This is a genomic window from Baekduia sp. (assembly GCF_035685985.1).
In the GTDB taxonomy this organism is placed as follows: Bacteria; Actinomycetota; Thermoleophilia; order Solirubrobacterales; family Solirubrobacteraceae; genus Baekduia.
This window is the reverse complement of record NZ_DASRZV010000024.1, coordinates 1-112,741: the sequence shown is the minus strand read 5'-3', so window position 1 is coordinate 112,741 and position 112,741 is coordinate 1. Positions and strand designations below refer to the sequence as shown.

At 73.6% G+C, this 112,741-nt stretch carries 107 protein-coding genes and 1 pseudogene (1 of these 108 cut by a window edge); 39 read left to right on the top strand and 69 right to left on the bottom strand.

Going from position 1 to position 112,741, the window contains the following annotated elements; translation table 11 throughout:
* The 3 genes in view from VFG42_RS12935 to VFG42_RS12925 are tightly spaced (at most 13 nt apart) and all read left to right on the top strand, a layout consistent with a single transcriptional unit that may run on beyond the window.
* Positions 1-40 carry the 3' portion of a zinc ribbon domain-containing protein gene (locus VFG42_RS12935; RefSeq protein ID WP_324909028.1) on the top strand. It extends 812 nt beyond the left edge of the window, so 40 of the gene's 852 nt are visible here — the last part of the coding sequence; its start codon lies beyond the left edge, outside the window; its stop codon occupies positions 38-40.
* Positions 37-417 carry a hypothetical protein gene (locus VFG42_RS12930; RefSeq protein WP_324909026.1) on the top strand — a complete coding sequence of 127 codons (381 nt, stop codon included), beginning with the start codon at positions 37-39 and terminating at the stop codon, positions 415-417. The genes VFG42_RS12935 and VFG42_RS12930 overlap by 4 nt, the downstream gene beginning before the upstream one ends.
* Before the next feature lie 13 nt (positions 418-430).
* Positions 431-1,231: a class I SAM-dependent methyltransferase gene (locus VFG42_RS12925; protein WP_324909025.1), complete on the top strand. Its 801-nt coding sequence runs from the start codon at positions 431-433 to the stop codon at positions 1,229-1,231.
* On the opposite strand, the gene VFG42_RS12920 is transcribed toward VFG42_RS12925, so the two are convergent.
* Entirely contained in the window at positions 1,228-2,256 is a 1,029-nt protein-coding gene (locus tag VFG42_RS12920; RefSeq protein WP_324909023.1) for a histone deacetylase, read from the bottom strand. The two genes, VFG42_RS12925 and VFG42_RS12920, sit on opposite strands and share 4 nt — an antisense overlap.
* A 20-nt stretch (positions 2,257-2,276) precedes the next feature.
* Between VFG42_RS12920 and VFG42_RS12915 the strand changes: the two genes are divergently transcribed.
* From VFG42_RS12915 to VFG42_RS12900, 4 genes are all read left to right on the top strand, one after another.
* Complete coding sequence (locus VFG42_RS12915) at positions 2,277-3,746, top strand: L-aspartate oxidase (protein WP_324909021.1); 1,470 nt, start codon at positions 2,277-2,279, stop codon at positions 3,744-3,746.
* Between the two features lie 155 nt (positions 3,747-3,901).
* Complete coding sequence (locus VFG42_RS12910; RefSeq protein WP_324909019.1) at positions 3,902-4,312, top strand: hypothetical protein; 411 nt, start codon at positions 3,902-3,904, stop codon at positions 4,310-4,312.
* A 59-nt stretch (positions 4,313-4,371) separates the two neighbouring features.
* Positions 4,372-6,237, top strand: a complete 1,866-nt coding sequence (locus VFG42_RS12905) for a hydantoinase/oxoprolinase family protein (protein WP_324909017.1) — start codon at positions 4,372-4,374, stop codon at positions 6,235-6,237.
* Positions 6,230-7,738 carry a hydantoinase B/oxoprolinase family protein gene (locus tag VFG42_RS12900; protein WP_324909015.1) on the top strand — a complete coding sequence of 503 codons (1,509 nt, stop codon included), beginning with the start codon at positions 6,230-6,232 and terminating at the stop codon, positions 7,736-7,738. Before VFG42_RS12905 ends, VFG42_RS12900 begins: the two co-directional genes overlap by 8 nt.
* 43 nt (positions 7,739-7,781) lie before the next feature.
* On the opposite strand, the gene VFG42_RS12895 is transcribed toward VFG42_RS12900, so the two are convergent.
* The gene (locus VFG42_RS12895) at positions 7,782-8,849 is read right to left on the bottom strand and encodes a Gfo/Idh/MocA family protein (protein ID WP_324909012.1); all 1,068 of its coding nucleotides are present in this window, start codon (positions 8,847-8,849) and stop codon (positions 7,782-7,784) included.
* 475 nt (positions 8,850-9,324) lie between these two features.
* On the opposite strand from VFG42_RS12895, the gene VFG42_RS12890 reads away from it, so the two are divergent.
* The 5 genes from VFG42_RS12890 (at position 9,325) to VFG42_RS12870 (ending at position 18,492) form a co-directional block, all read left to right on the top strand.
* Positions 9,325-12,645, top strand: a complete 3,321-nt coding sequence (locus tag VFG42_RS12890; protein ID WP_324909010.1) for a helix-turn-helix transcriptional regulator — start codon at positions 9,325-9,327, stop codon at positions 12,643-12,645.
* Positions 12,646-12,790: 145 nt separating this feature from the next.
* A complete protein-coding gene (locus VFG42_RS12885) occupies positions 12,791-13,690 on the top strand; it encodes an NAD(P)-dependent oxidoreductase (RefSeq protein WP_324909008.1) in 900 nt (299 codons plus the stop codon).
* Positions 13,691-13,911: 221 nt separating this feature from the next.
* On the top strand, positions 13,912-14,541 hold the full coding sequence (locus VFG42_RS12880) for a DUF1802 family protein (RefSeq protein WP_324909006.1): 630 nt from the start codon (positions 13,912-13,914) through the stop codon (positions 14,539-14,541).
* 25 nt (positions 14,542-14,566) lie between these two features.
* On the top strand, positions 14,567-15,535 hold the full coding sequence (locus VFG42_RS12875) for a DUF1152 domain-containing protein (protein ID WP_324909004.1): 969 nt from the start codon (positions 14,567-14,569) through the stop codon (positions 15,533-15,535).
* A gap of 104 nt (positions 15,536-15,639) precedes the next feature.
* The gene (locus VFG42_RS12870; RefSeq protein WP_324909002.1) at positions 15,640-18,492 is read left to right on the top strand and encodes a penicillin acylase family protein; all 2,853 of its coding nucleotides are present in this window, start codon (positions 15,640-15,642) and stop codon (positions 18,490-18,492) included.
* Between the two features lie 27 nt (positions 18,493-18,519).
* Here the strand turns inward: VFG42_RS12870 and VFG42_RS12865 are convergent, their stop codons facing one another.
* The 8 genes from VFG42_RS12865 to moeB form a co-directional block, all read right to left on the bottom strand.
* Complete coding sequence (locus VFG42_RS12865; RefSeq protein WP_324909001.1) at positions 18,520-19,404, bottom strand: NAD(P)H-binding protein; 885 nt, start codon at positions 19,402-19,404, stop codon at positions 18,520-18,522.
* Positions 19,401-19,907, bottom strand: a complete 507-nt coding sequence (locus tag VFG42_RS12860; protein ID WP_324908999.1) for a hypothetical protein — start codon at positions 19,905-19,907, stop codon at positions 19,401-19,403. The genes VFG42_RS12865 and VFG42_RS12860 overlap by 4 nt, the downstream gene beginning before the upstream one ends.
* Positions 19,894-20,301, bottom strand: coding sequence for a M67 family metallopeptidase (locus tag VFG42_RS12855; RefSeq protein ID WP_324908997.1), 408 nt, complete (start codon positions 20,299-20,301; stop codon positions 19,894-19,896). The genes VFG42_RS12860 and VFG42_RS12855 overlap by 14 nt, the downstream gene beginning before the upstream one ends.
* A gap of 82 nt (positions 20,302-20,383) precedes the next feature.
* Positions 20,384-20,560: a twin-arginine translocase TatA/TatE family subunit gene (locus tag VFG42_RS12850; protein WP_324908995.1), complete on the bottom strand. Its 177-nt coding sequence runs from the start codon at positions 20,558-20,560 to the stop codon at positions 20,384-20,386.
* A gap of 66 nt (positions 20,561-20,626) precedes the next feature.
* Positions 20,627-21,601, bottom strand: coding sequence for a cysteine synthase family protein (locus VFG42_RS12845; RefSeq protein WP_324908993.1), 975 nt, complete (start codon positions 21,599-21,601; stop codon positions 20,627-20,629).
* A 51-nt stretch (positions 21,602-21,652) separates the two neighbouring features.
* Complete coding sequence (locus VFG42_RS12840) at positions 21,653-22,021, bottom strand: DUF2294 domain-containing protein (protein ID WP_324908991.1); 369 nt, start codon at positions 22,019-22,021, stop codon at positions 21,653-21,655.
* Positions 22,018-22,293 carry a ubiquitin-like small modifier protein 1 gene (locus VFG42_RS12835; protein ID WP_324908989.1) on the bottom strand — a complete coding sequence of 92 codons (276 nt, stop codon included), beginning with the start codon at positions 22,291-22,293 and terminating at the stop codon, positions 22,018-22,020. The genes VFG42_RS12840 and VFG42_RS12835 overlap by 4 nt, the downstream gene beginning before the upstream one ends.
* 32 nt (positions 22,294-22,325) lie before the next feature.
* Positions 22,326-23,510, bottom strand: coding sequence for a molybdopterin-synthase adenylyltransferase MoeB (gene moeB, locus VFG42_RS12830; RefSeq protein ID WP_324908987.1), 1,185 nt, complete (start codon positions 23,508-23,510; stop codon positions 22,326-22,328).
* A 245-nt stretch (positions 23,511-23,755) separates the two neighbouring features.
* Between moeB and VFG42_RS12825 the strand changes: the two genes are divergently transcribed.
* The 4 genes from VFG42_RS12825 to VFG42_RS12810 all read left to right on the top strand — a co-directional run bounded on the left by VFG42_RS12825 (position 23,756) and on the right by VFG42_RS12810 (position 27,318).
* Positions 23,756-24,748: a sensor histidine kinase gene (locus VFG42_RS12825; RefSeq protein ID WP_324908985.1), complete on the top strand. Its 993-nt coding sequence runs from the start codon at positions 23,756-23,758 to the stop codon at positions 24,746-24,748.
* Positions 24,745-25,377 carry a response regulator transcription factor gene (locus VFG42_RS12820; protein ID WP_324908983.1) on the top strand — a complete coding sequence of 211 codons (633 nt, stop codon included), beginning with the start codon at positions 24,745-24,747 and terminating at the stop codon, positions 25,375-25,377. Before VFG42_RS12825 ends, VFG42_RS12820 begins: the two co-directional genes overlap by 4 nt.
* A gap of 94 nt (positions 25,378-25,471) precedes the next feature.
* Positions 25,472-26,635 (top strand): hypothetical protein, encoded by a 1,164-nt coding sequence (locus tag VFG42_RS12815; protein WP_324908981.1) that lies wholly within the window; start codon positions 25,472-25,474, stop codon positions 26,633-26,635.
* A 2-nt stretch (positions 26,636-26,637) separates the two neighbouring features.
* Entirely contained in the window at positions 26,638-27,318 is a 681-nt protein-coding gene (locus VFG42_RS12810) for an SCO family protein (RefSeq protein WP_324908979.1), read from the top strand.
* Positions 27,319-27,337: 19 nt separating this feature from the next.
* Here VFG42_RS12810 and VFG42_RS12805 read toward each other — a convergent pair whose 3' ends face one another.
* From VFG42_RS12805 to VFG42_RS12785, 5 genes are all read right to left on the bottom strand, one after another.
* On the bottom strand, positions 27,338-27,568 hold the full coding sequence (locus tag VFG42_RS12805) for a hypothetical protein (RefSeq protein ID WP_324908977.1): 231 nt from the start codon (positions 27,566-27,568) through the stop codon (positions 27,338-27,340).
* Between the two features lie 41 nt (positions 27,569-27,609).
* Entirely contained in the window at positions 27,610-27,789 is a 180-nt protein-coding gene (locus tag VFG42_RS12800) for a hypothetical protein (RefSeq protein ID WP_324908975.1), read from the bottom strand.
* A complete protein-coding gene (locus tag VFG42_RS12795) occupies positions 27,786-29,213 on the bottom strand; it encodes a fenitrothion hydrolase (protein ID WP_324908973.1) in 1,428 nt (475 codons plus the stop codon). The genes VFG42_RS12800 and VFG42_RS12795 overlap by 4 nt, the downstream gene beginning before the upstream one ends.
* 104 nt (positions 29,214-29,317) lie before the next feature.
* Positions 29,318-30,073 (bottom strand): hypothetical protein, encoded by a 756-nt coding sequence (locus tag VFG42_RS12790; protein WP_324908971.1) that lies wholly within the window; start codon positions 30,071-30,073, stop codon positions 29,318-29,320.
* Between the two features lie 210 nt (positions 30,074-30,283).
* The gene (locus tag VFG42_RS12785) at positions 30,284-30,979 is read right to left on the bottom strand and encodes a hypothetical protein (protein ID WP_324908969.1); all 696 of its coding nucleotides are present in this window, start codon (positions 30,977-30,979) and stop codon (positions 30,284-30,286) included.
* A 171-nt stretch (positions 30,980-31,150) separates the two neighbouring features.
* On the opposite strand from VFG42_RS12785, the gene VFG42_RS12780 reads away from it, so the two are divergent.
* Positions 31,151-31,912 (top strand): redoxin domain-containing protein, encoded by a 762-nt coding sequence (locus VFG42_RS12780; RefSeq protein WP_324908967.1) that lies wholly within the window; start codon positions 31,151-31,153, stop codon positions 31,910-31,912.
* Here the strand turns inward: VFG42_RS12780 and VFG42_RS12775 are convergent.
* On the bottom strand, positions 31,887-32,969 hold the full coding sequence (locus VFG42_RS12775; protein WP_324908965.1) for a hypothetical protein: 1,083 nt from the start codon (positions 32,967-32,969) through the stop codon (positions 31,887-31,889). The genes VFG42_RS12780 and VFG42_RS12775 overlap by 26 nt on opposite strands.
* Before the next feature lie 34 nt (positions 32,970-33,003).
* Positions 33,004-33,624 (bottom strand): ATP-dependent Clp protease proteolytic subunit, encoded by a 621-nt coding sequence (locus VFG42_RS12770; protein ID WP_324908963.1) that lies wholly within the window; start codon positions 33,622-33,624, stop codon positions 33,004-33,006.
* Positions 33,625-33,690: 66 nt separating this feature from the next.
* On the opposite strand from VFG42_RS12770, the gene VFG42_RS12765 reads away from it, so the two are divergent.
* Positions 33,691-34,131 carry an SRPBCC domain-containing protein gene (locus VFG42_RS12765; protein ID WP_324908961.1) on the top strand — a complete coding sequence of 147 codons (441 nt, stop codon included), beginning with the start codon at positions 33,691-33,693 and terminating at the stop codon, positions 34,129-34,131.
* On the top strand, positions 34,131-34,442 hold the full coding sequence (locus VFG42_RS12760) for a metalloregulator ArsR/SmtB family transcription factor (protein WP_324908959.1): 312 nt from the start codon (positions 34,131-34,133) through the stop codon (positions 34,440-34,442). The genes VFG42_RS12765 and VFG42_RS12760 overlap by 1 nt, the downstream gene beginning before the upstream one ends.
* Before the next feature lie 22 nt (positions 34,443-34,464).
* Here VFG42_RS12760 and VFG42_RS12755 read toward each other — a convergent pair whose 3' ends face one another.
* From VFG42_RS12755 to VFG42_RS12740, 4 genes are all read right to left on the bottom strand, one after another.
* On the bottom strand, positions 34,465-34,776 hold the full coding sequence (locus tag VFG42_RS12755; RefSeq protein WP_324908957.1) for a hypothetical protein: 312 nt from the start codon (positions 34,774-34,776) through the stop codon (positions 34,465-34,467).
* 261 nt (positions 34,777-35,037) lie between these two features.
* Positions 35,038-35,742, bottom strand: a complete 705-nt coding sequence (locus VFG42_RS12750; protein WP_324908955.1) for a GGDEF domain-containing protein — start codon at positions 35,740-35,742, stop codon at positions 35,038-35,040.
* A 66-nt stretch (positions 35,743-35,808) separates the two neighbouring features.
* Positions 35,809-36,774, bottom strand: coding sequence for a 4-hydroxy-3-methylbut-2-enyl diphosphate reductase (locus VFG42_RS12745; protein ID WP_324908953.1), 966 nt, complete (start codon positions 36,772-36,774; stop codon positions 35,809-35,811).
* A 35-nt stretch (positions 36,775-36,809) separates the two neighbouring features.
* Positions 36,810-37,883, bottom strand: a complete 1,074-nt coding sequence (locus VFG42_RS12740) for a M28 family metallopeptidase (protein ID WP_324908951.1) — start codon at positions 37,881-37,883, stop codon at positions 36,810-36,812.
* A 115-nt stretch (positions 37,884-37,998) separates the two neighbouring features.
* On the opposite strand from VFG42_RS12740, the gene VFG42_RS12735 reads away from it, so the two are divergent.
* The gene (locus VFG42_RS12735; RefSeq protein ID WP_324908949.1) at positions 37,999-39,462 is read left to right on the top strand and encodes a wax ester/triacylglycerol synthase family O-acyltransferase; all 1,464 of its coding nucleotides are present in this window, start codon (positions 37,999-38,001) and stop codon (positions 39,460-39,462) included.
* Here VFG42_RS12735 and VFG42_RS12730 read toward each other — a convergent pair.
* The gene (locus VFG42_RS12730; RefSeq protein ID WP_324908948.1) at positions 39,459-41,183 is read right to left on the bottom strand and encodes a S8 family peptidase; all 1,725 of its coding nucleotides are present in this window, start codon (positions 41,181-41,183) and stop codon (positions 39,459-39,461) included. The genes VFG42_RS12735 and VFG42_RS12730 overlap by 4 nt on opposite strands.
* 23 nt (positions 41,184-41,206) lie before the next feature.
* Positions 41,207-41,503, bottom strand: coding sequence for a metal-sulfur cluster assembly factor (locus tag VFG42_RS12725; RefSeq protein ID WP_324908947.1), 297 nt, complete (start codon positions 41,501-41,503; stop codon positions 41,207-41,209).
* Between the two features lie 71 nt (positions 41,504-41,574).
* Between VFG42_RS12725 and VFG42_RS12720 the strand changes: the two genes are divergently transcribed.
* The 3 genes from VFG42_RS12720 to VFG42_RS12710 are packed head-to-tail and all read left to right on the top strand — an operon-like array spanning position 41,575 to position 43,292.
* Positions 41,575-41,862 carry an STAS domain-containing protein gene (locus VFG42_RS12720; RefSeq protein ID WP_324908945.1) on the top strand — a complete coding sequence of 96 codons (288 nt, stop codon included), beginning with the start codon at positions 41,575-41,577 and terminating at the stop codon, positions 41,860-41,862.
* 39 nt (positions 41,863-41,901) lie between these two features.
* Positions 41,902-42,372: an FxsA family protein gene (locus VFG42_RS12715; protein WP_324908943.1), complete on the top strand. Its 471-nt coding sequence runs from the start codon at positions 41,902-41,904 to the stop codon at positions 42,370-42,372.
* Between the two features lie 11 nt (positions 42,373-42,383).
* Complete coding sequence (locus tag VFG42_RS12710) at positions 42,384-43,292, top strand: hypothetical protein (RefSeq protein WP_324908941.1); 909 nt, start codon at positions 42,384-42,386, stop codon at positions 43,290-43,292.
* Between the two features lie 74 nt (positions 43,293-43,366).
* Here VFG42_RS12710 and VFG42_RS12705 read toward each other — a convergent pair whose 3' ends face one another.
* From VFG42_RS12705 to VFG42_RS12670, 8 genes are all read right to left on the bottom strand, one after another.
* Positions 43,367-43,783, bottom strand: a complete 417-nt coding sequence (locus VFG42_RS12705) for a hypothetical protein (RefSeq protein WP_324908939.1) — start codon at positions 43,781-43,783, stop codon at positions 43,367-43,369.
* A 599-nt stretch (positions 43,784-44,382) separates the two neighbouring features.
* The gene (locus tag VFG42_RS12700) at positions 44,383-46,491 is read right to left on the bottom strand and encodes a hypothetical protein (RefSeq protein ID WP_324908937.1); all 2,109 of its coding nucleotides are present in this window, start codon (positions 46,489-46,491) and stop codon (positions 44,383-44,385) included.
* Between the two features lie 9 nt (positions 46,492-46,500).
* Positions 46,501-47,703, bottom strand: a complete 1,203-nt coding sequence (locus tag VFG42_RS12695) for a sigma-70 family RNA polymerase sigma factor (protein WP_324908935.1) — start codon at positions 47,701-47,703, stop codon at positions 46,501-46,503.
* A gap of 454 nt (positions 47,704-48,157) precedes the next feature.
* Complete coding sequence (locus VFG42_RS12690) at positions 48,158-48,841, bottom strand: hypothetical protein (protein WP_324908933.1); 684 nt, start codon at positions 48,839-48,841, stop codon at positions 48,158-48,160.
* Positions 48,838-49,830 (bottom strand): hypothetical protein, encoded by a 993-nt coding sequence (locus VFG42_RS12685; RefSeq protein ID WP_324908931.1) that lies wholly within the window; start codon positions 49,828-49,830, stop codon positions 48,838-48,840. Before VFG42_RS12685 ends, VFG42_RS12690 begins: the two co-directional genes overlap by 4 nt.
* A gap of 77 nt (positions 49,831-49,907) precedes the next feature.
* On the bottom strand, positions 49,908-50,876 hold the full coding sequence (locus VFG42_RS12680; RefSeq protein WP_324908929.1) for a hypothetical protein: 969 nt from the start codon (positions 50,874-50,876) through the stop codon (positions 49,908-49,910).
* A gap of 162 nt (positions 50,877-51,038) precedes the next feature.
* Positions 51,039-51,671, bottom strand: coding sequence for a TetR/AcrR family transcriptional regulator (locus VFG42_RS12675; protein ID WP_324908927.1), 633 nt, complete (start codon positions 51,669-51,671; stop codon positions 51,039-51,041).
* Positions 51,668-53,074, bottom strand: coding sequence for a flavin-containing monooxygenase (locus VFG42_RS12670; RefSeq protein WP_324908925.1), 1,407 nt, complete (start codon positions 53,072-53,074; stop codon positions 51,668-51,670). The genes VFG42_RS12675 and VFG42_RS12670 overlap by 4 nt, the downstream gene beginning before the upstream one ends.
* 107 nt (positions 53,075-53,181) lie before the next feature.
* Here VFG42_RS12670 and VFG42_RS12665 point away from each other — a divergent pair, with 107 nt between their 5' ends.
* The gene (locus tag VFG42_RS12665; protein WP_324908923.1) at positions 53,182-54,519 is read left to right on the top strand and encodes a hypothetical protein; all 1,338 of its coding nucleotides are present in this window, start codon (positions 53,182-53,184) and stop codon (positions 54,517-54,519) included.
* On the opposite strand, the gene VFG42_RS12660 is transcribed toward VFG42_RS12665, so the two are convergent.
* The 4 genes from VFG42_RS12660 to gltB all read right to left on the bottom strand — a co-directional run bounded on the left by VFG42_RS12660 (position 54,503) and on the right by gltB (position 63,245).
* On the bottom strand, positions 54,503-56,002 hold the full coding sequence (locus VFG42_RS12660) for a flavin monoamine oxidase family protein (protein WP_324908921.1): 1,500 nt from the start codon (positions 56,000-56,002) through the stop codon (positions 54,503-54,505). The genes VFG42_RS12665 and VFG42_RS12660 overlap by 17 nt on opposite strands.
* 39 nt (positions 56,003-56,041) lie before the next feature.
* Entirely contained in the window at positions 56,042-56,983 is a 942-nt protein-coding gene (locus tag VFG42_RS12655) for a fibronectin type III domain-containing protein (protein WP_324908919.1), read from the bottom strand.
* A 129-nt stretch (positions 56,984-57,112) separates the two neighbouring features.
* Complete coding sequence (locus VFG42_RS12650; protein WP_324908917.1) at positions 57,113-58,666, bottom strand: glutamate synthase subunit beta; 1,554 nt, start codon at positions 58,664-58,666, stop codon at positions 57,113-57,115.
* 55 nt (positions 58,667-58,721) lie between these two features.
* Positions 58,722-63,245, bottom strand: a complete 4,524-nt coding sequence (gene gltB, locus VFG42_RS12645) for a glutamate synthase large subunit (protein ID WP_324908915.1) — start codon at positions 63,243-63,245, stop codon at positions 58,722-58,724.
* 525 nt (positions 63,246-63,770) lie between these two features.
* Between gltB and VFG42_RS12640 the strand changes: the two genes are divergently transcribed.
* From VFG42_RS12640 to VFG42_RS12630, 3 genes are read left to right on the top strand one after another with little or no spacing between them, the layout of a single operon-like run.
* A complete protein-coding gene (locus tag VFG42_RS12640) occupies positions 63,771-64,211 on the top strand; it encodes an ATP-binding protein (protein WP_324908913.1) in 441 nt (146 codons plus the stop codon).
* Positions 64,208-64,591, top strand: coding sequence for a hypothetical protein (locus tag VFG42_RS12635; RefSeq protein ID WP_324908911.1), 384 nt, complete (start codon positions 64,208-64,210; stop codon positions 64,589-64,591). Before VFG42_RS12640 ends, VFG42_RS12635 begins: the two co-directional genes overlap by 4 nt.
* Positions 64,592-64,631: 40 nt before the next feature.
* Positions 64,632-65,000: an STAS domain-containing protein gene (locus VFG42_RS12630; protein ID WP_324908909.1), complete on the top strand. Its 369-nt coding sequence runs from the start codon at positions 64,632-64,634 to the stop codon at positions 64,998-65,000.
* 79 nt (positions 65,001-65,079) lie between these two features.
* Here VFG42_RS12630 and VFG42_RS12625 read toward each other — a convergent pair whose 3' ends face one another.
* Both VFG42_RS12625 and VFG42_RS12620 read right to left on the bottom strand, forming a co-directional pair.
* Positions 65,080-66,780 (bottom strand): MFS transporter, encoded by a 1,701-nt coding sequence (locus VFG42_RS12625; RefSeq protein WP_324908907.1) that lies wholly within the window; start codon positions 66,778-66,780, stop codon positions 65,080-65,082.
* 150 nt (positions 66,781-66,930) lie between these two features.
* Positions 66,931-67,833: a Ku protein gene (locus VFG42_RS12620; RefSeq protein WP_324908905.1), complete on the bottom strand. Its 903-nt coding sequence runs from the start codon at positions 67,831-67,833 to the stop codon at positions 66,931-66,933.
* Between the two features lie 177 nt (positions 67,834-68,010).
* Between VFG42_RS12620 and VFG42_RS12615 the strand changes: the two genes are divergently transcribed.
* On the top strand, positions 68,011-68,721 hold the full coding sequence (locus VFG42_RS12615; protein ID WP_324908903.1) for a hypothetical protein: 711 nt from the start codon (positions 68,011-68,013) through the stop codon (positions 68,719-68,721).
* Positions 68,722-68,731: 10 nt separating this feature from the next.
* On the opposite strand, the gene VFG42_RS12610 is transcribed toward VFG42_RS12615, so the two are convergent.
* On the bottom strand, positions 68,732-69,346 hold the full coding sequence (locus VFG42_RS12610) for a type 1 glutamine amidotransferase domain-containing protein (protein ID WP_324908901.1): 615 nt from the start codon (positions 69,344-69,346) through the stop codon (positions 68,732-68,734).
* A gap of 17 nt (positions 69,347-69,363) precedes the next feature.
* Between VFG42_RS12610 and VFG42_RS12605 the strand changes: the two genes are divergently transcribed.
* The 3 genes from VFG42_RS12605 (at position 69,364) to VFG42_RS12595 (ending at position 70,856) form a co-directional block, all read left to right on the top strand.
* Positions 69,364-69,876, top strand: a complete 513-nt coding sequence (locus VFG42_RS12605) for a ferritin-like domain-containing protein (protein ID WP_324908899.1) — start codon at positions 69,364-69,366, stop codon at positions 69,874-69,876.
* A 156-nt stretch (positions 69,877-70,032) separates the two neighbouring features.
* A complete protein-coding gene (locus tag VFG42_RS12600) occupies positions 70,033-70,497 on the top strand; it encodes an SRPBCC domain-containing protein (protein WP_324908897.1) in 465 nt (154 codons plus the stop codon).
* On the top strand, positions 70,494-70,856 hold the full coding sequence (locus tag VFG42_RS12595) for a metalloregulator ArsR/SmtB family transcription factor (RefSeq protein WP_324908895.1): 363 nt from the start codon (positions 70,494-70,496) through the stop codon (positions 70,854-70,856). The genes VFG42_RS12600 and VFG42_RS12595 overlap by 4 nt, the downstream gene beginning before the upstream one ends.
* Here the strand turns inward: VFG42_RS12595 and VFG42_RS12590 are convergent.
* From VFG42_RS12590 to VFG42_RS12510, 17 genes and pseudogenes are all read right to left on the bottom strand, one after another.
* Positions 70,853-71,416: a dihydrofolate reductase family protein gene (locus tag VFG42_RS12590; protein WP_324908893.1), complete on the bottom strand. Its 564-nt coding sequence runs from the start codon at positions 71,414-71,416 to the stop codon at positions 70,853-70,855. The two genes, VFG42_RS12595 and VFG42_RS12590, sit on opposite strands and share 4 nt — an antisense overlap.
* Entirely contained in the window at positions 71,404-71,916 is a 513-nt protein-coding gene (locus tag VFG42_RS12585) for an SRPBCC family protein (protein WP_324908890.1), read from the bottom strand. Before VFG42_RS12585 ends, VFG42_RS12590 begins: the two co-directional genes overlap by 13 nt.
* A complete protein-coding gene (locus VFG42_RS12580) occupies positions 71,917-72,726 on the bottom strand; it encodes a family 1 encapsulin nanocompartment shell protein (RefSeq protein ID WP_324908888.1) in 810 nt (269 codons plus the stop codon).
* Positions 72,727-72,809: 83 nt separating this feature from the next.
* A pseudogene (locus VFG42_RS12575) lies at positions 72,810-73,109 on the bottom strand (hypothetical protein); the annotation flags it as partial.
* Between the two features lie 10 nt (positions 73,110-73,119).
* On the bottom strand, positions 73,120-73,314 hold the full coding sequence (locus VFG42_RS12570) for a hypothetical protein (protein WP_324908883.1): 195 nt from the start codon (positions 73,312-73,314) through the stop codon (positions 73,120-73,122).
* Between the two features lie 9 nt (positions 73,315-73,323).
* Complete coding sequence (locus tag VFG42_RS12565) at positions 73,324-73,974, bottom strand: HAD family hydrolase (RefSeq protein ID WP_324908881.1); 651 nt, start codon at positions 73,972-73,974, stop codon at positions 73,324-73,326.
* A gap of 129 nt (positions 73,975-74,103) precedes the next feature.
* Positions 74,104-75,546: an aldehyde dehydrogenase family protein gene (locus VFG42_RS12560; protein WP_324908879.1), complete on the bottom strand. Its 1,443-nt coding sequence runs from the start codon at positions 75,544-75,546 to the stop codon at positions 74,104-74,106.
* Between the two features lie 23 nt (positions 75,547-75,569).
* A complete protein-coding gene (locus VFG42_RS12555) occupies positions 75,570-77,102 on the bottom strand; it encodes a long-chain fatty acid--CoA ligase (protein WP_324908877.1) in 1,533 nt (510 codons plus the stop codon).
* On the bottom strand, positions 77,099-78,046 hold the full coding sequence (locus tag VFG42_RS12550) for an ester cyclase (RefSeq protein WP_324908874.1): 948 nt from the start codon (positions 78,044-78,046) through the stop codon (positions 77,099-77,101). The genes VFG42_RS12555 and VFG42_RS12550 overlap by 4 nt, the downstream gene beginning before the upstream one ends.
* Positions 78,043-78,843, bottom strand: coding sequence for an ABC transporter ATP-binding protein (locus tag VFG42_RS12545; protein ID WP_324908872.1), 801 nt, complete (start codon positions 78,841-78,843; stop codon positions 78,043-78,045). The genes VFG42_RS12550 and VFG42_RS12545 overlap by 4 nt, the downstream gene beginning before the upstream one ends.
* On the bottom strand, positions 78,840-80,786 hold the full coding sequence (locus VFG42_RS12540; RefSeq protein WP_324908870.1) for a dipeptide/oligopeptide/nickel ABC transporter permease/ATP-binding protein: 1,947 nt from the start codon (positions 80,784-80,786) through the stop codon (positions 78,840-78,842). Before VFG42_RS12540 ends, VFG42_RS12545 begins: the two co-directional genes overlap by 4 nt.
* Positions 80,786-81,799 carry an ABC transporter permease gene (locus VFG42_RS12535; protein WP_324908868.1) on the bottom strand — a complete coding sequence of 338 codons (1,014 nt, stop codon included), beginning with the start codon at positions 81,797-81,799 and terminating at the stop codon, positions 80,786-80,788. The genes VFG42_RS12540 and VFG42_RS12535 overlap by 1 nt, the downstream gene beginning before the upstream one ends.
* A 9-nt stretch (positions 81,800-81,808) precedes the next feature.
* Positions 81,809-83,446 carry an ABC transporter substrate-binding protein gene (locus tag VFG42_RS12530; protein WP_324908866.1) on the bottom strand — a complete coding sequence of 546 codons (1,638 nt, stop codon included), beginning with the start codon at positions 83,444-83,446 and terminating at the stop codon, positions 81,809-81,811.
* A 4-nt stretch (positions 83,447-83,450) separates the two neighbouring features.
* Complete coding sequence (locus tag VFG42_RS12525; RefSeq protein WP_324908864.1) at positions 83,451-84,251, bottom strand: alpha/beta fold hydrolase; 801 nt, start codon at positions 84,249-84,251, stop codon at positions 83,451-83,453.
* A 239-nt stretch (positions 84,252-84,490) separates the two neighbouring features.
* The gene (locus VFG42_RS12520; protein WP_324908862.1) at positions 84,491-85,699 is read right to left on the bottom strand and encodes a PucR family transcriptional regulator; all 1,209 of its coding nucleotides are present in this window, start codon (positions 85,697-85,699) and stop codon (positions 84,491-84,493) included.
* A 60-nt stretch (positions 85,700-85,759) separates the two neighbouring features.
* Entirely contained in the window at positions 85,760-86,254 is a 495-nt protein-coding gene (locus VFG42_RS12515; protein WP_324908860.1) for a DUF6328 family protein, read from the bottom strand.
* A 45-nt stretch (positions 86,255-86,299) separates the two neighbouring features.
* The gene (locus VFG42_RS12510; protein ID WP_324908858.1) at positions 86,300-87,061 is read right to left on the bottom strand and encodes a SigB/SigF/SigG family RNA polymerase sigma factor; all 762 of its coding nucleotides are present in this window, start codon (positions 87,059-87,061) and stop codon (positions 86,300-86,302) included.
* Positions 87,062-87,196: 135 nt separating this feature from the next.
* On the opposite strand from VFG42_RS12510, the gene VFG42_RS12505 reads away from it, so the two are divergent.
* Complete coding sequence (locus VFG42_RS12505; RefSeq protein WP_324908856.1) at positions 87,197-88,456, top strand: MerR family transcriptional regulator; 1,260 nt, start codon at positions 87,197-87,199, stop codon at positions 88,454-88,456.
* Here the strand turns inward: VFG42_RS12505 and VFG42_RS12500 are convergent.
* Positions 88,386-89,165, bottom strand: coding sequence for a SigB/SigF/SigG family RNA polymerase sigma factor (locus tag VFG42_RS12500; RefSeq protein WP_324908854.1), 780 nt, complete (start codon positions 89,163-89,165; stop codon positions 88,386-88,388). The genes VFG42_RS12505 and VFG42_RS12500 overlap by 71 nt on opposite strands.
* Positions 89,166-89,290: 125 nt before the next feature.
* Here VFG42_RS12500 and VFG42_RS12495 point away from each other — a divergent pair, with 125 nt between their 5' ends.
* The 3 genes from VFG42_RS12495 (at position 89,291) to VFG42_RS12485 (ending at position 91,144) form a co-directional block, all read left to right on the top strand.
* The gene (locus VFG42_RS12495) at positions 89,291-89,986 is read left to right on the top strand and encodes an ANTAR domain-containing response regulator (RefSeq protein ID WP_324908852.1); all 696 of its coding nucleotides are present in this window, start codon (positions 89,291-89,293) and stop codon (positions 89,984-89,986) included.
* A 74-nt stretch (positions 89,987-90,060) separates the two neighbouring features.
* The gene (locus VFG42_RS12490) at positions 90,061-90,228 is read left to right on the top strand and encodes a hypothetical protein (RefSeq protein ID WP_324908850.1); all 168 of its coding nucleotides are present in this window, start codon (positions 90,061-90,063) and stop codon (positions 90,226-90,228) included.
* Positions 90,229-90,244: 16 nt separating this feature from the next.
* Positions 90,245-91,144, top strand: a complete 900-nt coding sequence (locus VFG42_RS12485) for a YihY/virulence factor BrkB family protein (protein WP_324908848.1) — start codon at positions 90,245-90,247, stop codon at positions 91,142-91,144.
* 37 nt (positions 91,145-91,181) lie between these two features.
* Here the strand turns inward: VFG42_RS12485 and VFG42_RS12480 are convergent, their stop codons facing one another.
* The 5 genes from VFG42_RS12480 to VFG42_RS12460 form a co-directional block, all read right to left on the bottom strand.
* The gene (locus VFG42_RS12480) at positions 91,182-94,880 is read right to left on the bottom strand and encodes a UvrD-helicase domain-containing protein (RefSeq protein ID WP_324908846.1); all 3,699 of its coding nucleotides are present in this window, start codon (positions 94,878-94,880) and stop codon (positions 91,182-91,184) included.
* Positions 94,865-97,786, bottom strand: a complete 2,922-nt coding sequence (locus tag VFG42_RS12475) for a PD-(D/E)XK nuclease family protein (RefSeq protein WP_324908844.1) — start codon at positions 97,784-97,786, stop codon at positions 94,865-94,867. Before VFG42_RS12475 ends, VFG42_RS12480 begins: the two co-directional genes overlap by 16 nt.
* Before the next feature lie 258 nt (positions 97,787-98,044).
* Entirely contained in the window at positions 98,045-98,866 is an 822-nt protein-coding gene (locus VFG42_RS12470) for a hypothetical protein (RefSeq protein ID WP_324908842.1), read from the bottom strand.
* Positions 98,853-101,120 carry a DNA topoisomerase 3 gene (locus VFG42_RS12465; protein WP_324908840.1) on the bottom strand — a complete coding sequence of 756 codons (2,268 nt, stop codon included), beginning with the start codon at positions 101,118-101,120 and terminating at the stop codon, positions 98,853-98,855. The genes VFG42_RS12470 and VFG42_RS12465 overlap by 14 nt, the downstream gene beginning before the upstream one ends.
* Positions 101,121-101,199: 79 nt before the next feature.
* On the bottom strand, positions 101,200-102,360 hold the full coding sequence (locus tag VFG42_RS12460) for a MarP family serine protease (RefSeq protein WP_324908838.1): 1,161 nt from the start codon (positions 102,358-102,360) through the stop codon (positions 101,200-101,202).
* Between the two features lie 99 nt (positions 102,361-102,459).
* Here VFG42_RS12460 and VFG42_RS12455 point away from each other — a divergent pair, with 99 nt between their 5' ends.
* Positions 102,460-104,142, top strand: a complete 1,683-nt coding sequence (locus tag VFG42_RS12455) for a penicillin-binding transpeptidase domain-containing protein (protein WP_324908836.1) — start codon at positions 102,460-102,462, stop codon at positions 104,140-104,142.
* Between the two features lie 107 nt (positions 104,143-104,249).
* Here VFG42_RS12455 and VFG42_RS12450 read toward each other — a convergent pair whose 3' ends face one another.
* From VFG42_RS12450 to VFG42_RS12440, 3 genes are read right to left on the bottom strand one after another with little or no spacing between them, the layout of a single operon-like run.
* Positions 104,250-104,804: a hypothetical protein gene (locus tag VFG42_RS12450; protein ID WP_324908834.1), complete on the bottom strand. Its 555-nt coding sequence runs from the start codon at positions 104,802-104,804 to the stop codon at positions 104,250-104,252.
* 24 nt (positions 104,805-104,828) lie between these two features.
* A complete protein-coding gene (locus VFG42_RS12445) occupies positions 104,829-105,371 on the bottom strand; it encodes an SRPBCC family protein (protein ID WP_324908832.1) in 543 nt (180 codons plus the stop codon).
* A gap of 28 nt (positions 105,372-105,399) precedes the next feature.
* Positions 105,400-105,669, bottom strand: coding sequence for a hypothetical protein (locus VFG42_RS12440; protein WP_324908830.1), 270 nt, complete (start codon positions 105,667-105,669; stop codon positions 105,400-105,402).
* Between the two features lie 25 nt (positions 105,670-105,694).
* On the opposite strand from VFG42_RS12440, the gene VFG42_RS12435 reads away from it, so the two are divergent.
* Genes VFG42_RS12435 through VFG42_RS12425 form a run of 3 tightly spaced genes read left to right on the top strand, consistent with a single transcriptional unit; the run spans position 105,695 to position 108,100 of the window.
* Complete coding sequence (locus VFG42_RS12435; protein WP_324908828.1) at positions 105,695-106,444, top strand: FHA domain-containing protein; 750 nt, start codon at positions 105,695-105,697, stop codon at positions 106,442-106,444.
* 25 nt (positions 106,445-106,469) lie between these two features.
* Positions 106,470-107,285: a ParA family protein gene (locus VFG42_RS12430; RefSeq protein ID WP_324908826.1), complete on the top strand. Its 816-nt coding sequence runs from the start codon at positions 106,470-106,472 to the stop codon at positions 107,283-107,285.
* On the top strand, positions 107,282-108,100 hold the full coding sequence (locus tag VFG42_RS12425; RefSeq protein ID WP_324908824.1) for a L,D-transpeptidase: 819 nt from the start codon (positions 107,282-107,284) through the stop codon (positions 108,098-108,100). The genes VFG42_RS12430 and VFG42_RS12425 overlap by 4 nt, the downstream gene beginning before the upstream one ends.
* A gap of 12 nt (positions 108,101-108,112) precedes the next feature.
* Here the strand turns inward: VFG42_RS12425 and thrB are convergent, their stop codons facing one another.
* The 5 genes from thrB to thrC form a co-directional block, all read right to left on the bottom strand.
* A complete protein-coding gene (gene thrB / locus VFG42_RS12420; RefSeq protein ID WP_324908822.1) occupies positions 108,113-108,964 on the bottom strand; it encodes a homoserine kinase in 852 nt (283 codons plus the stop codon).
* 45 nt (positions 108,965-109,009) lie between these two features.
* Positions 109,010-109,747: a DUF6597 domain-containing transcriptional factor gene (locus VFG42_RS12415; protein ID WP_324908820.1), complete on the bottom strand. Its 738-nt coding sequence runs from the start codon at positions 109,745-109,747 to the stop codon at positions 109,010-109,012.
* Positions 109,748-109,760: 13 nt separating this feature from the next.
* Positions 109,761-111,074, bottom strand: coding sequence for an FAD-binding protein (locus VFG42_RS12410; RefSeq protein ID WP_324908818.1), 1,314 nt, complete (start codon positions 111,072-111,074; stop codon positions 109,761-109,763).
* Between the two features lie 64 nt (positions 111,075-111,138).
* Positions 111,139-111,465 carry an STAS domain-containing protein gene (locus VFG42_RS12405; RefSeq protein ID WP_324908815.1) on the bottom strand — a complete coding sequence of 109 codons (327 nt, stop codon included), beginning with the start codon at positions 111,463-111,465 and terminating at the stop codon, positions 111,139-111,141.
* A gap of 88 nt (positions 111,466-111,553) precedes the next feature.
* Complete coding sequence (gene thrC / locus VFG42_RS12400) at positions 111,554-112,567, bottom strand: threonine synthase (RefSeq protein WP_324908814.1); 1,014 nt, start codon at positions 112,565-112,567, stop codon at positions 111,554-111,556.
* Positions 112,568-112,741 lie beyond the last annotated feature (174 nt).

Here is a 112,741-nt window from a genome sequence, read left to right as displayed (position 1 = left end):
CGGCGACCCGCTTGCGTCGCGCGAGCGGTCGGCGGAGTGAGCGGCCAGGATCCCCAGCAGGTCGCCGGGCCGACCCCGGTGCCGTTGCGCTGTCCGCGCTGCGGGTCCTACGTGGCGCCCGAGCAGGACTGGTGCCTGGAGTGCGGCGCCCCGGCTCGCACCCGCCTGGCGCCGACGCCGAACTGGCGCGCGCCGATCGCCCTCGTGGCGGTCGTCGTGCTGCTCGCCGGCGTGGCGCTCGCGTTCGCCTTCAGCTCGCTGACCAGCAGCGACGGCAACGTCAGCGCCGCCACGACCGCCCCGGCGCAGCCCAACGAGACCCAGACGCAGAACAGCGTCCCGGTCGCCCCGCCCACCGACGCGGGCTCCACCGCCGCTCCCGGCGACACCGCCTCCAGCGCCGCCCCCGCCGGGTAGCCCGGGCGGCACCATGGCCGATCCGCTCTATGACCGCATCGGCCGCACCTACGCCACCACCCGCGTCCCGGACCCGCGGTTGGCCGCGGCGATCCGCGCCGCGATCGGCGACGACGCGCGCACGCTGATCAACGTCGGGGCGGGCGCCGGCGCCTACGAGCCGACCGACCTCGAGGAGGTCGTCGCGGTCGAGCCCTCGCCGACGATGACCGCCCAGCGCCGGCTCCGCGGCGGCGGCGACGGCGGCGGCGCCGACGTGCGCGTCCTCCAGGCCACCGCCGAGCGCCTGCCGCTGGCCGACGACAGCGTCGACGTCGCGCTCGCGATCTTCAGCGACCACCACTGGCCCGACCGCGCCGCCGGGCTTCGGGAGCTGGCGCGCGTCGCCGCCCGGCGCGTGGTCCTCGTCAACTCCGAGCCCGACGCCGCCGACGCGTTCTGGCTCACCCGCGAGTACCTCCCGGGCTTCCTGGACCTGATCCCGGCGCGCTACCGCGACACGCCGGGCCTTTGGCGCCGCGAGTTGGTGGAGCTACTCGGGGGCGCGCCCGTGACGGTCGCCCCGCTCCTCGTCCCCCACGACTGCTCGGACGGCTTCTACGCCGCCTACTGGCGCCGCCCGGAGGCCTACCTGGACGCGGTCGTGCGCGACAACATCTCGGTCTTCCACCGGATCGAGCACCACGATGCGATCGCCCGCCTGGCCGACGACCTGCGGACCGGGGCCTGGCACGCGCGACACGAGCGGCTCCTCCAGCAGGACGCCCTCGACGTCGGGGTCCGGATCGTCGTCGCGGAGCTGTCGAGCTACTAGGCCCCCAGCAGCGCCGCGTGCCGCTCGCGGTACCGCTCGGCCAGCGGGTGCACACCGAGCGCCGGCGCGCTCACCGGCCCCTCCGCCGCCAGCGCCTCCAGCGTCGCCGTCATCCCTCGCGCCAGCGCGCCGAGGTCGTAGCCACCCTCCAGCACGACGCCCACGGGGATCCGCAGCTCGTCGGCCACGGCGCGCACCGACGTGGCCATCGTCCCGTAGCCGGCGTCGCTCACCTGGCCGTCGGCCAGCGGGTCGTCGCGGTGGGCGTCGAAGCCCGCCGAGATCAGGATCAGGCCCGGGTCGTAGGACCGCGCCAGCGGCACGACCACGTGCTCGACCAGCGAGCAGAAGACGTCGTCGCCCGCCCCCGGAGGCACCGGCAGGTTCACCGTGTACCCGTGTCCGGGACCGGCGCCGACATCGTCCGCCGCGCCCGTCCCCGGATAGAGCGGCGACTGGTGGATCGAGCAGAACAGCACGCCGTCGTCCTCCCAGAAGACGTCCTGCGTGCCGTTGCCGTGGTGGACGTCCCAGTCGAGGATCAGCACCCGCCGCACGCCGTGGGCGTCGCGCGCGTGCCGCGCCGCCACCGCGACGTTGTTGAACAGGCAGAAGCCCATCGAGCGCCGGATCTCGGCGTGGTGGCCGGGCGGGCGGTGCACGGAGACCGCCAGCCGCGGCGCGTCGACCGCGCCCGGCATCCCGATCAGCGTGTCGACGACCGCGCACGCGCCGCCCGCGCTGTGCAGCGCCGCCTCCCACGAGCCGGGCGACACCACCGTGTCGGCGTCGATCGCCCCGCCGCCCGCCGCGCACAGCTCCTGGATGCCGTTGATCAACCGTGCCGGGTGGACGGCCTCCAGCTGCGCGCGCGCCGCCGGCGGCGAGGAGCGCACGTCGAAGCCGAGCCACCCCCGGTCCTCGAGCGCGCGCTCGATCGCGACGATCCGCGCCGGCTGCTCGGGGTGCGGGCCCGGGTCGTGCTCGAGGGACGACGGGTGATGGAACAAGACGGGTGCGGCCATCGCGTCGGTACGGTACCCGCGTGCCGCAGCCCGAGCCCGCCGCCGCCATCGTCGACGCCGAGGTCGCGGTCGTCGGCGCGGGGGCCGCGGGCCTGTACGCCGCGCTGACCGCCGCCCGCGCGGGCGCGCGGGTCGCGCTCGTCTCCGCCACGCCGCTCGCGCAGACCGCGTCCTACTGGGCGCAGGGCGGGCTGGCCGCCGCGCTGGATCCGACCGACTCGCCGGACCTGCACCGCAAGGACACCGAGATCGCCGGCCGCGGGATCGTCCGGCGCAGCGCCGCGCAGCTGCTGTGCCGCGAGGCGCCGCGCGCGGTCCGCGAGCTGGAGGAGCTCGGCGTCGTCTTCGACCGCGACGAGACCGGCGGCCTCGGGCTCGGCCTCGAAGGCGGTCACTCCAAGCGCCGCGTCGTGCACGCGGGCGGCAGCGCGACCGGGCGCCGCGTCGTCCGCCAGCTCAGCGCCGTCGTCGTCGAGGAGCCGCGCATCGAGGTCCTCGAGCAGGCCCGCGCCGCCGCGCCATGGACGGTCGACGGCCGCTGCGTCGGCGTCGTCCTGGAGGACGGGCGCGCCGTCCGCGCCCGCGCGACGGTCCTGGCCACCGGCGGCGCCGCCGCGCTGTGGTCGCGCACGACCAACCCGCCCGGGTCGCTGGGGATCGGGCTGATGCTCGCCCACCGGGCGGGCGCCGCGCTGGCCGACCTGGAGTTCGTGCAGTTCCACCCGACCGCGGTCACGGGGATCCCCGGCCGCGAGGGCTTCCTGGTCACCGAGGCCATCCGCGGCGAGGGCGCGACGCTGCTGGACGCCGATCACGAGCGCTTCGTGGAGGAGCTGAAGCCGCGCGATGAGGTGGCGCTCGCGGTCTACAACACCATGAAGGCGCAGGGGACCACGCACGTGTGGCTGGACATGCGCCACGTGGACCCGCTGTCGTTCCCCAACGTCGTCGGCGCGCTGCGCGAGTCCGGCCTGGACCCGGCCACCGAGCTGGTCCCGGTCTCCCCCGCCTCGCACTTCTGCATGGGCGGCGTGGTCGTCGACCTCGACGGCGCCTCGACGGTCCCCGGGCTGTACGTCGTCGGCGAGACCGCGTGCACCGGCCTGCACGGCGCCAACCGACTCGCCTCCAACTCGCTGACCGAGTGCTTCGTGCAGGGCAAGCGCGCCGCGCTGGCCGGGCTGGACGAGCCGCGCCTGCACGTCGCGCCCGAGAACCCGCCCGCCGCGGAGCCGATCGCGCCGCCGTCGCAGGAGACGCGCGAGAACCTGTGGCGCCACGCGGGGTTGATCCGCGACGCCGAGGGCCTGGCGCGGCTGGCGGGCGATCCGCATCCACTGGCGCAGCTCGTCGCGGCATGTGCCACCCTGCGTCAGGAGAGCCGCGGCGCGCACGTGCGCAGCGACTTCCCGAAGACCGACCCCGCCCTCGACGGGCACCACGCGGTGGTGCGCAACGGCGGGGCCCCAGAGTTCGAGCGCTGGACCTAGCGCGGCCCCCGGTCGGCTGAACGCCGACACCCCCTTAACGCGAATTCAACAAACCGTGCGTTGGTGCTTCATGAGGCCGGGGCACGATGCGTGCGGTCGGGGAGCCAGCCAAACCAGGTCAAGGGGAGGTCAGCATGTACCAGTTCAGCAGGGCCATGTACCGGGAGCTCGCCCAGGACGTCGACACGACGGTCTGCGACGAGGCCCACCACCACGTGCTCCACGCGTGCGAGGCGAACATCGAGCGGCTGGTCGGCGACCGCCACTACTTCGCCCGGCCCGCGCGGACGCTCTTCAACGACATCCGCCGCTACTTCCCCATGAGCGCGCAGCCGCGCGCCTGGGCCGTCGTGCAGCGCTACGTCGCCGCCGCGGAGGACTGGATGGACTCGCTGCCGCAGAACGGCATCGACGTCAACGGCCAGCCGCTGCAGTGCCGCGCGACCACGCGCCGCGGCACCCCGTGCCAGCGCATGCCGCTGCCCCACAACGGCTACTGCCCGTCGCACCAGCACCTCGCCGAGACCGAGGAGCTCGACGACGTGCGCGAGGCGATCGCCGCCTGAGCCCCGCTCTTCAGGAGGAGCACGTCTCGGGCCCGCGCGCTTAGTAGCGTGCGGGCCCGATGCTGCTGGGGGTCGACGTCGGAGGGACCTTCACCGACGCGGTCCTCGTGGACGGCGGGCGGCTGATCACGGCCAAGGCGCCGACGACGCCCGACGACCAGTCGCGCGGCGTGCTGGAGGCGGTGGCCGCCGCGCTGGAGGCCGCCGAGCGCGGAGCCGGCGACGTCGAGGCGTTCGCGCACGGGATGACCGTGGCGACCAACGCGCTCTTGGAGGGCGTCGGCGCGCGCACCGTGCTGTGCGCGACCGAGGGCTTCGTGGATCTCGTCGAGCTGGGCCGCCAGGCGCGGCCGGAGCTGTACCGGCTGTGCGCCGCGGCGCCCGCGCCGCTCGTGCCGCCGCCGCGGCGGGTGGCGGTGCCGGAGCGGATGGGGCCCGAAGGCGTGTTGATGGCCTTGACCGACGACGCGGCGCGCGCGGTGGCGGAGCGGGTGGCCGCCCTGGAGCCCGAGGCCGTCGCGGTCGTGCTGTTGCACGCCTACCGCCACCCGGAGCACGAGCGGCGGCTGGGCGCCGCCCTGCGCGAGCGCCTCGGAGACGGCGTCCACGTCTCGCTGTCGCACGAGGTCACCGCGACCTTCCGCGAGTACGAGCGCGCGGCGACGACCGAGGTCGACGCCGCGTTGTCACCGCTGTTGCGCTCGTACCTGTCGCGGTTGGTCGACGGCGCGCGGGATGCCGGCCTGGCCGAGCCGACGATCATGCAGTCGAGCGGCGGGCTGACGTCGGCGTCGCACGCGGCCTCGCACGCCGCGTTGACCGTGCTGAGCGGTCCGGCGGGTGGCGCGGCCGCGGCGGCGCTGCTGGCCGAGCGCCTGGGCGAGCCCGACCTGCTGTGCTTTGACATGGGCGGCACGTCGTGCGACGTCTGCGTGGTCGAGGGCGGGCGCGTGCGCGTCGCCGGAACCCACCCGCCCCGCGAGGTCGGCGGACGCCCGCTGGCGCTGCCGATGGTGGACATCCACACGGTCGGTGCGGGCGGCGGGTCGATCGCCTGGCGCGACACGGGCGGCGCCCTGCGCGTCGGCCCTCGCTCGGCGGGCGCGGTGCCGGGGCCGGCGGCGTACGGGCGCGGCGGCGAGGAGCCGACGGTGACCGACGCCAACGTCGTGCTGGGACATCTCGACGTGGAGCGCCCGCTGGCGGGCGGGGTGCGGCTGGACGCCGAGGCGGCGCACGCCGCGGTGCGGCGCCTGGCGGACGACCTGGGGCTCTCGGACGCGCGCGCGTGCGCGGAGGGCATCGTGCGGATCGCCAACACCGAGATGGTCCGGGCGCTGCGCGTGGTGACCGTCGAACGCGGGATCGACCCGCGGCGGTTCGCGCTGCTGGCCTTCGGCGGTGCCGGGCCGCTGCACGCCGCGGCGATCGCCGACGAGCTGGGGATCGCCCGGATCGTCGTGCCGCGCGCGGCGGGCGTGCTCAGCGCGCTCGGCCTCGCGGCGGCCGAGCGGCGGCGCGACCACGCGGAGTCGGTCTTGCTGCGCGGCGACGCGATCGCCGACGCGGCGCTGCGCGAGCTGGCGGGCGACGCCGACGAGGTGACCTGGGACGCCCGCTACGTCGGGCAGTCGCACGAGCTGTCGCTGCGGGACGTCCAGCCGCGCGCCGACGCGCTGCGCCGCGCGCTGGCCGAGGCCCATCGCGAGCGCTACGGCTACGCCGACGACGACGCCGAGGTCGAGCTGGTGACCGTCCGGACCGCGCGCGTCGAGCCCGGGCCGACGGTGGCCTGGCGGGGCGAGGCGTCCGCGGCGTTCGGCGGCCCCCGGCGCGTGGACCTGCCCGAGTCCACGCTGGTCGTCCCCGCGGGCTGGACCGGCGCGACCGACGCCACCGGGACGGTGATCCTGACCCGTGCTTGACCCGATCGCCCTGCAGGTCGCCACCGGCGCGCTGCGCGCCGCGTGCGAGGAGATGGGCGCGGTGCTCATCCGCAGCGCGCACTCGGCCAACATCAAGGAGCGCCGCGACTGCTCGACCGCGCTGTTCGACGCGCGCGGCGAGATGGTCATGCAGGCCGAGCACATCCCGGTCCACCTCGGCGCGATGCCCGCGTCGGTGGCGGCGGTGCTGGACTTCGACCACTCCGACGGCGCGTCGTGGGTGCTCAACGACCCGTACGCGGGCGGGACGCACCTGCCGGACATCACGGTGGTGACGCCGGTCCTGGACGGGTCCTCGGAGCTGTTGGGGTTCTCGGCCTCGCGCGCGCACCACGCCGACGTCGGCGGGCGCGTCCCGGGCTCGATGCCGTTCGACTCGCGCACGCTGGACGAGGAGGGCGTCGTGATCGCGCCGCGCGTCCTGGACGCCGCGGCGATCGACGAGCTGTCGGCGCGCATGCGCCAGCCCGAGGAGCGCCGCGCGGACCTGCGGGCGCAGCTGGCGGCGAACGCGCTGGGCGCGCGGCGCGTCCGGGAGCTGGCGAAGCGGCTCGGGGTCGACGGCCTGCGCGACGCGTTCGCGTCGGTGCTGGACTACGCCGAGCGCCGCACGCGCGCGTGCCTGGCCGAGCTGCCGGACGGCACGCGGCACGCGGTGGACGTCCTCGAAGGCGTCGACGGCGACCTCGAGCTGCGCGTCGCGGCCACCGTGGACGGCGACCGCCTGGTGCTGGACTTCCGCGGCAGCGCCGCGCAGGACCCGGGGAACCTGAACTGCCCGGTCGCGGTGACGCGCAGCGCCTGCCTCTTCGCGGTGCGCGTGCTGACCGACGCCGACATCCCGCCCAGCGCGGGCGCCCACCGGCCGGTCGAGGTGATCACCGACCCGGGGTCGCTGCTCGACGCGCGGGCGCCGGCGGCGGTCGCGGCGGGCAACGTCGAGACGTCGTCGCGCGTCGCCGACCTCGTGCTGGCGGCCTTCGGGCGCGCGTGCGGCCAGGGCACGATGAACAACCTGACGCTCGGCGACGACGCGTTCTCCTACTACGAGACGCTCGGCGGCGGCCAGGGCGCGTGCCCGGACGCCGACGGGCCGTCCGCCGTCCACGTCGCGATGTCCAACACCTTGAACACGCCGGTCGAGGCGCTGGAGCTGGAGTTCCCGCTGCGCGTCGTGCGCTACGCGGTGCGGCGCGGGTCCGGCGGCGACGGCGCGTTCCGCGGCGGCGACGGCGTCGTCCGCGAGGTGCAGGCGCTGACCGACATGTCGTTCTCGCTCATCACCGAGCGCCGCCGGCACGCGCCGCCGGGCGCGGCGGGCGGCGAGGACGGCGCACGCGGGCGCAACCTGCTCGACGACGAGGAGCTGCCCGCCAAGGCCGGCGGGACGCTGCGCGCCGGGCAGCGGCTGCGGCTGGAGACGCCGGGCGGCGGCGGGCACGGCGCGCCGGGCGGTTCCGGCTCAGGCCCCGCGTCGTAGCGCGGCGGCGCGGTGCGCGCGCGGCTCGGCGCGCGCACCGCGCTCAGCCGAGCGCGACGACGGTCCCGCCGCGCGCGCTCGCGCGGGCGGCCTCGAGCACGTCGAGGACGGCGATCGCGTCGGCCGCGGGCACGGGCGGCGGCGCGCCCTCGCGGATCGCGTCGCGGACGCCCGCGTAGAACGCGGGCCAGTCGCCGCGCTCCATCGCGAGGCGCTCGGAGGTGCCGGAGCCGTCGTGGAACGTCGCGGCGTCCCCGGGGGCGCGGTGGCCGAACGCCGGGTCGTCCGGCCGCATGCCCGCCCGCAGCTGCGACTCCTGGGGGTCCAGGCCGGAGACGACGTAGGCGCCCTCGGTGCCCAGCGCGCGGAAGCGCGGCGGCCCGTCGGCCGCGTGGACGCCGGCGTGCAGATGGGAGCGCGCGCCCGTGGCATGCGTCAGCGAGAGGAATACCTCATCCTCGACCTGAGCCTTAGGTCTGGTGGTGTCCAGCTCCGCGTAGACGTGCGAGACCGGCCCCAGCAGCTGGATCGCTTGGTCGACGAGGTGGCTGCCGAGGTCGAGCAGCAGGCCGCCGCCGTCGGCGGGGTCGGCGTTCTCGCGCCACGCGTTGGCCTTGGGCTCGGGGCGCCAGCGATCGAAGCGCGAGACGAGCGTGAGGACGTCGCCGAGGCGTCCCGCGGCGACCTCGCGGCGCAGCGTCAGGAAGTCGTCGTCCCAGCGGCGGTTGTGGAAGGCGGCGAGGACGACACCGCGCTCGGTGGCGCGCGCGTCGAGCTTCCGCGCCTGGGCGGCGGTGACCGCCAGCGGCTTGTCGACCACGACGTGCCTGCCGGCGTCGATCGCCTGGGCGGCCAGCTCGGCGTGGAAGCGGTTCGGGGAGGCGATGACGACCAGGTCGGCGTCGACCAGCGCGTCGTCGAGGCGGTCCACCGCGCGCGCGTCCGGGTGCTCGTCGGCGAGCGCCGCGCGCTTGTCCGGGTCGTTGGTGACGACCGCCGCCACCTCGAGGCCGTCGGTCGCGCCGACCAGCGCCGCGTGGAAGACCCGGCCGGCCAGGCCGTACCCGGCGATCGCGACGCGAAGGGACCCGTCAGCAGGCGAAAGCGACATCGCGCAGGGACGCTAGCGGGCGGCTCCGTCGACCGCCGTTCGTGGCGCGCGAGGCGAGTAAGGGGTCGTTCGAGCGCCCTCGGCGGCCCGAGTAAGGGGTCCCCTCGGCGAATGTCCGGCGGGAGGTAAGGGGTCGACCCTCAGGAGTAAGGGGTCAACCCGCCGAGGTCGCTCCATCCGCCCGATGTGGCGCGGCCGCCTCAGGCGCAAGATGCTGTCCATGCTCCTCCTCCTCTCCCAGCCTCTCGCCGCCGTCCGCGACGAGGACGCCTCTCGCGCCGGTCACCGGACCCGACATCAGCCGCGCATCCCTCAGCGCGCGGCTCTCCTCGGTCGGGTCCGTGGCCGGCGCGGCGCGCGTCCGCGCGTCGCGGCGCACGCGTAGCTCCCCAACCACGACGCCGCCACCTCGGACTTGCCGCGGAAGACCATCGACCTGACCGCCCGGCGCCGGTTGCGCCAACATGGGCCGGGCATGCCGGCCCGGGTCACCAGCGACGCCTTCATCGGGCGGCGCCACGAGCTCGCCCAGCTGGGGGCCGCCCTCGCGGCGGCCACCGGCGGCGGTCCGTCGGCGAGCTGTTGCCGGGCGGCGCTGATCTTCGTCGCGGGCGAGTCCGGGGTCGGCAAGAGCCGCCTGACCGACCACTTCGCCGAGCGGGCCAAGGCCCAGGGCGTCCGGGTGCTCTGGGGCGACTGCATCGACCTGGGCGAGAGCGAGCTCCCCTATGCGCCGATCGTCTCGGCGCTGCGCTCTCTGGCCCGGCAAAGCCACCCGGTCTTCGACGCGCTCGGCCCCGCGCGTGCGGAGCTGGCCCGGTTGCTGCCCGAGCTCGGCGCCCCCGGCGATCTCCTCGTGGAGCCCTTCGCGGGCTCCGCGCAGGGTCGCCTGTTCGAGCTGTTGTTGGTGTTGTTCGAGCGCCTCTCCGAGGAGGCGCCGGTCCTGCTGGTCATCGACGACCTGCACTGGGCGGACCGCTCCACGCGCGACTTCCTCGCGTTCCTCGCGCGCAACGTCTGCTCGCAGCGGCTGCTGGTGGTGTCGACGTTCCGCGTCGACGAGCTGCACCGGCGCCATCCGCTGCGCCCGTTCCTCGCCGAGATCGAGCGCACCGAGCGCGCGTCGCGGCTGCCGGTCGAGCGCTTCTCGCGCAAGGAGGTCGGCGCCCAGCTGGCGTCGATCCTCGGCTCGCGGCCCGACCCCGAGCTGCTGGACCGCGTCTTCGCGCGGTCGGAGGGCAACCCGCTCTACGCCGAGGAGATCCTGGCCGCCGAGCGCGAGGGCGACGGCACGCTGCCCGAGTCGCTGCGCGACGCGCTGATGCTGCGGGTCGAGGCCCTCGGCGAGATGACGCAGGAGGCGCTGCGGTGGGTGTCGGCCGCGCACCGCATCGAGCACGACGTGCTCGAGGAGGCCTCGCGGCTCGATCCGCGGGCGCTGCGCGACGCGCTGCGCGAGGCGGTCGCCCACCACGTGCTGGTCACGCAGGCCGACGGCCGCATCGCGTTCCGGCACGCGCTGCTGCGCGAGGCCGTCCACGACGACCTGCTGCCGGGCGAGCACGCCGACATGCACCTGCGCCTGGCGCGCGTGCTGGAGGGCCGCGTCACCTCGGAGGCGTGCATCCCGCTGGACCGCGCCGCCGAGATCGCCCACCACTTCGACCTCGCCGCCGACCAGCCGGCCGCGCTGCGCACGATGGTCCGCGCGGGCAAGACCGCCTCGCGCGTGCACGCCGACGCCGAGGCCGCCGCGTTCTTCGAGCGCGCGCTGGAGCTCTGGGATCGCGTCGACCAGCCCGAGACGCTCGCGGGCTGCGACCACGTCCAGCTGCTCAAGCTCGCCGCGGTCCACCACCAGTTCGACCACGGCCGCTCGATCGTGCTGCTCAAGCGCGCGCTGCACGGGCTCGACCAGGAGGCCGAGCCCGAGCGCGCGGCGCTGCTGCTCGAGCGCCTCGGCAAGGCGCGATGGTCGCAGGGCAAGGGCCAGATCGCGCTGGAGGCGTGGGACGCCGCGCTCGCGCTGCTGCCGGTCTCGCCGCCGAGCAAGGCGCGAGCGCAGCTGCTGGCCGCCAAGGCCGGCGGGCTGATGCTCTGGGGCCGCTACGCCGACGCGCGCGCGATGGCCGACGAGGCCTTGGAGGTCGCCGACGCCGTCGGCGCCCGCGGCGTGTGGATCCACGCGCTCAACACCAAGGGCGTGTCGCTGCGCGGCGGCGGCCAGACCGAGCGCGGGCTGGCGACGCTGCGCCAGGCGATGGAGATGGCGCGCGAGGACGGCAACGTCGACCAGCTGCTACGCGCCTACCTGAACCTCTCCGACGCGATGCACCTGACGGGCGACACCTACGGGTCGCGCGACCTGCTCATCCAGGGTCGGCGCGAGGTCCGGACGCTCGGGCGCCACGCGAAGTGGCTGGCGATCCAGCAGGCCGAGATCGCCTACGACCTGGGCGCCTGGGAGGAGGCCGAGCAGCTGGCCTCCGACGAGCTGGGCCGCGGCATCCAGGGGATGACGAAGGTCTTCTTCGAGCTGACGCGGGCGTCGCTGGCGCTCGCGCGCGGCGCGCACGACGAGGCGCGCGGGCGGCTGGAGGAGGCGCGCGAGCTGGTCGCGCGCTCCTACGAGCCGCAGTGGCACGCGCCGATCACCGCGATGCTCGCGGGCCTGGAGCGGCGCGAGCGCAACCTGGACGCGGCGCGCGCCGCGATCCGGACCGGCCTGGAGCGCCTCGCGACGACCGAGGCGATGGACGACGGCGCGCGGTTGGCGCGGATCTTCAGCGCGGCGGCGGGCGTCGAGGCCGACGCCGCCCAGCAGGCCCGCGACCTCGGCCGCCCCGAGGACGAGGCCACCGCGATCGCCGCGGCACGCGACTACGCCGCCCAGGCGCGCGAGGCGGCGGCGCAGTCCTTCGCGGCCGCGATGCCCGAGGCGGCGGCGATGGTGCTCGTCGCCGACGCCGAGACGTCCGCGGCCGAGGGCGACCCGGATCCCGCCCGCTGGGCCGCGGCCGCCGAGGCCTGGGCCGCGATGCCGCGTCCGTTCCGCTTCGCCCGCTGCCGCTGGCGCGAGGCCGAGGCGCACCTGACCCGCGGCGATCGCGCCGCCGCCGAGACGGCCGCCGCCGACGCGCTGGCGCTCGCCACCCGCCTGCGGGCCCGCTGGCTCGTCGACGAGCTGCGCGCGCTCGCCCGCCGCGGCCGCCTGCGGATCGACGTCTCGGGACGACGCGGGTCCGACGGCGCCGCCGCGCCCACGCTCTCCCCCACGGCCGCGGCGCTGCTCGCCGCGCTGCCCACGCCGTCCGCGCCCGCCCGCCTGGGGACCGCCGCGCCCACGGCCGCCGGGGGCGCGGTCGCCGCCGACGGCCCCAACGCCGCCGCGCTCGCCGAGCTGGCCGGGCTCGCCGTCCCGCCCGCCGCGGCCCCCGGCACCACCGGCGTGCCGGTCGCGGGCCAGGGCGCCGGCGCCGGCGCCGCCGCCGCGTCCGGAACCCCGGCGGCCGCCGGCCACGCCTCCCCGACCGCCGCCGACGCCGACGAGCCACGTGACCACCTCGCCGACCTCGGCCTCACGCCGCGCGAGCGCGACGTCCTCGCGCTCGTCGCCGAGGGCCGCACGAACCGCCAGATCGGCGAGGAGCTGTTCATGGCCGAGAAGACCGCCTCGGTCCACGTCTCCCGCATTCTCGCCAAGCTCGACGTCCGCTCCCGCACCGAGGCCGCCGCCGTCGCCCACCGCCTCGGCCTCGAGTCCCCCGACGACGGCGCGACGCCCGCGGTCGCCTAGCTCCGCGCCCCTCGCCGCACCTCCCGCCCGGCGTCGGCCCCCTTGCCCCCGCCTCGTGTCTCCACGGGGCCCCGCCCCGAGCGCCTCGCCCCGCACGCCGCACACGATCCGCGTCCCGCCGACCGCGCCCGCTAGGTTGGCCGCCATGACCACCGTCGGCTTCCTGGGACTCGGCATCATGGGCTCGCGGATGGCCGCGAACCTGCAGCGCAAGGGGTTCGAGGTCGTCGCGTGGACCCGCACGCCCGGCAAGGCCGAGCGGTGGGCGGCCGACCATCCGGGCGCCCGCGCGGCGGCGACGCCGAAGGAGGCCGCCGCCGGCGCCGACCTCGTCGTCTCGATGGTCGTCGACGGCGCGCAGGTCGATGCGATCCTGCTCGACGCCGAGCACGGCGCGGTCAACGGCGCGGACGCCGGCACGCTCTTCGTCGACATGTCCACGATCGCGCCCGCCGACGCGCGCCGCATCGGCACCACGCTGCGCGACCGAGGCCACGGCTTCGTCGACGCGCCGGTCACCGGCAGCTCGCCGCGCGCCGAGGACGGCACGCTGACGATCATGGCCGGCGGCGCCGCCGAGGACGTCGCGCGCGCCCGCCCCGCCCTGGACGCGATGGGCTCCACGATCGTCCACGTCGGCGAGCTCGGCCACGGCCAGATCATCAAGCTCATCAACAACGCGGTCGCCGCGGCCAACGCCTCCACGCTCGCCCAGGCGCTCGTGATGGGCGCCGGAACCGGCGTCGATCTCGAGGCGCTGACGCGGATCCTGTCAGCCGGCAGCGGGAACTCGACGATGGTCGGACTCAAAGCGGAACCGATGCGTCAGCACGATTACGCCACGTTGTTCAAGACCGAGCACATGCTGAAGGACGTCCGCCTCTGCATCGAGGAGGCCCAACGCGCCGGAATTCCGTTTCCCGCTGCAAATCAGGCCCGCGACGCGCTCACCGCCGCGGTCGGCCGCGGGTTCGCCGACCAGGACTTCGCGTCGATCGTCGAGGCCTACGAGGGCCTCGCGGGCCTGCGCATCGGCGACGACTGACCGTATGCAGACGCTCGCCATGAGCGTTTACGCGCCAGGTTACGTCTGTGTGAAAGGCGGAATTAGCAGGACGATTTTGGGATCTTCACATCCCATGCCACAATCGACGTCCTTCCCGTAGCGCGACACCGGGTACCGGTTGTTGCGCAATCGCGTTCCGGACGGTTCCCCGCTGGGCGCGACGGGATTCTCTGTCGTCATTTACCTCTGAAACCCCCTCTATGCCTATTGCGATCAAGGAATGGGCGGTCACTGTCCGCGCCCTTGCCGAAGGTGAGCAGCTCGTCACCCTCCGCAAGGGCGGCATCGGTGAGCCGAGCCGGAACTTCACGCTCGAGCACGACCGTTTTTTCCTCTACCCGACCTTTGACCACCAGCGCTACGACCTGGTGCGTGACTCGCACCAGCCGGAGCTCCGCCGAGCCCTCGAAGAGGGCGTATGGCCGGATGGCGAGCCGCCGCTTCACGCGCTGACTCGCGATGGTGGCATCGGCCAGCCGGACCGCGTGCGGATCCGTGCCTGGGCGGAGGTCGCCGAGTCCTGGACGATCACGGACCCCCGCACGGTCTGTGAGCTGTCCCCCTACTACGTGTGGACCACCGACTACGCCGAGAAGCGCCTCGCTTGGAAGCGTCGTCATCCGCTGCACGTCGTCCTGCTCCGGACCTACCGGATCCCGCGCCCCGTCACGGTGCGCGTCAAGGACGAGTTCGGCGGCTGTCGCTCGTGGCTCGAGATCACGCGCGACCTGCCCTTCGAGGGCACCCCGGTGCTGTCGGACGACGAGTTCGACCGCGCTCGCGAGCAGATCGCCGAGATCTGCGACGCGCGCGTCCCGGCGTTGGTCTAGCCGGTTGCAGCACCCTGAAGAAGATGTGATCACGGAGCGGCGGCGAGCGCAGGACTGGGTCGCCGCCGCTTCGCGTGTTCTGGTCGTCGGCATCGGCGGAGGCGGCGACGTCGCCGGCGCACTGGCCGCGGCCGAGGCCGCCCGCGCGCTCGGCACCGACGCGATCGTCGGCGGCCTCACCTGGGAGCGCCGCCCCGTCGACCCGCTGCCCGGCCCGCGCCGGCTGGACGAGATCGACGGCCTCGTGCGAACGCTGGGGGACGCGGTCGCGATCGCCGGACCCGACACCACCGGCCCCGGTGGCTTCCGCTTCTGCGAGGCCGACATGTCGCGCTTCCTCGACGGCGCGCCCGTGCTCCTCGTCGACCCCCACCCCGGCCCGCACGCCATCGCCGCCGGGCTGGACGCGGCGGCCCGCCACCTCGACTGCGACCTCGTCCTGCTGCTCGACGTCGGCGGCGACGTCCTCGCCCACGGCCACGAGCCCGGCCTCGCCAGCCCGCTGGCCGACGCGACCGTCCTGGCCGCCGCCCTCCGCCTGCGGACCCCGAGCATCGGCGTCGTCTTCGGCACCGGCTGCGACGGCGAGCTGACGCCCGAGGAGGTCGCGGAGCGCCTCGCCGAGGTCACCCAGGCCGGCGGCGACCTCGGGGACCTGCCGCTCCCGGCCGCCGCCCTCGACCGCGTCGAGGCCTCGCTCCGGCACGTCACGACCGAGGCCTCCGCGATGGCCGTCCGCTGCGCCCGCGGCGAGACCGGCCGCGTCCCGATCCGCAACGGCCGGCGCACCGTCCCGCTCACGCCCGCCGGCGGACGGCTCATCTGCTTCGACCCGACCGTCGCCATCGGCTCGGCCGCCCGCCTGGCCAAGGCCGTCGCCGACGCCACCTCCCTGGAGGACGCCCAGCGCATCCTCACCGCGCTGGACGTCCGCACCGAGCTGGACTACGAGCGCGAGGCCGCCGCCGCGCCGCCGCCCGCCGCCGCGCCGTAACCGGCGCACGCCCGTCCAGGAACCGCTAGTTTCCTCACCCAAGGGTCGGGTCGGTCCACCCTGGGAGAAGCTGCATGCGAGGTCCAAAGGTCGCCGCAGGGGTCGTGGCCGCCGTCCTGACGTTCGCCGCCGGAGCGCCCGCGGCGAGCCACGCCGCCGTGCCCGTCCCGCCCTACGGGACCAACGACGAGAGCGACGGCGGGTTCCGCGACATCCTGCCGCCGGGCACCAACGGCCTGGCCAACCTCGTCCAGCTCGGCTCGTTCCTGACGACCGGCCAGCGGCCGGCGCACAACGACGACCAGCTCGGCATGTACGCCAACCTCGTCCGCGCGACGCCCGGGCTGACCTACAACAAGCTCGGCAACTACTTCAAGGACTCCACGTTCGGCGTCCGGCCCAACGACATCGCGTCCAGCGTCTCGCCGCGCGACGACGTGACGATCGCCCGCGACAAGCAGTACGGCGTCCCCCACATCTACGCGTCCACGCGCGGCGGCGCGATGTTCGGCGCCGGCTACGCGGCCGCCCAGGACCGCCTGTTCTTCATCGACGTGCTGCGCCACCTCGGCCGCGCCGAGCTGTCGTCCTTCGCCGGCGGCGCGCCCGGCAACCGCGCGATGGACCAGGAGCAGTGGTCGCTGGCGCCCTACACCGAGGACGACCTCCAGCGCCAGATCGACCAGTTCGACGACCTCTACGGCGCCGAGGGCGTCCAGCTCCAGCACGACCTCGACGACTACGTCGCGGGCATCAACGCCTACATCTCAGAGGCCAAGCTCGACCCCACCAAGATGCCGGGCGAGTACGCGGCGACCAACCACCCGCTCGGCCCCGACCCGTGGAAGGGCACCGACATCATCGCCACCGCGTCGCTGGTCGGCGCGATCTTCGGCAAGGGCGGAGGCCAGGAGCTGGGCATGGCGCAGTTCCTCCAGCGCCTGCAGGACCGCTTCGGCGACGCCGACGGCCGCAAGCTCTGGTCCCAGCTCGCCGCCTTCGACGACCCCGACGCGCCGACGACCGTCAAGGACGCCTCGTTCCCCTACCAGACACCGCCGAGCAAGCCGGCCAAGGGCGCCGAGGCGCTGCCCGACGAGGGCTCGCTGAAGGTCGAGCCGCTCGTCGTCGGCGGGACGGACTCGGGCGCGGCCACGAGCGACAGCGGCGACGGCACGGCCGACGGCGGCTCCGCGAGCGATCCGGCCGCGAGCGCGACCGGCGCGGTCCAGGGCCTCCTGGGCGGCGTCACCTCCACGGTCACCGGCACCCTGAACGGCCTGGCGACGGGCGACCCCGCGACCGCCGTCAACGCCGCGGTCTCCGGCCTCGCCCAGACCGTCGGCTCGCTCGGCGACGGCCTGCTCGCGCTGCCCAAGGCCCAGTCCAACGCGCTGCTCGTCAGCGCCGCCAAGTCGAAGTCCGGCCACCCGCTGGCGGTCTTCGGCCCGCAGGTCGGCTACTTCTCGCCGCAGATCCTGATGGAGGAGGACATCCACGCGCCGACCGTCGACGCGCGCGGCGCCGCCTTCGCCGGCGTCAACCTGTTCGTCGAGCTCGGCCACGGCCGCGACTACGCGTGGTCGGCGACCTCCGCCGGCCAGGACATCATCGACACGTTCGCGGTGCCGACCTGCCAGGACGACGCCCACTACGAGTTCCGCGGCCAGTGCCTCCCGGTCGAGGTCCTGGACCGCAAGAACGCCTGGCTGCCGAACCTCGCCGACCAGACCGCGCCCGGCACCCAGACGCTGCGGGTCCTGCGCACCAAGCTCGGGCTCGTCCGGGCACGCGGGACCGTCAACGGCAGGCCCGTGCTCTTCACGAGCCTGCGGTCCACCTACATGCACGAGGTCGACTCGGCCCGCGGGTTCAGCGACTTCAACAACCCCAACAAGATGAAGTCTTCCAAGGACTTCATGAAGGCCGCCGACAAGGTCGGCTACACGTTCAACTGGCTCTACGCCGACGACAAGGACATCGCCTACTACAACTCGGGCGCCAACCCGGTCCGGGCCGCCGGCACCACCGGCCAGCTGCCGATGAGCGCCGACAAGACGTGGAAGGGCTGGAACCCCGACACCAACGTGGCCGACTACACGCCGCCGTCCCAGCATCCGCAGGTCGTCGACCAGGACTGGATCACGTCCTGGAACAACAAGCAGGCCAAGGGCTTCGCGGGCGCGGACTCCAACCTGTTCAGCTCGGTCTTCCGCTCGCAGATGCTCGACCGCCAGATCGAGAAGCGCCTGCCGGACAAGACCAGCAAGATCGACCTCCCGGGCCTGGTCGACGCGATGGAGGAGGCCGGCACGACCGACCTGCGCGGCCAGGAGGACCTGCCGCTCGCGCTGAAGGTCATCGGCAACCCGAGCGACCCGGACCTCAAGCAGGCCGTCGAGACGCTCAAGTCCTGGATCAAGGACGGCACGCAGCGCCGCGACAAGGACAACAACGGCGCCTACGAGCACAGCGACGCGATCCGGATCATGGACGCCTGGTGGCCGCTGTGGATGAAGGCCGAGTTCCAGCCGACGCTGGGGACGACGATCTTCGACACGCTCCCCCACGGCCAGGACAACGCCCCCAACAACCACGGCGACCACCTCGGCTCCGCCTTCCAGGAGGGCTGGTACGGCTACGCCAAGAAGGACCTCAACACGGTCCTCGGCAACAAGGTCAAGGAGCCCTACGCCCGCACGTTCTGCGGCAAGGGCGACCTCACCGCCTGCCGGACCGCGCTGCGCCAGTCGCTGAAGGCGGCGATCAAGGTCCCGGCGAGCACGCTCTACTCCGGCGACGCGACCTGCCAGAAGGCCAAGCGCGACGGCGACCAGACGTGCTTCGACGCGATCTCGTTCCGCGCGCTGGGCGGCATCACGCAGCCGCTCATCCCCTGGATCAACCGCCCGACCTACCAGCAGGCGGTCGAGATCAAGGGCCACCGGCCGCGCTAAGACGCGCGGCCGGCCCCGGCCCAAGGCCTACGCCTTGAGCTGCGCCCAGGCCTCCGGGTTGGCCTCGAGCCAGTCCCGGAGGCCGACGGGCGCGTGGCCCGTCAGCGTCGACACGGCGTCCGACACCACGTCCATCTCGCCGGTGCCGATCGCGACGTAGGACGTCACCCAGCCGTCGAGCTCCCAGTCCGGGCGGTCCAGCGGGTAGCGCGCCTCGTAGGCGCCCTGGACGGTCTGGTTCTTGAAGGTGATCTCGCGGCCGGTCACGGCCGAGAGCTGCTCGGCCGCCCACGTCAGCGTGTGCGCCTCCGGGCCGGTCAGGTCATACACCTTGCCATCGTGGGCGCCCGGATCGGCGAGCACGGCGGCCGCCGCGTCGGCGACGTCGTCGCGCGCCACCCAGGCGCAACGGCCCTCGCCCGCGGGCCCGCGGATGACGCCGTCCTCGCCGACCAGCAGCGGCAGGAAGTCCAGGTACTGCGAGTCGCGCAGGAACGTCCAGGCCATGCCGCTCTCGCGGATCAGCTGCTCGGTCGCGTAGTGGTCCTGGGCGAACGTGAACGACGCGTCGGGGTCGGCGCCCAAGAACGACGTGTAGACGATGCGCGCCACGCCCGCGTCGGCCGCCGCCCGGATCGCGTGCGCGTGGTCGACCACGCGCTGCTCGCCCTCGGCCGCCGACACCAGCAGCAGCGTCTCGCAGCCGCCGAGCGCCTCGGTCAGCGCGGCCTGGTCGCGGTAGCCGTCGCGGCCCATCTGCACCGCCTCCAGCCCCGCGATCGCCGGCACCCGCGACAGGTCGCGCGCGACCCCGCGGAAGCGCACGCCGCGCGCCTCCAGACGCGCCGCGACACGCCCGCCGATGCCCCCGGTGACGCCCGTCACCGCGATCAACCCGCCACCCTCGCTCAAACCAGAAGCTCCGTCCCGATCCACGCCACGAGCGCGACCAGCACGAGCGCGCTCAACAACCCCACCAACAACCGACCCGGCACGACGATCGGACGCTGCGACGCCGCCGCCCCCGGCAGCAGCTCCGCCTGCAGCAGCACGTCGCGCGCCACGTCCACGCCCGACCGCGGCACCAGCACGTCCCGCCGCCCGGCCGCCAGCAGGTCCGGCACGTCGAAGCCCGCCGACCGGCGCACCATCGACGGCACGCCCTCCTCCAGCAGCAGCCCCTGGATCATCTCGGCCTCGGCCTGATGGCCGGCGGAGACGACCTTCACCAACGGTCCCTCCGACAGCTGCGGCTTGATCTTGCGGGCGCGCTCGTGGCGGTCGGAGACGGCCAGGTCGTGGTCGCGCGGCAGGCGCGCGTCGACCAGCGGCAGGCCGCAGTCACGGCAGAACCGCTCCTCGGCCGGATGAGGCGTGGCGCACGACGGGCAGATGACCCGGTCAGACCCCGGCATCCGCCGTGACCTCGACCTCGGTCTCGGTGACCGTGCCGTCCGGGTCGATGCGCCAGTTGCGCGCCTCGGGCTCCTCGCCGGCGGTCCCGATGATGAGCCACTCGACCCCGGGCCAGTTGACCGCGAAGTTGATGTCGGTCTGCGACGGCCGCGGCGCGGACCGCGTGTGCGAGTGGTAGATGATCGCCTGGTGGCCGTCCTCGTCGGCGTCGGCCAGCTTCAGGAGGTCGCGCGGCCCGATCTCGAACCGGAACGGGCTCGGGGTCGTGTTCCGCACCGGCACGACCTCGAAGGCCACGCCGTCGCGCAGCCAGACGAAGCCGCAGCACTCGTTGGGCGCCTCACGCACCGCGTGATCGACGACCTGCTGCAGCAACTCCCGGGCGATCCTCATGGGACCGCCAAGGATAGTGCGACAGGCCTCGCCCTCCGGGCGAGCACCTGCCAGGGAACCTCGCCCGCGGGCGAGCGTTCCCCTACTCGCTCTTGATGGCGGGCTTCTCTTCCTCGTCGCCGACGCCGTTGAGCGAGTCCTTGAACTCGCGCATCCCCTTCCCCATCGCGCGGCCCGCCTCGGGCAGCTTCTTGGGGCCGAGGACGATGAGCGCGATCACGAGGATCACGACCAGTTCAGGAAAACCAACACCGGGCATGGGTCACATTCTCGCAGACGGCGCGTTGTCGGTGGGTTGGATCTGTGGCCGAGCCTGGATCGGCGCCTACCACCAGACGGTGGAGTCGAGGTTCTCGATCTCGTCCACCGGCAGCGTGTAGATCCCGGACGACAGGTACTTCCAGCCGTCGTCGCAGACGATGAAGACCACGTTGCCCTCGTCCAGCTCGTTGGCGATGCGCACCGCGATCGAGGCGATCGCGCCCGACGACACGCCGGCGAAGATCCCCTCCTCGTCCAGCAGCTTGCGCGTCCAGATGATCGCGTCGCGGTTCGTGACGAAGATCTTCCGGTCCAGCACCGAGAGGTCGATGATCGGCGGGATGAAGCCGTCGTCCAGCGAGCGCAGGCCCTGGACGGGCTCGCCCTGCATGGGCTCGGCCGCGACGATCTTGACCGCGTCGCCCAGCTCCTCCTTGAAGCGCCGGCCGTTGCCCATCAGCGTGCCGCCCGTGCCGAGGCCGGCGACGAACGCGGTGATGTTGCCGTCCAGCTCCTCGAGGATCTCCGGCGCCGTGCCGTCGTAGTGGGCGCGCGGGTTGGCCGGGTTCCCGTACTGGTAGGGCATGTAGTACGAGGCGTCCTCCTCGGCCATCTTCAGCGCCATCGCGACGGCGCCGTTGGAGCCCTGGTCGCCCGGCGAGTAGACGATGTCCGCCCCGTACATCCGCAGCAGCTGCGTGCGCTCGGGCGTGACGTTGTCGGGCATCACGACCTTGAGCCGGTAGCCCTTGCGCTTGGCGATCATCGCCAGCGCGATGCCGGTGTTGCCCGACGTCGGCTCCAGGATCGTCATCCCGGGCTTGATCGCGCCCTTCTCCTCGGCGTCCTCGATCAGCGCCCGCGCGACGCGGTCCTTGACCGAGCCGGTCGGGTTGTGGGACTCCATCTTGGCCCAGATGCGGACGCCCGGCTTGGGCGAAAGACGGCGCAGCTCGACCAGCGGGGTGTTGCCGATCGCCTGCACGATGTCGCCGTAGCGACCGCCGCAGGGCCGGTTCTGAAGGGGCGGAACAGCCATGACTTCACGAAATATAGCGACGGCCCCGCGACGCCGAACAGCGCGCGGACGCTAGGACCGCTGCCCGTCCGGCAACGGCGCGAGCAGGAACATCTCGACGCTGTTGACCGGGTTCAGCAGCAGCTGGGAGTGGTAGTTGAGGACCTGCCGGCCGGTGATCTCCGCCACGATCGCGCAGATGCGCTCGGCCATGACCTCCTGGAAGCGCAGCCGCACCTCGCGCACGAGCGCCTGCTCGCCCGCTTCCACGAGCGTCTCCTCGTTGCGCGTCAGGCCGCCGTCCAGGACGACGAAGACCCAGTCGTCGTTGAAGTACGCCTTCGCCGCGACCGGGCCCTTGCCGTAGAACTCCTTGAACAGCGCGACGATCGCGTTGGAGATCGCCGCGCGTTGCCCGCCGGGGTCGGCCGGTGCGCTCAAGCCCCTCCGGCCATGGCGGGCAGGATGACCAGGCTGTCGCCCTCGCCGACGGACGTGTCGAGCCCGTCGAGGACCCGGACGTCCTCGTCGTTGAGGTAGACGTTGACGTAGCGGTTGAGCTCGCCCTCGGCGCCGAAGAGCTGGCCGCGGGTGTCGGGGTGCGCGGTGGCGAGGCCCTCGAGGACCTCGCCGACGGTCGCGCCCTCGGCGCTCACCTCGCGCTCGCCACCGACGGACGGACGCAGGACGGGGGGAATGCGGATCGTTGCCATAGCTGTGTCGCTGAGCGTACCGGGCGCGGGCGCTAGCCCGCCGCCGCGCAGAACGCCTCGTAGTCGGGGAACACGCCCATCTCCTCGTCGGTGATGGCGTCGGGCTCGCGCGAGCAGATCGGGCACTCCGGATCGCGCCGGATCTTCAGCTCGGTCGTCGTCGCGCCGAGCGCGTCGTAGATCATCAGGCGGCCGATCAGCGGGTCGCCCTCGCCGATGATGAGCTTGACGACCTCGGTGGCCTGCAGCAGGCCCATCGTGCCGGGCAGCACGCCGAGGACGCCGTTGGCGCCGCAGGAGGGCGCCAGCTCGGCCGGCGGCGGCTGGCGGAAGAGGCAGCGGTAGCACGGGCCCTCGTAGGGGGCGAACACGCTGAGCTGGCCCTCGAAGCCGAGGATCGCCGCGGAGACGACCGGGATCTTCAGGCGCACCGACGCGTCGTTGAGCAGGTAGCGCGTCGGGAAGTTGTCGACGCCGTCGACCACGATGTCGTAGTCCTTGATGATGTCGACGATGTTGGAGGCGTCCAGGCGCGTCTGGTGCTTGCGCACCTCGACGTCCGGGTTGAGGTCGTTGATCGCCTGCTCGGCGGAGTCGACCTTCGGGATGCCGACGCGCGAGGTGGAGTGGATGACCTGGCGCTGGAGGTTGGAGACGTCGACCACGTCGTCGTCAACGAGGCCCAGCGTGCCGACGCCGGCCGCCGCGAGGTAGAGCGCGGTCGGCGAGCCCAGGCCGCCGGCGCCGAGCAGCAGGACCTTGGCGTCCAACAGCTTCTGCTGGCCCTCGACGCCGACCTCGGGCAGCAGGAAGTGGCGCGAGTAGCGCTGGCGCTGCTCGGGCGTGAACGTGCGCGGAACCTCGACCTCGTAGCCGCGGTCCTTCCACAGCGTGTAGCCGCCGGTCATCGACTCGACCTTCTCGTAGCCGAGCTCCTCCTTGAGGGTCTTGGCGGCGAGCGCGGAGCGGTTGCCCGACGCGCAGTAGAGGATCACGCGGTCGGAGCGGTTGGGCGCGGCGCCCTCGATCCGGGACTCCAGGTGGCCGCGCGTGACGAACTTGGCGCCGGGGATGTGCCCGGCGTCCCACTCGTCGCTCTCGCGCACGTCGACGATGACGACGCCGTCGGCGCCGAGGACCTCGCTCACGGCGGAGGGGTCGATCTCGTCGATCTGGGCCTTGACCTGCTTGATGAATTCGGCGCCGGAGGGGCTCATCGGAGGGTAATCACCTGAACGTCGGTCGGGATTCGCGCTTCAGAAAGTGTAGCGCGAGCGTACCGCGTTGCCGAGAGCCAGAACGGCGGGTGGAGGTCACCGCTCATCCGGGGTGCCCCCCGGCGCCGGATGAACGGTGCCTCGCCACCTTGCCACACCGGAGGCCGAGGGCTTCCGATCGGGACTTGCTGCACCACCTGTATCGGTTTGGGCGCCGGCGGCCGATATGGGGTCTAGACCCCAAGATGCGCAAGCCGACGCTCGCCACCCAGATCCTCGCGATCAACGCCCTGCTCATCGTCGCCACCGGCGCGGCGGCGATCGCGGCCGCGCGCCTGTCCTGGGACGACGTCCTCGGCCGCCGCCAGGCGCTCGTGCTGGTCGCGGGCATCCTCGGCGCCGTGCTCGTCAACGGCTTCGTGCTGCGGCGCCGCTTCGCGCCGCTGGAGAAGCTGATCGACGTCATGGAGCGCATCGACCTCGCCTCCCCCGGCGTGCGCGCCGACGTCCCGGAGGCCGACTCCGAGGACGTGATCCGGCTCGTGCAGGCGTTCAACCGCATGCTCGGGCGCCTGGAGGACGAGCGCTCGCGCACCGCGACCGCGGTGCTGCAGGGCCAGGAGGCCGAGCGGGCGCGCGTGGCGCGCGACCTGCACGACGAGTGCAACCAGGCGCTGACCGCGGTCCTGCTGAGGCTGGAGGCCCACGTCCACGACGCGCCACCGGAGCTGAAGGCCGACCTGCGCGAGACCAAGACGGTGGCGATCGCCGCGATGGACGAGCTGCTGCGCCTGGCGCGCGAGCTGCGCCCCGCCGCGCTGGACGACCACGGGCTGGAGGCCGCGCTGCGCACGCAGCTGGAGCGCTTCTCCGACGCCACGGGCGTCCCGGCCGCGCTGCGCTGCTACGACCCGCTGAGCGACCTCGCCGACCACGAGCAGACCGTCGTCTACCGCGTCGTGCAGGAGTCGCTCTCGAACGTCACGCGCCACGCGAGCGCGTCGAGCGTGGTCGTCGAGGTCGGCCGCGACCACGGCCGCCCGGTCGTGCGCGTCGTCGACGACGGCGTCGGCTTCTCGCCCGGCGCGGAGACCGACGGGATCGGCCTGGTCGGCATGCGCGAGCGCGCGCGCCTGGCGCGCGGGCGCGTGCGGGTCGCCTCGGCGCCGGGCCGCGGGACCGCCGTCGAGCTGCGCCTGGACCGCGACCTGTGGGTCTCCTCGGAGGCCGCGGCGTGAGGCTGTTGATCGCCGACGACCACGGCGTCGTCCGGGGCGGGCTGCGGCTGCTGCTGGAGCGCCAGGCCGACATGGAGGTCGTCGCCGAGGCCGGAGACGGCGCCGAGGCGGTCGAGCGCGCGCTGGCCGAGCGGCCCGACGTCTGCATCCTCGACGTCTCGATGCCCAAGCTGACCGGCCTGCAGGCCGCGCGCGAGATCAAGCAGCAGTCGCCCGACACCGCGGTGCTGATGCTCTCGATGCACGACGACGACCGCTACCTCTTCGAGGCGCTGAAGGCCGGCGCGGGCGGCTACGTGCTCAAGAAGGAGGCCGACCAGTTCCTGGTGGACGCGGTCCGGGCCGTGGTGCGCAACGAGCCGTTCCTGACCAACGCCGCCCAGCGCGCGCTGGTGCGCGAGTGGATGGCCGACGACTCGGCCGGGCCGGTCGAGCCGCTGACCCCGCGCGAGCAGGAGGTGCTGAAGCTGATCGCCGAGGCGCACACCAACCGCGAGATCGGCGAGATCCTGCACCTCAGCGAGAAGACGGTGGAGTCGCATCGCGGCAACCTGCTGCGCAAGCTCGGCATGCGCGACCGCGTGGAGCTGGTCCGCTACGCGATCCGCCGCGGGCTGATCGAACCCTGAACCGCCCCGCCGCGGAGCCCGTCCCGGCTGCCCTGAGGTCCGCGCAAAGCATCCTGCCGACGTCCTCTTGTGCGATGGGGCATCCTTGGGGGTGGTGAGCGAGCAGCAGGAGCATCCCGAGGGCGCCGTCGCGGCAGAGTCCGCGCCGGAGCCGCAGCAGGAGCAGACCCCGACGGAGGCGCCCGCCGCCACGTCGGAGGACGCCCCCACGCCGACGGGCGAGGCGCCCGCCGAGGAGACGCCGGTCGGCGCCACCAACGGCGCCGCCGCGCCGGCCGAGGCCGATCCCGCGGGCGCGCAGCCGCCCGCGCAGGACGCGCCCGCCCCCTCCGAGGAGGCCGCGCAGGCCGAGGCGCCGGCGCAGGCCGAGGGCGAGGCGCCCGCCGCGTCCGAGGGCGAGGGCGCGCCCGCGTCCGACGAGCCCGTCGGCCCCAAGATCGTCGGCCGTGCCGAGGAGAAGAAGCTTCCGGTCGTCAAGAAGCGCCTGCAGGAGAAGCCCAAGCGCGAGCCGCTGCCGTGGCCCGAGCTGCGCGCGGCCGTCGCGGCGACCAAGGACGACCTCGACGTCAACCAGCTCAAGGAGCTGTTCCGCGGCTTCCCGGAGAAGCTGCGCGACGAGGTCACCGAGAACGTCCGCGGGTTCAAGAAGGGCGCCCGCCGCCCGGTCTCCCAGCACGCCGCCAAGCAGCTGGCCCGCGCGTCGCACACCGCGCGCCGGATGAAGAAGAACGCGCACCCGTCCGGCGAGGTCGCCCAGGCGCTCGGCCAGGCGATGGCCGCCGAGCTGATCGCGTCGCTGGAGCCCGAGAAGGCCGCGCAGATCATCCTGCCCAAGCGCGACCTCCTGGAGCGCGAGTCCCGCCAGGCCCAGCGCCGCGCCCGCGACGAGGAGGACAAGCGCCGCGACGAGCAGCGCCGCAAGCGTCGCGAGGACGCGAAGTCGTCCCGTCAGCAGACCTCGTTCGGCGGCGGCTTCGGCGGCGCGAAGATCCAGGGCCTGGACGAGATCGCCGCCCTCTTCGCCGGGCAGGACCCGGAGCCCGCCGAGGCGGAGACCGCGACGGCGCCGCAGGCCGCCGAGGCCCCGCAGGCCGAGGCTCCGCAGGCCGCCGAGGCGCCGGAGGCCACGACGCCCGCGGCCGAGCCCGAGGCGCCGGTGACGCCCGCCACGACGGCGCAGCCCGAAGAGGCCGAGGCTCCGGCTCCGGCCGAGGGCGACGCCAACGCCGAGCCGACGACGGGCGACGACGCCGCCTGAGCGTGCCCGCCGTCGAGGCCAGCACCGCACCGGCCGGCTCGCCGGGGCTCTCGCCCCGCGTCCGGCTCACGCTGATGCTGGTCGCGACGCTCGTGCTGCTCGCCGCGCTGGCCGTCGTCCTCTTCGCCGGCGGCTCGAAGTCCGCGGGCCCCGGCTTCGAGGGCGCCCTGCGTCCCCCGGGCATCCCGCCGATCAAGTTCTCGCTCAAGGACCAGAACGGCAAGGTCGCCACGCTCGACCAGTACCGCGGCGAGCCGGTGATCCTCACGTTCATGTACTCGACGTGCCGGGACACCTGCCCGCTCACGGCCCAGCAGATCCGCGGCGCGCTGGACCAGCTCGGCCAGGACGTCCCGACGCTGGCGATCTCGGTCGACCCGGCCAACGACACGCCGCTGAACGCCAAGCGCTTCGTCAACCAGCAGAGCCTCACCGGCCGCATGCGCTTCCTGCTCGGCGACCGCGCCCAGCTGGCGCCGATCTGGAAGGCCTACGGCGTCCAGCCCCAGGGCAAGGCCTTCGACCACTCCGCCTACGTCGTGCTCGTCGACGCCAAGGGCGTCCAGCGCGTCGGCTGGCCCACCGAGAAGCTGCGGCCCGAGGGCCTCGCGCACGACCTGCGCATCCTCGAGGCCGAGAAGGCGGCGACGCGGACGCCGCCGGCGGCCGGGTCGCCGTCGTAGCGCGGCGCGGCGCGGCGGCCTATCCGCCGACCAGCGCGTCCAGCGCCGCGTCGGCGCGGTCGGCCGCGGCGCGATACGTCAGGTACGCGTCGCGCGACCGCAGCTCGCACCACCCCGCGTAGGCGTGGTCGGCCTCGTCCTGCGCGGCCCGCCAGATCTCCTTGAGCACGTTGCCGTGGCGCCCGCGGCGGCCGACGATCACCTCGCGCGTGTCGTCGAGCCCTCGAAGCAGGTTGTGGAGCTGCCTCACCGTCATCCCGGTCGCGTCCTACCCGCCGGGCCGGGCGCGGCTCACGTCGATGCGCGATGCGTGTCACCGTCGGGCTCGGGCCCGTCCTCGTCCTCGCCCAGGCGCCGGTCCTTCCAGGACTGGAAGACCAGCGCGCCGACGACGATCAGCACCGGCGCCAGGTAGAGCAGCCCGGCCAGCCAGTGCCCGGCGTGGGCGACGATGAGCGCGGAGGCGATCACTGCTGCGCCGCCGCCGACAGGAGCCAGAGGCCCAGGCTCGTGAACGCGACCATGACCGCAAGCATCCAGTACTGGGACCGGGTCGCGTCGCGCGCCCGCTCGAACAGCGCCAGCGCGCGGTCGTGCGCGAGCGCCAGGCCCGCGACGTGCCCGAGCACCAGCGCGCCGACCTGGACGTACCAGATGCCGGTCGCGCTGATCCAGGTGTAGTTGATCGTCACGTCCGACCAGCCGAAGTAGTCCTTGCCGTTGCCCAGCGGATCCGAGAGCAGCGGCAGGATCGACTGCCCGTTGTAGGCGACCAGCGAGAAGTAGTGCGCCAGCACGTAGGCGAAGGCGATCGGGATCAGCGTGTGGACGAACGCGCCGCTCAGCGCGCGCGTGCTCAGCCGCCGCCCGACCGTGTGCATGCCCATGACGCCGAGCCGGTACAGCAGCCCGATGAAGCAGCACATCACCACGATGCCGACGGTCCCCGCCCACTCCAGCGCGTGCTCGGCGTTGAAGCCGAGGCTGCCGAAGAAGTCCTGCAGGTGCGGCACGATCGAGCTCCACGTCTTGCCCTGCGAGAAGCCGTCGAACGACGTCGTCCCGATCATGATGCACAACAGCGCGACGGTCCCGGGGACCGGCGTCAGCCGCGGCGCGCCGCCCAGCAGCGGCCGCGTGAACAGCGCGCGATCGCGCCAGTGCAGCGGCGAGATCCGCGCGAACAGGCCGAAGTAGACGCCGAACGCGTCGCCGCGCGTCGACCACTGCGCCACGCCGTAGAGGCTCATGCCGATCAGCTGGACCGCCGTGTAGGCCAGCGCCATCGTCGCCAGCTGCGACGGGTCGTCGCGGTCGGCGTAGACCAGCTCGACCCAGGCGAAGATCAGGATCCCGATCGCCGCCGGCCAGCGCCCCAGCCACGTCGGGTAGGCCAGCGGCTCGGCGCCGTCGGCGCCCGCCGCGCCGGTGCGCTTGACCAGCCAGCCGGTCGCCTTGCCGATCGCCAGCCACGGGTTGACCGCCCGGAAGACGTCGCCGAACACGACGCCGGCGAACGGGACGACGACCCAGAAGAAGACGAAGATGACCGTCGGCAGGAGGTTGGCCGTCGCCGCCTGCGTGCCCGCGAAGCCGGCGTAGATGCAGTACGCGAAGAACGCGACGCCGACCGTGCCGGAGAGCACCTCCAGGACGCGCGGCACGTCCAGCCGCCGGCGCTCGGCGACCTCCTGCAGCCGCGGCGTCGCCCACAGGACGGCCAGGCCGACGAACGACGCGACGAGCACCACCGCCGCCGCCCACGCGAACAGCCAGCGCGGGATCGGGAGGTCCTGCTTGCCGACCAGCCCGTGCGCGGACGCGGTCGCCGGGGCGGAGAGCGCCAGCCCGACGGCGCAGAGCGCGGACAGCGCCCGCCGGCGCTTGGGGGTCACGACGGGTCGACCTCGGCGAGATGCGCGGCGCGGGCGCGTACAAGCATGCCCGACAACCTACGAGACAACGGCCCGGCCCGTCGCGGACGGGCCGGATCGTCAGATCAGCACTTGCCGAGATTCGCCTGGGCCGGGAACGCCGCCCCCGTCTCGTCGGTGAAGGTCACGGTCATGTCGCGCTGCCCGTCCTTGCAGCCCGTCGACTCGATGTACCCGACCTTCTTGCCCTTGACCGTCTTGACGATCTTGCTCAGCGACACCTCGGCGTGGGTGACCGTGATGTCGAGGCCGACCTGATGGCGCAGCAGCTCGGGCACCGTGAACTTCAGCCCGGCGTACTCGCCCTTGGTCACGTACTGCATGTCGATGGCCTGCGAGAGCGCCACCGGGCACTCCCCGAGCTTGGAGCTCACGAACAGCATCGCGTGGCCCTTGCCCGACGCGTAGAGCGCCAGCGACGCCTGGCAGGGCGACGCGGTCGAGGTCGGCTGGCCGGCCGACCCGATCAGCGCGGTCAGCTTGCCCGCGCCGATCTTGGACCCCGACGGGCAGGCCGACGGGTTGGGCGTCGTCATCGCGTTGAGCTTGTCGGCCTTGCACGCCGGCAGCAGGCCGGTGTTCAGGCGCCCGCCCTCGTACATGATGGCGTAGGTCTGGACGGGCGGGGTCTGGTTGCCGGAGGGGTCCGACACGTCGAACCGGAACGACAGGCCGCCCGGCTTGGGCTTGGCCTTGGTGCCGCCCGTCACGGTCACCGAGCCGCCGACCTTGAACTCCGTCGTGGTGGTCTGGGCCACGGCGACGGCCGACGCCGCGACGGCGATGGTGGCCGCCGCGGCGACGACGCGGGTGATGCGCACGCTTCCTTCTCCTCCTGCAGGGAACTTCGGGACGCGCGTACCTTCCCCGCCACCGACGACCGTGTCCTTAGGAGATGCGTTTAGTCCTTTCGGCGTAGTCCTCGCGGTCGCGGCAAGGCAAGGACCCGCCGTGCCCCGGAACGACGAGGGGCGGGCCGTGTGGCCCGCCCCTCGCGCGGAAACTGCGGTGATGGTCGTCCTAGGGGACGATCAGCACTTGCCGGCCGAGGCGCTCTGCTTGGCCGTCTGGCCGCTCTCGGACGTGAACGTGACCTCGACGTTGCGCTTCCCCTTGCAGCCCGTCGAGACGAAGAGGCCCTTCGTGCCCTTGCCGAGCTTCTTGATCTTCGACGTGACCTTGGTCACCGAGATGTCGAGGCCGACCTGGTGCAGGAGCGCGTCCGGCACCGTGAAGGTCAGGTTGCCGCCCTTGCTGTCCGTCGTCAGCTTGGCGTCGATCGCCTGGTCGACGTTGGTGATGCAGGTCGGCGTCCGGCCCTTGAGGAACAGCGTGAGGCTGTTCTTGGTGCCCGCGTAGATCGTCAGGTCCAGGTGGCACTTGATCGTCTGATCCGTGACCGGCTGGCCCGCGGTGCCCACCAGCGCCTCGACCGAGCCGCTGCCGACCTTGGAGGCCGAGGGGCAGCTCGACGGGTCCGGCGTGGTCATGGCGTTCAGCTTCGAGGCCGGGCACTTCTTCGCCACGAAGTTCGCGTCGCCCTTGACGCCATCGAGATGGATCTTGTAGGTCTTGACCGGGGAGGCGAGCGTGCCCTCCTCGGTGCCGACCGTGTAGCCGAAGTCCACGCCCACGGGCTTGGGCTTCTTCTTGGAGCCGCCGCTGGCGATCTTGCCAGAGACGGTGTAGGTGTTCGTCTGCGCCAGGGCGACGGCAGCGAAGCACAAAAGCGCGGCAGCGGCAGCCACCACGATTGAGACCTTGCGCAAAGCTTCTCCTCCGGAGATTCGCGGGACGGGTGCGCAGCTTATCCAGAACATCAGCAGCACAAGAGTTGCGGTGGATGTGTGAAGTCTCTCCGCGCTGGGCGTTGCCGCACTGCTACCGTCGCCCGCCTCGTGCGCGTCCCGACCGACACCATCGCCGCCCCGATGTTCCCCGCGAGCCTGAAGTGGCTCAACGTCGCGACGCTGCGCATGGACCAGCAGAAGGGACGCCCGGTCCTCCTGGAGTTCTGGGACTTCTGCCGCCCGGCGTCGCTACGCACGCTGCCCTACCTGCAGGCCTGGCACGAGCGCTACGCCGAGGCCGGGCTGCGCGTCATCTCGGTGCACGCGCCGGGGTTCGCGCCGGGCAAGGACCCCGAGGTCGTCGCCGCGGCCGTCCAGCGCCTGGGGATCGAGCATCCCGTGCTGCTGGACACCGACCTGCAGCTGTGGCAGATCTACGACAACGAGGGCTGGCCGGCGCGGTACCTGTTCAACCAGGACCTGCGGCTCTTCGAGGTGCACTTCGGCGAGGGCGGCTACCACGAGACCGAGGCGGCGATCCAGGAGCTGCTCGGGATCGAGGGCCAGGACCCGGTGGCCTACCGGCATCCCGAGGACGATCCGGAGGCGCTGGTCGTCGTGCCGTCCCAGGACGTCGCGGGCGCCTACGAGGGCCCCTACGAGGCCGGCGCGGTGTGGGCGGTCCTGGAGCTGACCGGCGAGGGCTCGGCGACCGTCACGGTCAACGGCGACGAGCGCGCGGTGGAGTACACCGGCGCCCATCGGCTGATCGACCACCCCCGCCACGAGGCGGGCGTGCTGGAGCTGACGGTGGGCGACGGCGTGATCTGCCACGCCACGTGCTTCACGCCGGGTCTGGCACCGTCGTGAGCAGCCGCAGCAGCTCGGGCGGGCCGTCGTCGCCGACGGCGATCGCCGTGCCCGGGAAGTAGGGGCTGGCGGCGCCCGCCGCGCCGGTGAACGCGGGCTCGTGGACCCACGAGCCGCTGTTGTGCAGCTGCTGCGCTCCGTCCGGCGTGCGCCACTCGTCGAGCTCGTCGCCGGGCAGCGGTCCGGGACGGTGGCTGTGGCCGAAGATCACGTGCTCGGCGGCGATGTCGAGGCGGCCGATGACCTCGGTCATGGCCTCCAGCGCGTTGCGACGCAGCGCCGCCGCCGAGAGGTCGGCGGAGACCGGGCCGACGCCGAGCAGGTTGACGCCGCGGATCCCGAGCGGGAAGGCGGCGGTCAGCAGGCGGCGGCGGACCGGGCGGTGGCCGTCGCCCTGCAGCAGCTCGTAGGCCTTGCCGGCGCGCCCGGCGCCGGCGCCGAGGCCGTCGGACGTGGCGCGCTGGGCCGCGGAGTTGATCCAGGCGTAGAGCGGTGCCAGGACGCGCTCGTAGTCCTCGGTGGTGGCGTCGTCGGGGACCGAGCCCGCGATCCGCGACATCACGCCGGCGGCCAGCCGCTCGAACGTGGGCACGGTGCCGTGCGGATCGAGGTAGTGACCATGGGTCGCGTAGACGTCGTCGCGCAGGTGGACGCCCGGATAGGCGACCTCGGCTCCGACGTGATCGCCCAGCCACGTGGCGACCTGGCGCGCCAACGCCGACGCGGTCTGCGGCTTGACGCGCGTCTCGAGGCCCAGCGGCCGCCCCGCGCGGGAGTCCAGCCACGGCGCGGCGAGCGCGTGGTCGTGGTTGCCGGGGACGATCAGCACCTCGGCGCCGGCGGGCAGCGCGGCGCCGATCGCCTCCAGCGCGGGCCGCGCCTTGGCCAGGGACTCCTTGGCCGGCCCGTGGCGCAGCTCCAGCGTGTCGCCGAGCAGCACGAGCCGGCCGGTGTTGGCCAGCTCGGCCAGCAGCGGCTCCCGCGCCTCGGGGTGGCGCAGGACGTCGACGCCCGTGCGGCCGCCGAGGTGCAGATCGGAGACGACGAGCGTGCGCATCGGGCTCGCACGCTAGCCGTCTCGCGGCGTCCGCCTACGCCAGCCCGGCCGCCTTGCGCGCCAGCGCCTGCTCGTGGCGGTTGGTGATCACGCGGTCGATCAGGCCGTAGCCGACCGCGTCGGGCGCGGTGAAGTACCGGTCGCGCTCGATGTCGGCCTTGATCCGCGCCTGGTCCTGGCCGGTGTGGTGGGCGTAGATCTCCTCGTAGCGCGTGCGCAGGGCGATCGCCTCGCGCGCGTGGATCTCCATGTCGGTCGACTGGCCCTGGTAGGAGCCGTGCGGCTGGTGGATGAGGATCCGCGCGTTGGGGAGCGCGAAGCGCTTGCCCGCCGCCCCGCCCGCGAGGACGAGCGAGCCGCCGGACATCGCGATGCCGCAGCAGATCGTGGCGACGTCGCAGGCGACGAACTGCATCGCGTCGTACATCGCCAGCGCCGCGTAGGCGTCGCCGCCCGGGGAGTTGACGTACAGGTTGATGTCCTTGTCGGGGTCGTCGGCCTCCAGATGGAGGAGCTGGGCGACGACGAGGTTGGCGATCTCCGCGTCGATCACGCTGCCGAGGAAGACGACGCGGTCGTTGAGGAGGCGGGAGTAGATGTCGAACGAGCGCTCGCCGCGGGGCGACTGCTCGACGACCATGGGGACGAGGGGCATTTCCGAGAGGCTCCTTTCTCGCAACCGTTTGGTTGCGCGTTGGCGAGCACGCTAGCATGCGCAACCATGGAGTTGCACGAAGAGATCGGCGCCGTCCGGCGCGAGACCGTGCTGGACGCCCCGCGCGACGAGGTCTGGGCGCGGATCGCGTCGCCCGAGGGCCTGGCGTCCTGGCTGGCCGACGAGGTCGCGCTGGACGACGTGGCGCCCGGCGCGTCCGGAACCGTCGTCGAGGACGGCGTGGAGCGCCGCGTGGAGATCGAGGAGGTCGAGGACGGCCGCCGCGTCGCGCTGTCCTGGTGCGCCGACGATGGCGAGCCGTCGCTGGTCGAGCTGACGCTGGACGACGTGGAGGACGACGCCGACGCCGACGCCGCCGCCGGGCCGCGCACCCGCATGGTCGTGGTCGAGCTGCCGCTGGTGACGCTGCGGGTCGCGTCGCTGGCGACGCTGCGCGCCGCCTCCTCCGCCGCGCGCGGGCCGCGGATGGCCGCGCTGGCCGCCTGATGCCGCAGACCGACCCCGGACCCGTCTTCGCCGCCCTCGCCGACCCCACGCGCCGGCAGGTCATCGAGCTGCTCTCCCGCCACCCGGGCATGACCGCGTCCTCGCTGGCCGGCGAGCTGCCGGTGTCGCGGCAGGCCATCGCCAAGCACCTCGCGCAGCTCCGCGACGCGGGGCTGGCCAGCGCCGAGGTCTCGGGGCGCGAGACGCGCTACCGGCTGACGCCCGAGCCGATGGCGGGCGCCATGGCCTGGATGGCCGAGGCGGGCGCGCAGTGGGACGCGCGGCTGGAGCGGCTGCGGCGGCAGTTGTAGGGGTTGGGGGTTGGTGGCGCCCCTACCCCTTCCGCGCCACCCAGATCTCCTCCACCAGCCACTTCCGCGACCAGCCCCGCGTCGCGAAGTGCCGGAACTCGTCCGGATCCTCGTCGCCCTCCGGCGCGTAGACCTCGCGGAGCCCCACGTCCGCGAACCCCAGCTCGGCCAAGAGCGACAACATCTCCCCGTGCGGCAGGTGGAACTCGACGGACGGGTCGTCCTCCCACTCCAGCCGGCGGATCGCGGCCATCGGCCGCACCAGCGCCTCGGTCGGCGGCGCCAGGACGGGTGGCGCGGTCAGCGCCGCCATCACGCTGCCGGTCAGGAACACCAGCCACCCGCCGGACCGCAGCAGGCGCGCCGCCTCGCCGTGCCAGCCAGGCCGACCAGTATGCGGTCCCGCAGCCCAGCTCGACGACGTCGAGCCCGTCGACGCCGTCCAGCCCCATCGGCAGCGCGCGCAGCGAGGCCTCCGGCACGTGCCAGATCCCCCAGTGCGGCTGCGCGTCGAGAGCCCAGTTGCGCTCCGCCGCCGCGACCCAGCGCGGAGCGTCGCCGTTCCACCACGCGCGGTTGCGCGTCTCGTGCTCGCTCAGGCCTGCGAGGGCGTCGCCGTCCATGCGGCGACCGTATCGTCGCCGGACGACGCGGGGACCGACGCCGCCCTGCGCCGCTCCTTGGTGATCCGCAGCTCCAGGTCGGCCTTCTCCAGCAGGTCGTCCGGAGTCGCGCCGTCCTGCGGGTACATCGCGACGCCGATCGACGCGCGCACCGGCGCCTGGTCGGCGGCCGAGATCGTCGCCAGCGCATCCTCGATCCGGGCGGCCAGCATCGCGGCGCCCTCCTCGGTGGAGCCCGGCATCAGCACGGAGAACTCGTCGCCGCCCTGGCGGGCCACGACGTCGGTGCCGCGCACGTTCTCGGTGAGCACGCGCCCGACCTCCTGCAGCAGGCGGTCGCCCTCCAGATGCCCGTGGGCCTCGTTGATCTCCTTGAAGCGGTCGACGTCGAGCGTCAGCAGCGCGAAGCGCTCGGGGTCGTGCGCGGTCGCCGCGTGCAGCCGCTCGTGCAGCTTGCGGTAGTTGCCGACGCCGGTCAGCGGGTCGTGCTCGGAGCGGCGGCGCCACTCGGACGCCTCGGCCTCGGCTCGGCGCGCACGCGCGACCGCGACCGTCAGCGCCAAGGCGAGGAACGCGGTGGCGGCGGGCCAGGAGGAGAAGGCCAGCAGGCCGACGAGCCCGGCGACGGCCAGCGCGGCATGCGCGGCCGCGCCCGATGAGGGGATGCGGAGGGACATTCCACACCGAGTTGTCGGCCTCCAGACAGGCCGACTTGAGCGAGAGAGCCCTGCTCGGCGGCGGTTTTACGCGGCGCCGGCGGCGGCCATCGCCTGGCGGATGGCCTTGGGGAGCATGAACCGGACGTCCTCCTGGACGACCTGGAACTCCTCGACCTGCTCGGTCCCGCGCGCCCGGAAGAAGTCGACCAGGCGCTGCACCAGCTCCTCGGGCGCCGACGCGCCGGACGAGATGCCGACGACGCGCTTGTCCTCCAGCCACGCCTCGTCGACCTCGGAGACGTCGTCGATCAGGTGCGCCTCGGTGCCCAGCTCGCGCGTGACCTGCACCAGCCGGTTGGAGTTCGACGAGTTCTTGGAGCCGATCACCAGCAGCAGGTCGCAGTGCGCGGCCATCTGCTTGACCGCGGCCTGGCGGTTGGTCGTGGCGTAGCAGATGTCGTCGGTGCGCGGACCGGTGATCGACGGGAACTTCTCGCGCAGCCGGGCGATGATCGCGCGGGTCTCGTCGACGCTCAGCGTCGTCTGCGAGATGTAGGCGATCTTCTCGGGATCGTCGACCTCCAGCGCGTCGACGTCGGCCTCGGTCTCGACCAGGACGATGTGGTCCGGGGCCTCGCCCATCGTGCCCTCGACCTCCTCGTGGCCGGCGTGGCCGATCAGCACGATCGTGTAGCCCTCGGAGGCGAACTTGACCGCCTCGCGGTGGACCTTGGTCACCAGCGGGCAGGTCGCGTCGATCGTCTGCAGGCCGCGCTGTGCCGCGTCCGCGTGGACGGCCGGGGACACCCCGTGGGCCGAGAACACCGTCGTCGCGCCCTCGGGCACGGAGTCGTTGAGCTCGTCGACGAAGATCGCCCCGCGCTCGCGCAGCTGCTCGACGACGTGCTTGTTGTGCACGATCTCCTTGCGCACGTAGACCGGGGCGCCGTACAGCTCCAGGGCGCGCTCGACGGTCTGCACGGCGCGGTCGACCCCGGCGCAATAGCCGCGGGGGGCGGCGAGCAGCAGCTTCTCGACGGTGTGGGCCATCCGGCCCAAGTGTAGAGACCTCGGATCGGGCGCCTTCAGCCCTGCGTCGGCCAGTCCGCGATCAGCTGCACGATCGTCTCCCCCACCGCGTCCACGGAGTCCTCCGACAGCTTGTCGTAGGTGTCCCGGACGGTGTCCTTGTCCTTGTAGGACCAGTCGATCAGGTCGACGGCCGGGATCCCGGCGCGCAGGAACGGCGTGTGGTCGTCGAAGATCGAGGCCTCGGACGTGTCGGGGAAGATCGCGCGCACGCCGACCTTCTGGCCCGCCGCGCGCACCTGGTCCCACAGCGAGCGCGTCGAGCTGCCCTCGCGCGGCAGGCGCACGCCCGTGTTGCCGATGTAGTCCAGCAGGATCATCGCCCGGACCTCCTCGGCGTGCAGCTGCACGTAGGCCTTGGAGCCGCGCAGCGCGTCGCGGTAGAAGTCGTCGGTGGCGTGCGGCTCCTCCTCGCCGTCGAAGAGCACGAAGCGGATGCCGGGCGCGACCGCGCTGCGCTGGAGCTTCTTGACCGCGTGGGCGACCTCGATGACCGTGCCGACCGCGGCCGCCGCGTCGTTGGCGCCGACGAAGCCCGGCGGGTGGTTCTCGGAGTCGTAGTGGGCGCCGATGACGATCACCGGGCCCGGGCCCGGCAGGTCGCCGACGATGTTGCGCAGGCCGGGCTGTGCGGGGACGTCCTCGAAGTGCCCGTCGGGCAGCATCGGGCGCAGCTTCTCGGCGACCTTGCGCAGCGTCGCGCTGCCCGCGGGCCGCTGCCCGGCGTCGACCTGCATCTTGGCGATCGCCATCGCCGCCTTGGCGTCGAAGCGGCTGGCGTGGGTCTTCGGGACCCGGCCCGCCGGGAACGTCGCCGGCGTCGGGTCGTCGTCGGGGCGGTCGGCGCCGCCGCCGATGAACGGGAAGCCGTGGATCGCCAGCGCGATCAGCCCGCCGAACAGCACGAGCTGGATGACGAGCGCGATCACCAGCACCTTGACCGACAGGCGACCGCCGCCGTCGTCGGGCGGCGGTGGCGGCGCGGCGGACGGGGACGCGCCGGCCTCGGGCTCGGCGTCCGCGGGCTCCTCCGCGGGTGCGTCCTCGGGTTCTTCGGGCTCGTCCGCCATGCCGCCCGGCACGGTACCCGTAGGACCGGGTGGCCGCGTCGCCGAACCGCCTGCATCGACCGTCCTCCCGGAGTAGTCTGCTCGATGCTCGGCGTTCTTCATCGGGGGAGTTCGGATGGCACAGCAGCACCTGGATCGGCTGACCGCGGTCGACGCGAGCTTCCTCGCGCAGGAGGGCCCGTCGTCGCACATGCACATCGGCGGGATCGTCATCTGCGACGGGCCCGCGCCCGGCTACGAGGAGATGCTGGACCACATCCGGACGCGGCTGCACCTCGTGCCGCGCTACCGCCAGCGGCTCGCCCAGCCGCCGCTGGAGACCGGCCGGCCGCTGTGGGTCGACGACCCCACGTTCAACCTCGAGTACCACGTCCGCCAGACCGCGCTGCCCGCGCCCGGGTCCGAGGACCAGCTGATGCGCCTGGTCGCGCGGATCATGTCCCAGCAGCTGGACCGCTCCAAGCCGCTGTGGGAGATGTGGATCGTCGAGGGCCTGCAGGAGGGCGGCTTCGCGCTGATCACCAAGACCCACCACGCGCTGATCGACGGCATCAGCGGCGTCGACCTCGCGACCGTCATGTTCGACCTGGCGCCGGTGCCGCCGGAGATCCCGCACAGCGACGAGCCGTGGCAGCCGCACGCCGAGCCGACCGGCGCCGAGCTGGTCGCGGGCGGCGCGGCCGGGCTCGCGCGCGTGGCGGCGGGCGCGGTCGCGACCGGCGTGACGCTGCTGCGGCGCCCGGCGGCGTCGTGGCGCGCGCTGACCGAGGCCGCCGAGGGGCTGGGCGAGGTCGCGTGGGCGGGGCTGAACCCGGCGGCGGCGACGCCGCTGAACGTCGAGATCGGGCCGCACCGGCGCTACCGCGTCGTTCGCAACCACCTCGCGGACTTCAAGGAGGTCAAGAACGCGTTCGGCGGCACGGTCAACGACGTGGTGTTGACGGTGGTGACCGGCGCGCTGCGCGACTGGCTGCACTCGCGCGGCGTGCGGACCGAGGGCCTGGAGCTGCGCGCGCTCGTCCCGGTCTCGACGCGCACGCGCGAGGAGACCGGCGCGCTGGGCAACCGGATCACGGTGATGCGCGGGCCGCTGCCGGTCTACATCGCGGACCCGATCGCGCGGCTGCGGGCGGTCAAGGCGGCGATGGACGGCCTCAAGGAGTCCAAGCAGGCGGTTGGCGCCGAGGTGCTGACCGGTGTGCAGTCCTTCGCCCCGCCGACGATCCTCGCGCAGGCCTCGCGCCTGAACTTCTCGACCAGGTTGTTCAACCTGATCGTCACCAACGTGCCGGGGCCGCAGTTCCCGCTCTACGTGCGCGGCCGCGAGATGGAGGACGTCTTCCCGATCGCGTTCCTGCCCAAGGGCCACGCGCTGGCGATCGCGATCATGTCCTACAACGGCCAGATGAACTTCGGCCTGTTGGGCGACTACGACGCGCTGCCCGACCTCGACCGCATCGGCGACGGGATCGAGGCGTCGCTGGAGGAGCTGGTCGCGCTGGCGCGACGCCGCACGGGGCCCGCGCGGCCGTCGACCAACGGCGCGTCGCGGCCGGTGGTCGCCGGGCACGACGGCTAGCGTCGCGCCACGCGCACCGAGGCGTCGGGCTTCGCGGGCGGGGCCTCGCGGTTGCCGGCGTGGTCGATGGCGATCGTGTAGAAGCGGTACAGGCGCCCGCGCACCCCGCGCAGGCGATAGCTGTGCGCGCGCGTCGTCTTGATCTTGCGGGCGGCGTGGCCCGGCACTTGGCGCCAGACCTCGAACTTGTCGATGCCCGACGCGACGACGCCCGCGACCGCGTCGTCGGAGCCTTTCCAGCGCAGGAGGATCGAGCGGCCGGTGACCTTCGGGCGCTGCAGCTGCGAGCGCGGCGGATGGGCGTCGATCGAGCGCGCGGCGGCCAGCGCGGCGCCGGCGTCGAGGATCCCCCAGCCGACGTCGGGCGTCCACGCGACGTCCGACGGGCGGCGCGCGGTCTGCTTGAGGATCTTGACGACGTCGGCCGGCGGCAGGTCCGGGTTGAGGTGGCGCATCAGCGCCGCGACGCCCGCGACCTGCGGGGCCGACATCGACGTGCCGGGCAGGTAGGCGTAGCGGTTGTCGCCGCCCAGCGACGTGCGGCAGCGGCACGGCGCGAGCTTGCGGGAGCGGTCGCCGCGCTCCAGCTGCGTGGTCTGGGTCGGGAACGCGCCGAGCAGGCCGTCGTTGCCGCCGGGGCCGTAGGTGCCGTAGGCGGCCATGGAGATCTGGGTGCCGCGCCCGGCGAAGACGGCCCGCGCGTCCTGGGCGTTGACCGCCGTGACCGAGAGGCCGAAGTTCTGGTTGATGTCGCTGCCGGTGTTGGTCGGCTGCAGCACGTTGGCCGGGTCGCCCTGCTCGAGGACCGGCGTGCGCGCGGTGGCGGTGTCGGCGGCTGCCGCGACGAGCACGGCGCCCTTGTTGTTGGCGTAGCGCAACGCCTGCACGATGACGTCGGACGCGGCGAAGCGGCCGTCGGTGCCGAACGACATGTTGATGGCCTCGGCGCCGTTGTCCGCGGCCCAGACCAGCGCGCGGGCGACGCTGCCCTCGGTGAGGTCGGACTTGGCGATCAGCAGGCCGCAGCCGAGGCCGGCGCCGGCGAGGCCGATGCCGTTGTCGGGCTCGGCGCAGGCCAGCGAGGCGACGTGCGTGCCGTGCCCGTTCTCGTCGACGGTCGGCGGGCCGTCGCCGATCGTGTCGTCGAAGTCGGCCGAGGCGACGACCTTGCCCGCGAGGTCCGGGTGCGTGCCGTCGACGCCGGTGTCGATGACCGCCACGCGCGCGCCGTCGCCGCGCGCGATGTCCCACGCGGCGGGCAGGCCCTCGCGGGGCGCCCACCACTCGCCGACGGTGCCGGCCTCGCCGCGCTCGGCGCTCGTGAAGGCCGGGTCGGACGGGACGTAGCGCAGCGCGAAGCGCCGTTCCGCCGTCACGTTCAGCACCCGCGGGTCCGCGCGCAGCCGCCGCGCCAGCTCCGCCGGCGTCTCCCCCGCGCGCGGCTCGACCGCCGCGGTGCGCAGGCGAGGGATCGTCAGCCGGGTGGTCGCCCCGGCGCGCGCGGCGACCGCGCGCGTCGCCCGGGCCGCCGAGGCGTGGGCGGCGCCGGGCGCGGGCGGCTTGAGCGTGACGAGCAGGCGGCCGGTGGCGCCCGGCGACGGGGTCGCCGCGGGCCGCGCGGGCGTCGCCGCGCTCGCCGTGCTCGCGGCGTGCGCCATCGCCGGCAGCGCGACGAGCGCCGCGAGCCCGACCGCCGCCGCGTTGCGCGCCGACCGCCGCATAAGAGCTGATGAAGAAGCCGGGCCTAGTAGCCCAGCGCGAACTTCGCGTCCTCGGACATCCTGTCCGGCGTCCACGGCGGGGTGAACGTCATCGTGGACTCGACGGAGCTCACGCCGTCGAGCTCGGTCACGAACTCCTCGATCTGCTCGGAGACCTGCGGTCCGATGGGGCAGCCGGGAGAGGTCAGCGAGAACGTGACGTGGACGTCGCCGCCCGAGACCTCGATCCCGTAGATGAGGCCCAATTCGACGAAATCCAACCCGAGCTCCGGGTCGATGACGTTGGTAAGTGCGGCTTCGACATCCTCGAGGGAGGGCATAGCCCTTGAGTCTAGCCCCGCAGGTTGGGTAGGTTCCGCGGGCCATCGTCTCGTTCAGCGAACACCCCCCGGTGATCCGCTGTGCGGGCGACGAGGATCGGTCCACCCAGAGCCTGCGGCGCCCCGCTTTGTCGCGCGCGCTGCACGCCGGGGAGACGGTGCTCGTCGACCTGCACGAGCTGGTCTTCGCCGACCCATCCTTGATGGTGGATCTGGCGATGGTCGCGCGCCGTCTGCGGCAGTGCGAGAGCCGCCTGCACATCCGCGGCGCCCAGCCGCAGATCCAGCGCCTGATCGAGCTCGTCGGCCTGCACCGGCTGCCGAACGTCGTGCTGGACCCCGCGCCGCAGCCGGCCTGAGCGGCCCGCCGGGCCCGACCGCGTAGCCTTCGGGCCCGGATGCCCTTCCTGCTCCTGCTGATCTTCTTCGTCGGCGTCCCGATCCTCGAGATTTACGTGATCATCCAGGTCGGCGAGGCGATCGGCGCGCTCTGGACGATCGTGCTGCTCATCGCCGACTCGATCCTCGGCACGATGCTCATGCGGTCGCAGGGCCGCGCGGTGTGGCGGCGGTTCCAGCAGACGCTCGCCGAGGGCCGTGTGCCCGGCCGCGAGGTCCTCGACGGCGTGCTCGTGATCTTCGGCGGCGCGTTCCTGGCGACGCCGGGCTTCTGCAGCGACGCCGTCGGCGCCCTCCTGCTGCTGCCGCCGACCCGCGCGCTGGTCCGACGCCTGATCGTCCGACGGTTCGGCTTCGGCATGTTCGGGGCGATCCCGGGCGTGCGCGTGCGCGGGGGCGCGCGGGAGCCCCATCCGGGGGCGGACGTCGAGGGCACCGCGACCGAGATCGATCCCAGGAGGCTTCCTTGACCGTTGTTGGTGTGGAGCACGAGGCTCCGCGCGACCTGACGCCCGGCCAGAGCGACGCGGTGACGCTCGCGTTCTCCGACATGGAGGCCGACGTCTGCGGCGTGGCCCGGATCGGTCGCGCGCTGGACGGCGACGGCGACGTGGTCACCAGCGGCCTGGCGATCCTCTTCGCGGGCGGCGCCCCGGTGTCGGTGCGCGCCGAGGGCGGCGTGCCCGCCGGCGAGGGCGTCGGCTGGGGCGAGGCGGAGGCCGCGGGCGTCTGGACCGAGATCGTCGATCCGCTGCGCGCCTGGCGCTTCCACTACGAGGACGAGGAGGGCTCGCACGCCTTCCTGCTCGACGTCGAGGCCGTGAGCGTCCCCGCGGCGCTGAGCGCCGACGCCCCCGCGGGCAAGCTGGGCGGCATGGAGGGCTACGACCAGCTCGTCAAGGTCACGGGCACGGTCACGATCGACGGCACGCGCCGGACGTTCTCGGGCCGCGGCCAGCGCGGCCACTCGTGGGGCGCGCCGGACTGGGGCAAGCTCGCGCTGGCGCGCACGGTCGGCGTCTGGCTGGAGGGCGACGCGGGCGTGACGATGACCGCCGTCCGCGGCGCGAAGGCCGCGTCGCACGCCGACGAGGCGATCCACGCGGTGCTGCTGGGCCGCGACGGCGAGACCGGCGAGGCGACGAGCCTCCTCGTCGCCGACCCGCGCATCTCCACCACCTACGACAGCGAGGGCCGCCAGCGCCACACCGGCCTGGAGCTCTACGAGACCGACGAGGCGCCCTACGCCCGCCGCGCCGCCGGCGAGGTCGCCTGCGGCACCACGCTCGACCTCGGCCGCCTACGCCTGGACTGCGCGTTCTTCACCTGGCGCATGGAGGGCCGCAGCGGCGTGGGCCGCTACGACATCCTGCGCCGAACGGAGGACTGAGGCCGCCGCGCCGGGGCGCGGCGCGGTGCCGGGCGCGCGGCGCGCGGCGCGCCTGTGCCGCGAGCGGCGAGCCGCTAGTTGTCGGAGCCGAGGCGGTCCCAGAGGTAGAGCTCGACGCACTCCTGCGCCAGCTCCATCGACCGCTCGCGCGAGAGGCGCGGAAGGACGGTCTCCAGCGCCTGCTCCTCGGCGACGCCGGCGTCGAACGCCTCCTCGCCGCGGAAGCCGGCGGCGATCTTCAACGCCTCGCGACGGTTCTCGCCGAGCGTCGGGAAGACGTTCATGAGGAAGTCGCGATTGGCGATCGGCTGCCCGACCTCCAGCGACGCGTGCCAGGCGGCGAGCATCGACAGGTCGTGCTCGTCGAGGTCCGCGACGGCCTTCGCGTAGTGCGTGTCCAGCTCGCGCTCGGGGATCTCGTCCACCCACGCGCGAACGAGCTCGCCCAGCAGCTGCCGCCGGGCCTCTCGGCCGACGGACTCTGCGATCACGCGAATAGCGTCGTGGGGTTCGATGAAGCAGAGGGCCATGGGAGCTCCCGGCGCTCGAGGACTGGACGGCGCCAAGGTAGACCCCCCACCGGACGGCAAACCCCTTGTGTTCGCTGGCCTCCGGGAAGTTCCTGCACTTTGCGTGAAACGCTTGCAGCGGGTCTGACTGCGAAGCACCCGTCCCCGCAGTGTTCGGGGGCGAAGGACCGATCGCTGAGCAGGCCTGCCGGGTCGCGGCGGGACCGTTTTCGGCCGCGCGCGGCGGTGCGCGCGCGCTGGCCGAAGGCCGGGTTCGAGCACGCTTGCGACGCCCCAGATTCCCCCCGCCCGCCCTGCCGCGCCCGCCTCGCCTCGCGACGGGGGCGGGGCGGGTCGAGGCGCGGCGAGGCGCGGCGAGGCCGCGATCGGGGTGCGGCCACGGTCGGGTGCGGCCACGGTCCGGGCTCGGCCATGGTCCACCAATGGTCGACCCACAGCCGAGCCACGGCCGAGCGCCGGAGGCGACCCGCCGGCGCCAACGGCGGTCAGGAGGGGACCAACGGCAAGCACGGGTGCCGCGCGGCGACGCCCGTGCTGCGGATGGGTCGGCAGTGCGGGTCCTACGGCCCGACGGTCACCCTCACGGCGTTAGAGGCCACGGGCTGGAACGGGTAGTCCAGCTGGCCCTTGCTCACCTGGACGCGCAAGGCGTAGGTGATCCGGCGAGTCGAGCGCGTGAACCGGTAGGCGTAGGAGAACGTGCCCTTCCTGTTGGTCTTGATCTGGGCGAAGGGCCGCCAGCGATGGTGGTCGCGCCACTGGACGGTCAGCGTCACGCCGCGGCGCGGGACGTGCCCGCCGAGCAGGCGGCCGCGCAGCGTCAGCGCCCGGCCGTTGCGCAGCGTCCGGTGATTGCCACGCAAGCGCACGCGGCCGTTGACGGCGACCTTCAGCGTGGCGGTCGCGCGGGCGATCGGATCGTCGTCGTACATGCGGTAGCCCACGGAGATCGACCGCCCGGCGCCGGCGGCCAGCCGGATCGTCGCGTGCCCCGCGTCGTCGGTGGCGACGTCGGACGCGACCGCCGCGCCCGCGCCGACGCGCGTGAAGACGTCCAGGTGCGCGGCCTGGATCGGCTTGCCGTTGTTGGTGCACGTGAGCTGGAGCTGGACGGCCGCCGCCTTCCCGTACCCGAGCTTCACCTTGCCGCCGGCGACGTGCTCGAATCGCAGCGTGGCCTTGTCCTGCGGGCAGCCGGTGTCCCCCACCACCTTGCCGCGCAGCTCATGGCCGGCCGCGGCGGGCGGCGGCACGACCGGCAGCAGCGGCGGGGCGGGCGCCGCCGGCGCGGGGCTGTCGTCGCCCGGCGTCGGCGTGGTCGTGTTCTTGGTGGGCGGCGTCGCGTCGCCGCCGGAACCGCTGCTGGGCCGGGCGACGACCCCGCTGGGCGCCGTCGCGGCCATCACGGTGTCGGCCGGGTTGGTGGCGGTGACCAGGAGCCGCAGCCGATGCCCGACGTCCGCCGCCGTGGGCGTGTACTCGAGCCCCGTCGCAGCCGGGATCGTCGCGCACGACGCCAGCGCCCCGTTCGCGTCGCACTGCGCCCACGCGCGAGCGATGTGCAGGCTCGGACCGGTCCACGTGCCGTCGTCCAACGCCTCGATCGCCGAGCCGACGAGCGGGTTGGCGTAGACCGAGTTGTCGCGGAACGCGGAGACCTGCTCGTTGACCGGCGGGTGGTTGGCGACCAGGCGCTCGTCGCTCCAGAGGGTGGTCTCGTGCTGCGCCGCGTCGACGACCTTGTAGGTCAGGATGTGCTTGCCGTCCGCGATCTGGGTGGTGTCGAGCGTCTCGTCGGCAGCGACGGTGAGTGGACACGGTCGAGGGCGCGAGAAGACCCAGGCGCCGTTCTCAAGCCCGGACGGGCGGCACCGGCCACCCAACTCATCAACAACGTGGTCGACCTCCGACAGCACGCCGTCCACATAGAGGCGCAAGCGGGCCAAACCACCGCCGGAATCCGACGCAGAGTACGTGAGGTGCTCGAACCCCGCGACCTTGAGGTTGGTGGTCAAGCTGCCACTCGTGGCGCCTCCAACGGGTGGAGTGCGGTCCGCGAGTAGAAGGTGTGGTTCGTAGAGCGCCGACCAGCCGACACTTCCCGCACACGCAGGGCCGGTTTGGTCGCAGATGATGCGCCAGGTCACCGCCTGCGTATCGAGACCCGACCACGTGATGGAACGCGCGCTCGACTCGCTGACGCTCCCGTTGAAGTTCAGAAAGATCCCACCGGCCTTGTTGATGAGCTGGATCACTCCATGTCCGCCGGAAGCGGCAGGGTCCGAAAGCCCCGCATAGGACGCGCTGATGCCCGTGATACTCGTGCCGGACGGAGCCGTATAGGTCCAGCCGGTCCCCTCGCCGGGAGAGACCGGGCCGGTAGGGAACATGTCGCTCTGCAGCCGAGCACCGCTCGATGCGCCGCAGGTGGGATGCGAGAAGACACCGGAGTCAGCCAGCGTTGAGAAGGCCTTCCAGCCGCCCGAAGCGTCGACGGTGTCGTCAGCTGTCACGCAGCTGCGATGGACGTACGCCCCCTCCCCGAAGGGGTCCGCCTTCGATGTCGCCGGGTGCGTCAGCGAAAGCGTCAAGGCGGCGCCCAGCGCCGCCAGCGCCGCGTAGGGGGCTGGGTTGAAGAGATGCAATGTCGGGTCCTTTCCGATGGGCATGGGTCGGGCTCAGGGCTGGGGCGAGAACTCGCCGTGGGAGGTGTCGGGGCGGGTGGGGTGCGGCAGTTGGCGCGGCGTCGCGCTCGGCGTGGGCGTCGGGTTCGCGCTGCGCGTGATCGGCGTCGGCGTCGGCGTCCGCGGCGACGTGGTCGTCTGCGGGACGACGGGCACGGGCGCGCCGGCGGGCGCGAACTCCGTGCTCTTCGCCTTGCGCCGCGCGACGACGCGATGGCGGCGGGTCGGGGTCGCGCGCCGTGTCCCGGAGGCCGGCGCGGATCCCGACACCGACGCCGTCCGCGCCGCGATCGGCACCGCCGGCATCGTCGCCGTGCCGCGCGCCGCCGCCGCACGGGCCGCGGTCGTCGGCACCGCGTGCCGCGCCGGCGCGTGCTTGGGCCGCGCCTGCTCCTGGGCCATCACGAACCCGCCGCCCGCCGTGGCGGCCGCGCCGGTCGCGAGGAGGGCCGCGAGCTTCGTGCCGCTGACCGCCGTCATCGAGGCGTCGCCGCCGGGCAGCACACGCTCGGCGAGCGCGCCGAGACGGCCGAGGAGGCTCACGAGGCCGAGCGGCAGCATCGCGGTCAGCGGCCGGCGGTGCAGCGCCTTCAGCCGCCCCCGGCAGGACGGGCAGTTGCGCAGGTGCGGGCGCGCGTCGGTGATCTGCTCGGCGGTCGCCTCGCCGCGGGCCATCGCGGTCAGCACGGGCTGCCAGCGCTCGCACTCGGCCCCCGACTCGATGCCCTCGTAGCGGGCGAAGAAGCTCTTGCGACCCTCGGTCAGCGACCGGTTCACCTTGGTCTGGCTGTAGCCGGTGGCCTCGCCGATCTCGACGTAGGAGTGCCCGAGCGCCTTGAGCCACATCGCGCGCAGCTCCTGCGGCTTGAGCCGCCGCAGCGCCTCGGCGGCGCTGCGCGTCCGCTCCGCGCCGACGACGCGCTCCTCGGGCGTCGGATCGTGGGCCGACGCGTGGCGGTCGAGGTCGAGGTCCTCGTAGGCCACCGACGCGGACCGGCCACGCCGGACCTCCATCGCCTCGTGCTTGACGACGACATGCAGCCACTTGTGGGCGGACTCCGGGTCGAGCGTCCGCGCCCGGCGCAGGAAGATCTCCATGCCGCGCTGGTAGGCGTCGTAGGCGTCGTCGGCGCAGAGGCTGTGTCGACGCGCGGTGCGCATCAGCGACTCGGCCTGCGTGGCGACGGTGCGGACCACGAGTTCATGTGCTTGGTCGTCGGTGAGCCTGATCCGAGCGTCGTGCTCGGGCGGCGCGAGGTTCTCCATCGGGTCCCGGTCCGTCGGGTGTGGGTGGGTCGTGGTCCTTAGGGCACGCCGCTCGCGTTCTCGCCCCCTCCCATCGATGAGGGGTCCGAACGAGAACATCCGCGCATCGGTGAGCGACGCCATTCGATATCGCGACACCACCGGAACGGCACGAGCACCACGGCCCGTCCACGAACCACCCGCGTCCGGCCCAGGACGAGGCGCACCTCCGGGCTCGTGACGAACGCCACCAAGAAGCTCGGAGTTTGCGACTTAATCAGCTTCTGCTCAGTGAGCGATTCCCCATAGCGGCCCGACCGGCGCGACTCGGCCGTCCGTCCACCGCGCGCGCCGGAAGTGGGGATGCCCTCCCCGCGCCGGCCTGGCCGGCCCGCGGAACGCGCGCCTAGGCCGTCGCGCAGTCGCCGTGCGCGCGCACGAGCTGCGCGGCCAGCGCGTCGCGGTTCAGCCGCGGCGGCGAGTTGTCGGTCGCGACGCCGGGCGCCGCCAGCGAGGCCAGCACGGACTTCACGCCCGTGTAGGCGCGGTAGGCGTCCTCGTCGGGCACGAAGCCCAGCCGCGCGGAGAAGCTCGACCGGAACGACGCGGGCACGCCACCGCCCGCGGCCACCACGATCGCCGTCGGATGCCCCGACGGGTACAGGTCGCTGCCCGCGTCGCAGGCCTGCGCCTTCAGCGCGGCGTCGCCGAGCACGACCGTCGAGATCCCCGCCGAGTTCAGCAGGAACACCGCGGGCTTGACCGCGTCGTCGCCCAGCGCGGTGACGACCGCCGACGCCTGCGTGTCCTGCAGCGATGTGCGCGCGTTGTTCAGCGCGTCCTTGGTCGCGGCCGCCGGATCGTCGGAGACCTGGCGCCCGGCGAAGTTGATGCGGAACACGCCCGCGTGGCCCTGGGCCTCGGCCAACGCGAGCTTCGCGCCCGCCGCGACCTGGCGGTAGTCCTTCGCGGTGGAGTTGACCCACAGCGAGACGGTCGGCGCCGTCGTCGGGTTCTGGGTCTTGGCGGACCCGCAGCCGGCGAGCGCGACCGCCGCGACGGCCACCGCCCCGACGAGCGCCCGTCTCAAAGCCCCAGCGCCCGCGCGATCCGCTCGCGCTCGTCGGGGTCGATCTCGGCTTGGGACCCGGCGCGGTAGCGCTCGTCACCGTCGCCCGCGGCGGGCGCCGACCAGTTGAAGAACGCGAGGTCCAGCGCCTCGACCGGCACGTCCACCCCGTGCGCCAGCTCGCGCTGGCGCCGCTGCAGGAGCACGGGATCGCCGATGCCCAGCAGGCGCTTGGCGGCGATGCCGACCGGGTCGGTGGCCGTCGCGGCGCTCAGGTGCAGCGTCCACGGGTCCAGCTCGACGAGCCCGAGGTGGTGCGCCAGGACGAGGAACTCCATCCGCTGCGACCGGCCGAAGCCCGGCAGCCCCAGCCGCTCGAACGCGCGGTCGTAGCGGTGCTGCAGCGTCCAGGACTCCTCGCCGGCCAGCGCGGTGATCTGCCCGCCCAGGCGCTGCGCCCAGGCGCGGTAGGCGACCAGCGCGGCGTCGCCCCGTCGCGCGTCGTAGGCGTTGCGGGGCCCGGCCTGCACGCCTTCCAGCGACGGGATCTCGCCCGACGCCCACGACGTGCGCACCGCGGACACGCCGGCCCACGGGTCGTCGCCGGCCAGCGGCGACAGGAACGCGATCAGGAAGGTCAGCCACGCGGCCTCCTCGCGATCGTCGGCCGACGCGACCTCGGCGTACAGCCCGGGAGGCGCCTCGGACAGCTCGCGCACCCGCGCGGCGCTGAAGGCCAGCTCGTCGGCCAGGCGGCCGGCGTCGACGCTGGAGCGCAGGCCCGGCACGAGGTCGTGCTCGTAGCCGTCGTCGGCCGCCCGCGCCATCCGGCGCACGGTCATCCCCGACGAGGCCGACTTGCGCGGCGCCCGCGTGCGCCCGCCGCTCGCGCTCTCGGCGCGCGACGGCCGCCGCTCCACCGAGCGCGACGGCGACGACGACACGCGATCCTTCTTGGAGCAGATCGGGCAGTTCTCGACGAGCCGGTTGTGACGGCAGAAGGTGGGCACGGAGCCAGTCTACGAACAGCGAAGGGCGCCCGTGGCACGGGCGCCCTTCGGAAACGCGTCAGATGGCGTCAGCGCGACTACGCGTGGCAGGTCGCCGACTGGCGCTTCTGCACGACGGTGTAGCCCTTGCGCTTCGTGTTGTCCACGTTGATCAGGCCCGCGTCGAAGTCGTTGGACTCCGGCGCGCCGTTGAACTGGTAGATGTACAGGCGCGTGATCTGCTTGTACTTCTTCGGCATGGAGAACATGCACTTCAGCGCCGTGGCGGCCTTGGTCTCGGCCGCGGCCTCGGAGCCGCCGGCGTAGACGCCGCGCAGGCGCAGCTGGCCACCGGTCTCGGTCAGCCAGATCTGAGCCTTCTTGTCGTCGATCGTCTTGATCAGGCGCGACGTCCGCGAGTACGAGCCGCGGTTGGTGTCGCTGTAGTTGTGGATGCCCCAGTACTTGGGGTGGCCCTTGACGTACTTCTTGAACTTGCGCAGGTAGCTGACCGCGCCGCCGACGTTCGAGCCGTCGAGGATGTCGATCGCCGTGACCTTGCGGCCGGAGAAGACCTTCGAGGCGGCCGCGTAGTACTGGGCCACGAGCTTGGGCCCGGTCGCCGACTTGCAGATCTTCGAGGGCTGGCCCTCCATGCGGCCCTTGGCCTGGCAGACGTTGACCTCGTTCCACGGCGTGACGTCGAACGACTTGCCGTACTTCTTCTTGAACGAGGTCAAGGCCTTGGTGTAGGCCGCGACGCTCGGCGCCTTGTTGTAGCCCGACGACGTCCGCGCGTGCTCGAACGAGATCAGGATCGTCTGATGGGCGGCCTTGGCGGCCTTCAGCCACGCCTCGAAGTCGGCGCGCTGGGCCGGCTCGCTCGTGACGTCATACGGGGCGATGTAGCGCGCGACCTTCAACTTCAGCGGCGCGAAGAGGGGGTTGGTGAACGTGCTCGCCTGCTGGTCCGAAACGCCGACGGTGGCGGATGCGGAGGCGCTCGCGGGAACGACGAGCGCGGTCAGGGCGGTGACGATCAGACAGCTGCGAACGAGACGTCGCATGGGGATGCGGAGTGCTCCTTGTCGGCGTCGGGGACGGGGTCTCGGTGCGTTGCGTCGCGCCCCGGCACGATCGGCGGTGGGGCACTAGAGAACCAAGACAGCGTAGCCGTCTCGGAAGTTGCGGTGCGTCGTCCGCGCAAGAGGCGTTGCGCGGACGCTCGGTCACGCCGCGGCCCGCAGGCCCGCGATGAACAGCCCGGAGATGAAGTCGGTGGCCCGCGCGGGGTCCGGGTCGTCGCTCTCCAGCATCCGCGCGCCGACCTCGAAGGCCGCGCCGACCATCGACGCGGCCATGTACTCGACGTCGTGGTCGGGGATCAGCCCGGCGGCGACGCCGGCGCGCAGGTCGTCGGCCAGCTCCTCGACGCCCGCGACCAGCGACGGCTCCTGGAACAGCGCCCGGATCGTGCCCGCGTTGCGGGCCAGCAGCTCGCTGGTCTGCCGGTCCTCCAGCAGGAAGTCGAAGTAGGCGGCGAAGCCGTCGCGGACGAACGCCTCCAGCGTCGCGCCCTCCCGGCGGGCGGCCTGGACGCGCACGCGGGCCTCCCCCGCGGTCTCGTCCAGGAGCGCGGTCAGCACCGACTCCTTGTCGGGGAAGTAGTTGTAGAACGTGCCGGTGGCCAGGTCGGTGCGCCGGACGATGTCCCGCACGGTCGCCGCGCCGTAGCCGATGTCGGCGAAGACCTCGCGCGCGGCCCCCAGGATCGCGGCGCGGTTGGCGGCCTTGGTGCGCTCGCGCTTGCCGGCGGCGGCGCCGGAGGTGCCGGCGGACGGCTCGGAGACGACGTCGCTCACGCCGCCACCGCCGCGCCCCCGGCCGAGCGCGGGGCGTCCTTGGCACGATGCGGGACCGGCAGCGCGAACCCGGCCGCCCGCGCGCGCTCGGCGCCGGCCTTGCGCTCCTTGTCCAGGTGCCAGAGGTAGTCCTCGAAGTCGACCTGGATCGTGTGGCGCTTGGAGGCGACGTAGCGCTTGTGCATCGCCTGCTGGTCGGCGCGGATGTCGGCGGTCAGCGCGGCGGGCGCGGGCAGCGCGTAGCGGCCGCGCAGGTACTCGGCCAGCCAGACGCCCTGGGCCTCGGCCAGCGGCATCACGGAGCCGAGCGGCTGCAGCAGCCCGACGAACCCGAGGTCGGGGAACTTGGGGTGGAAGACGCGGCGGAACAGCTCGATGTGGTTGTCGGGGGCCGCGATGAAGTCCTCGCCGAAGAACGGGAACGAGATCTTGTAGCCCGTGCAGTACACCACCACGTCGACCGGCTCGCGCGTGCCGTCGGCGAAGACCACGTGGTCGCCGTCCAAGGCCTTGATGTTGGGCTTGGGCCGGACGCGGCCGTGCTGGATGCGGTCCAGGATGCGGCCGGAGACCGTCGGGTGGGCCTCGCCGAACTCGTGGTCGGGCTTGGGCAGCCCGTACTTGGTGATGTCGCCCGTGTGCAGGCGGATCAGCTTCTCGACGACCTTCTGGCGGACCTTGAACGGGACGCGCGGATCGTTCTTGAAGTGGTCGGTCGGACGGCCGAAGAGGTACTTGGGGACGATCCAGGCGCCGCGGCGCGCGGCCAGGTAGGTGCTGTCGGCGACGTAGGAGGACTCGACCGCGATGTCCATCGCCGAGTTGCCCATGCCGAGCACGACCACGTTCTTGCCCTCGAAGATCGAGGAGTCGACGTACTCGTGGGCGTGCAGCTGCGTGCCCGCGAACGTGTCGGAGCCGGGGAAGGCGGGCTCGGGCCAGCGCGCGTCCCAGTGGTGGCCGTTGGCGACCAGGACGACGTCGTACTCGCGGGCCTCGCCGTCGCCGAAGGTGACGGTGTAGACGCCGTCGCCCCCGCGCGAGACGTTCTCGACGCGCGTGTCGAACAGGATCTTGTCGCGGAACCCGAAGTGGTCGACGTAGGACTCGAAGTAGGCCGCGATCTGGGTGTGGTGCGGGTAGTCGGGGTAGTCGGCCGGCATCGGGAAGTCCGAGTAGGCCATGCGGTCGCGCGACGTGTTGATGTGCAGGTCGCGGTAGGCGGCCGACATCCCGTTGGTGTTGCCGAAGACCCAGTTGCCGCCGACGCGATCCGACGCCTCGACGCAGTCGAACGGGATCCCGGCCTGGTGCAGGGCCTTGGCGGCGGCGATGCCGGACGACCCGGCGCCGATCAGGCAGACGGTGGGCAGCGGCGCGGAGGCGGCAGCGGCGGCGGACATGGACGCAGCGTCCCAGAAGATGACGGGGGCGTCAAGTTTGTTCTGACATGGTGTCGAGCCGGCGGCGCGCCTGTCACCTCGCGTGCGGCAGGATCGTTGCGAGGTCGATGACGTCCCGCCCGCTTGCTCTCACCGTCGCCGTGCTGCTGATCGGCGCGTTGCCCACCGCCGTCAACGCGCGCGGCTGGTCGGCGCTCCAGCCGCTCACGCCACACGCCCAGGACAACGACCTCGCGGGCCTGGCGATGGACGACCACGACCGCGCGTCGGTCCTGCTCAGCCACCGCTCGGCCGACCACTTCACGCTGCTGCTGCGCACCACCGGCGCCGACGGGCGGCTCGGGCCGGCCCGGACGATCGAGACCACGCACAACGGCACCTACGGCGGCGAGCTGTTCGCCGGGGCCGGGCGCGACCTCGTCGCCGGCTTCCTCGAGATCGCCGGCGGCGCGCGGCGGCCGATCGTCCGGATCGGCCCGGCGCTGGCCGACCGCCAGGTGCTGTCGACCGGACGGCGCTCCGCGCAGGCGATGGCGATCGCCGCCGACCGCGCGGGCGACGCGGTCGTCGCGTTCACCCAGTACGCCGACGACGTGCCGCTGGTCGCGGGCGCGCGGATCTGGGTGTCGTACCGCCCGGCCGGCGGCCGCTTCGGGCCGGCGCGAGCCGTGGGCGCCGGCACGTTCGCGGCCCCGAAGGCGGCCATCGACCGCGACGGCACCGCGACCGTCGCCTGGGGCGACAAGGACGGCGTGCACGTCGTGCAGGGCGCGGGCGACGCCTGGGGCCCCGCGCAGGTCGTCGCCGGCTCGGCCGCGCGCGGCACCATGCCCATCTCGCTGGGCATCGGCGCGGGCGGCGGCCACGTGGCGCTCGCGTGGCTGCGCGACGAAGGGCTCGGGACGATGTCGGCGATGGCCACCCAGCAGGCCACCGCCGGCGCGCCGTTCGGGCCCGCCGCGACGTTGGCCGCGGGCGCGGATGGCACCGTCCGCGGTGCGGTCCTGGGCTCCACCGCCGTGACCGTGGACGACGACCACGCCTATGTCGCCTGGATCCAGGGCACGCCGCACACGCGCGACCACGACAGCGTGCGCTTCGCGGTCGGCGCCCCGACCGGGGTCTGGACGAGCCCGATCGTGCGCGAGGTCCCCGGTCCGGCGCACCCCGACGCGCTGACGCTCACCGCGCCGCTGCCCGGGCGCCCGCCGCTGCTGGGGATCACGACGTCGATGGGCGGCGGCAAGATGGCGGCGGCGACCGCGACCGTGCGGTCCACCGGCGGTCTCGCCCCCACCCGCGCGGTCCCCGGGGCGACGAGCGTCGGCTACGGCACGCGGATCGCGCAGGGCCCCCACGGCGCGGTGCTGGCCTACGTGAGCCGCCCCGGCCCGCGGGCCGGCTACCACCGCGGGCAGGTCATGCTGGTCAGGAGCGCCGGCTGAGCCTGGCGTCGACCTCGCGCGCCGCCCGCTCCCCCGCGCGCACCGCGCCGTCCATGTAGCCGAGCCAGTAGTCGGAGGTCTCGGTGCCCGCGAAGTGGATCCGGCCGTGGGCGGCGCGCAGCTGGGCGCCGTGCTTGGACAGCACGCCCGGCGCGAAGTGGCCGACCGGGCAGCCGCGGGTCCACCGCTCGGTCGTCCAGTCCTTCTCCAGGTACTCGGTCGGCGTGCGGGCGCGCTCGTCGGCGGTGAAGCGGACGAAGTCCTCCAGGACCTGGGCGCGGCGCGTGGCGGGGTCGAGCGCCGCCCACTCGCCGTGGCGCTTGCCGCCGATGAAGCTGAAGAAGACGCCGACGCTGCCGTCGGGCGGCGAGTTGTCGTAGGGGACGCGGGCCAGGCCCGTGTCGCTGACGCCCTGGCCGGACAGCCCGGCCTCGCGCCAGAACGGCGTCGGGTAGACGGCCTCGACCTTCGTCAGCGAGCCGGGGGTCATCGCCTTCAGCAGCGCCTTCTTGGCCGCCGGGAGCCCGGGCGCGTAGGCGATGCGCGCGGCGAGCACCGGCGGGACCGCGACCACCACGCGCCGGGCGACGACCGTCGGGCCGCCGTCGGTCGTGACGGTCACGGCGCCGTCGTGCTCGCGGATCTTCGCGACGGGCGCCTGGAGGATCACGCGATCGCCGAGCTTGGCGGCGACCTTCTCGGCGATGACGACCGAGCCGCCGACGATCCGCCGCTCCTGCGCGCCGCCGCCGGTGGCGATGAGGCGCGCGAAGCTTCCGGGCGTCTTGGCGTTCCCGGCCGCGGCGACGTACTGGGCGACGTAGAGCAGGCTCAGCTCTCCGGGGTCGGCGCCCCAGATCGCCTCGCAGACCGCGTCGAGGATCGTCAGCGCGGTCGGCGTGAGGCTCTTGGTGGCCAGGTACTGCGCCAGCGTCTGGCCGTCGTACCTGCGCGCCTTGGCGTGCTTCCACGGCGCGGCGACGCCGACCTCCTTGCCGATCGCGTCGACCGTCAGCAGCGCGCCCAGGCCCGCCTGGATCTCGGGATCGTTCGGGATGCCGGTCGACGCCGGGTACAGCGTCCGCTGCCCGCGCGCGATGAAGACGTTGGAGCCCGTGTTGTAGACGGGGAACGTCCCGACGTCCATCGCCTTGGCCAGCGCGAGGATCCGGTCCTGCGTGGGGCCGACGAACTCGCCGCCGACCTCGGCGATCGCCTTGCCGTCGGCGATCGAGGCGTTCTGCGTGCGACCGCCGACGCGGTCGCGGGCCTCCAGCACGATGACCCGGTGGCCGTGCGCGGTGAGCGCGCGGGCGGCGGCGAGGCCGGAGAACCCGGCGCCGATGACGACGACGTCGGCCTTCTTGCGCTTGCGCGCGGCCGCGAAGGCGGCGGACGTCAGCGGTGCCTCGGCCGCGGCGAGCGCGGCGGCCGAGGCACCGGCCTGGAGCAGACGACGGCGGGTGAGCGGCGCGAGGGACATCGAGCGACCCTAACGCCGGCCCTCCGCCGCGTCGAGCGCCTACTTCTTGGTGGTCTTGACCTTCACGGCCTTGGAGGCCTTGCTCTGCTTGCCCGCCTTGTTGACGGCGACGACCTTCACCTCGTAGCGGGTGCCCGCCTTGAGGCCCGAGATGGTGGCCTTGCCGGTCTTCTTGTTCACCTTGGCGGTCACGGCCTTGAACGTGCCGGTGCCGGCGACGCGGACGTAGACGCGGATCGTGGCGCCCTTGGGCGCCTTGGGCAGCGCGAGCGTCGCGCCGTGCGCGCCGACGCCGGAGACCTTGGGGGCCTGGGGCGCCGCGGCCGGCTTGCCGCCGACGAGCCAGTCGTTCTTGATGCCGTCCTTGTCGGGATCGGCGGCCGGCTTGGTGGGCGTGGTCGGCGCCGGGGCGGGGGCCGGAGCGGGCGCCGGGGCCGGCGTGGGCGTGGGCGTGGGCGTCACGACGACCGGCACCACCGCGGGCGGGACCGGGAAGCGCTGGGCGTCGGCGAACGTCGTCGCGATCCCGCCGCCGGGGCCGTTGCCCGTGCAGCTGTCGGCCTCGATGTCGTCGCTGAAGACCGACTTGGCGTCGAAGGACGCCGGGAGCTCGGAGACCGGGACCTTCCAGGTGTAGCTCGAGCCGTCGTCGGCGAAGTCGGGCCAGCCGACGTCGGCCAGCGGCTCGGTGTCGGGGTTGGTGACCACCTGGCACGTGGTCGTGCTGCCGGTGATCTTCGCGGCGCCCGCGCCGCCGTGCCCGACCGTGGCCGCGAACGTCGTGACGCCGGAGCCGGCCTCCGCGACGAGCACCGCGGAGGCGTCCGTGCCGCCGGCCGGCGGGGTGACCGTGAACGAGACGACGTCGCCGTTCTGGACGATCGTCAGCGGGCCGGTGGTGACGGTCGCGGAGGCGACGGGCGCCGCCACGGCGAGGACGGCGAGACCAGAGGCCAGCGCCGCGGGGAACTTGTACGACATGTAGTTAGACCTGCTCCAACGGATCGGGACGAGCGGGATCCCGCTCGCTGTCCTACCGTTGTTCGGCCAGAACGCCGCCGATCTTAAGCGGGCGGGTGCGCCGGAGCACGGCGCACCCCAACCTCCGTCTTAGCGCTCCTCGACCGTCAGCGCGCCGTCCGCGTGCGACGGTGGGCCCTCGGGTCCCTCGTCGGCGTCGTGGACGTTGCCGGCGAGGACGGGCTCGTGCTCGGCGGCGCCGAGCGTGTGCAGGTAGCGGTCGGCCATGCGCGCGGCCTGGCGGCCCTCGTTGATCGCCCAGACGATCAGCGACTGACCGCGGCGGGCGTCGCCGGCGGCGAAGACGCCGCGGACGCTCGTCTCGTAGGTCGAGGCCTTGATGTTGCCGCGCGGGTCGAGGTCCAGCCCGAGCTGCTCGACGATGCCCTCGTGCTCGGGGTGCAGGAAGCCCATCGCCAACAGCACCAGGTCGGCCTGCATCTCGCCGTCGGTGCCCTCGACGGGCGCGAACGGCGGCGCGGCGCCGGCCTGGGCGTAGTGCAGCGAGCCCACGCGGCCCTCGGAGCCCTCGAAGCGCGTCGTGACGATCGAGTAGTCCTGCTCGCCCTTGCCGATCGCCGTCGCCTCTTCCATGGCGTAGGACAACCGGAACTTCGTCGGCCACAGCGGCCACGGCGTGCGGTCGTCCGGACGCGACTGCGGCGGCTCGGGCAGCAGCTCCAGCTGGGTGACGCTCAGCGCGCCCTCGCGGATCGAGTGCCCGACGCAGTCGGCGCCCGTGTCGCCGCCGCCGATGACGACGACGTGCTTGCCGGCGGCGGTGATCTCGCGGGCCTCCGGCGGCGCCGTCGTGGGCTCCGGGCCCAGCTCGACGGCGATCGCGCGGTTGCGCACGTACAGGTAGTCCATCGCCGGATGGATGCCGTCCAGCTCGCGGCCCGGGACCGGCAGGTCGCGCGGCACGCGCGAGCCGATCGTCAACACCACCGTGTCGAACTCCGCGCGGAGCTGCTCGGCGGTGATGTCGCGACCGACGTCGACGCCGCAGCGGACCTCGACACCCTCGGCGCGGAGCTGGTCGAGTCGCCGCTCGACGACCCACTTCTCGATCTTGAAGTCCGGGACGCCGAAGCGCACCAGGCCGCCGCCCGCCTCGTCGCGCTCGAAGAGCACGACGCGATGGCCGGCGCGGCGCAGCTGCTGCGCGGCCGCCATGCCCGCGGGTCCGGCGCCGACGACGGCGGCGCTGAGCCCCGTCTCGACGGCCGGCGGCTGCGGCACGACCCAGCCCTCGTCCCATGCGCGGTTGATGATGGAGTTCTCGATCTGCTTGATCGTGACCGCGTCGCCCTCGCGGATCTCCAGCACGCACGCGGCCTCGCACGGCGCCGGGCACAGACGGCCCGTGAACTCCGGGAAGTTGTTGGTGGCGTGCAGCTGCTTGATCGCGTCCGGCCAGCGCTCGCGGTAGACGAGGTCGTTCCAGTCCGGGATCAGGTTCCCGAGCGGGCAGCCGTTGTGGCAGAACGGCACGCCGCACTCCATGCAGCGCGCGCCCTGGGCCGACAGCTCGCTGTCGGGCCGCTGGACGACGAACTCCTGGAAGTCGCCGACGCGCTCCTGCGCATCCCGGTACGGGATGCCCGAGCGCTCGATCTTGAGGAAGCCTCCGAGCTCACCCATGACTAGGCGCCCCGCTTGACGTCGAAGTGGCTGGTGGTGGCGAAGGGCATGGCCGTCATGCGGCGACTCCTTCGGTCGCAGCGGCCGCGGCGGCCTGCTCGGCCAGCACCCGCTTGTAGTCGGACGGGAAGACCTTCACGAACTTGGCCCGGGCGGCGTCCCAGTCGGCGAGCAGCGCGGCGCCGACCGTCGAGCCGGTGCGGTCCACGTGCTCCTGGACCAGCGCGCGCACGTCGGCGCTGTCCTCGTCGGTCAGCTCCTCGAGCTGATCCAAGATGGTGGGGTTGACCCGCGAGCGGAAGGCGCCGTCGGCGTCCAACACGTAGGCGAACCCGCCCGACATGCCGGCCGCGAAGTTGCGGCCGGTCTCGCCGAGGACGACGACGCGCCCGCCGGTCATGTACTCGCAGCCGTGGTCGCCCACGCCCTCGATGACGGCGCTGGCGCCCGAGTTGCGGACCGCGAAGCGCTCGCCCGCCAGGCCGCGGAAGAACGCCTTGCCGCTCGTGGCGCCGTAGAGCACCGTGTTGCCGACGATGACGTTCTCCTCGGCGGCGAACGTGACGCCCTCGGGCGGCGTGACGACGACCGTGCCGCCGGACAGGCCCTTGCCCGTGTAGTCGTTGGCGTCGCCGTGCAGCGTGAACGTGACGCCCGGCGCCAGCCAGCCGCCGAACGACTGCCCGGCCGAGCCCGTCAGCGCGACGTCGACCGACCCGGCCGCCAGGCCCTCGCGGCCGTGCAGCTCGGCGATCCGCGACGACAGCATGCCGCCGACGCAGCGGTTGACGTTGCGCACCGGCACGGAGATCGACACGTGCTGGTCGCCGCCCTCGACGACCGGCCGCGCCTTCTCCAGCAGGATGTGGTCCAGGGCGTCGTCGAGCACCGGCGGAGGCGGCTGCGTCCGGTGGCGCGGCTTGGACTCGTCCACGTCGCGCGGGAACGTCAGCAGGTGCGTCAGGTCGATCCCGCGCGCCTTCCAGTGGTCGATCGCGTCGTCGGCCTCCAGGAGGTCGACGCGCCCGATCAGCTCGTCCATCGTGGCGACGCCGAGCGACGCCATGATCGCCCGCAGCTCCTCGGCCACGAAGAAGAAGAAGTTGACGACGTGCTCGGGCGTGCCCTGGAAGCGCTTGCGCAGCTCCGGGTCCTGCGTCGCGATGCCCACCGGGCAGGTGTTGAGGTGGCAGGCGCGCATCATGATGCAGCCCGTCGCGATCAGCGGGGCGGTCGAGAAGCCGAACTCGTCGGCGCCGAGCATCGCGGCGATCGCCACGTCGCGGCCGGTCTTCAGCTGGCCGTCGGTCTGCACGACGATGCGCGAGCGCAGGTCGTTCTTCAGCAGCGTCTGCTGGGTCTCGGCCAGGCCGATCTCCCACGGGGAGCCGGCGGACACGATCGACGACAGCGGCGACGCGCCGGTGCCGCCGTCGTGGCCGGCGATGACCACGTGGTCGGCGTTGGCCTTCGCGACGCCCGCGGCGACCGTGCCGACGCCGACCTCGGAGACGAGCTTCACCGACACCTGCGCGCGCGGGTTGGCGCAGCGCAGGTCGTAGATGAGCTGCTTGAGGTCCTCGATCGAGTAGATGTCGTGGTGCGGCGGCGGCGAGATCAGGCCCACGCCCGGCGTCGTGTGGCGGACCGACCCGATGTACTCGTCGACCTTGTGGCCGGGCAGCTGGCCGCCCTCGCCGGGCTTGGCGCCCTGGGCCATCTTGATCTGCAGCTGGTCGGCGTTGACCAGGTAGTGGATCGTCACGCCGAAGCGGCCCGACGCCACCTGCTTGATCGCCGAGCGGCGCAGGTCGCCGTTCTCGTCGCGCGAGAAGCGCCGCGGGTCCTCGCCGCCCTCGCCCGTGTTCGAGCGCCCGCCGAGGCGGTTCATGGCGATCGCGAGGTTCTCGTGGGCCTCGGTGGAGATCGACCCCAGCGACATCGCGCCGGTCGCGAAGCGCTTGACGATCTCCTTGGCCGGCTCGACCTGGTCCAGCGGGATCGCCTGCTGGTCGGTGCGGAGCTTCAGAAGACCACGCAGCGTCGCCTTGCGCGCCGCGTGCTCGTTGACCATCTTGGAGTACTCGTCGTACTTGTCCTGCGCGGAGCCGTTGGTGTCCCGGACGGCGTGCTGCAGCGCCGCGATCGTCTCCGGGTTCCACATGTGGTGCTCGCCGTCGCGGCGCCACGCGTAGACGCCGCCGACCGGCAGCAGCTCCGCACCGGCGTCCGGCCTGCCGTAGCCGCGCTCGTGGCGGTCCAGCGCCTCCTGGGCCAGCTGCTCCAGGTTGACGCCGCCGATGCGCGACGCGGTGCCGCAGAAGTGGCGGTCGATGACCGACCTCTCCAGGCCGACGGCCTCGAAGATCTGCGCGCCGCAGTAGGACTGGATCGTCGAGATCCCCATCTTGGAGATCGTCTTCAGCAGGCCCTTGCCGATCGCCTTGACGACGGCGCGCTCGGCCTCGTCGGCGGAGTCGACGCCGGGCACGCGGCGCTCGGCGACGAGCTGGTCGACGGTCTCGAACGCCAGGTACGGGTTGATCGCGCTGGCGCCGTAGCCGATCAGCGTCGCGAAGTGATGGACCTCGCGCGGCTCGCCGGACTCCAGGACCAGGCCGGTCTGCAGGCGCGTGCCCTCGCGGACCAGGTGGTGGTGGACGGCGGCGACGGCCAGCAGCGAGGGGATCGGCGCGCGGCGGCGGCCGATGCCGCGGTCGCTGAGGATCAGGACGTTGACGCCGGAGGCGACCGCGTCGTGGGCCTCGTCGCAGATCTCGGCCAGGCGGCGGTGCAGGCCCTCGGCCCCGTCCTGGACCGCCCAGGTGATGTCGATCGTGTGCGCCTTGAACCACGGGTGCTCGAGGTTGCGCAGCGTCTCCAGCTCGGCGTTGCGCAGGATCGGCTGGCTCATGACCAGCTGGCGCGCGTGCTCGGGCGTCTCGTCGAGCAGGTTGCCCTCGGCGCCGACGCCGGTGCCCAGCGACATGACGATCGACTCGCGGATCGGGTCGATCGGCGGGTTGGTCACCTGCGCGAACAGCTGCTTGAAGTAGGAGAACAGCGCGGGACGCTGGTCGGACAGGACCGCGAGCGCGTTGTCGTTGCCCATCGAGCCCAGCGGCTCCTCGCCGGCCTTCGACATCGGCGCCAGCAGGACGCGGAGGTCCTCCTGCGAGTAGCCGAAGGCGAGCTGGAGGTCGCGCAGCGGCTGGGCCAGCTCCAGGCCGTCCTTGGGCGGGAGGTCGTCGAAGCGGACGACGTTCTCCTCGAACCAGCGGCCGTAGGGCTGCTGCGTGGCGACCTGCTCCTTGACCTCGGAGTCGTCCACGATCCGGCCGGCCTGAAGGTCGACGAGGAAGAGCTTGCCCGGCGCGAGGCGGCCGAGGCGGACGACCTCGTGCGGCTCGACCGGCAGCATGCCGGTCTCGGAGCCGAGCATGACGTAGCCGTCCTTGGTCTCCACCCAGCGGCCGGGGCGCAGGCCGTTGCGGTCCAGCGTCGCGCCGACCACGGAGCCGTCCGTGAAGCAGACCGACGCCGGCCCGTCCCACGGCTCCATGAGACAGGAGTGGAACGCGTAGAAGCCCTTCAGATGATCCGGCAGGTCGTCGCGGTCGGCGTAGGCCTCCGGGATCATCATCATCGCCGCGTGCGGCAGCGAGCGGCCGCCGAGCATCAGCAGCTCGAGGACGTTGTCGAACGTCGCCGAGTCCGACCCGCCGGGGCGCACGATCGGCATGACCTTCTGGAGGTCGAGGCCGAACAGCTCGGACGCCAGCTGCGACTCGCGCGCGCGCATCCAGTTCGCGTTGCCCATCAGCGTGTTGATCTCGCCGTTGTGGGCGATGACGCGGAACGGGTGCGCGAGGTCCCAGGACGGGAACGTGTTGGTGGAGAAGCGCGAGTGGACCAGCGCCAGCGCGGAGGCGAAGCGCTCGTCCTTGAGGTCCGGGTAGAAGTTCCGGAGCTGATGTGAGATCAGCATGCCCTTGTAGACGCACGTGCGCGAGGAGAACGAGGGCGCGTAGAAGTCCGGGCCGGCCGCCAGCTCGACGATCCGGCGGATGACGTACAGCTTGCGCTCGAAGCGGTCCTGGTCGTCGGCGAAGCCCTCGCCGGCGCCGATGAACAGCTGCTTGATGTGGGGTCGCGACTGGTTGGCGGTGTCGCCCACGTGGTCGGTGTCGACCGGGACGTCGCGCCAGCCGAGCAGCTCCTGGCCCTCGATGCGGACGTTGAGCTCGATGAGCTCCTCGATCTTGCGGCGCTGCGCCTCGTCGCGCGGCAGGAAGCAGACGGCGACGCCGTATCGGCCCAGCGGCGGCAGCTCGAAGTCGACCGTCTCGCGGAAGAACGCGTCGGGCAGCTGGACGAGGATGCCCGCGCCGTCGCCGGTGCGGATGTCCGCGCCTTCGGCGCCGCGGTGCTCGAGGTTGTCGAGCGCGGTCAGCGCGCGGTGGATGACGCCGTGATCGGGCTGGTTGTCCAGCCGCGCGATCATCGCGACGCCGCACGCGTCGTGCTCGTAGCGGGGGTCGTACAGGCCGTCGGCCTGAGGCAAAGCAGAGATCGTCATGAGGTGTCCCGTGGCGGCCCGGGGGCACGGAGAAGGAAGCGGCAGAGTAGCAGTCGTGCGCCGGATTGGACAGTCGTACGTGATCGCATACAGCCGGATCGGACGAGGTCGGACACCCAGGCACAGCAGGGACTTCGTCTGCCTGCGAACCGGATTCCGGCGTGCGGACGAGGGCCTGTTTGACCCCTAGGCCGCCGGGCATACCGAGGCTCGCGGGACCCATTCCTCCCGCCTCATATCGCGTCACGGACAGCGCCGAATCCCTGCCTCGGCGCGATGCGATGACCTCCCCCACACGCGTCGAGCCGTCCCTTCGGGGCGGCTCGATGTGCTTCTACCGCTCGACGCGGCCGCGTCCGAGCCGTCCCTTCGGGGCGGCTCGATGTGCGTTCGGGACTCAAGAAGATGTTCGGACGGGGCCAGGGACTATGCTCCACCACCCTTCGCACTCGCCGGTGCGAAGGTTCGCGAATAGGACTTCGACCGGGTGGGCATATGCCAGCCGATGAGAACCCCGGGGCTGGGATGCCTCGGTACGACCGCCACCAGGAGCCTGCGACGCCCGACTTCGAGCTGACCCTTCCGGCCCGCGCCGAGAACGTGGCCGTCGTACGCCATGCCTTCGGGGGGCTGGGTGACGCCCTCGACGTGCCCGATCACGCCCTCGCCGACGTCAAGCTCGCGGTGACCGAGGCGTGCACCAATGTGGTGGTTCACGCCTATCCCGACGGCGACGGCCCGATGAGCGTCAGCGCGGGCCTGACCGACGGCGCGCTCACCGTGATCGTCAGCGACGAGGGTCGCGGCATCCTGCCGCGCCCCGACAGCCCGGGCCTCGGCCTCGGCCTGCCGCTGATCGCGACGCTGGCCTCTTCGCTGGAGCTGGGGACCAACGACCGCGAGGAGACCGAGGTCCGGATGGTCTTCGAGCTGGACCACGCCCCGACCGGGGAACCGGCGGTATGAGCCCGGACACCGGAACGGTGAACGAGGCGACCCTCACGGTTCGCCGCCCTGAGCTGCTGGGCCCGGTGCTCGGCCGCGTGGTGGGAATGCTCGCCGCGCGCGCCCAGTGCCCGATCGACCGGCTTGACGACGCGCTTCTGCTGACCGATGCGGTCGCGGCCCACGCCCCGGGCCACACGGCGGACGGCCGGGTCACCATCCACGTCCACGCCGAGCCCGCGGGCCTGTCGCTGCGGATCGGTCCCCTTCCGGACTCCGGAGGTGACGCGCTGGTGCAGGCGGCGTCCCTGCCGGGGGTCGGCAACGTCTTCGAGCGCGTCGCGTCCGACGTGCGCACCGACGGGACCGAGCTGTTGCTGCGCCTCGCGTTCCGCGAATGACCGAACGACGTGGGACCCGATTCGTCACACTGAGGAAGAGATGCCACCCGAATTCGCATTGAGCCAGGACGCCGTCGATGGGGCCACCCAGGTGGTCGCGGTGCGCGGCGAGATCGACCTGTTCACGGCGCCCGAGCTGAAGACGGCGCTGGGAGAGGCGATCGAGGGCGGCAAAACCCGGATCGTCGTCGATCTGGAGGAGACGACGTTCCTGGACTCGACCGCGCTCGGCGTCCTGATCGGCACCGTCAAGCGCCTCCGCTCCCGCGACGGGCGCCTGACGATCGTCAACGTCGATCAGAACATCGCCAAGACCTTCGAGATCACCGGGCTGGACCAGATCTTCACGATCCGCGCGTCGCGGGACGAGGCGCTGGCGGCCCTGGACGAGGAAGAGGCGTCGGCGTAAGCCCGCCCAGAGGGCGGGTTACGCCCGCGGGTGTTCGCCCAGAGGGCGAAACCCGCCCCCTGGGGAACCTCCGGCGCCGTCAGGTGCGCGCCGTCTGCAAAGCGGCCAGCTCGCGCTGGACCATCGCCTCGTGCTCGGCCTCGTCCTCGCGCGCCTTGCGCGGGGACCAGCGGCCGGTCAGCAGGAACGTCGCGGGGATCAGGCACACCTGGCCGGCGAAGCAGATCCACCACCACGTCTGCCACTGGCCCGGGTTGTCCGCCTGGGCCTTCTGGACCTTGGCGGCGTTGGCCGACAGGAAGGCCAGGTCGGCCGGCGGCACCTTGGCCACCGACGCCAGGCGCGCCGCGGCCGTCGTGATCGGCACGTTCAACTTGGTGGAGATCTCCGTGATCGCCTTGGCCTGCGCGCCGCGGTTGCCCGCGCCCGCCGCCGTCAGCGTCGCCGGGTCCACCACCCCGAGCACCTGGACCTGCTGCGGGTAGGTCGCGACGATCTGGCTGACCCGCGTGCCCTTGTCCACCAACGTGGACGTCGCCGGCACGACGACCGGCAGCAGCGCGAAGCTCACGGTCACCACCAGCCGGATGATCCAGCCCCAGACCGCGAGGCCCGTGGCCGTCGCCGCCGGGTTGACCTTCTCCACCGTCTCGGTGAACGCCGCCATCCACGCCACGTAGGCGGTGCCGCCGCCGACCGCGCCGAGCACGAAGACCCACGCGAACGTGTGGTAGCTCGTGGTCGGGTGCGTCGCCCGCGAGGCGAAGATCGCCGCGGCGATCAGGCTCAGGCCGGTGCCGACGATCATCACCGGCTTGCGCACCCGGATCCGGTCGCTGAGCAGCCCGGCGGCGAGGAGGCCGCAGACGTTGGCGATCCAGTACCAGTTGGCCAAGGCGTTGGCCCGGTGCGCGCTGTAGCCGAACACCGTCGCGAAGTAGACCACCAGGAACGCGACGAAGATGTAGTACAACAGCAGGAAGAGCGAGATCGCCAGCGCGGGCAGCACGATGTCGGGCCGCAGCATCTGCAGCCAGTGGTTGCCGGCCAGGCGCTTCTCGCTGATCCCCGCCGCGCGCGCCTCGATCAGCGCGCGGTCGCGGATCGACACCATCAACTGGTCGCGCAGCGCGGGCGACAGCTCCCGCAGCCCGATCGCCGCCACCGCGAAGACCACGAGCCCGACGATGCCCGCCACGCGGAACTGGAACTGCCAGTCGGGGTGGTTGACGAGCGTGTGGCTGGAGACCTCGGTCACCGCCAGCGACCCGAGCACGGGCCCCATCGTCCAGAACGCCATCGCGCTCGCGCGGCCGATCTGCGGCGAGAAGTCGCGGATCAGCGCCGGCGTGGCGACCAACGCCATGCCCTCGACGATCGACACCAGCGCGAAGAACACCGTGTACTCGGCCTTGCTCGACGCGTTGGGCAGCGCGAACAGCGTCAGCAGCCCCACGACCAGCAGCCCACCGACGACCAGGTTGGCCCGGCCCCAGCGGTCCGCCAGCCCGGCGCCCAGCGACGCGAACGCGCCCACCAGGTTGCCGATCACCAACACGAACACGAACTGCGTGAACGTGAACCCGAAGTGGGCGATGATCTTCGTCGCGACCGACCCCTGGACGTACAGCTGGTAGTACAGGACCACGGTCGCCAGGACCGTGATCCCCAGGTAGACCGTGCGCTGCGCGGTCTCGGGGTAGCGCGTCAGCTGGCGGTTCCAGATCGACCTGTGGGTCGGCGCCCCACCGTATGCCTGGCCTCCTGCCACGGTGCTCATGCCACATGCTCCCTTCGTGCCAGGGCGCAGCCCAGCCCGGTGCCGGGCCGCAACGATCTCTCCAGACGTTGCGGGTACCCGGTTCGCGCCGTTTGTCACATGAGGGCGTCGTTACGGCGCGAGCGACGCGACACCGCCCGCGGTCTGCCGTCAGCCCTTCTTGGAGGCCGCCGGCTTGGCGCCGGCCTTCGGCTTGGCCGCCGCGCGCTTGCGCGCTGCGGGCTTCTCGGCGGCGCCGTCGCCACCGGCGTCGCCGTCGCCCGAGGTCTTGCGGACCGCGTCGAGGCTGGCCTTCAGCGCGCTCATCAGGTCGGGGACCGGCGCGGCCTCCTCCTCGACCTCCTGGACCACGATCTCCTCGCCGGCGGCCTTCTTCTCGATCATGGCGAGCACGGCCTCGCGGTAGGTGTCGCGGTACTTGCCCGGCTCGAACTCGCCGCTGAGCGACTCGACGAGCTGCTTGGCGATGTCCAGCTCGCGCGCGTTGGTCTTGACGTCGTCGGCCTCGGGGATGTCGTCGAGGCGCTCGGGGTCGACGACCTCGTCGGCGAACAACATGGTGGCCATCTCGAGGACGTCGTGGTCCGGGAGCGCGCGGATCGCGACCAGCGACTCCTTCTGGCGGATGACGACCTTGGCGATCGCGACCTTGTTGGTCTCGCGCATCGCCTCGAGCAGGAGGCGATAGGGCTTGGCGCCGCCGGTGCCGGGCGCCAGGTAGTACGGGTGGTCGTAGAAGATCGGGTCGATGTCGGAGAGGTCGACGAAGTCCTCGATGTCGATGGTCTTCGTCTTCTCGGGCTGGACGGACTCCAGCTCCGACGGCTCGATCACGACGTAGCGGTCGCCGGCGATCTCATAGCCCTTGACGAGGTCCTCGTAGGCGACCTCCTCGCCGGTGGACGCGTCCACCCGCTTCTGGGCGATCCGGGACCCGGTCTTGCCGTTGAGCTGGTTGAAGCGAACCGTCTTGCGGTTGACCGCGCTGTAGAGCTTGACGGGCACGGTCACGAGCCCGAAGCTGATGGCGCCGGTCCAGATCGAACGGGGCATGGACGCTCCAGTGTGCCCGACCGCACGCCGTTTGCACACCTTTCGCAGGCGAAATTGCGTGGCCTGACCGTCAACGGCCGGGGCGTGAGATCCGGGCCCTGGCGTTCGGTGGTGGCGCGTCGGAGACAAGGTGGTTTATGGTCCTCACCAACCGTTGGAGGACCGAGGAGGGTCTGCATGCCGAAGCACCTTGTCGCTGCCGTCGGGGTCGTCGCGGCGTGCGCGCTGGGGACGGGGAGCGCGGAGGCGGCGACGCTGGACGCGAAGGTGGCGGTGACGCCGAACACGGGTGGAAGCGCGCGCCACCCGCAGGGGCACAGGGTCACGGTCGACGCGAGCGTGGTCGTGCCAGAGGGCGAGTTTCCTCCGACGCTGACCGGCGTGGAGCTCTGGTACGGGCCGGGCCTGGAGTTCCACCGCGACGGCGTGCCCACGTGCTCGCCGCGGGTCCTGAGCCAGGGCGGGCCGACCGCGTGCCCGCCGCGGTCGCAGGTCGGCCAGACGGGGGGTGGCGGCATCGAGCCGGACGACCCGGTCGAGGCGCAACCGAAGTTCCACCTCTTCAACGCCCCCGGCGGGAGGATGACGATCTACGCGACGCTGCAGCATCCCGCTCGCGTCCGCGCCGTCATGCCCGGCACCGTCATCGACGGGGCGCGCGGCGCGTGGCCGCATCGCGACGCCTGGACGTTCCCGGTCACCCTGCAGAACGTGGCCCAGATGCCCGTCACGATCGGCCGTCTGCGGTTCTCCTTCGGCGGCACGCGCGCGGCACCGCACTACGTCGCCTCGACCTCCTGCCCGCCGGGGGGCTGGCCGTGGAGGATGCGCGTGCACGCCGGCGCGACCGTGCTGGTGGCGGACGGCCGCGCCCCGTGTCGTCGGTGAGGGACCGCGCCTAGGCCTTCGCGCTCGCCCCCTCCTTCGCGAACCGCTCCGAGGGCTTGCTGCCCTCGTGCCGGCCCTCGGCGAACTCCTCGATCATCTTGGCGTTGAAGGCCGGGAGGTCGTCGGGCTTGCGGGAGGTCACGAGGGTGGGTGGGCCCGCGTCCACGACGACCTCCTCGTCGACCCACTGGCCGCCGGCGTTGCGGATGTCGGTCCGCAGCGAGGGCCAGGAGGTGAGCTTGCGGTCGCGGACGACGTCGGCCTCGACGAGCGTCCAGGGCGCGTGGCAGATCGCGGCGACGGGCTTGCCCGCGTCGAAGAAGGCGCGTACGAACTTCACGGCCTCGGGGTGCGTGCGCAGGTTGTCGGGGTTGGCGACGCCGCCGGGCAGCATGACGGCGTCGTAGTCGGCGGGGTCCGCGTCGCCGACCGCGCCATCGACCGGGAACCTGCCCGCCTTGTCGAGGTGGTCGAACGCCTGGGCCTCACCGGACTCCGGAGCGAGGAGCGCGACGGTCGCGCCCGCCTCCTCCAGCGCCTTGCGCGGTTCGGTCAGCTCGACCTGCTCGATGCCCTCGTTGGCGACGAGGATCGCGACCTTCTTGCCTTTGAGTGTGCCGGCCATGGGGTAGGCCTCACCACATGGCGCAGACACGAAACGCGAGCCAGGGCATCCTGGCCGACGACAAGACGCACGAGCGCGAGCAGATCATCGAGATGCTCAAGAAGGCGTACTGGATGGAGATCGAGACGGTGATGTCCTACATCACCAACTCGATCAACCCTGACGGCGTCCGCGCCCAGGAGATCATCGAGTCGCTGCAGACCGACATCCAGGAGGAGCTGGGACACGCGCAGCAGTTCGCGACGCGCATCAAGGAGCTCTACGGGGTCGTCCCCGGGTCGCTGGACTTCACGGCCGAGCAGACCTACCTCCAGCCGCCCCAGCACCAGACCGACGTCGTGCACGTGATCAAGGGCGTCATCGAGGCCGAGACCGGCGCGATCGAGCACTACAACGCGGTCATCGAGGCCACCGAGGGCGTCGACCCCGTCACCAACGACATGGTCATCGCGATCCTCCGCGACGAGGAGGGCCACCGCCGGCTCTTCGAGGGCTACCTGCGCGAGTACGAGGCGGAGGGGCTGGCCTAGGCGCCACCCCTCGCCCGGCGCGCGGCCCGCGGGGCCGCGCCGCGCCACCGCGGGCCCCAGGGGGATGACCGGCTGACTTGCAACCTTCGGTTGCGTGTGCTCTCATACGCAACCGTTGGTTGCATCTCCCTCTCCCCCTTCCGAATGGAGCCCGCAGTGAGCACCCCTGATCAGATCGCCCGCGACATCCTCATCGACGCGCCGGTGGACGTCGTCTGGCGCGTCGTCACCGAGCCCGAGCACATCGCGCGGTGGTTCAGCGACACGGCCGAGATCGACCTGCGCCCCGGCGGCGACGGCGTGTTGACGTTCCGCCAGAACGGCGGCCACGTCGCCCCGCTGGTCGTCGACACGGTGCGGCCGCCGACGACGTTCGCGTTCCGCTGGTCGGCGCCCGAGGGCGAGACGGCGCACGAGGGCAACTCGACGCTCGTGACGTTCTCGCTGGCGCCCGAGGGCGACGGCGCCACCCGGTTGAGCGTCGTCGAGTCCGGCATCGCCGCGCTGCCCGGCGGCGACGAGCGCCACCGCGCGTTCTTCGACGACCACTCGCAGGGCTGGGGGACGATCGTCCCGCGCCTGGGCGAGTACGCGCCGACCGCGGCGGGCGCGCTGCGGTGAGCACCGCGCTCGCGCCGGGCTTCGACGAGGAGCTGTGGGCGGCGGTCGGCGACCCCAGCCGCCGCCGCGTCCTCGACGCGCTGCTGACCCGCGGCACCGCGACGCCCACCGCCCTCGCCGACGACCTGCCGCTGACCCGCCAGGCGGTGACCAAGCACCTCGCGGTCCTCGACCGCGCGGGGCTGGTCACCGCGCGCCGCCACGGCCGCGAGGTCCGCTTCGCGGTCCAGCCCGCCCGCCTCGACGAGGCGACCCGGGCGCTGACCGACGCGGCCCGCGCCTGGGACCGCCGGCTGCTGGCGATCAAGCGGATCGCCGAGGAGCTGGCGGCGTCCGAGGCGGGGCGCGCGGAGGACTAGCGGTCGACCGCGTAGCGGACGTGCACCACGCCGTTGGCGAAGCGTCGCTGCGCCAGGAGCGAGAGGTTCGCGCGGAGGTCGTCGGGCAGGGCCCGGAGGCCTCCGCCGACCGTCACCGGCGAGAGGAACAGGCCGATCTCGTCGACGAGGCCGGCGCGGAGGGCCTCGGCGGCGATCGTCGGGCCGCCGATCGAGACGTCGGTCGGCGCGTCGCGGACCAGCGTCCGCAGCGCGTCGGCGTCGAAGGACGACATGATCCGCGTGCTCGGCGTCGCGGGCTCGGCGAGCGTCGAGGACACCACCACCTTCTCGGCCGCGCGCCAGATCGTGGCGTAGTCGTGCATGACCGGGTCCGGCTCGGCGCCCATCCACCCGTCGTCCTGCCAGACCTTCATCACGTCATACATCTTGCGACCGTAGATGTAGGTGCCGATCGGGCGCTCCTGGTCGTTGACGTAGGCGTGCACCTCCTCGTCGGGCGCCGACCAGTCGAACTTGCCCTCGGCGTCGGCGACGTAGCCGTCCAGCGAGGCGATCGCCGAGTAGATCAGCGCAGCCATGTCGCGTCGTAGTGCTTCCTGGTGTCTTTGAACAAGGACGACAACAAGCGACGGTTGACCGGCTCGCCGGGACGCCCGGCCGCCGACGGCTCGTAGGCGATGGTCCACGTGAACACGCACGACGGCCTGCCGTCCGCGGCGGGCTCGACGAGGTAGTCCTCCGCGAACGCGCGCGCCAGCGGCGCGGTCGCCTGCAGCACGGTGAAGGACTTGCGGCGGCCCTCCTCCCAGCGGAAGTAGCGCTCGCGAAAGCCGACGGCGCCGCGCAGCGCGCGGACCTCGCGGGTCGTCCCCACGCCGAAGGGGCGCTCCGACGTCCACGTGATGGCGTCGAGGATCCGGCACCAGTCCAGCGTGCCCTCGCCGGTCAGGTCGGCCCACACCGCTTCGGCGGGCCGGGCGATCGCGAGCCGGGCCACCAGCCGGACGGGCGCCTCGTCGAAGAAGCGCCCGTCGTCGATCGGCCGGGTCTCGAACCAGGGGCGACGCAAGGCCTTCATCTAGCGGACGATCGCGACCGCGGCCTCGGGCGACGCCACGCGGAAGGCGAACGACTCCTCCAGGTAGAGCGTCACCGACCCGGCGTCGTGGGACTCGTAGCCGACCGCGATGTCCTGGCCGGACTCGAACAGGAAGTCGCCGCCGCGCTGCGACAGGACCACGCCGCCGTCGACGCCCGGCGCCCACACGATCGGCCCGCCGAGGATCTGGCGCAGGTGGTCGAACAGCAGGACGCCGCCGCGCTCGGCGGTCTCGATCACGCGGGTGTACTCCTCGCGCCCCAGCGCCAGGCCGTACGGCCCGGCGACGCCATTGCGCAGCAGCGTCTCGACCGCGCGCGCCACGAACGACGGGTAGCGCTCGACCTCGTCCCCGCACGGGATCGCGTCGTGCGGCGAGACGCGCGCGATGCCGTCGATCCCGGCCTCGCTCCAGCCGTGGAAGACCGCGGTGTTCTCGGAGACGACCATCCGCTGCGCGGCCGCGTCCAGGTCGGCGAAGTCGACGTCCTCGGCGCCGCGGTCGCCCGCGGCCAGCTCGGCGCGCGAGACCGTGAAGCGCGCGCGGACCTCGACCAGCGGCTGGACCCGCCGCACCCGACCCTCGACGTGGTCCAGCGGCGAGATCTCGGCCTCGGCGACGCGCCCAAGGTCCACCGCGCTGTGCTCCCAGCCCTTGGGCCCGGAGAAGTCGACCAGCCGCCGCGCGGCGAGGCCCGCGGTCAGCCGCGCCTTGGCCTCCTCGTCGATCAGCGCCCAGCCGGCCTCGCTGATCGGCGCGTGCCCGCGCAGGAGATGCCCGTTGGCCATCACGCCACCCCCCGCAGCGAGCCGATGCCCAGCGAGCCGTCCAGCGCCAGGCCGGCATCGTCGTCGGCGTCGCCGGCCTCGGCCTCGGCGGACTCGCCGTGCTCGACCACGTCGCCCTCCTTGAACAGCACGCCCTGGGCGATCTCGCGCCACTTCGGCTTGCGACGCAGCAGGAACTCCAGGTCCATCGCGAAGTGCTTGTACTCCTCGCCGACCGCGTCGCTCATGATCGCGTGCGCCTCGGGGTCCTTCTCCAGCGCCAGCCGCTGCTCGTACCAGCCGATCGCCTCGGCCTCCTCGGTGAGCGACGCGCACAGGCGGGCGAACGTCCGGGTCTCCTCCGGCAGCTCCTCCGGAGGCTCGTGGTACTGATCGAAGCCCATGGCCCCGACCTTACTCAGCCGGGGCCGGCGGGTCGATCGGATCTTCGCGCGGGGCGTCGGGCTCCGGCTCGACGTCGGGGCCGACCGGGTGGCCCGGCGTGCCGGGCTCGACCGGCGGCTGGGGGTCGGCGGGCACCGGGGAGGGCTCGGGCACGATCGGGGTCGCGGGCTCTGTCGGCTGCGGGACTTCCAACACGAGGGTCATTCCCGCCTGCTACCCCAGCGGGGACTGATCCAACTTCTGGCGCAGCTCGTCGATCGACTCGTAGACCTCCGCGGCGCCCGCCTCGCGCAGCTCCTCGGAGGAGAACCCGCCGGTCAGCACGGCGATCGACGCGATCCCCGCGGCCTTCGCGGCCTGGCAGTCCCAGGTCGAGTCGCCGATCATGATCGCGTCCTTGGACCCGACCTTGTCCAGCGCGGCGAGCACGAGGTCCGGGTCGGGCTTGGTCGCCTCGACGTCGGCCGAGGTCGTCCAGCCGTCGGCCAGCGAGCGCGCGTCGAGCAGGTCGAGGTAGTGGTCGACCTCGTCGGCCTTCGCCGACGACGCCAGCACGATCATCGACCCGCGGTCGCGCAGGTCCTCCATCAGCGCCCGCGCCCCGCGCAGCGGCTCGACCTCCTCGATGAACGTGAGGTACAGCGCCTTCTCGGCCGCGCGGATGTCGTCGCCCTCGCGCTCCTCGGCGTCCTCGGACAGCAGCGCGGCGACGAGCTTGTCGCCGCCCATGCCGATGTGGCGGTGGATCTGCCAGATCGGGACGACGTGCCCGTGCTGGCGAAAGGCGCGGAACCACGCGACGGCGTGGTGGTAGTTGGTGTCGATCAGGGTTCCGTCGATGTCGAGGATGGCGGCGGCGGGCATGCTGGATGGTCACTACCCAGCGCCGCTCGCGATCCACACACCGAGGTGTCGACCGAGCCGCGGCCCGGCGGTCGGCTCGCGGCGGACGGCGACACCGTGGAGATCACCGTGTCGCCGTCCGGCGGGCCGCTACCGCTGCAGCGCCTTGAGCTCCAGGTACTCCTCGATCCCGTAGCGGCCCAGCTCGCGGCCGTTGCCGGACTGCTTGTAGCCGCCGAACGGGGCGAGCGGGTTGAAGGCGCCGCCGTTGAGGTCGACCTGGCCGGTCCGGAGGCGGCGGGCGACGCGCTTGGCGCGGTCCTCGTCGCCCGACCAGACGGCGCCGGCGAGGCCGTAGATGGTGTCGTTGGCGATCGCGACGGCCTCGTCGTCGCCGTGGTCGTAGGGGATGATCGACAGCACGGGGCCGAAGACCTCCTCGCGGGCGATCGTCATGTCGTTGGTGACGCCGGAGAGGACGGTCGGGCGGACGAACCAGCCCGCGTCGACGCCGACGGGGGCCTCGGACCCGCCGGTGAGCAGCCGCCCACCCTCCGCGATGCCCGCCTCGATCATGCCGCGCACGCGTGTCCGCTGAGCCTCGGTGACCATCGGGCCCAGGCGCGTGGCCGGGTCCAGCGGGTCGCCGACGGTGAACGCCTCGGCGCCGGCGGCGGCCAGCGCCTCGGCCTCGGCCAGCAGCGCGCGCGGCACGAGCATGCGGCTCTGCGCGTTGCAGCTCTGGCCGCCGTTGAGGAAGCACTTCTCCAGGCCGTCGGCGACCGCCGCGGGCAGGTCGGCGTCGTCGAGGATCACGTTGGCCGACTTGCCGCCCAGCTCCAAGGCCACGCGCTTGATCGTCCGCGCCGCCAGCTCCGAGACGCGCCGGCCCGCGCGCGTCGATCCGGTGAAGGACACCATGTCGACGTCCGGATGGGCGGCGATGGCCTCGCCGACGACCGGGCCGGTGCCGGTCACGATGTTCAACACGCCCGGCGGCAGGCCGACCTCGGCGCAGACCTCGGCCAGCGCGAACGCCGTCAGCGGCGTGACCTCGGAGGGCTTGAGCACGACCGTGCAGCCGGCGGCCAGCGCCGGCGCGACCTTCGCGGCGACCTGGTGCAGCGGGTAGTTCCACGGCGTGATCGCGCCGACGACGCCGATCGGCTCGCGCAGCACGAGCGAGGTGCCGGCCTCCTCCTCCCAGGCGACGTCGTCGAGGAAGCCGGCGGCCGAGGTGAACGTGAAGACCGGCAGGCCGACCTGCAGGATCCGGGCGACGGCCAGCGGCGTGCCGACCTCGCGGCTGACGCCGGTCGCCAGCGCCTCGGCCCGCGCCTGCAGGCCCTCGCCGATCGCGGTCAGCAGCGCGCCGCGCTCGGCGGCCGGCGTGGCGGCCCAGGCGGGGAAGGCGCGCCGCGCGGCGGCGACCGCGCGGTCGACGTCGGCGGGCCCGCCGAGCGGGATGCGGCCCAGCGGCGCGCCCGTCGTCGGGTTGCCGACCTCGCGCGTCGCGTCGGTCGACGGGGCGACCCAGCCACCGTCGATGTAGAACCGCTCGCGCACGAGCGCCTCGGGTACGGACTCCAGCATGGTGCTCCTCTCGGTGGTCTTCACTACAGGGCGATCTCGCGCTTGAGGACCTTGCCGGTCGGCCCCTTGGGCAGCTCGTCGACGACGCGCACCACGCGCGGGTACTTGTAGGGCGCGACACGCTCGCGGACGAACGCGCGCAGCTCCTCCGGCGTCGCGGCGGCGGGCGCGCGCAGCACGACGGCGGCGCCGACCTCCTGGCCGAGGTGGTCGTCGGGCACGGCGACGACGGCCGCCTCGCGCACGGCGGGGTGCTCGTAGAGCACCTCCTCCACCTCGCGCGGGTAGACGTTGTAGCCGCCGCGGATGATGAGGTCCTTCTTGCGGTCGACGATGAAGAAGCGCCCCGCGTCGTCGACGCGCGCCATGTCGCCGGTGGCCAGCCAGCCGTCGCGGACGGTCTCGGCGGTCGCGTCCGGCCGGCGCCAGTAGCCCTTCATCACGTTGTCGCCGCGGATCTCGATCTCGCCGACCTCGCCGGCGGGAAGCGGGCGCCGCGCGTCGTCGACCACGCGCATCTCGACGCCGTCGATCGGGCGGCCGATCGAGCCGGGCGTGCGACCGTCGACGCGGTTGAACGCGGCGACCGGCGACGTCTCCGAGAGGCCGTAGCCCTCCAGCAGCGGGCAGTCGAAGCGGGCCTCGACGTCGCGCAGCACCTCGACCGGCAGCGAGGCGCCGCCGGAGAGGCAGAGGCGCAGGCGCGAGGCGCCGGCGTCGGCGTCGGCGTCGGGCGACGGCGCCGCGTGGGCGAGCAAGGCGGTGTACATGGTCGGCACGCCGGCGAAGACCGTGACGCCGTCGGCGACCATGGCCAGCGCCTCATCCGGCGAGAAGCGCGGCACCAGCCGGACGTGCGCGCCGCTCAGCAGCGCCGCGTTGAGCACGCACGTCTGGCCGAAGGAGTGGAACAACGGCAGGCCGCCGAAGACGACGTCGTCGCGGTCCAGGCCGAACAGCCGAGCGGAGGCCCGCGCGTTGGACACCAGGTTGGCGTGGGTCAGCTCGGCGCCCTTGGGCCGGCCGGTCGTGCCCGAGGTGTAGAGGATGACGGCGGTGTCGTCGTGCGCGGGCGCGGCGGCGGCAACCGCGGCGGCCAGGGCCGGGTCCGCTCCGGCGGCGGCGAGCGCGGGGCGCTCGTCGTCGACGTCGACGAGCGCGACGCCGCCCACCTCCCCCGCCGCCGCCCGCGCCTCCTCGACGGCCGTCGGCCACGCCACGACCGCCCGCGCCCCCGCGTCCTCCAAGGTGTAGGTGATCTCGCGCCGGCGCAGCAGCGGGTTGAGCGGCACGACGATCGCGCCCAGGCGCAGCACCGCGTGGTAGACGACCGGGAAGGCCATCACGTTGGGCAGCAGCACCGCGACCCGGTCGCCGCGGCCCACGCCCGCGGCGGCCAGCCGCGCGGCCGTCCGCCCCGCGGCGGCGTCCAGCTGGGCGTAGGTCAGCGTGTCGGCGCCGAGCGAGACGGCGGGACGGTCGGCGTGGACGACGGCCGACGCCGTGAGGATCTCGGCCACGCCGCCGTCCGCCGCCCGCTCGGCGCCCGCGGTCACGCCGACAGCCCCAGCGCGCGGCGCATGGCGACGCCGTCGACCCACGTGTCCTTGCGCTGGACCTTGCCGTCGACGCAGTGCAGGACGTCGATCGCGCCGAAGCTCGCCTTCGTGCCGGTCGGGACGCCCATCTCGTCGCCCGCCGGGAACGGCTTCTCCAGCGTGCCGACGATGTCGTACTCGAGGATCGCGAGATCCTCGCGGACCGTCGTGCGATGGATCTCGCAGTGGTAGTCGGGCCAGGCCTCGAAGACGTAGGCGAACACGTCGCGCACGGCCGGCGAGGCGACGGGGTCCGAGCCCTCCAGGTGCAGGTGGAAGACCATGTCGTCGGTGTGCATGGCGATGATCGCGTCGAGGTCGTGCGCGTCCCACGCCGCCCCGTAGGCGGCGGCGAGCCGCTCGGTCCGGGCCAGCGCGTCGGTGGTGTCTGCGGTCATGTCGTCTCCTTGGTTGAGGGGCTCTGCGATGGGCGCGGGCGCCGGGCCGGCGGGCCGCGGCGTCCCGTTCAGGCCGAGCGCGCGCCGCATCGCGACGACGTCGACGTAGGTGTCCTGGCGGACGATCCGGCCGCCGTCGCAGCGCAGGATGTCCACGGCGCCGAAGCGGGCGCGCACGCCGGTCGGGACGCCGGTCTCGTCGCCGAGGGGAAACGGCGTGGCCAGCGTTCCGGTGATGTCGAACTCCAGCACCGCGAGGTCGTCGCGGACGGTCGTGCGCACGACGTCGACGTGGTAGTCGGGCCAGGCCTCGAAGACGCCCTTCAGCGCCTCGGCGGTCGCGGCCGCCGAGGGCAGCTCCTCGCCGCCGAGGTGCAGGTGGAAGACGGCGTCGGGGGCGCGCAGCTCGCGCCGCTGCCCGTTCGTGCGGTCGTTGGCGGCGGCGACATGGTCGGCGACGAGCTGTCGGGTCTGCTCGCGGAGGGTCGGTGAGGTTCCGGTCATCGGGGACTTCCTGTCGGGGTCGGGGATTGGGTGTGCATCCGGGGCACGGCGTCGAGCAGCGCCTTGGTGTAGGGGTCGCTCGGGGCGTCGAACAGCGGGCCGCACGCGCCCCGCTCGACGACGCGGCCGTGGCGCATCACGACGACCGCGTCGCAGAGGTTGCGGACGACCGCCAGGTCGTGCGAGATGAACAACATGGACAACCCCAGCTCGGCCTGCAGGCGCCGCAGCAGGTTGAGGACCGCCGCCTGCACCGAGACGTCCAGGGCCGAGGTGATCTCGTCGGCGATCAGCGCGCGCGGCTCGGTGGCCAGCGCGCGGGCCAGCGCGACGCGCTGGCGCTGCCCGCCCGACAGCTCGTGCGTGTAGCGCGCGGCGTACGCCGCGTCCAGCGTCACCAGCTCCAGCAGCCGGCGGACCTCGGCGCCGAGGGCGCGGCGCGGCAGCGCGCGGTGGGCCCGCACGGCCTCGCCGACCAGCTCGGCGACCGTCATGCGCGGGTTCAACGAGGACTGCGGGTTCTGGAAGACGAGCTGGACGCTCGCGCGCAGCCGCGCGCGGCCACGGCGCCGGCGCACGTCCACGACGTCCCCGTCGACCCGCACGGTCCCGTCGCGCAGCGGCGCGAGCCCGACGAGGGCGCGCGCGACCGTCGACTTGCCCGAGCCCGACTCGCCGACCAGGCCGAGCGTCAGGCCCTCGGCCAGCTCCAGCGAGACGTCGTCGACGACCAGCCGCGCCGCGCGGCCGCTCCCGTAGCGGACGGCGAGGCCCTCGCCGCTCAGCACGGCGCTCACGCGCCCACCGCCTTGATCGACACCGCGCCGTCGTTCATGGGGTCGCTCTCCAGCTCGCCGATCCGCAGGCACGCGGCGCGGTGCGCCGGGCGGTGCTCGGCCAAGCGCGGCCGCTGCGCGCCGCAGGCCTCCCGCGCGTGGGCGCAGCGCGGCGCGAACGGGCAGCCGACGATGTCGGCGTCGGCCGCGGGCGGCTGGCCGGGGATCGTCGCGAGGTCCTCCCCGCGCGGCGTGTCCAGGCGCGGGATCGACGCCAGCAGCGCGCGCGTGTAGGGATGCAGCGGCGCGCGCAGCACGTCGGCGGCCAGGCCCTCCTCGACCAGCTCGCCCGCGTACATCACCAGCACGCGGTCGCAGATCTCGGCGACGACCCCGAGGTCGTGGGAGATGAGCAGCACGGCGACGCCGTCACGCTCGCGCGTGTCCTTCAACAGCTCGAGGATCTGCTTCTGGACCGTGACGTCCAGCGCGGTCGTCGGCTCGTCGGCGACGATCAGCCGCGGGTCGGTCATCAGCGCGGCGGCGATCATCGCGCGCTGCTGCATCCCGCCCGACCACTCGTGCGGGTGCTGGCGCAGGCGCTCGGGCGCGTCGGCGATGCCGACCTCGGTCAGCCGCGCGATCGCCCGCTGCCGCGCCTCGGCGCGCGAGAGCCCGAGGTGGACCTCGGAGGCCTCGGTGACCTGCGTGCCGATCCGCAGCGCCGGGTTCAGCGAGGACATGGGGTTCTGGAAGACCATCCCGAGCGCCGTCGCCAGGTGCTTGCGCGTCGCGGCGGCCGGCCGCCGGCGCAGGTCGACGCCGGCGACGCGCAGCTCGCTCGCGCTCACCGACGCGGACGGCGGCAGCAGGCGGGAGAGCGCCAGCGCGGTCATCGACTTGCCGCTCCCGGACTCGCCGACGACGCCGACGACCTCGCCGGGCGCGACGGCGAGCGAGACGCCGCGCACCGGCCGGGTCGCGCCGCCGCCGATCGTGACCTCCAGGTCGGCGACGGCGGCGACGAGGGCGGCGTCGTCCGCGTGCGCGGCGGCGGCGTCGTCGGCGGCGGGCGCGGGCGCGCTCCGCGGCGCGGGCGCGCCGGCGTCGTCGCGCGTCGTCCGCGCCGCTCGCCGCGGCCCGGCCGCCCGGCGCGCCATCGGGTTGGCCAGCCGCGCCAGCTCCTCGCCGACGAGCGTGAAGACGATCCCGGCGAAGACGATCGCCACCGCCGGCGCGAGCGCGGCGACCGGCGTCGTGTAGAGGCGCTCCAGCCCGTCGGAGAGCATCGCGCCCCAGTCGTATTGCGGCGGGCGCACGCCGAGGCCGAGGAAGCTCAGCGCCGACAGGACGATCAGCGCGCTGGCCGCCGCGACCATCGTCACCGAGATCAGCGGCTCGGCCGCGTTGGGCAGCACGTAGCGCCACAGCAGGCGACGCGGGCCGATGCCGACGACGCGCGCGTTGTCCATGTAGTCGGACGTCGCGATCGCGGCGGCGAGCGTCTGCGCGACGCGCGCGAAGATCGGCGTCAGCGCGATCGCCATCGCGATCACCGCGCTCTTGGAGCCCGCGCCCATGATCGCGCAGACGAACAGCGCGACGAGGATCGCGGGGAACGCGACGGCGACCGAGATGACGCGGCCGACCGCCCGGCGGGCGCGCGGCCCGAGCACGCCGGCCAGCGCGCCGAGCGGGAAGCCGACGAGCGCCGCCAGCAGCGCGGCGGCCAGCGACAGCTCCAGCGAGAGCCGCGTCGCGACGACCGTGCGGGCGAAGATGTCGCGCCCGAGGTCGTCGGTCCCCAGCCAGTGCGCCGAGGACGAGCCCTGGCGCGCGGAGAGCACGTCGACCTTGCCCGCCTGGTCGTCCAGGAGCGTCGGGCCGAGCACCGCCGCGAGCAGCAGCACGAGGACGGCGACGCCGACGACGACCGCGCGGGCGGTGGGACGCGGGCGCGCCATCACGCCGTCTCCGTCAGCAGCCGCGGGTCCAGCCACGCCAGCGCCGCGTCGACCAGCGTGTTGATGACCAGCACCATCACGCCCAGGACGAAGACCGCGCCTTCGATCACCGGGTAGTCGCGCGTCTCGATCGCCTCGACGACGAGCGTCCCGAGGCCCGGCCAGGCGAAGACGTTCTCGACCACGACCGTGCTGCCGAGCAGCCCGGCGAACAGCAGGCCGCCGATCGTCAGCGCCGAGGTCAGCAGGTTCGGCAGCGCGTGGCGCAGGTAGAGCAGCCGCGCGGGCAGGCGGTGGCCGCGCGCCGCGCGGACGTAGTCGGTGGCCAGCACGCGGACCGTCTCCAGCCGCACGATCCGCGCCAGCGCCGCGGTCGGCGCGATCGCCAGCGCGAGCACCGGCAGCACCCAGCTGTCCGGACCGCCCCGGCCGGCGATCGGCAGCCAGCCGAGCGTCACGCCGAACACGTACACCAAGAACACGCCGGTCACGAACTCCGGCAGCGACGCGAGCAGGCCGTTGCCGAACCCGAACGCCATCTCCACGCGCGGACGCCGTCCCCCCTCGGTCGCCGCGCCCGCGACCATCCCGACGGCCACGCCGACGACCAGCATCACCGCGCACGCCAGGCCCGCGAGCAGCAGCGTGCCGAGCAGGCGGTCGCCGATCAGCGCGGTCACGTCGCGGTGGCTGGAGAACGACTGGCCGAAGTCCAGCCGCGCGACGTCGCCCAGATAGGAGACGTACTGCGCCGGCAGCGAGCGGTCCAGGCCCAGCGACGCGCGCAGGTGCGCGACCGTCTCGGGCCGCGCGTCGACGCCCGCGATCGTGCGAGCCGGGTCGCCCGGCAGCAGGCGCAGGATGAAGAACGCCGCGGTCGCGACGAACACGACCCCGAGCGCCAGCTGCACCAGCCGACGGCCGATCCAGCCGAGCCACGGGGAGCGGCGCGTGGCGCGCGCCGCTCCCCGCGCCCGCGGCGCGGGCGGTGCCGTGGAGGCGATCGTCGACATGGCGGGGCCCTAGCGCTCCGGCGACCGCAGCGACGTCGGGATGTAGACCTTCAGGTTGCCCTGAGGGACGAACGTCAGCTCCGGCTTCCAGGCCCACAGCGCCTGGCGCTGGGCGACCGGAACGAGATCGGCCGACTTGTACAACTCGGTCTCGGCCTTCGACCAGGCCTCGCAGCCGGCCGCGCCGCCGAGCTTCTTGGCGCTCGCCGAGAGGCGGTCGTAGACCGGGTTGTCGATCTTGCCGATGTTGGTGCCGTTGGGCGGCGCGGCGCCCTGGACCAGCGTGTCGACCGCCGAGGGGAACGACGACGGCGGGTAGAGCGCGGTGACGTCCCAGCTCCCGCCGCTGATCAGCGTCTGGTCGATCGCCGCCGTCGGCTTCGGGTTCAGGCGCAGGTCGACGCCGAGGGCCTTCCAGGCGCCCTGGAGGTACTCGAACGCCGACGCCTCGTCGGGCGGGAACAGCGCCTGCAGCGTCAGCGGCCGGCCGTCCTTGCGCAGCGTCCCGCCGCCGCCGGCCCTCCAGCCGTCGTCGGCCAGCCGCTGCTTGGCCTGCGCGACGTCGCCCTTGGGCAGCGCGCCGGTCACGTCGTAGCCGCAGGCGATCGGCTCGGTGCCCGCGACGCCGGTGGCGGGGCCGCCGAAGCCCGAGGTGAGCACCCGCGCGAAGGCCGCGCGGTCGATGACCGAGGTCAGCGCCTCGCGCACGGCCTCGCTCGCCATCGGCCGGCCCGGCGCCTGGTTGTAGAGCAGCGACTCGGAGCGGATCTTCAGCGCCCGCATGTCGAGCTTGCCCTTGCCGGCGCCCTGCACGCGCGAGACCTCGGCGCCCTGGAAGGCGGCGACGTCGAGCTGGCCGCCGATCAGCAGGTTGGCCGCGGTCGTCTCGTTGGTGACGACGCGCACCGTGACCGACTCGGGGAAGCCCGCGGCCGCGGTGCCGGCGCCGTCGGCGCCCCACTTGTAGTCCTTGCGTCGGGTCAGGACGTAGCGGTCGCCCGGCGTCGCCGACGTGAGGACGAACGGGCCGCTGCCCGCGCCCTTGCTCGTCAGCAGCTTGTCGTTCTTCAGGCCGGCCGGGCACACGATGTAGATGTGCGCGAGCGCCTCCAGGAAGAACGAGTTGGGGCGGTCGAGCGCGATGCTGACGATGCCCTTCGCGTCGTCGGCGTGGACGTCGAACTTGTTGGTGTTCAACCGCAGGTTGGGGACCGGGAGGCTCGGATCCTCCATGCGCTTGAAGTTGTCCCTCACCAGCGACGCGGTGACCGGCGTGCCGTCGGCGCACGTCGCGTCCTTGCGCAGGGTGAACGTCAGCTTGCGCGCGCCGCCCTTCCACGCGGTCGCCAGGCCGCTGACGACCTTGCCGTTGGCGTCGAGGTGGACCAGGGGGTCGTAGATCAGCTGGTGCAGCGACTCGCCGTCGCCCGACCCCGCCGCGGGATCCAGCGACCCGGGATCCTCGGGGACCGCGACCGTGATCGGGCGCCCGGGCGCGCCGGGCGCGTTGCTCGGCGCGGTGGCGGGCTTGCCGCCGGCGTCGGCGGAGAGGCCCGTCGCGCCGGAGCCGCCGCCCGATCCGCCGCACGCGGCGAGGCCGGCCGCGCCCGCGAGGGCGAGCGCGGCGAGGATGGCTCGATCGCGCACGGGATCAGGCCGCCGCGGGGATCGAGGCCACGAAGGCCCGCAGCAGCGCCTCGAAGCGCGCCGGGTCCTCGACGAACGGCTGGTGGCCGCACTCCTCCCAGACCAGCAGCTCCGCGTGCGGCATCAACTGCTGCAGGTACTGGGACTCCTCCGGCGGAAGGACCTGGTCGTGGCGGCCGGCGAGGATCAGCGTCGGCACCTTCACGGTGCGCAGCTCGGTCGAGTAGTCGGTCTCCACGCGGCGGTGCAGCAGGGCGAGCAGGCCCTCAAGGTCGAAGGCCATCAGGTCGCGCTCGAAGTGCCAGATGCGCTCGGGGTGCGCGGCCTGGAAGGAGGCCGGGTAGAGCCCGTCGCGCACCAGCGCGGGCAGCGCGCCGATGCCGTCGCGGCGGGCGACGTCCTCGACGGGCGCCAGCTCCTTGGACGGCCCCGGGCCGTGGCGGCCGTCGACGCCGCTGCCGACGAACACGAGCACGTCGACCAGCCGCGGATGGTGGACGGCGAGCGCCTGGGCGACCATGCCGCCCATCGACTGGCCGACGACGACGGCGCGGTCGACGCCGATCCGCTCGCACAGCCGCGCGACGTCGTCGGCGAGCTGCTCGACGGAGACCGGCCCGGGCACGACGTCGGTGCGGCCGGAGTTGCGCAGGTCGGGGGCGACGCAGCGGAAGTCGTCGCGGAAGGCGTCCAGCTGCGCCTCCCAGATGCGATGGCACGCGCCGAGCCCGTGGAGGAACAGCAGGACCTGCCCCTCCCCCTCGTCGATCACGTTCATGCGGATGTCGTCCAGGTCGATCAGCACGTCTTCTCCTCCTCCTGATCCGGGCGTGCGCGAGCGAAGACGGCCGCGCGTCCCTTCGGAAAACCATTCGTTGCCAGGCCATGCGCAGCCGCGGCGTCGAGGACGGGTACCGCTCGGCGTCGCCGCGTCTGCGGGGCTCTCTCCAGCCCGCGGCCAGTGTCGCCGAGCGCTCGCGCCGCGCGCTCTACGGGATTCGCAGAAGGTCCGCGGCGCCTTTGCGGCTTCCGCAGACGGCGCGGCTACGCCGTGCTGCCGTGCTGTCGCGCCAGCAGGCGGTGGATGCGCAGGGCGCAGGCGATCTCGGTGCTGCGCGCCGCGATCGGGCGGCCGAGGAGCTCCTCGGCGGAGTGGATCCGGTAGGCGACCGTGCGGTCGCCGATCCCCAGCCGGGCGGCGGCCGCCGTCGCGTTCATCGAGCTGGCGAGGTAGACCTCGAGCGTCCCGCGCAACCGCTCCATGCGGGCGTCCTCGGCGGTCAAGGCCTTCAACTCGCCCTGCACGAACGCGCGGGCGGCCATCTCGTCGCCGAGCGACATCGCCTCGACCGCGACGTCGTCGTAGTGCACCAGGCAGGAGCCGAGCAGCACCGCGACGCGGTAGGCGGCCTGGGCCTGGCGGTGCGTCTCGCGGAAGCCCTCGATGCCGGACGCGGGATCGCCGACGCCGGCGACGACGCCGTCGGCCAGCTCCAGCTCGTCCAGCCGCATGAGCGGCTGGGCGCGCTGCTCGGGCGCGCTGATCCACGCCCAGACGATCCCGTCGCCGACCGACAGGGCCAGCAGCCGCAGGCCGCGGGCGCTGGCGCCGCGGCGGATCTCCTCCTCGGCGTCGGCGCCGACGGCGACCAGGCCGAGGTGGCGCCCGTCCATCGCGTAGCCGAGGTCGCCGCCGTCGACCGGCAGCCCGCTGAGCACGTCCCGCACGATCTGGACGCGTCGGCGCAGGCTGCTGCGCGTCCAGCGCTCGTGCTCGCGCGCGTACTCCTCGACGATCTGCGAGATCATCTCGTCGATGTAGGCGAACAGGAACCGCGAGCCGGTCACCAGCGCGACGTCGAGCTCCGGGCCGTGGTGGCGGCGCTCCATGCAGGCGGTCAGGAACGCCTCCAGCAGCACCGCCTGCCCGACGCGATAGGTCTGCATCATCGCGGTCATCGGGATGCCGGCGTTCGCGCTGGCCCGCGCCCCGGCGAACGCCTCGCCCGGGCCGACCTCGGGCGGCTTGCGGTCGCTGCGCAGCCCGGCGAGGATCACCCGGCAGTTGCCGTAGCAGGAATCGCGCAGCACGCCCCATAGCTCAGGGTGCCTGACGACGTCGAACTTCGGGATCTCGTCCCGCATCTGCTGCATCATCCTGGGCACGAGATCGTCGAGGCCGGCTTCGAGCTCGACGCTGATCTCGTACAGGATGCGTTCAGCGCTGAGCTCGCTCGTCCCCCGACGCACCATCTCCGACGCCGCACAGTCTCAGGGCGCGGGCGACGTTGTCAAGCCGCGCCCAGGCCGCGGTCACCACTCGGCCTTGCCCCTCGCGCGGCGCCGCAGGGCGAGGCCGAACCACAGCCAGCCGAAGAGCGAGATCGTGCAGGCGACGGTGATCGCCACCGTGACCGAGTTGTAGAGGAAGTCGGTCAGCAGCATGATGGCGCCGGTCATCGCGAGCGCCAGCAGCGCCATGCCGGTGATCGTCTGGCGCGTGGCCAGCTCGATCAGGTAGGGCTTCTGGTGGTGGCGGAACGTCAGGCGGTGGAACGCCGACGGCGCCATCAGGAACGCGGCGCTGGCCGCGGTCAGGACCAGGGTGACGAAGTAGACCGTGCGCTGGAAGTCGGTCGTCTGGCCGAAGCGCTGCTGGAAGGGCACGGTCAGCAGGAAGCCGAACAGCAGCTGCACGCCGGGCATCAGCACGCGCAGCTCGTTGAGCAGCTCGATCAGCTCGCGGTCGAGCCGCTCCGCGTCGTCCTCGTCGGATCGGGCCTGGTGCTTGGACTCGTCGGGCGCCATGGGCTGACGCCCGGAGTCCTATCCGATGCGGCGGTCAGGTCATGCTCACGCGGCGGCCGGGACCGTGATGCGCTCGCGCAGCTGCTGGACCGTGCGGCGGATCAGCCGCGAGACGTGCATCTGCGAGATCCCGATGTGCTCGGCGATCTCGCGCTGGGTCAGGCCCTCGTAGTAGCGCAGGCGCACGATCTCGCGCTCGCGCGGCGCCAGCTCCTCGAGGCCGTCGGCGAGCATCGCGCGCGCCTCGGCGCGCTCGAAGCCGTGGTCGTCGTCGCCGATCGCCTCCAGCGGGCCGGTGCCGTCCTGGAACGGCTGGTCGAGGCTGAGCGTGCGGTAGGCCTCGGCGGCGGCCAGCGCCTCCATCACGCGCTCCTCGTCGGCGCCGGTGGCGCGGGCCAGCTCGGCGACCGTGGGCGAGCGCGCGAGGTCGTGCACGAGCCGCTCGCGGGCGGCGCCGATCTTGCCGCTCAGCTCCTGGATCTCGCGCGGCACGCGCATCATCCAGCCGCGGTCGCGGAAGTGGCGCTTGAGCTCGCCGGCGATCGTGGGGACGGCGTAGGTGGCGAAGCGGACCTCGCGGCTGAGGTCGAAGCGGTCGATCGCCTTGATGAGGCCCACGCAGGCGACCTGCTCGAGGTCGTCCAGCGGCTCGCCCTTGTTGGCGTAGCGGCGCGCGAGGCTGCGCGCCAGCGGCAGCATGCGCGCCGCCACCTCGTCGCGGGCGGCGCGGTCGCCCTGGGTGTGCCATCGCCGCAGCAGCGCGCGCACGTCATCGCCGCCCGCCGTCGTTGCCGTCGTCGGGTCCATCGTTCCTCCCGGTTGTCCCTGCCCTGCCATCCCCAGAAGTGGGGATGGGCCGTATCCTCACTTTTGGGGATGGCGCCGCAAGGTGGACACGCATGGTCAGGCGTCGGATTGGCGACAACTGACACCATGCCGGGGGTGGACAGGGGTGGACAGACGGTCTCCGCGACGCGCTTCGCGGAGCTGACGGGCGTCTCGCGCGAGCGACTGCGCACGTGGGAGCGGCGGTTCGGGTTCCCGGAGCCGGTGCGGGTCGGGTCCGGGCCGCGGCGCTACCTGGTCGCCGACGCGCCGCGCGTGGTGGCGGTGCGGTTCTCCGCGCAGGCCGGCACGCCGCTGGAGACGGCGATCGCGGACGCGCGCGCGGCCGCGCCGCTGGAGGCGCCGTCGGGCGACGCGTTCCGGGCGGCGGTCGAGCACGCGCCGGTGCCGGTCGCGCTGGTGTCGGGACCGGAGCCGGTCGTGCTGGCCTGGGCCAACGGCGCGCTGCGGGGGATCGAGGGCGCGCCCGCGCCGGGCGAGACGTTGGCGCGGATCGTGGCGTCGCCGCGCGCGGGCGCGCTGCTGCACGAGCACTTCACGCGTGACACGCAGGCGGCCGAGCTCGAGCACCCGCCGTGGGGCGGCAGCGTGACCGCGCCGGGCAGCGCGGCGGTGACCGCGCGGTCGATCGTCTACCGGCTGCCCGCCGCGCCCGGCGAGCGCCCGCTGCTGGCGATCGTCGGGATCGAGACGCGCGGCGAGCACGAGGCGCGCGCGGCGCTGGCGCGCTCCGAGCTGCGGCTGGCGCGGCTGGAGCGCCAGGCCGAGCGCCACGAGCGCTGGCTGGACGCGCTCGGCGCGCTGGCCTCCGAGTTCCAGCACGAGCCCGGGCCGGACGTGATCGCCTCGGCGCTGGACGTGCTGATCCGCCAGACCGAGGCGGTCGACGTCGGGCTGGCCTCCTACGTGAGCGGGCGCCTGGAGCTGCACGGGACGCGGCGCGGCGCGCTGGGCGCCACGGCGCTGACGGTCGCCGCGCACCCGCAGGTGGGCCGCGCGCTGCGCGACGTCGACGGCGCATGGCTGGACGAGCCGACCGCGCGGTCGCTCGGCGTGCCCGCGGGGCTGCACGCGGTCGGCGTGCCGGTCGCCGTGGCCGGCGAGGTCCTCGGGCTGTTGGTGATGGTCTTCGACGAGGTCGAGCCGCTGGACGACGACAACCGCCGGCTGCTGGGGGCGATCAGCGCGGCGATCGGCTTCGCGCTGCTGCGCGACCGGCTGGTGCGCGAGCTGGCGGCGTCGGCGGGCGCGAGCGGGGACGCGGGCGCGGACGGGGACGCGGGCGCTATGGCTCCGGCGACCGGGCCGGAGCGTCCTGGGCGGCGCTTCGCAGCCGCGTCACCGCCTGACGGATGAGCCGCGAGACCTGCATCTGCGAGACGCCGATGATCTCGCCGATCTCGGCCTGGGTCAGGTCCTCCTCGAAGCGCAGCCGCAGGACCTCGCGCTCGCGCGGCGTGATCGAGCGCATGAGGCGGTCGATCGTCGCGCGCTCCTCGGCGCGGGCGTAGTTGTCGTCGTGGTCGCCGATGGTGTCGGCGAGCGTGTCGCCCGGCTCGGCCTCGGCGCCGCGCGGCGTGTCCAGCGACGTGGCGTGGTAGGCGCCGGCGGCCTCCAGCGCCTCCAGCGCCTGCTCCTCGGAGCACCCCAGCTGCTCGGCGAGCTCGGGCACGGTCGGCTGGCGGTGCAGCTTGCGGGTCAGCTCGCCCACCGTGCGCTCGGCCTTCAGCGCCATCTCCTGGAGGTCGCGCGGGACGCGGACCGACCACGTCCGGTCGCGGAAGTGGCGCTTGATCTCGCCGAGGATCGTCGGGACCGCGTAGGAGGAGAACGCGACGTCGCGCGACGGGTCGAAGCGGTCGATGGCCTTCACGAGGCCGAGGCTCGCGACCTGCATGAGGTCGTCGAACGGCTCCTCGGGGCGCTGGTAGCGGCGGGCGAGCCGGCGGGCGAGCGGCAGGTAGCGCTCGACGAGCGCCGCGCGCAGGGCCGGGTCGCCCGGGCTCTGGGCCAGGCGGGAGAAGAGGAGGCGTTCCTCCCGAGCGCGGTCGGCGTCGTGCAGCAAAGGCGGAAAGGATGAGGCGAGGCACGTCGCGCCGGGGTCTGGGGCGCTGAGTCGGACGCAAGGCGGGGTTTGGGCCTTGCGAGGCACGAGGAAGTATAGGCGGCGTGAGTACGAGCACGGACAGCTTGAGGATCTTGGCCGCCGACGAGGATCAGGCGGCGCTGGCACGCACCGCGAAGATGCTCGGCGCGATGGGCCACGACGTGACCGCGACCGCGGTCGACCTGGCCCAGGTGACCGAGGCGATCGCGCGCGAGGAGCCGGAGCTGTCGGTCGTCGTCGTGCATCGCGACGACGAGCACGCGCTGGACCTGATCGAGGAGATCAGCGCGTTCGCGACCGGTCCGGTGATCGCGCTGCTGGCCGAGGACGACGCGGAGTTCGCCCGCCGGGCGGCCGAGCGCGGGATCTACGCGGCGGTGCGCGACGGCGACCCGGCCGCGATCCAGAGCGCGATCGAGATCGCCCTGCGCCGCCATGCGGAGACCGAGCGGCTGGTGAAGCAGGTCGACCGGTTGGAGGGCGCGCTGGAGCGCCGGGCGGTGATCGAGCGGGCCAAGGGCATCCTGATGGAGCGCCACAGCATCGGCGACCGCGAGGCCTTCGACCGGGTCCGGGCCCACGCGCGGTCGCACAACCGGACGGTCGTCGACGTGGCGACGGCGGTGACCGAGGGTCATGCGCTGCTGGGGACGTCGGGAGCGGACGGGAGCGCCGGCGAGGCGCGCGGCGCCGGGGACGTGCCGGGTGGCGGCGGCGGGCGGGGCGGCGAGGCGCGCGGCGCCGGGGACGGACCGGGCGGCGGCGGGCGGGGCGCGTAGTCCAGAACGCTCCGGGGCGCTTCTCGGATCGATCTCGCTGCATGGTCCGCCCGCTGTCTGGGAACTAGACCACCATGATCGGTGTTCTCATCGCAGTTCTGGTTGCCGCCCTGGTGTACTGGCTGTGCGTCGCGCTCGGCCTGCCCGCGATCGTCGGCATCGTCGCCGCGATCCTGGTGCTGATCAGCGGGGTCGGCACGGGTGGCTACGGCTTGCGGCTGGGTGGCCGCAATCGCCTCTAGCGCCGCGCGTTCGGGCTTGACCTTCCGGCGCGGGGGCGCGTCGTCGTACCTCGGCGCCGCCAAGCGCGCGTTCTCCGAGTTCCGCCGCCACCAGATGACCGACGTGGCGGCGGCGCTCACCTACTACGCCATGATGTCGCTCTTCCCGGCGGTCGTCCTGGCGACCTCGCTGTTCTCGCTGATCGGCGACGAGCAGACCGTCAGCAACGCGGTGGACTACCTCGCCCGCCAGGGCGCCGACGCCGACACGCAGAACGCCATCCGCGCGGTGATGGACAAGATCGTCAGCGCGTCGGGCGGCGCGGTGTCGGTGGCGCTGGCGATCTCGGTCGCGATCGCGCTCAACGGCGCCTCGGGCGCGTTCGGCGCGGCGGGCCGGGCGCTGAACAGGGTCTTCCGCGTCGAGGACGACCGCGGCTTCGTGCGCAAGAAGCTGACCGACCTCGGCATGACGCTGATGATCGTCGTGCTGCTGTTGGTGGTCATGGCCGCGCTGTTCCTCGGCGGCGGCTTCGCGGAGGACCTGCTGGGCGCGATCGGGCTGGGCTCGACCGCGTCGCTGATCTGGTCGCTCGTCCGCTGGCCGATCGCCCTGGCCGGCATGTTGATGGCCTACGCGTTGATCTACACCTACGCGCCCGACGTCCACAGCGGGCGGCTGCGCTGGATCACGCCGGGCGCGGTGGCCGGCGTGGCGATCTGGATCGCCGCCTCGATCGGCTTCGGCATCTACATCAGGCACTTCTCGTCCTACGGCGCGGCCTACGGAGCGGCGGGCGCGGTCATCGTCCTGCTGCTGTGGCTGTGGCTGTCGTCGTGCGCGTTCCTGTACGGCGCGGAGCTCAACGCCGAGCTGGACCGCGCCCGACGCGCCGCCGCCGGCGGGCCGCCGGCGATGTCGCCGGCGCCGCGCTGAGGGGCGGGCGCGCGAGCGCGGGGGCGGCGCGGGCGCGTCAGCCGACCGGCTCGGGCTCCTCGCGCAGCGTCAGCTCCTCGGGGTGGTGGCAGAGCGCGCGCCGGCCGGGGCAGGTGAGGCAGAGCGCGCGGTGTGGGCGGTCGGTGGGGACGAAGCGTCCGGCGGCGATGCCCTCGACGCGCTCGTCGAGCTCGGCGCGCAGCCGCGGGATGTGCGAGCGGTCGTAGACGGCGACCGCCGGCTCGCCCGCGCGATGGAGGAACAGGTGGGCGACCTCGACGTCGGTCGCCCCCGCGCCGAGCGCCGCGAGCGCGTAGATGCGCCGCTGGGCGCCGTAGTCGGCCTCGACGTAGGCCTCCAGGTCGGTCTCGGGCCCGACGACGTCGGACTTGTAGTCGACGACCAGCGCCGAGCCGTCGGGCTCGAAGGCCAGCACGTCGATGACGCCGTTGAGCAGCGGCGCGTGCTCGTCGCCCAGGCCGACGACGAACCCGTGCTCGCGGCGGACGTCGGTCGCCGTGGCCAGCCGCTCGGCCAGCGACGAGTCGGCGAAGGCCGCGACGAGCTGCTGGAGGTCGGCGACGTCGGCGTCGGTCAGCTCCGCCTCGTGGAGCGCGGCGACCTGGCGGACGGCCTCCTCGGTCGGCGCCTGCGGACGCGCGAAGTCGAGGTCCTCGAGCAGCGCGTGCGCGAGCGACCCGCGCGTCAGCGCGTCCAGCCCGCCCTCGACCGGCCCGGCCGGGCGCTCGGCCCGCGCCGATCGAGACCCGCCGGAGTCGTCGCGCGGAAGGCGCAGGACGCGCTCGAGGTACCAGCGATACGCGCACCGGTCGTAGGCGGCCAGCGAGCTGTAGGACAACGTCGCGGGCAGCGGGCGCGGCGGCGCGGCCCGCGGGGCGCGCGCGGCGGGGACCGCGGGCGACCCAGCGGGCGCGACGGGCGCGGGCGGCGTGGCGGGCGCGGGCTCCTCCGCGAAGACGCGCCGAGGCTCGTGTGGGGGTGGCGCGAAGAGGTCGAGGGTCAGCTGGCCGCCGGGATCCTCCGGGACCGGTTCGGCGTGGCCTGGCCCGGCGGCTTCGGCGGCGATGGGTGACGGTGTGGTCGGAGGTTGCGCGGGCGGTTGTTGGTGGAGTTGGAGGGCGATGCGTGGGTGGGTGGTGGTTGGGTCGGGGTCGCCGAGCGTGGCGGCGGCGGGTCCGGCGTCGTCGTCGGCGGCGGCGGCGGCCAGCGTCTCGCTCAGCCCCGCGACCAGGCGCGGGGCCAGCCAGCGGACGGGCGCGACGGCGGGTTGCGGGCCGGCCAGCCACTTGTCGGGGTCGAAGGTGCCGGAGAGGATCAGGCGCTCCTCGGCGCGGGTCATCGCGACGTGGAGGATGCGGCGCTCCTCCTCGGCGTCGGCGAGCTGGCGCTCCTCGCGCAGCGCCTCCCAGTCCAGCGCGTTGGCACGGCCGCCGTCGACGGTGCGCAAGCGCAGGCCGACGCGGTCGCCGTCGACGAGCAGGTCGGCGGCCTGGTTCTGGGGCGCGCGGCCGAGGTCGGCCACGACCACGATCGGGAACTCCAGGCCCTTGGCCGCGTGCATGGTCATCAACCTGATCGCCGTCGCGTCGCCCAGCTCGACGGGCGCGTCGGTCTCGCGGGCCTCGGCCTCCAGCTCGGCGGTCGCGAGGTCGATCAGCCCGCGGACGTCGCGGCCGCGGCGCGCCTCGAACGCCGCCGCCAGCCGCTGGAGCTTCAGCACGTTGGCCCAGCGACGGCGGCCGCCCGGCAGCCCGAGCACGTGCAGGTCGTAGCCCGTCCGGTCGACGACGCGCTCCAGCAGCTCGTCGAGCCCGCGCCGGGGCGCGTGCCGGCGCTCCCGCGCGAACCACGGGCAGAAGTTCTCAAGCGCGATGCGGTCGGCGTCGGGCAGCAGGTCGGCCAGCTCGGCCGACAGCGGATCCAGCGCCTCCCAGCGCTCCCCCGCCCGCGCGCCGCGCGCGACGATCGCCAGCCCGTCGGCGCTCAGCCCGACCAGCGGCGAGGCCAACAACCCCAACAACGCCAGCTCGTCGCGCGGGTTGGCCAGCGCGCCGAGGTACGCGCAGAGGTCCAGCACCTGCTGGCGGCCCCAATACCCGCCGCCGCCCGCCGCCAGCGTCGAGAGCCCCTGCTCCTCGATCGCCCGCTCGAAGACCGCCATGTCGGTCGCCGCGCGCAGCAGCACCACGACGTCGCTCGGCGTCACGCCCTCCTCGCGGACCAACGCCGCGATCCGCGCGGCGACGACCCGCGCCTCGGCCCGCCGCTTGGCCGTCGCCTGCGGCAGCGACGCCAGCGTCTCCGGCGGCCAGGCCTCGACCGCGTCGGCGTCGGTCAGCAGCAGCTCGACCGCCGGCCCGCCGTCGCCCGGCTCCCGCCCGGCGACGAACGGGACGTGCGCCGCGCCGTGCAGGTCGCCCATCGCCTCGTCGAGCACGTGCAGGATGTCGGGCCGGCTGCGGAAGTTCATCGCCAGCTCGGCCGCCGCGCCGCGCGTGGCCAGCGCCGCCCGCTGCGCCCGGAAGATCCCGACGTCCGCGTGGCGGAACCCGTAGATCGACTGCAGCTCGTCGCCGACGACGAACCGCTCCCGCCCCAACAGCTCCAACAACTGCAGCTGCGTGGCGTTGGTGTCCTGGAACTCGTCGACCATCACCCGCTGGAAGCGCTCGGCGTAGGCGGAGCGGATGGCGTCCGCCTCGGCGAGCAGGTCGCGGGTCAGCAGCTCGAGGTCGTCGAAGTCCAGCGCCGCGCGCGCCCGCTTGGCGCGCGCGTACTCGTCGGCGTACGCGCCGAGCAGCTCGTCCAGCAGCACGACCGTCCGCGCCGCCAGCGCGTCGCGCCAGCCGGTCGAGAACGCCTCCAGCGCCTCCAGGTAGGCGGCGCACCCGTCGCCCTGCAAGGCCTTCGTGTTGCCCGGCCTGAACGCGGCCGCGTCGAGGTCGGCCAGCGCCGGGACCTCGGCGTCGGCCGCCAGCAGCGACCGGCAGCGCGCGAGCGCCGCCCGCGCCCCCACGACCGACCTGCGCTCGTCGGCCGGGTCCAGCTCGGCCTCGGCGCGCGCCAGCGCGGCGGCCAGCGGCGCGGCGTCGGGCGGCGCCACCGCGCGCACCGAGGGCAGGTGCGGCCGCGTCATGCCGCCGCTGCGCAGCTGGTCGTGGACGTCGCCGATCAGCTTGGCCAGCTGGTCGACCCCGTAGGCCGCGACGACGTCCAGCGCGTCCGTGCGGTCGTCGCTCAGGAACGTCGCCAGCGCGCGCTCGAAGGAGCCGCCGCGCACGTCGCGCGCCTCGGCCTCCTCCAGGACGCCGAACGCCGGGTCCAGGCCCGCCCGCACCGCGTGCGCGCGCAGGATCCGCGCGCACAGGCCGTGGAACGTGGAGATCCAGGCGGCGTCGAGGTCGCGGGCGCGGTCGCGCCGCCCCAGCTCCACGAACCGCGCCCGCACGCGCGTGCGCAGCTCCCCCGCCGCCTTGTCGGTGAACGTGATCGCCAGGATCCGTCCCGGCTCGACGCCGTCCTCCAGCACCGAGCGCACGAAGCGCTCGCTCAACACGGAGGTCTTGCCCGACCCCGCGTTGGCCGACAGCAGCAGCGAGCCCTCGCGGCGCGCGATCGCGTCGGCCTGCTCGGGCGTGAACGGCAGCCCGCCGCGCCCGATCATGGCGCCGTCCTCGGCGTACAGCGACGCGGGCCCGCTCACGCGCTCACGCACCGGCAGATCGTGGGGAACGCGCAGCCGCCGACGTAGGCGCACGAGTCCGGCGAGGGCTCCAGCGCGCCCGCGCGGATCTCGGCGACCGCGGTCCGCGCCGCCTCGGCGCACGCGTTCAGCAGCGCCTCCAGCTCGTGTTCGTCGACGCGGTCGTTGCCGACCATCGACAGCCCCGGATCGGCGTCGCGCAGCACCGCGCCGCGCGGCCGCGACTCGGTCCCGCCCAACGGCTGGTAGAGCCCGCCGACCGGCTCCAGCCCGAGCACGCCGCGGACGGCCAACATGTACAACGCGATCTGGAGCTTGCCCTTCTCCAGCCACTTGGCCTGCTCGGTGGCGGTCTTGCCCTTGTAGTCGTAGACGATGGCCTCGCGACCGCTCGCGTCGGTGTCGACGCGGTCGATCCGGCCCGCCAGCCGCAGCGCGCCGTCGTCGAGCTCCAGGGCCGGGTGGGGATCCTCGGCCATCCCGAACTTCACCTCGAAGCGCGCCGGCCGCAGCGACGAGCCCGCGTGCGCGGCGAACTCGAGGTAGCGCACGAGGTCGACCTCCAGCCGCCGCAGCGCGCTGCGCAGCCGCTCGGGGTTCGGAGAGATCTTGTAGTCCTCGGCGTGCTCGTCCATCGCGCGGCGCACGAGCGCGCGCGCCTCGGGCAGCCGCTCGGGCGACAGGCCGCCGTCGGCCGCCAGCTCCGACAGCGCGATCTCCAGCACGCGGTGGGCCAGCTCGCCGCGGATCATCGGCTCGGGGTCGGGCACGAGCGCCTCCGGCCGCAGATGGCGCTCGACGAACCACTTGACCGGGCACGACGTCCAGACCTCCAGCTGCGACGCCGACCACGTGTGGCGCTCGCGCAGCGGCCCCAGCGCGGCGGGGGACGCCAGGTGCCCGATGACCGGCGGCGTCGCGGGCGGCGCGGCCGCAGCGGCGAAGCGCGCGGCCTCGCGCTCGGTCGGCGCGGCGTCGCCCGGCCAGCCGGCGGCGCCCAGCTCGCGCCGCAGCGGGCGCTCGGCCCATCCGGGAGCGAGCAGGTCGGCGACGTCGTCCACCAGCAACGACCGGACCGAGGGCGCGCCGTCGTCGGTCGCCGCGTGCCACGAGAGCCCCAACACCGCCGTCGGCCGCGAGACCACGGAGTAGAAGAACAGGCGCTCGACGTTCAGCGCGTCCTCGTGCAGGCGCAGCCGCAGGCCCGAGGCGGCGTTGATCGCGCGGCGCTCGTCGTCTCCGAGGAACGGCTCGGGCTTGGCCGGCGCCGGGAAGACGCCCTCCTGCAACCCCAAGCAGAACAGCGCGCGCACGCGGCGGGCGCGCAGCGACTGCGGCCGGGTGACCGTGACCCGCCCGGCGCCCGCCTGCGAGCCGACGTAGACCTCCAGCGCGTCGAGCGTCGCCGCCAGCTCGGCGGGCCCGGGCTGCAGCTCGCCCGGGAGCTGGCCCAGCTCGCGCAGCGCGCGCCGGACCTGCGCGGCGACGCGCGCGTCCAGCTCGCCCTCGGCGTCGAAGACCGGCGCGGTGCGGCGGTACGGCGCGGCCAGCAGCGTGGCGGCCTCGGCGTCGACGCGCTCGGCCAGCGCCTTGACGCCGCCGCGCTCGTAGGCCGCCGCGAGGTGGTCCAGCGCCTCCAGCGACCAGCGCTCCCGCTCCCACAGCGCGCGCGCCTGCTTGGCCGTCCGAGCGCCCTCCTGGCGCGCGCGGGCCTCCAGGCGGTCGGCGAACGCGGGCGTGCGCAGCAGGCCGGGCGTGCGCAGCCACGCCAGCAGCTCGTCGGCCGAGGCGTCCAGCAGGGCGCAGCGCAGCATCGCGATCAGCCCGCGCCCGAGCGCGGTGTGGCCGACGCGGATCGTCCGGCGCACCGCGGCGGGCACGTCGTAGCCGCGCAGGACGAGGTCGATCAGCGGCGCGGCGGCGTCGAGGCCGCGGTGGACGATCGCGATCTCCTCGGGCGGGACGCCGTCCTCGCGGATGAGGCGCGCGACCTCGGCGGCGACCAGCTCGACCTCCGCGCGCTCCCCGCCCCCTTCGAGCGCGACGATCGCCGGGCCGGGATCGGGGCGGTCCTCGGAGGCGGCGTCGCGCTCCGGCTCGTACAGCGCGCGCTCGACGTGGTGCAGCACGGGCGCGTCGTAGTAGTCGGGCACCGCGGGCTGGACGTCCTCGGTCGCGCCCAGCGCCAGCAGCTCCTGGTGCAGCGTCGCGCGGGCGGCGAACGCGGCGCGGCCGGGCTCGAAGGTCAACGACAGGACGACCTCGGCGCCGACCGCGTTGGCCAGCGTGTCGATCACGTCGCGCTGCAGCGGCGTGAGGTCGTCGAACCCGTACAGGAAGACCGGCGTGCCGCCCCAGCGCCGCGGGTCCTTCCGCAGCGCGTCGAGCACGGCGGTGACGTGCTGCGGGCGGTCGCGCCGCCCGGTCCGCTCGGCGGCGCGACGGTAGGCGAGCACGAGCGCCCCGAGCTCCTCGGCGAAGCCCGCGCGGCCGGGCTCCTGGGCCGCCCAGGCGCGCAGCGCGGCGACGAAGCGCGGCGGCTCGACCCGCGCCTCCCCCAGCTCGTTGGCGAACGCCACCAGCGCCGCGGGGAAGCCGGGCGTGGCCGCCGCGGCCCGCAGGCGGTCCAGCGACGTGCCGGCGATCGCCGCGGCCGCCACGCGCTCGGCCTGCAGCGTCGTGAGCGTCCGGCCGGGGATCCCGGCGCGGCGGCCCAGCTCCCGCTCCAGGCCGTTGAAGCGCTCGACGCGGACGCCGAGGACCGTGCCGCCCGCGGCCAGCTCGCGACGGTAGATGTCGACGTCGGCGACCGTCGGGACGACGAGCAGCGGCGAGGCGGCGGCACGCTGCCGCGCGCGCTCGAGGACGACGCGCGCCTTCGCCGCGTTGGCGGGGCCGGTGACGAGATGGAGGGGCATGACGGGTCCGACAGGGTGGCATCGCCACCCGACGGTGTTGCGAAACCGCGGCGCGCCGCCGCTCTTCGTCTCGGTTTGCGGGAGGTTCTCGCGCGGTACCGCCAGGGGCGAACCGCACGCGCCCATCCCCAGCGTGCGCGCGAGCCGGCCGCGATGGCCGGCTCGCCGCGCTCCCGGGCGGTTGGTGAGCGTCCGTGATCGGCCAGGGCGCCGGCCGGGCACCGCGCCCGCCGAGACGCGGCGTCGGTCGCGCGCTCGCTAGCGATAGCCCCAGGCGTGCAGCTTCTTCAACAGGTAGGGCTTGAAGGACGCGCTGACGCGGCGGGCCTGGCGCTGACGGGTCAGCTCGCGCGCGGCGACCGAGGGCCGGCCGAGCAGGTACTGGTCGGCGACGTAGGCGGCGAGGATGCCGCGGACGTCGTCGCCCTTCTTGGCCTTGCGCAGGTCCTTGCGCCGAGCGGCCGCGTCCTTGCGGACCAGCGACGGGAACCGCCTGGTCACGTCGACGAACCTGCCGCGCTCGACGTGGAGGACCAGCGGCGGGAAGGCGGAGGCCGCGAAGGCGGTGAAGGCGCCGGAGAAGACCGGGTCGCAGCCGACCAGCTCGGGGCGGCCGTCGTGGTCGAGGTCCTTCAGCTGGTAGCCGACGTCGCCGTAGTTGAAGTCCTTGGGCGTGTAGCCGGTGCCGTTCCAGGTCAACAGCCGCGCGGTCAGGCAGCAGTGCGCGCCGCCGGAGAACGTGTCGACGAGGACCTCGGGCTCGCCGTCGCCGTCGAGGTCGGCGACCTTGAGGATCGAGGAGCCCGACGCGTCGCCCGGGTCGTCGTCGGGCACGAGGATGCAGCCCTCCTCGCAGACGTCGGCGATCGTCAGGTCGTAGCGGACGCCCTGGCGGACGACGAACAGCCGCGGGTCGCCGACGCCCAGCTCGGCCCGGTCCCACGCGATCGTCGCGGTGACCGCGCCGGACGTGTGGGTGACCGAGCCGGCGTCGTCGGCGAAGGCGGCGCCCGGCGCGAGCAGCGCCACGAGCGCGGCGACCGCCGCCGTCGCGAGGGCGGCGCGGCTACGCCGCCGCACTCGTCCCGCCGGCCGTGGCGGCCTCGGCGGGCGCGCCGCTGGGGGCCGCGGACTCCATCTCGTCGGTCTGGGCCTCCTTGAAGCCCTCCTTCGCCCACGGCTCGTCGAACTCGACGCGCATCCGGCCCTCCTCGTTCTGCACGAGCGCCAGGCGCGCCCGGAACGAGCGTCCGCTACGGCCCTTGAAGCCGGTCACCGGCTTCTCGGTCTTGCCGCGCGCGATCAGCTCCTTGGCGATCGCCGCCGGCAGGTTCTTGCCCGCCTTGGACTTCCAGATGACGAAGCCGCAGCCCGGGTCCTCGCGCGACCAGCACGAGTAGCCCTTGCGGTTCTCGATGATGTCGTTGCCGCAGATCGGGCACGGGCCGAGGTTGGCGCGCGGGATCCGCACGTCCTTGAGCTTGGCGTCGAGGTCGCCGACCGTGGACTCCGCGAACTTCGCGATGTCGGACATGAACGCCTTGCGCTGCTGCTCGCCGTTCTCGATCGCGGCCAGGCGCTGCTCCCAGTCGCCGGTCAGCGACGGCGACGTCAGCGGGTGGTCGCCCAGCAGCCGGATGACGTTCATGCCCTTCTCGGTCGGCACCAGCGAGCGCGCGTCGCGCTCCACGTAGCCGACGTCGATCAGGCGCTCGATGATCGCCGCGCGCGTCGCCGGCGTGCCGATGCCCGACTCCTTCATGACCTCGCGCAGCTCGTCGTCGTCGACGAGCTTGCCCGCGGTCTCCATCGCGCCCAGCAGCGACGCGTCGGAGTAGCGCCGGGGCGGCTTGGTCTCCTTGGCCAGGACCTCGACGGCGCGCGTGTCGACCGCCTCGCCCTTCTCGAGCTTGGGCAGCGACTGGTCGCGGCCCTCGTCCTCCTCGTCGCGCGCCGAGCCGTCGTCGGCCTCTTCGCCGTAGACGCCGCGCCAGCCCGGCACGACCAGGACCTTGCCGCGCGTGCGGAAGACGTGCTCGCTGACCGTCGTCTCGATGCGCGTGTTCTCGAAGACCGCCTCGGGGTGGAAGACCGCGAGGAACCGACGCGCGACCATGTCATAGATCTTGCGGTCGTCGTCGTTCATCTTGTCGAGCTTGTGCGACGTGTTGGTCGGGATGATCGCGTGGTGGTCGCCGACCTTCGCGTCGTCGACCACGCGCCCCAGCGGCAGCAGGTCCAGCCCGGTCACGTAGGCCGCGCCCTTGGCGTACTCGGGCCGCTCGCCGACGTGCCCCGCGACCTCCTTGAGCTCCGGCACCATGTCGGAGGTCAGGTAGCGCGACGACGTTCGCGGATACGTGAGCGCCTTGTGCTCCTCGTAGCAGCGCTGCGCCGCGGCCAGCGTGCGCCGCGCGCTGAAGCCGTAGCGCGTGTTGGCCTCGCGCTGCAGCGACGTCAGGTCGTAGAGGAGCGGCGCCTTCTCCTTGCGCGTCGTCTTCTCGAGCTTGGTGATCTCGCCGGACTGGCCGCGCACGGCGCCGGCGATCGCCTCGGCCTCCTCGGCGCTGGCGATCCGCGGCTGGGCGCCCGCGTGGAAGCGGCCCTCGTAGGAGCGGTTGCCGGACGCGTCGAACACGCCGTCCACCAACCAGTAGGGCTCGGGCACGAACGCGCGGATCTCCTCCTCGCGCCGCACGAGGATCGCCAGCGTCGGCGTCTGCACGCGCCCCAGCGAGACCGCGCCGTCGAACGACGACCGCAGCCGGATCGTCGCCGCGCGCGTGGCGTTCATGCCGACGATCCAGTCGGCCTCCGACCGCGACCGCGCCGCGTCCTCCAGCTTGGCCAGCTCCTGCCCGTCGCGCAGGTTGTTGAAGCCCTCGCGCATGGCGTCGTTGGTCATCGAGTTCAGCCACAGGCGCTGGACGGGCTTCTTGGCGCCGGCCTTCTCGTACAGGTAGGCGAAGATCAGCTCGCCCTCGCGGCCGGCGTCGCACGCGTTGATGACGAGGTCGACGTCGTCGCGCTTGAGCTGCGACTTGACCACCGACATCTGCTTCTGCGAGCGCTCGTCGCGGACCACGAGCTTGAACTTCGGCGGCACGATCGGCAGGTCGGCCATCCGCCACTTCTTGAACTTCTCGTCGTACTCGTCGGGCTCGGCGAGCTGGACGAGGTGGCCGACCGCCCAGGAGATGACGTGCTCCGGCCCCTCGAGCCAGCGCTCGGTCTTCTCCCCCGGCCCGGACTTCTTCTCGAACGGCCCGGGAAGGACGCGCGCGAGGTCGCGCCCGACGGACGGCTTCTCGGCGATGACGAGGGTCTTGGCCATGTGACGCCGGAGCGTAGCGGCCGGACCGCGCGGTGGGTCGCCCTGTCGCGATCACGTGACCGGCTCGGCGCCCAGGCGGTCAGCCGGCGCAGCCGCCCGTGGACACCGCCTGCCCCGGTCCGGCGCGCGCGTCCAGGACCTCGCGCACGACCTTGTTGGGCACGCCGTAGCCGCCCGCGGGCCGCGAGCGGGTGGACTTCGCGAACACGGTGGCCAGCACGCGGCCCGAGGTGTCGACGAGCGGGCCGCCCGAGTTGCCCGAGCGCACCGTGCCGCGGAACGTCGTCATCTGCCGCGTCACCGGGCCGTTGCCGTAGGCGTCCTCGGAGACCACCGCGCGGGTGGCGCCCAGCCGCGCCGCGCGGACGTCGTAGGGCCCGTTCTCGGGGAAGCCGAGCACCGCGCCCTCGGTCCCCGACGCGGTGTCGGAGGCGAACGCGAGCGCCGGGGCGCCGTCGATCCCCGCCACGCGCAGCACCGCGACGTCGTTGGTCGGGTCGAAGGCCACCGGGACCGCGTCGTGCGGGGTGCCGGAGCCCCCCAGCTGCACGGTCGTGTCGCTCTCCCCCGCGACCACGTGCGCGTTGGTCACGACCAGCCCCTGGCCGGCCACCCAGCCCGAGCCCTCGATGCCCAGCCCGCAGGCGGTCCCGAGCACGCGGACGACCGACGCGGCCGCGGCCTGGACACCGGGCTCGCGCGCCACCGCGGCGCGCGGCGCGGGCACGCTGGCGTCCGGGCCGTCGACGTGCGGGAACGGGTCGAAGCGCGCCAGCGCGTTGAGGATCGGCCCCGACGGCGGCAGGACGTCGTTCAGGCGCGAGAGGATCTCGGAGCGCTGGATGTCGCCGCGCAGCTGGCGCGCGCCCGGCGTCTGGAGCATCACGGCGCCCGCGATCCACGCCAGGCCGAGCGCGATGGCCGCGCTCAGCACCGCGCCGAGGACGCCGTCGAGCGTTCGCACGCCAGGTATGGGGACGCTGCGACGGACCAGGAAGCCCGCCGTCTCGAAGGCCCCGGCCAGCAGCGAGCCGCCCAGGACGGCGCCGATCAGCGACACCAGCGGCGCGTACGGTGACGACGACCCATCGTGCAGGAGCGCAGGCCCTATGCGGCTTCCCAGGAACGCGCCGCCCACGAAGCCGACCAGCGCGAACGCGCCCGCCACGAACCCCTGCCGCCATCCGATGGTGGCCATCAGAACGGCGAAGGCGACGATCAGCCAGTCGATCTTGGTCAACCGCGCCGAGGCTACCGCGCCGTCCGCGTCGGTACTTTCTCTGACCGTATGCCCCAGCCGTCACGTCCTTCGCGCGCCCAGACGCGCGCGCGTCGTCTCGTGGCCATCGGCGTGGTGGTCGTCGTCGCGTTGGGGATCGGGGTGATCTGCGCCACGACGGGCGGGCCCAGCGAGAAGGACGCGGTCACGACGTTCGCGCGCGCCTGGGACCGCGGCGACTACGCGGCGATGCGCGATCAGGTCACCGGCGCGGTCCAGGATCGGTATGACGCGCGCGCGTTCCAGGCCGCGTACGCGGCCGCGGCGGACACCGCGACGCTGACCACGGTGCGCACCGGCGCCCCCAGCAACGCCGGCGACGGCGTCTGGCGCGTGCCGGTGACCGTCCAGACCAAGGCGTTCGGGCCCGTCCACGGGACGCTGCGCGTGAAGGTCGTCAAGCAGGACGGCAAGGCGCGGGTGGCGTGGACGCCGAACCTCGTCTTCCCGGGGCTGGGCGAGGGCGAGACGCTGAAGCGCACGACGGAGATGCCGGCCCGCGCCGACCTGCTCGCGCGCGACGGCACGCCGCTGGCGCAGGGGCCGGACCGGACCTCGCCGCTGGGCGCCGCCGCGCAGGCGATCTCCGGCGCGCTGGGGCCGATCCCGGAGGACCGCAAGGAGCGCTACGCGCAGCTCGGCTACCCGGCCGACACGCAGGTCGGCATCAGCGGCCTGGAGCGCGCGTTCGACGAGCGCCTGGCGGGCACGCCCGGCGGCGAGCTGCGGGCGGGCGCGCGGCTGCTGGCGCAGCGGGCGCCGCGCAAGGGCAAGGCGGTCCGGACGACGATCGCGCCGTCGGTCCAGCAGGCGGCGGTGACCGCGCTGGCCGGACGGCTGGGCGGCGTCGTGGCGCTGCGCCCGAAGACCGGCGAGATCCTGGCGGCCGCCGGGATCGGCTTCAGCGGCCTGCAGCCGCCGGGCTCGACGTTCAAGATCATCACCGCCACGAGCGCCTTGGAGAACGGGGTGGCGAAGATCACCGACACGTTCCCGGTGCAGACGTCGGCGACGCTGGAGGGCGTCGAGCTGCAGAACGCCAACGGCGAGTCCTGCGGCGGGACGCTGGCCAACGCGTTCGCGCAGTCGTGCAACAGCGTGTTCGGCCCGCTGGGCGCGAAGGTCGGCGCCGCGAAGCTCGTGGCCACCGCGGAGCGCTTCGGGTTCAACGCGCCGACGGGCATCACCGGCGCGGCGACGTCCTCGATCCCGGCCGCCGACGAGATCGGCGACGACCTGGCCGTGGGCTCCAGCGCGATCGGCCAGGGCCGCGTGCAGGCCACCGCGCTGCAGATGGCGATCGTCGCGGCGACGATCGGCCTGCGCGGCCAGCGCCCGGACGTGACGCTGGACCCCAACCGGTGGAAGGTCGCGCCCAAGCACCGCGCGACGAGCGTCAAGGTCGCGAAGACGGTCGAGAAGCTGATGCTGGGCGTTGTCCGCTACGGCACGGGCACGGCGGCGGCGATCCCGGACGTCAAGGTCGCGGGCAAGACCGGGACCGCCGAGCTGAAGTCCACGCAGACCTGCAAGCCCACGCCGGACGATCCGGAGTCCTGCGCCGACCAGGCCCAGTCCGACGAGACCGACACCGACGCCTGGTTCGCGACCTACGCGCCAGCGGGGTCCGGGACCCCGCGTGTGGCGGTCGGCTTCATGCTCGTGGGCGCGGGCGCGGGCGGCGACACCGCGGCGCCCGCGGCGCGCGAGGTGCTGCTGGCCGGGCTGAAGAACGGGGGCTGAGGGGGCGTCCCGAGGGTCTCCGCGGTCGGGCCACCCCGTGCTCACCCGCGAGGGTCGCGTGCGGGAGGTGCCCCGGATCGCCCGGAACGCGCCCGGAACGCGGAGGCCTAGACGTCGAGGTCCACGGTCGCCGACTTGCCCTCCGGCGACGTGATGTGCAGCACGAGCGGACGGCTCGCGTAGGTGGAGTTCTCGACCTTGAAGAGCACCAGGCCGCCCTGCGTCAGGTTCTCGCGCGCCAGCGAGCCCGGGACCGGGATCTGGTCGCCGCCGTGGATGACCACCGCGTGGTAGGCCGTGCGGTTGATGTTCGTGTCGATCGCGATCGGCTGGTAGGTCTTGCCGGTCGTGTCGCTGATCTCGAACCGCGAGGCGGTCTCGTGGTCGATCTTCGTCCGGTTCCACACGCGGAGGAAGACGGCGAAGTACTCCTGGTTGACGCCCAGCGCCGCCCCGGACGGGAGGCCCGTGAGGTAGTCGCGGTCCTCGAAGTCCGTGGGGTTGAGCTGCCGCGAGATCTGCACCTGGTACTGCAGGTCGCCCGCGGTGACGTAGGTGCCCTCGTCGCGGCCCTGCGTCGTCTCCTCGTCGCCGCAGGCGGCGAGGGACGTGACGGTGGCGACGGCGACGGCGGAGGTGGCGAGGAGACGACGAAGCTGCATGGCGGCGGCGGACTCTACCGACGTCTATCGGTTGAGGTCGGGACGGAAGCGGAAGGCCGACGCGGGCTTGCGCGGGCCGCCGGCGACCGACGGGCGCGTGCCGCGGTCCAGCCCCTCTTCCATGATGGCGCGCAGGCGGTTCAGCGACTTCTTGTTCTTGCGCTTGAACCAGCGGGCGCCGAAGGTCTCGTTGAGCCGGTCCGACAGGAACTTCGGCTTGGACTCGAACGTGAAGCGCACGCGGGTGGAACCGCCGGAGGCCTCCGAGAGCTCGTACACGCCGCGGGTGAGGATGCGGTTGTACTTGCCCATCCGGCCGCGCTCCTCGATCAGCCGCGGCCCGACCACCTCGGTGAACGTCGCGTCGCCGTAGTTGTAGCGGCTGCGGATCGGCGTCTTGATGCGGAACCGAGCGCCGGCGCCGCTGCCGTAGGAGTCCTCGCGGGTCAGGCGCCAGTCGACGAGGTAGTGATCGCAGAACTCCGCGTGGTTGGCGATGTCCGCGAGGTACTCGAACACCTCCTCGCGAGGACGGGCGATGATCACTTCGGCGCTGACGGGATCCACGCGCGCGAAGTCTACCCGGCCGGTTGGCTCAGGCGGCGCGCGGCGTGATGCGCCGCACCGTGATGCCGCACTCCGAGTGGCGCACCAGCTCGACGGCGTCGGGCTCGGCGCGGCGCAGGGGCGTGCACAGCGCGCAGACCGAGGAGGCGCTGCCGAAGCGGTACACGCGCTCCCCGACCAGCGGCGTGCGGCCGCAGTCGGCGCAGGTGTGGCGGCCCGCCTCCAGGGTGTCGACCGACTTGCGCATCAGCGCGGCCTCGAGATCGGTCTCGTCCAGCGTCTTCAGGGTGCGGGCCATGGCCCGGGGTTCTCCACCCTGAAGGGTGGTCCTTCCGGTGAACGACGGTTTGCCGAACGTCGTTTCGGGACATGTCGACCACCGACCGGTTGACGACCTGACAAAGGATTGGTCCTCGGGGTTTTCGGCCTGCCGGTCTGGCAGTACATTCGAAGCGGTCCGCCAGCAGGCAGAGAGGGAGCGTGGTCAGATGGAGTCCTTGACGTCCGGGACGCTTGCGGGAACGGGGTCCTTCCGATGTGAGCGGTGCGGCTATGTCGTCACGCTCGCCGCGACCGACGAGCTGCCGGCCTGCCCCGGCTGCAGCGGGTCGAGCTTCGTGCGGGCATCGCTGTTCGCCGGAGGGCGCTTCCACCGTCGCGCCGGCGAGGCGCTGACGCCGGAGGAGCGCGCCGAGCTGATCGCCGCCGCGCGCGAGGAGATCACCGCGCCGGGGGAGTACCTGGCCTATGAGGACGCGGGCCGTCCTCGTGTCGTCGCGCTCGACAAGGAGTGGACGCGAGTAGGCCGCTCGCTGGCCGCCGACGTGCGCTTCGACGACCCGACCGTCTCGCGCCGCCACGCGCTGATCGTCCGCCAGCCGGACGGCGTCCGCGTGCTGGACGACCGGTCGCTCAACGGCGTGTTCGTCAACGGCGAGCGCGTCGAGTGGCGCGCGCTGGTCGACGGCGACGAGATCGTGGTCGGCCGCTACCGGCTGCAGTACCTGCACCTGACCGCCGAGGCGCTGGCGGCGGGCGCGAGCGCGCCGAGGGCCGCCGACGCCACGGGCTGAGGCCGTCGGTAGTCTCCGGCGCCTGATGGCGCTCAAGCTGGCGGTCCTCTCGCAGAAGGGCGGCACGGGCAAGACGACGGCGGTCCGGCATCTCGCCGACGCCTTCCGCCGGGCCGGGCTCGGCGTGGCCGCCGTCGACCTCGACCCGCAGGGCAACCTGTCGGACTACTTCGACGTCGATCCCGAGGCCGAGCCGACCGTCCGCGACGTGCTCGTCGGCGCCGCCAAGGCGAAGGCCGCGCTGCACGTCGCGCCCGACGGCGTCAGCGTCATCCCGGCCAACCTGCAGCTGGCCGAGGCCGAGGTCGCGCTGGCGGGCAAGATGGGCCGCGAGCTGACGCTGCGCAAGGCGCTCAAGCCGCTCGACGACGCCTTCGACGTCATCTTCCTGGACTGCCCGCCGAACCTCGGGCTGCTGACCGTCAACGCGCTCGTCGCCGCCGACTTCGCGCTGCTGGCCGCCGAGGCGCAGTACTTCGCGCGCCAGGGCGTCGAGCAGGCGCTGGAGGTCATCGAGCTGGCGCGCGACGGGCTCAACCCCGACCTCGTCTGGCTCGGCGTGGCGTTCACGATCGCCGACATGCGCACGGTCCACTCGCGCGACGCGCAGACCGCGCTGAAGGAGGTCGTCGGCGACAAGCTGCTCGACGCGGTCGTGCGCCAGTCGATCGCCTACGCGGAGTCGGCCGAGCGGGCGGTGTCGATCATCGACCACCGGCCGGACCTGGGCGACGACTACCTCGCCCTCGCCGACGAGGTCCTCGAACGCCTCGGGCTGCCTGAGGCGCGGCGCCGGTTGGCGCCGCTGCTCGACGGCGGCGGCGGATCGCCCGCGCGATGATCCCGAGTCCCCCCGCCGGGCCCCGCGCCGCCCTGTCGGCAGCGGCGCTGCTGGTCGTCGTCGCGCTGCTGTCGGCGTGCGGCGCCGACGTCGAGACGCCACGGGCCACGACGACGACCTCCGGCCGCGCCGACGCGCCGACGCCGACGACCGCGACGCTGTCGACCAAGCCGCGGAAGGGCGCGGAGCCGGGCTCCGCGACGCCCGTGGGCAAGCCCGCGCCGCGCGGCTCGCTGGCTTTCCACGTGACCCGCCGCGCGCAGCTGCGCACGCGACCGGGCGGGAAGGTCGTCGCGACGATCCGGACCCGGACGGAGTTCCGGTCGCCGACGATCCTCGCGGTCGCCGCCCGCAGGCCCGGCTGGGTGCTCGTGCGCACGGCGCTGGTCCGCCACCACGTCGGATGGCTGCCGACCTCGGCGGGCGCGCTGTTCGAGGAGCCGCGCTCGATCGTCGTCGACCTCAGCGCCAAGACGCTCTCGGTCTTCCACCGCGGCCGCCTGACCGACCGCTACCGCGTGGCGATCGGCACCGACGCGACGCCGACGCCGACCGGCCGCTTCGCGGTCACCGACCGGCTGAGGACCGCCGACCCCAGCGGCGACTACGGCTGCTGCATCCTGGCGCTGAACGGCCACCAGACGAAGATCGCCCAGGGCTGGGGCGGCGGCGACCGCATCGCGATCCACGCCACGCCGCACACCTGGACGCTCGGCAAGCAGGTCAGCCACGGCTGCATCCGCGCGAGCGACAAGGCCCTGCGCCGGCTGATGCGCAAGATCCGGCTGGGCGCGCCGGTGCGAATACGGCGCTGAGCCGCGAGCGGCCTACAGCTCGCGCACGTCCGCCCCGTGCGGCTCGAACGGCGCGCGCAGGACGTCGGCCCAGCCGGCGGTCTCGGCGCGGAGGGCGTCGAGGACCGAGCCGGTCTGCTCGTAGTGGCACCAGACCAGGACGGTCGGGCCGGCGCCGGAGATCGTGGCGCCGAGGGCGCCGAGGGCGGTCGCGCGCTCGACGACCTCCATCGAGCGCGGGAAGAGGTGGCGGCGGTGGTCCTGGTGGAGGCGGTCCGCCAGGCCGCGGGAGACGAGGTCCCAGTCGCCGCGGGCCAGGCCGAGCGTGAGCAGCGACGCGTGGGCGACGTTGAAGACCGCGTCGGCCATCGGGATCTCCGCCGGCAGCGCCGCGCGGGCCTCCTTGGTCCGCACCGCCTCATGCGGGACGACGAGGATCGCCTCCAGGCCGGTCGGCGCGTCGAAGCGCGTGGCGGCGTCGTCGGCGCAGATCACGAAGCCGCCCAGCAGCGCGGCCGCGACGTTGTCGGGATGGCCCTCCATCTCGGTGGCCAAGGACAGGAGGTCGGCGTCCAGCTCGAAGAGGTGGTCGGCGGCCAGCAGGCCCGCGAGGTAGGCCGCGGCGCTCGTCCCGAGCCCGCCGCTGAGCGGGATGTCGGAGCGGATCCGGAACTCGAAGTCGTCGGGCGCGTGGAGGCGCTCGAAGCCGCGCACGACGAGGTTGCGGCGGTCGGTGGCGATCGCCAGGTCGGTGACGACCGCGAAGCGCCCGGTCTCGACGACCTCGACCTCGGTGTGCAGCGCCAGCGCGGCCGCGAACGCGTCGAAGCCCGGCCCGAGGTTGGCCGAGGACGCGGGCACGCGGACGAGGCGACGGCGCTCCATGTGGCGCGGGACCCTAGCCGAGTTCCCGCCCGTCTCGCGCGGTCGTCAGTGCTCGTAGGCCAGCAGCTCGCGCGCCGTCAGACCGGTGAGCCTGCGGGCCTCGCGCGACAGGTGCGCCTGGTCGGCGTAGCCCGCCAGCGCGGCGGCGCCCGCGAGGTCGCCCACCGCCCGGACGTCCAGGAAGCGCTGCAGCCGCAGCACGCGCTGCAGCGTCTTGGGCGCGTAGCCGACGTCGCGCACGAAACGGCGCTGCAGCTCCCGCTCCGAGATGGAGGTCTTGGTCGCCACGCCGCCGACCGTCGCCCGCGGGTTGCCGTCCAGGAGCGCGACCGCGTGGCGGACGGCCGGGTCGGGCGCGTCGGCCAGCCGCGCGACGTGCCGCCGCAGCAGCAGCGCGAACGCGATCGTGGCGGACCGCGGGTCCGGCGCCGTCCCCAGCGCGTCGTCGACCTCCCGCGCCAGGAGCGGGTCGATCGCGTCGACGTGCACGCGCCGGTCGACGAGGTCGGACGCCGCGACCCGCAGCAGGTACGGCGCGGCGCCCGGATGGAACGTCGCGCCGATCGCCAGCATCGCCTCCAGCCGCGGGTGCGACATCGGCGCCTGCGCGGGCCCGGCGACGCGCAGGCCCAGCTCGGCGATCCACACGAGGTGCATGCGGCCGTCGGGCAGCAGGCGCCGCTCCGACGGCGGGCCGGTCACGCGGTGGATCCAGAACCGCTCGACGAACGCCCGCAGCGCGCGCGGCGGTCGCACCTCGACGTAGTCCGGAGCGCTCGTCACGTCCCGATCGAGGCTACTCGTCGTGCTGGGACAGGAAGCGGCGGTCCGGGTCGACCGCGTCGCGGATCGCCGCCAGCCGCTCCCACGCGCCGTCCGCGTAGCCGCGCGCGACGTCCGCGCCGACGCCGCACGACGCCAGCGGGACGCGCGGGGCCGTCCAGCGCGCCAGCCGCGCGCGCACGTCGGCGGCCGCCGCCAGCGTCGCCGCGGTCGCCTCCGGGCTGTCCCCCGCGCCGCCGACGAAGACCTGGAACGGCGCGGTCAGGCCGTCGCGCGCCAGCGCCCCGCCGAGCTGGCGGACCTCGAGGACCGTCAGCGCCTCGCGGTGGTCGTCGGCGACCGCCGCGATCGCGCCGACCGTCGCGGGCGTCAGCTCGCGCAGCAGCAGCCCCTCGCCGCGCGCCGGGACCGGCTGCTCGGGGTCGCCCGCGACGCGCACGAGGTCGGCGGGCCCGATCGCGCCGCAGGTGTCGAGCAGCGCGCCGCCGGTGGCGCGCAGCGGCGCCAGCGCGTGCTCGGCGTCGGCCCGCGGCCCGGCGTGGACGGCGACGACCGCCGCGATCCGGCGCCCGCGGATCGGCGCGGGGATGACGTCCAGCGGCGGCAGCGACAGCACGCGGAAGATCAGGCTCAGGCACTCGGGCGCGTCCAGCGCGACGCGGCGCACCTGCTCCAGGACCTCGGCGGCGTGCTCGCCGGGCCACGCGACCATGCCGCCGAACAGCTCGTCGACCGGATGCAGCGCGAGCGTCAGCGACGTCGCGATCACGCCGCGCCCACCGCCGCCGCGCAGCGCGAGCAGCAGGTCGTCGTCGGCCGCGCGCCGCTCGCCGTCGGCGGTGACGACCTCGGCGGCCAGCAGCCCCGAGGCGGCGCGGCCGTGCGTGCGCGACAGCCAGCCGAGGCCGCCGCCCAGGACCAGGCCGGCGACGCCGACCGACGGCGCCACGCCGAGCACCGGCGCCAGCCCGTGGGCCGCGGCGGCCTCCGCCAGCGCGCCGGCCGTGACGCCGGCGCCGACCGTGGCGGTCCGGGCCGCCGGGTCGATCGCGATCGCGTCCAGCCCGGCGGTCTTCAGCAGGATCGCGCCGCGCAGCGCGTCGAGGTCCAGCGCCTCGGAGCCGTGGCCGGTGGCCTGCGGCGCGACGCGCAGGTCGACGGCGCGCGCGTGGCGGACGACCGCCTGCACGTCGACCGCCGACGCGGCGTGCGCGACCGCCGCCGGGCGCTGGTCGACGGCGAGGTTCCAGCCGCGCCGGGCGTCGTCGTAGGCCGCGTCGCCGGGGAGCGCGAGACGGCCGTCGAGGTCGGGGAGGATCTGGGTCATGCCGGGATCCTCCCCCACGCCCCGGCGCGGGTCTTGAACGTTTCGGACCAGCCTCGGCCGACGGCTACGTCGCGCCGAACGGCAGGACGTCGAGCAGCCCGCAGGTCGTCAGGACCTCGGCGACCACCGGCGGCGTGCGCGCGATCGTCAGCGTCCAGCCCTCGCGGGCCGCGCGGCGCCAGGTGCCCAGCAGCAGCGCGACGCCGTTGGAGTCCATGAACGTCACGCCCTCCAGGTCGAGCACGAGATGGCCCACGTCGCCGGCGGCGATCGCCGCCAGGTGGTCGGCGATCAACGGCGCGGTGACGAGATCGATCTCACCCGCCGGGGCGAGCGTCACCGTGTCACGGCTGTGGCCCACCGCGATGGAGAACTCAGGTGGCTTGGTCATGCGGAATCCCTCCCTCATGACCCGTGAAACGCACGCGGCGCGAAGATCACGCGCCTACTTTGCGGTGTGTCGAATTTGTGGAGGTTCGCTAGCCCAGGACGGCCTGCTCGACCGCGTCCAGGTCCGGCTCGCAGGGCACGACCGAGCTGGCCTGCATGAGCGCGGTCTGCGGGTCCTTCAGGCCGTGCCCGGTGAGGACGCAGACGATGCGCGAGACGCCCTCGGGCGCGCCGTACTTCAGCAGGCCCGCCACGCCGCTGGCGCTGGCCGGCTCGCAGAACACGCCCTCGCCCGACGCCAGGAACTTGTAGGCGTCGAGGATCTCCTCGTCGGTGACCGCGCGCACCATGCCGCGCGAGGCGGTCATCGCCGCCATCGCCTCCTCCCAGCGCGCCGGGTTGCCGATGCGGATCGCGGAGGCGATCGTCTCCGGGTTCTCGATCACGCGGCCCTCGACCAGCGGCGCGGCGCCCGCGGCCTGGAAGCCGAGCATCTGCGGCGCGTGGCCGACCTCCTGGAAGCCCTTCCAGTAGGCGGTGACGTTGCCGGCGTTGCCGACCGGGATGCAGAGCGCGTCGATGGCGCCGATCTCGTCGACGATCTCGAAGGACGCGGTCTTCTGGCCCTCGAGCCGGAACGGGTTCACGCTGTTGACCAGCGCGATCGGCTGGCGGTCGCAGACCTCGCGCACGAGCCTCAGGGCCACGTCGAAGTTGCCGCGCAGCGCGATCACGCGCGCGCCGTGCATCAGCGCCTGGGCGAGCTTGCCGGTCGCGATCTTGCCCTCGGGCACGATCACGACGCCACGGATGCCCGCACGCGCAGCGTACGCGGCCGCCGACGCGGCTGTGTTGCCGGTCGACGCGCAGATCACCGCCTGCGCACCCTCCCGCACGGCCGCCGACACGGCGCACGTCATCCCGCGGTCCTTGAACGAGCCCGTCGGGTTCGAGCCCTCGAGCTTCAGATGCACCTCGGCGCCGACGCGTTCCGAAAGCGCCGGCGCTAGCACGAGCGGGGTCGAGCCCTCACCGAGCGACACGATCGGATCGCCCGGCGCGAACGGCAGGCGGTCGCGGTAGCGCTCGATCAGCCCGGGCATCGCGCGGAGGATGGCAGACGCACCCTCAGTGCTTGATCTTCAGGCTGAGCGTCTTCTTCTTCGCGTTGCCGCCGGCGTTCGAGGCGGCGATCGTGACCGTGTACGTGCCGGCCTTCAGCTTCTTGAGCTTGTAGCTGTTCTTGCCGGCCTTGCCCTTCAGCTTGACGGTCACGT

What these genes read in the sequence shown, in the direction of transcription:
- VFG42_RS12925 (WP_324909025.1), top strand. Translation starts at nt 431, where the DNA reads ATGGCCGATCCGCTCTATGACCGCATCGGCCGCACCTACGCCACCACC.
- VFG42_RS12920 (WP_324909023.1), bottom strand. Translation starts at nt 2,256, where the DNA reads ATGGCCGCACCCGTCTTGTTCCATCACCCGTCGTCCCTCGAGCACGAC.
- VFG42_RS12910 (WP_324909019.1), top strand. Translation starts at nt 3,902, where the DNA reads ATGTACCGGGAGCTCGCCCAGGACGTCGACACGACGGTCTGCGACGAG.
- VFG42_RS12905 (WP_324909017.1), top strand. Translation starts at nt 4,372, where the DNA reads ATGCTGCTGGGGGTCGACGTCGGAGGGACCTTCACCGACGCGGTCCTC.
- VFG42_RS12895 (WP_324909012.1), bottom strand. Translation starts at nt 8,849, where the DNA reads ATGTCGCTTTCGCCTGCTGACGGGTCCCTTCGCGTCGCGATCGCCGGG.
- VFG42_RS12890 (WP_324909010.1), top strand. Translation starts at nt 9,325, where the DNA reads ATGCCGGCCCGGGTCACCAGCGACGCCTTCATCGGGCGGCGCCACGAG.
- VFG42_RS12885 (WP_324909008.1), top strand. Translation starts at nt 12,791, where the DNA reads ATGACCACCGTCGGCTTCCTGGGACTCGGCATCATGGGCTCGCGGATG.
- VFG42_RS12880 (WP_324909006.1), top strand. Translation starts at nt 13,912, where the DNA reads ATGCCTATTGCGATCAAGGAATGGGCGGTCACTGTCCGCGCCCTTGCC.
- VFG42_RS12860 (WP_324908999.1), bottom strand. Translation starts at nt 19,907, where the DNA reads ATGCCGGGGTCTGACCGGGTCATCTGCCCGTCGTGCGCCACGCCTCAT.
- VFG42_RS12855 (WP_324908997.1), bottom strand. Translation starts at nt 20,301, where the DNA reads ATGAGGATCGCCCGGGAGTTGCTGCAGCAGGTCGTCGATCACGCGGTG.
- VFG42_RS12850 (WP_324908995.1), bottom strand. Translation starts at nt 20,560, where the DNA reads ATGCCCGGTGTTGGTTTTCCTGAACTGGTCGTGATCCTCGTGATCGCG.
- VFG42_RS12845 (WP_324908993.1), bottom strand. Translation starts at nt 21,601, where the DNA reads ATGGCTGTTCCGCCCCTTCAGAACCGGCCCTGCGGCGGTCGCTACGGC.
- VFG42_RS12835 (WP_324908989.1), bottom strand. Translation starts at nt 22,293, where the DNA reads ATGGCAACGATCCGCATTCCCCCCGTCCTGCGTCCGTCCGTCGGTGGC.
- moeB (WP_324908987.1), bottom strand. Translation starts at nt 23,510, where the DNA reads ATGAGCCCCTCCGGCGCCGAATTCATCAAGCAGGTCAAGGCCCAGATC.
- VFG42_RS12825 (WP_324908985.1), top strand. Translation starts at nt 23,756, where the DNA reads ATGCGCAAGCCGACGCTCGCCACCCAGATCCTCGCGATCAACGCCCTG.
- VFG42_RS12775 (WP_324908965.1), bottom strand. Translation starts at nt 32,969, where the DNA reads ATGCGCACGCTCGTCGTCTCCGATCTGCACCTCGGCGGCCGCACGGGC.
- VFG42_RS12770 (WP_324908963.1), bottom strand. Translation starts at nt 33,624, where the DNA reads ATGCCCCTCGTCCCCATGGTCGTCGAGCAGTCGCCCCGCGGCGAGCGC.
- VFG42_RS12765 (WP_324908961.1), top strand. Translation starts at nt 33,691, where the DNA reads ATGGAGTTGCACGAAGAGATCGGCGCCGTCCGGCGCGAGACCGTGCTG.
- VFG42_RS12760 (WP_324908959.1), top strand. Translation starts at nt 34,131, where the DNA reads ATGCCGCAGACCGACCCCGGACCCGTCTTCGCCGCCCTCGCCGACCCC.
- VFG42_RS12750 (WP_324908955.1), bottom strand. Translation starts at nt 35,742, where the DNA reads ATGTCCCTCCGCATCCCCTCATCGGGCGCGGCCGCGCATGCCGCGCTG.
- VFG42_RS12745 (WP_324908953.1), bottom strand. Translation starts at nt 36,774, where the DNA reads ATGGCCCACACCGTCGAGAAGCTGCTGCTCGCCGCCCCCCGCGGCTAT.
- VFG42_RS12740 (WP_324908951.1), bottom strand. Translation starts at nt 37,883, where the DNA reads ATGGCGGACGAGCCCGAAGAACCCGAGGACGCACCCGCGGAGGAGCCC.
- VFG42_RS12735 (WP_324908949.1), top strand. Translation starts at nt 37,999, where the DNA reads ATGGCACAGCAGCACCTGGATCGGCTGACCGCGGTCGACGCGAGCTTC.
- VFG42_RS12730 (WP_324908948.1), bottom strand. Translation starts at nt 41,183, where the DNA reads ATGCGGCGGTCGGCGCGCAACGCGGCGGCGGTCGGGCTCGCGGCGCTC.
- VFG42_RS12725 (WP_324908947.1), bottom strand. Translation starts at nt 41,503, where the DNA reads ATGCCCTCCCTCGAGGATGTCGAAGCCGCACTTACCAACGTCATCGAC.
- VFG42_RS12715 (WP_324908943.1), top strand. Translation starts at nt 41,902, where the DNA reads ATGCCCTTCCTGCTCCTGCTGATCTTCTTCGTCGGCGTCCCGATCCTC.
- VFG42_RS12700 (WP_324908937.1), bottom strand. Translation starts at nt 46,491, where the DNA reads ATGCCCATCGGAAAGGACCCGACATTGCATCTCTTCAACCCAGCCCCC.
- VFG42_RS12680 (WP_324908929.1), bottom strand. Translation starts at nt 50,876, where the DNA reads ATGCGACGTCTCGTTCGCAGCTGTCTGATCGTCACCGCCCTGACCGCG.
- VFG42_RS12670 (WP_324908925.1), bottom strand. Translation starts at nt 53,074, where the DNA reads ATGTCCGCCGCCGCTGCCGCCTCCGCGCCGCTGCCCACCGTCTGCCTG.
- VFG42_RS12665 (WP_324908923.1), top strand. Translation starts at nt 53,182, where the DNA reads ATGACGTCCCGCCCGCTTGCTCTCACCGTCGCCGTGCTGCTGATCGGC.
- VFG42_RS12660 (WP_324908921.1), bottom strand. Translation starts at nt 56,002, where the DNA reads ATGTCCCTCGCGCCGCTCACCCGCCGTCGTCTGCTCCAGGCCGGTGCC.
- VFG42_RS12655 (WP_324908919.1), bottom strand. Translation starts at nt 56,983, where the DNA reads ATGTCGTACAAGTTCCCCGCGGCGCTGGCCTCTGGTCTCGCCGTCCTC.
- VFG42_RS12650 (WP_324908917.1), bottom strand. Translation starts at nt 58,666, where the DNA reads ATGGGTGAGCTCGGAGGCTTCCTCAAGATCGAGCGCTCGGGCATCCCG.
- gltB (WP_324908915.1), bottom strand. Translation starts at nt 63,245, where the DNA reads ATGACGATCTCTGCTTTGCCTCAGGCCGACGGCCTGTACGACCCCCGC.
- VFG42_RS12640 (WP_324908913.1), top strand. Translation starts at nt 63,771, where the DNA reads ATGCCTCGGTACGACCGCCACCAGGAGCCTGCGACGCCCGACTTCGAG.
- VFG42_RS12635 (WP_324908911.1), top strand. Translation starts at nt 64,208, where the DNA reads ATGAGCCCGGACACCGGAACGGTGAACGAGGCGACCCTCACGGTTCGC.
- VFG42_RS12630 (WP_324908909.1), top strand. Translation starts at nt 64,632, where the DNA reads ATGCCACCCGAATTCGCATTGAGCCAGGACGCCGTCGATGGGGCCACC.
- VFG42_RS12625 (WP_324908907.1), bottom strand. Translation starts at nt 66,780, where the DNA reads ATGAGCACCGTGGCAGGAGGCCAGGCATACGGTGGGGCGCCGACCCAC.
- VFG42_RS12620 (WP_324908905.1), bottom strand. Translation starts at nt 67,833, where the DNA reads ATGCCCCGTTCGATCTGGACCGGCGCCATCAGCTTCGGGCTCGTGACC.
- VFG42_RS12615 (WP_324908903.1), top strand. Translation starts at nt 68,011, where the DNA reads ATGCCGAAGCACCTTGTCGCTGCCGTCGGGGTCGTCGCGGCGTGCGCG.
- VFG42_RS12610 (WP_324908901.1), bottom strand. Translation starts at nt 69,346, where the DNA reads ATGGCCGGCACACTCAAAGGCAAGAAGGTCGCGATCCTCGTCGCCAAC.
- VFG42_RS12605 (WP_324908899.1), top strand. Translation starts at nt 69,364, where the DNA reads ATGGCGCAGACACGAAACGCGAGCCAGGGCATCCTGGCCGACGACAAG.
- VFG42_RS12590 (WP_324908893.1), bottom strand. Translation starts at nt 71,416, where the DNA reads ATGGCTGCGCTGATCTACTCGGCGATCGCCTCGCTGGACGGCTACGTC.
- VFG42_RS12585 (WP_324908890.1), bottom strand. Translation starts at nt 71,916, where the DNA reads ATGAAGGCCTTGCGTCGCCCCTGGTTCGAGACCCGGCCGATCGACGAC.
- VFG42_RS12580 (WP_324908888.1), bottom strand. Translation starts at nt 72,726, where the DNA reads ATGGCCAACGGGCATCTCCTGCGCGGGCACGCGCCGATCAGCGAGGCC.
- VFG42_RS12570 (WP_324908883.1), bottom strand. Translation starts at nt 73,314, where the DNA reads ATGACCCTCGTGTTGGAAGTCCCGCAGCCGACAGAGCCCGCGACCCCG.
- VFG42_RS12565 (WP_324908881.1), bottom strand. Translation starts at nt 73,974, where the DNA reads ATGCCCGCCGCCGCCATCCTCGACATCGACGGAACCCTGATCGACACC.
- VFG42_RS12560 (WP_324908879.1), bottom strand. Translation starts at nt 75,546, where the DNA reads ATGCTGGAGTCCGTACCCGAGGCGCTCGTGCGCGAGCGGTTCTACATC.
- VFG42_RS12550 (WP_324908874.1), bottom strand. Translation starts at nt 78,046, where the DNA reads ATGACCGGAACCTCACCGACCCTCCGCGAGCAGACCCGACAGCTCGTC.
- VFG42_RS12540 (WP_324908870.1), bottom strand. Translation starts at nt 80,786, where the DNA reads ATGGCGCGCCCGCGTCCCACCGCCCGCGCGGTCGTCGTCGGCGTCGCC.
- VFG42_RS12535 (WP_324908868.1), bottom strand. Translation starts at nt 81,799, where the DNA reads ATGTCGACGATCGCCTCCACGGCACCGCCCGCGCCGCGGGCGCGGGGA.
- VFG42_RS12520 (WP_324908862.1), bottom strand. Translation starts at nt 85,699, where the DNA reads ATGGTGCGTCGGGGGACGAGCGAGCTCAGCGCTGAACGCATCCTGTAC.
- VFG42_RS12515 (WP_324908860.1), bottom strand. Translation starts at nt 86,254, where the DNA reads ATGGCGCCCGACGAGTCCAAGCACCAGGCCCGATCCGACGAGGACGAC.
- VFG42_RS12510 (WP_324908858.1), bottom strand. Translation starts at nt 87,061, where the DNA reads ATGGACCCGACGACGGCAACGACGGCGGGCGGCGATGACGTGCGCGCG.
- VFG42_RS12490 (WP_324908850.1), top strand. Translation starts at nt 90,061, where the DNA reads ATGATCGGTGTTCTCATCGCAGTTCTGGTTGCCGCCCTGGTGTACTGG.
- VFG42_RS12475 (WP_324908844.1), bottom strand. Translation starts at nt 97,786, where the DNA reads ATGCCCCTCCATCTCGTCACCGGCCCCGCCAACGCGGCGAAGGCGCGC.
- VFG42_RS12465 (WP_324908840.1), bottom strand. Translation starts at nt 101,120, where the DNA reads ATGGCCAAGACCCTCGTCATCGCCGAGAAGCCGTCCGTCGGGCGCGAC.
- VFG42_RS12450 (WP_324908834.1), bottom strand. Translation starts at nt 104,804, where the DNA reads ATGCAGCTTCGTCGTCTCCTCGCCACCTCCGCCGTCGCCGTCGCCACC.
- VFG42_RS12440 (WP_324908830.1), bottom strand. Translation starts at nt 105,669, where the DNA reads ATGGCCCGCACCCTGAAGACGCTGGACGAGACCGATCTCGAGGCCGCG.
- VFG42_RS12430 (WP_324908826.1), top strand. Translation starts at nt 106,470, where the DNA reads ATGGCGCTCAAGCTGGCGGTCCTCTCGCAGAAGGGCGGCACGGGCAAG.
- VFG42_RS12425 (WP_324908824.1), top strand. Translation starts at nt 107,282, where the DNA reads ATGATCCCGAGTCCCCCCGCCGGGCCCCGCGCCGCCCTGTCGGCAGCG.
- thrB (WP_324908822.1), bottom strand. Translation starts at nt 108,964, where the DNA reads ATGGAGCGCCGTCGCCTCGTCCGCGTGCCCGCGTCCTCGGCCAACCTC.
- VFG42_RS12410 (WP_324908818.1), bottom strand. Translation starts at nt 111,074, where the DNA reads ATGACCCAGATCCTCCCCGACCTCGACGGCCGTCTCGCGCTCCCCGGC.
- VFG42_RS12405 (WP_324908815.1), bottom strand. Translation starts at nt 111,465, where the DNA reads ATGACCAAGCCACCTGAGTTCTCCATCGCGGTGGGCCACAGCCGTGAC.
- thrC (WP_324908814.1), bottom strand. Translation starts at nt 112,567, where the DNA reads ATGCCCGGGCTGATCGAGCGCTACCGCGACCGCCTGCCGTTCGCGCCG.